This is a genomic window from Anaerococcus sp. C0059F3, from assembly GCF_056590475.1.
On record NZ_JBWPWE010000001.1, the window covers coordinates 1 to 115,343 of the forward strand.

General features: G+C 37.5%; 100 protein-coding genes and 1 other annotated feature (1 of these 101 running past the window's edge). Of the genes, 70 read left to right on the forward strand and 30 right to left on the reverse strand.

All coding sequences use genetic code 11. The features are described 5' to 3' along the window. Positions 1–94: 94 nt before the first annotated feature. Genes AC1EJ5_RS00005 through larE form a run of 7 tightly spaced genes read right to left on the reverse strand, consistent with a single transcriptional unit; the run spans position 95 to position 5,926 of the window. Positions 95–805, reverse strand: a complete 711-nt coding sequence (locus tag AC1EJ5_RS00005; RefSeq protein ID WP_479813763.1) for an ABC transporter ATP-binding protein — start codon at positions 803–805, stop codon at positions 95–97. After that, entirely contained in the window at positions 798–1,757 is a 960-nt protein-coding gene (locus AC1EJ5_RS00010; RefSeq protein WP_348937795.1) for a FecCD family ABC transporter permease, read from the reverse strand. The genes AC1EJ5_RS00005 and AC1EJ5_RS00010 overlap by 8 nt, the downstream gene beginning before the upstream one ends. Next, a complete protein-coding gene (locus AC1EJ5_RS00015; protein WP_348937797.1) occupies positions 1,750–2,952 on the reverse strand; it encodes an ABC transporter substrate-binding protein in 1,203 nt (400 codons plus the stop codon). Before AC1EJ5_RS00015 ends, AC1EJ5_RS00010 begins: the two co-directional genes overlap by 8 nt. After that, complete coding sequence (larC2, locus tag AC1EJ5_RS00020; protein ID WP_479813989.1) at positions 2,939–3,370, reverse strand: nickel pincer cofactor biosynthesis protein LarC2; 432 nt, start codon at positions 3,368–3,370, stop codon at positions 2,939–2,941. Before larC2 ends, AC1EJ5_RS00015 begins: the two co-directional genes overlap by 14 nt. Next, on the reverse strand, positions 3,370–4,335 hold the full coding sequence (larC, locus tag AC1EJ5_RS00025; RefSeq protein ID WP_479813765.1) for a nickel pincer cofactor biosynthesis protein LarC: 966 nt from the start codon (positions 4,333–4,335) through the stop codon (positions 3,370–3,372). Before larC ends, larC2 begins: the two co-directional genes overlap by 1 nt. Further along, positions 4,335–5,093 carry a nickel pincer cofactor biosynthesis protein LarB gene (larB, locus tag AC1EJ5_RS00030; RefSeq protein ID WP_479813767.1) on the reverse strand — a complete coding sequence of 253 codons (759 nt, stop codon included), beginning with the start codon at positions 5,091–5,093 and terminating at the stop codon, positions 4,335–4,337. Before larB ends, larC begins: the two co-directional genes overlap by 1 nt. Continuing rightward, on the reverse strand, positions 5,093–5,926 hold the full coding sequence (larE, locus tag AC1EJ5_RS00035; RefSeq protein WP_479813769.1) for an ATP-dependent sacrificial sulfur transferase LarE: 834 nt from the start codon (positions 5,924–5,926) through the stop codon (positions 5,093–5,095). Before larE ends, larB begins: the two co-directional genes overlap by 1 nt. A 243-nt stretch (positions 5,927–6,169) precedes the next feature. Here larE and sppA point away from each other — a divergent pair, with 243 nt between their 5' ends. From sppA to AC1EJ5_RS00060, 5 genes are all read left to right on the forward strand, one after another. Continuing rightward, on the forward strand, positions 6,170–7,153 hold the full coding sequence (sppA, locus tag AC1EJ5_RS00040; RefSeq protein ID WP_479813771.1) for a signal peptide peptidase SppA: 984 nt from the start codon (positions 6,170–6,172) through the stop codon (positions 7,151–7,153). Beyond that, positions 7,143–7,637, forward strand: coding sequence for an RDD family protein (locus tag AC1EJ5_RS00045; RefSeq protein ID WP_479813773.1), 495 nt, complete (start codon positions 7,143–7,145; stop codon positions 7,635–7,637). The genes sppA and AC1EJ5_RS00045 overlap by 11 nt, the downstream gene beginning before the upstream one ends. Positions 7,638–7,822: 185 nt before the next feature. After that, the gene (locus AC1EJ5_RS00050; RefSeq protein ID WP_479813775.1) at positions 7,823–10,351 is read left to right on the forward strand and encodes a ribonucleoside-diphosphate reductase subunit alpha; all 2,529 of its coding nucleotides are present in this window, start codon (positions 7,823–7,825) and stop codon (positions 10,349–10,351) included. A 1,074-nt stretch (positions 10,352–11,425) separates the two neighbouring features. After that, on the forward strand, positions 11,426–11,758 hold the full coding sequence (locus AC1EJ5_RS00055) for a phage holin family protein (RefSeq protein ID WP_479813777.1): 333 nt from the start codon (positions 11,426–11,428) through the stop codon (positions 11,756–11,758). A 9-nt stretch (positions 11,759–11,767) separates the two neighbouring features. Then, a complete protein-coding gene (locus AC1EJ5_RS00060; protein ID WP_311486679.1) occupies positions 11,768–12,826 on the forward strand; it encodes a ribonucleotide-diphosphate reductase subunit beta in 1,059 nt (352 codons plus the stop codon). 116 nt (positions 12,827–12,942) lie between these two features. Here AC1EJ5_RS00060 and AC1EJ5_RS00065 read toward each other — a convergent pair whose 3' ends face one another. Next, positions 12,943–14,025: a hypothetical protein gene (locus AC1EJ5_RS00065; protein ID WP_479813779.1), complete on the reverse strand. Its 1,083-nt coding sequence runs from the start codon at positions 14,023–14,025 to the stop codon at positions 12,943–12,945. Positions 14,026–14,127: 102 nt separating this feature from the next. Here AC1EJ5_RS00065 and AC1EJ5_RS00070 point away from each other — a divergent pair, with 102 nt between their 5' ends. From AC1EJ5_RS00070 to AC1EJ5_RS00125, 12 genes are all read left to right on the forward strand, one after another. Beyond that, a complete protein-coding gene (locus AC1EJ5_RS00070) occupies positions 14,128–14,451 on the forward strand; it encodes a hypothetical protein (RefSeq protein ID WP_223418305.1) in 324 nt (107 codons plus the stop codon). Then, positions 14,438–16,360 (forward strand): V-type ATP synthase subunit I, encoded by a 1,923-nt coding sequence (locus AC1EJ5_RS00075; protein WP_311480835.1) that lies wholly within the window; start codon positions 14,438–14,440, stop codon positions 16,358–16,360. The genes AC1EJ5_RS00070 and AC1EJ5_RS00075 overlap by 14 nt, the downstream gene beginning before the upstream one ends. Next, positions 16,360–16,827: a V-type ATP synthase subunit K gene (locus tag AC1EJ5_RS00080; protein WP_209772733.1), complete on the forward strand. Its 468-nt coding sequence runs from the start codon at positions 16,360–16,362 to the stop codon at positions 16,825–16,827. Before AC1EJ5_RS00075 ends, AC1EJ5_RS00080 begins: the two co-directional genes overlap by 1 nt. 15 nt (positions 16,828–16,842) lie before the next feature. Next, complete coding sequence (locus tag AC1EJ5_RS00085; protein ID WP_479813782.1) at positions 16,843–17,406, forward strand: V-type ATP synthase subunit E; 564 nt, start codon at positions 16,843–16,845, stop codon at positions 17,404–17,406. Beyond that, complete coding sequence (locus AC1EJ5_RS00090) at positions 17,403–18,437, forward strand: V-type ATP synthase subunit C (RefSeq protein WP_479813784.1); 1,035 nt, start codon at positions 17,403–17,405, stop codon at positions 18,435–18,437. The genes AC1EJ5_RS00085 and AC1EJ5_RS00090 overlap by 4 nt, the downstream gene beginning before the upstream one ends. Further along, positions 18,430–18,741: a V-type ATP synthase subunit F gene (locus AC1EJ5_RS00095; RefSeq protein WP_348937818.1), complete on the forward strand. Its 312-nt coding sequence runs from the start codon at positions 18,430–18,432 to the stop codon at positions 18,739–18,741. The genes AC1EJ5_RS00090 and AC1EJ5_RS00095 overlap by 8 nt, the downstream gene beginning before the upstream one ends. A gap of 11 nt (positions 18,742–18,752) precedes the next feature. Beyond that, positions 18,753–20,510 (forward strand): V-type ATP synthase subunit A, encoded by a 1,758-nt coding sequence (locus AC1EJ5_RS00100; RefSeq protein WP_223418299.1) that lies wholly within the window; start codon positions 18,753–18,755, stop codon positions 20,508–20,510. Positions 20,511–20,514: 4 nt separating this feature from the next. After that, positions 20,515–21,882 carry a V-type ATP synthase subunit B gene (locus tag AC1EJ5_RS00105; protein ID WP_311486686.1) on the forward strand — a complete coding sequence of 456 codons (1,368 nt, stop codon included), beginning with the start codon at positions 20,515–20,517 and terminating at the stop codon, positions 21,880–21,882. 3 nt (positions 21,883–21,885) lie between these two features. Further along, on the forward strand, positions 21,886–22,524 hold the full coding sequence (locus AC1EJ5_RS00110; protein WP_223418297.1) for a V-type ATP synthase subunit D: 639 nt from the start codon (positions 21,886–21,888) through the stop codon (positions 22,522–22,524). Positions 22,525–22,965: 441 nt separating this feature from the next. Then, positions 22,966–24,564, forward strand: coding sequence for a Na+/H+ antiporter NhaC family protein (locus tag AC1EJ5_RS00115; protein ID WP_479813787.1), 1,599 nt, complete (start codon positions 22,966–22,968; stop codon positions 24,562–24,564). 72 nt (positions 24,565–24,636) lie between these two features. Continuing rightward, positions 24,637–25,587: a magnesium transporter CorA family protein gene (locus AC1EJ5_RS00120; RefSeq protein ID WP_479813789.1), complete on the forward strand. Its 951-nt coding sequence runs from the start codon at positions 24,637–24,639 to the stop codon at positions 25,585–25,587. 69 nt (positions 25,588–25,656) lie between these two features. Beyond that, positions 25,657–27,009 (forward strand): hemolysin family protein, encoded by a 1,353-nt coding sequence (locus tag AC1EJ5_RS00125; RefSeq protein ID WP_479813791.1) that lies wholly within the window; start codon positions 25,657–25,659, stop codon positions 27,007–27,009. Positions 27,010–27,128: 119 nt separating this feature from the next. On the opposite strand, the gene AC1EJ5_RS00130 is transcribed toward AC1EJ5_RS00125, so the two are convergent. After that, entirely contained in the window at positions 27,129–28,001 is an 873-nt protein-coding gene (locus AC1EJ5_RS00130) for a hypothetical protein (protein WP_479813793.1), read from the reverse strand. 552 nt (positions 28,002–28,553) lie between these two features. Between AC1EJ5_RS00130 and AC1EJ5_RS00135 the strand changes: the two genes are divergently transcribed. Both AC1EJ5_RS00135 and malQ read left to right on the forward strand, forming a co-directional pair. Then, positions 28,554–29,588 carry a LacI family DNA-binding transcriptional regulator gene (locus AC1EJ5_RS00135; RefSeq protein ID WP_223418290.1) on the forward strand — a complete coding sequence of 345 codons (1,035 nt, stop codon included), beginning with the start codon at positions 28,554–28,556 and terminating at the stop codon, positions 29,586–29,588. Between the two features lie 2 nt (positions 29,589–29,590). After that, entirely contained in the window at positions 29,591–31,105 is a 1,515-nt protein-coding gene (gene malQ, locus AC1EJ5_RS00140; protein ID WP_479813795.1) for a 4-alpha-glucanotransferase, read from the forward strand. Positions 31,106–31,311: 206 nt separating this feature from the next. On the opposite strand, the gene AC1EJ5_RS00145 is transcribed toward malQ, so the two are convergent. Together AC1EJ5_RS00145 and galE are read right to left on the reverse strand one after the other, a co-directional pair. Then, on the reverse strand, positions 31,312–32,238 hold the full coding sequence (locus AC1EJ5_RS00145) for a sugar phosphate nucleotidyltransferase (protein WP_479813797.1): 927 nt from the start codon (positions 32,236–32,238) through the stop codon (positions 31,312–31,314). Between the two features lies 1 nt (position 32,239). Beyond that, the gene (galE, locus tag AC1EJ5_RS00150; protein WP_311486694.1) at positions 32,240–33,265 is read right to left on the reverse strand and encodes a UDP-glucose 4-epimerase GalE; all 1,026 of its coding nucleotides are present in this window, start codon (positions 33,263–33,265) and stop codon (positions 32,240–32,242) included. Positions 33,266–33,431: 166 nt separating this feature from the next. Further along, positions 33,432–33,618, forward strand: a binding site (T-box leader). A gap of 57 nt (positions 33,619–33,675) precedes the next feature. On the opposite strand from galE, the gene thrS reads away from it, so the two are divergent. From thrS to AC1EJ5_RS00165, 3 genes are all read left to right on the forward strand, one after another. Further along, positions 33,676–35,598 carry a threonine--tRNA ligase gene (thrS, locus tag AC1EJ5_RS00155; RefSeq protein ID WP_479813799.1) on the forward strand — a complete coding sequence of 641 codons (1,923 nt, stop codon included), beginning with the start codon at positions 33,676–33,678 and terminating at the stop codon, positions 35,596–35,598. A gap of 3 nt (positions 35,599–35,601) precedes the next feature. Continuing rightward, positions 35,602–36,777, forward strand: coding sequence for a carboxylate--amine ligase (locus tag AC1EJ5_RS00160; protein ID WP_479813801.1), 1,176 nt, complete (start codon positions 35,602–35,604; stop codon positions 36,775–36,777). Between the two features lie 63 nt (positions 36,778–36,840). Next, complete coding sequence (locus AC1EJ5_RS00165; RefSeq protein WP_479813803.1) at positions 36,841–38,214, forward strand: MATE family efflux transporter; 1,374 nt, start codon at positions 36,841–36,843, stop codon at positions 38,212–38,214. A gap of 263 nt (positions 38,215–38,477) precedes the next feature. On the opposite strand, the gene AC1EJ5_RS00170 is transcribed toward AC1EJ5_RS00165, so the two are convergent. Beyond that, positions 38,478–39,665: an uL1 family ribosomal protein gene (locus AC1EJ5_RS00170; RefSeq protein ID WP_479813805.1), complete on the reverse strand. Its 1,188-nt coding sequence runs from the start codon at positions 39,663–39,665 to the stop codon at positions 38,478–38,480. Positions 39,666–39,867: 202 nt separating this feature from the next. Between AC1EJ5_RS00170 and AC1EJ5_RS00175 the strand changes: the two genes are divergently transcribed. Together AC1EJ5_RS00175 and AC1EJ5_RS00180 are read left to right on the forward strand one after the other, a co-directional pair. After that, positions 39,868–40,356, forward strand: coding sequence for a GNAT family N-acetyltransferase (locus AC1EJ5_RS00175; protein WP_479813807.1), 489 nt, complete (start codon positions 39,868–39,870; stop codon positions 40,354–40,356). Positions 40,357–40,430: 74 nt separating this feature from the next. Continuing rightward, the gene (locus AC1EJ5_RS00180; RefSeq protein WP_479813809.1) at positions 40,431–41,291 is read left to right on the forward strand and encodes an ROK family protein; all 861 of its coding nucleotides are present in this window, start codon (positions 40,431–40,433) and stop codon (positions 41,289–41,291) included. Positions 41,292–41,405: 114 nt separating this feature from the next. On the opposite strand, the gene AC1EJ5_RS00185 is transcribed toward AC1EJ5_RS00180, so the two are convergent. Beyond that, positions 41,406–41,585, reverse strand: a complete 180-nt coding sequence (locus AC1EJ5_RS00185) for a hypothetical protein (protein ID WP_479813811.1) — start codon at positions 41,583–41,585, stop codon at positions 41,406–41,408. Between the two features lie 197 nt (positions 41,586–41,782). Next, on the reverse strand, positions 41,783–42,400 hold the full coding sequence (locus AC1EJ5_RS00190; protein WP_311480575.1) for a hypothetical protein: 618 nt from the start codon (positions 42,398–42,400) through the stop codon (positions 41,783–41,785). A gap of 439 nt (positions 42,401–42,839) precedes the next feature. On the opposite strand from AC1EJ5_RS00190, the gene AC1EJ5_RS00195 reads away from it, so the two are divergent. Then, complete coding sequence (locus tag AC1EJ5_RS00195) at positions 42,840–44,765, forward strand: acyl-CoA dehydrogenase family protein (RefSeq protein ID WP_223418269.1); 1,926 nt, start codon at positions 42,840–42,842, stop codon at positions 44,763–44,765. Positions 44,766–44,777: 12 nt separating this feature from the next. Further along, the gene (locus AC1EJ5_RS00200) at positions 44,778–46,031 is read left to right on the forward strand and encodes an FprA family A-type flavoprotein (protein WP_223418267.1); all 1,254 of its coding nucleotides are present in this window, start codon (positions 44,778–44,780) and stop codon (positions 46,029–46,031) included. A gap of 128 nt (positions 46,032–46,159) precedes the next feature. Here the strand turns inward: AC1EJ5_RS00200 and AC1EJ5_RS00205 are convergent, their stop codons facing one another. After that, positions 46,160–46,423: a transposase gene (locus AC1EJ5_RS00205; RefSeq protein ID WP_479813991.1), complete on the reverse strand. Its 264-nt coding sequence runs from the start codon at positions 46,421–46,423 to the stop codon at positions 46,160–46,162. Between the two features lie 713 nt (positions 46,424–47,136). On the opposite strand from AC1EJ5_RS00205, the gene AC1EJ5_RS00210 reads away from it, so the two are divergent. From AC1EJ5_RS00210 to fsa, 5 genes are all read left to right on the forward strand, one after another. Further along, positions 47,137–47,874, forward strand: a complete 738-nt coding sequence (locus AC1EJ5_RS00210; RefSeq protein ID WP_479813813.1) for a GntR family transcriptional regulator — start codon at positions 47,137–47,139, stop codon at positions 47,872–47,874. 90 nt (positions 47,875–47,964) lie between these two features. Further along, positions 47,965–49,377 (forward strand): PTS transporter subunit EIIC, encoded by a 1,413-nt coding sequence (locus AC1EJ5_RS00215; protein ID WP_479813815.1) that lies wholly within the window; start codon positions 47,965–47,967, stop codon positions 49,375–49,377. Then, complete coding sequence (locus AC1EJ5_RS00220; protein ID WP_479813817.1) at positions 49,367–50,167, forward strand: SDR family NAD(P)-dependent oxidoreductase; 801 nt, start codon at positions 49,367–49,369, stop codon at positions 50,165–50,167. The genes AC1EJ5_RS00215 and AC1EJ5_RS00220 overlap by 11 nt, the downstream gene beginning before the upstream one ends. A gap of 14 nt (positions 50,168–50,181) precedes the next feature. Further along, on the forward strand, positions 50,182–50,604 hold the full coding sequence (locus AC1EJ5_RS00225; RefSeq protein WP_479813993.1) for a PTS mannitol transporter subunit IIA: 423 nt from the start codon (positions 50,182–50,184) through the stop codon (positions 50,602–50,604). A 78-nt stretch (positions 50,605–50,682) separates the two neighbouring features. Next, positions 50,683–51,336 (forward strand): fructose-6-phosphate aldolase, encoded by a 654-nt coding sequence (fsa, locus tag AC1EJ5_RS00230; protein WP_479813819.1) that lies wholly within the window; start codon positions 50,683–50,685, stop codon positions 51,334–51,336. A gap of 165 nt (positions 51,337–51,501) precedes the next feature. On the opposite strand, the gene AC1EJ5_RS00235 is transcribed toward fsa, so the two are convergent. Together AC1EJ5_RS00235 and AC1EJ5_RS00240 are read right to left on the reverse strand one after the other, a co-directional pair. Continuing rightward, a complete protein-coding gene (locus AC1EJ5_RS00235; RefSeq protein WP_308748502.1) occupies positions 51,502–52,104 on the reverse strand; it encodes a PepSY domain-containing protein in 603 nt (200 codons plus the stop codon). Between the two features lie 151 nt (positions 52,105–52,255). Next, complete coding sequence (locus AC1EJ5_RS00240; RefSeq protein WP_479813821.1) at positions 52,256–52,876, reverse strand: PepSY domain-containing protein; 621 nt, start codon at positions 52,874–52,876, stop codon at positions 52,256–52,258. A gap of 234 nt (positions 52,877–53,110) precedes the next feature. Between AC1EJ5_RS00240 and AC1EJ5_RS00245 the strand changes: the two genes are divergently transcribed. The 6 genes from AC1EJ5_RS00245 to AC1EJ5_RS00270 all read left to right on the forward strand — a co-directional run bounded on the left by AC1EJ5_RS00245 (position 53,111) and on the right by AC1EJ5_RS00270 (position 58,166). Then, entirely contained in the window at positions 53,111–53,791 is a 681-nt protein-coding gene (locus AC1EJ5_RS00245) for a response regulator transcription factor (protein ID WP_223418256.1), read from the forward strand. Next, positions 53,772–54,881, forward strand: a complete 1,110-nt coding sequence (locus AC1EJ5_RS00250; RefSeq protein WP_479813823.1) for a sensor histidine kinase — start codon at positions 53,772–53,774, stop codon at positions 54,879–54,881. Before AC1EJ5_RS00245 ends, AC1EJ5_RS00250 begins: the two co-directional genes overlap by 20 nt. Before the next feature lie 51 nt (positions 54,882–54,932). Further along, a complete protein-coding gene (locus tag AC1EJ5_RS00255) occupies positions 54,933–55,070 on the forward strand; it encodes a CD1871A family CXXC motif-containing protein (protein ID WP_223418252.1) in 138 nt (45 codons plus the stop codon). Next, entirely contained in the window at positions 55,063–56,571 is a 1,509-nt protein-coding gene (locus AC1EJ5_RS00260; RefSeq protein ID WP_479813825.1) for a 4Fe-4S binding protein, read from the forward strand. The genes AC1EJ5_RS00255 and AC1EJ5_RS00260 overlap by 8 nt, the downstream gene beginning before the upstream one ends. A gap of 109 nt (positions 56,572–56,680) precedes the next feature. Continuing rightward, positions 56,681–57,994 (forward strand): C39 family peptidase, encoded by a 1,314-nt coding sequence (locus AC1EJ5_RS00265; RefSeq protein WP_479813827.1) that lies wholly within the window; start codon positions 56,681–56,683, stop codon positions 57,992–57,994. 10 nt (positions 57,995–58,004) lie between these two features. Then, entirely contained in the window at positions 58,005–58,166 is a 162-nt protein-coding gene (locus tag AC1EJ5_RS00270; RefSeq protein WP_209772623.1) for a hypothetical protein, read from the forward strand. Positions 58,167–58,192: 26 nt separating this feature from the next. Here AC1EJ5_RS00270 and AC1EJ5_RS00275 read toward each other — a convergent pair whose 3' ends face one another. Then, positions 58,193–59,050 carry a hypothetical protein gene (locus AC1EJ5_RS00275; protein ID WP_479813829.1) on the reverse strand — a complete coding sequence of 286 codons (858 nt, stop codon included), beginning with the start codon at positions 59,048–59,050 and terminating at the stop codon, positions 58,193–58,195. Between the two features lie 57 nt (positions 59,051–59,107). Between AC1EJ5_RS00275 and AC1EJ5_RS00280 the strand changes: the two genes are divergently transcribed. Both AC1EJ5_RS00280 and AC1EJ5_RS00285 read left to right on the forward strand, forming a co-directional pair. Beyond that, the gene (locus tag AC1EJ5_RS00280) at positions 59,108–59,728 is read left to right on the forward strand and encodes a hypothetical protein (protein ID WP_308748495.1); all 621 of its coding nucleotides are present in this window, start codon (positions 59,108–59,110) and stop codon (positions 59,726–59,728) included. After that, on the forward strand, positions 59,725–60,621 hold the full coding sequence (locus tag AC1EJ5_RS00285; RefSeq protein WP_479813831.1) for a CPBP family intramembrane glutamic endopeptidase: 897 nt from the start codon (positions 59,725–59,727) through the stop codon (positions 60,619–60,621). Before AC1EJ5_RS00280 ends, AC1EJ5_RS00285 begins: the two co-directional genes overlap by 4 nt. Positions 60,622–60,715: 94 nt before the next feature. Here AC1EJ5_RS00285 and AC1EJ5_RS00290 read toward each other — a convergent pair whose 3' ends face one another. After that, complete coding sequence (locus AC1EJ5_RS00290) at positions 60,716–61,315, reverse strand: IS3 family transposase (RefSeq protein ID WP_479813995.1); 600 nt, start codon at positions 61,313–61,315, stop codon at positions 60,716–60,718. On the opposite strand from AC1EJ5_RS00290, the gene AC1EJ5_RS00295 reads away from it, so the two are divergent. Next, complete coding sequence (locus AC1EJ5_RS00295; RefSeq protein ID WP_479813833.1) at positions 61,251–62,057, forward strand: ATP-binding cassette domain-containing protein; 807 nt, start codon at positions 61,251–61,253, stop codon at positions 62,055–62,057. The two genes, AC1EJ5_RS00290 and AC1EJ5_RS00295, sit on opposite strands and share 65 nt — an antisense overlap. Positions 62,058–62,683: 626 nt before the next feature. Here AC1EJ5_RS00295 and AC1EJ5_RS00300 read toward each other — a convergent pair. After that, the gene (locus tag AC1EJ5_RS00300) at positions 62,684–63,955 is read right to left on the reverse strand and encodes a glucose-6-phosphate isomerase (RefSeq protein ID WP_308749645.1); all 1,272 of its coding nucleotides are present in this window, start codon (positions 63,953–63,955) and stop codon (positions 62,684–62,686) included. Positions 63,956–64,308: 353 nt separating this feature from the next. Here AC1EJ5_RS00300 and rbr point away from each other — a divergent pair, with 353 nt between their 5' ends. Then, on the forward strand, positions 64,309–64,902 hold the full coding sequence (rbr, locus tag AC1EJ5_RS00305; protein ID WP_223418241.1) for a rubrerythrin: 594 nt from the start codon (positions 64,309–64,311) through the stop codon (positions 64,900–64,902). Positions 64,903–65,154: 252 nt separating this feature from the next. After that, on the forward strand, positions 65,155–65,877 hold the full coding sequence (gene nagB, locus AC1EJ5_RS00310; RefSeq protein WP_348937414.1) for a glucosamine-6-phosphate deaminase: 723 nt from the start codon (positions 65,155–65,157) through the stop codon (positions 65,875–65,877). A 423-nt stretch (positions 65,878–66,300) separates the two neighbouring features. On the opposite strand, the gene AC1EJ5_RS00315 is transcribed toward nagB, so the two are convergent. Together AC1EJ5_RS00315 and AC1EJ5_RS00320 are read right to left on the reverse strand one after the other, a co-directional pair. After that, positions 66,301–66,765, reverse strand: coding sequence for a hypothetical protein (locus AC1EJ5_RS00315; RefSeq protein WP_479813836.1), 465 nt, complete (start codon positions 66,763–66,765; stop codon positions 66,301–66,303). 1 nt (position 66,766) lies between these two features. Then, positions 66,767–67,282, reverse strand: coding sequence for an LURP-one-related/scramblase family protein (locus AC1EJ5_RS00320; protein WP_223418237.1), 516 nt, complete (start codon positions 67,280–67,282; stop codon positions 66,767–66,769). A gap of 77 nt (positions 67,283–67,359) precedes the next feature. Between AC1EJ5_RS00320 and AC1EJ5_RS00325 the strand changes: the two genes are divergently transcribed. Then, positions 67,360–68,385, forward strand: coding sequence for a M42 family metallopeptidase (locus tag AC1EJ5_RS00325; RefSeq protein ID WP_479813838.1), 1,026 nt, complete (start codon positions 67,360–67,362; stop codon positions 68,383–68,385). 192 nt (positions 68,386–68,577) lie between these two features. Here the strand turns inward: AC1EJ5_RS00325 and AC1EJ5_RS00330 are convergent, their stop codons facing one another. Then, positions 68,578–74,424, reverse strand: a complete 5,847-nt coding sequence (locus AC1EJ5_RS00330; protein WP_479813840.1) for a G5 domain-containing protein — start codon at positions 74,422–74,424, stop codon at positions 68,578–68,580. A 318-nt stretch (positions 74,425–74,742) separates the two neighbouring features. Between AC1EJ5_RS00330 and AC1EJ5_RS00335 the strand changes: the two genes are divergently transcribed. Further along, positions 74,743–75,219, forward strand: coding sequence for a pyridoxamine 5'-phosphate oxidase family protein (locus tag AC1EJ5_RS00335; protein WP_479813842.1), 477 nt, complete (start codon positions 74,743–74,745; stop codon positions 75,217–75,219). 43 nt (positions 75,220–75,262) lie between these two features. Here AC1EJ5_RS00335 and pepF read toward each other — a convergent pair whose 3' ends face one another. Together pepF and AC1EJ5_RS00345 are read right to left on the reverse strand one after the other, a co-directional pair. Beyond that, the gene (gene pepF / locus AC1EJ5_RS00340; protein WP_479813844.1) at positions 75,263–77,062 is read right to left on the reverse strand and encodes an oligoendopeptidase F; all 1,800 of its coding nucleotides are present in this window, start codon (positions 77,060–77,062) and stop codon (positions 75,263–75,265) included. Positions 77,063–77,305: 243 nt separating this feature from the next. Continuing rightward, a complete protein-coding gene (locus AC1EJ5_RS00345) occupies positions 77,306–77,452 on the reverse strand; it encodes a hypothetical protein (RefSeq protein WP_308749313.1) in 147 nt (48 codons plus the stop codon). A 128-nt stretch (positions 77,453–77,580) separates the two neighbouring features. On the opposite strand from AC1EJ5_RS00345, the gene AC1EJ5_RS00350 reads away from it, so the two are divergent. From AC1EJ5_RS00350 to AC1EJ5_RS00385, 8 genes are all read left to right on the forward strand, one after another. Further along, positions 77,581–78,813, forward strand: coding sequence for an aminopeptidase (locus tag AC1EJ5_RS00350; RefSeq protein ID WP_479813846.1), 1,233 nt, complete (start codon positions 77,581–77,583; stop codon positions 78,811–78,813). 331 nt (positions 78,814–79,144) lie between these two features. Further along, on the forward strand, positions 79,145–79,651 hold the full coding sequence (locus tag AC1EJ5_RS00355) for an NADH-quinone oxidoreductase subunit NuoE family protein (protein ID WP_308749311.1): 507 nt from the start codon (positions 79,145–79,147) through the stop codon (positions 79,649–79,651). Continuing rightward, the gene (locus tag AC1EJ5_RS00360; protein ID WP_479813848.1) at positions 79,635–81,209 is read left to right on the forward strand and encodes an NADH-ubiquinone oxidoreductase-F iron-sulfur binding region domain-containing protein; all 1,575 of its coding nucleotides are present in this window, start codon (positions 79,635–79,637) and stop codon (positions 81,207–81,209) included. The genes AC1EJ5_RS00355 and AC1EJ5_RS00360 overlap by 17 nt, the downstream gene beginning before the upstream one ends. A gap of 8 nt (positions 81,210–81,217) precedes the next feature. Continuing rightward, positions 81,218–82,954 (forward strand): NADH-dependent [FeFe] hydrogenase, group A6, encoded by a 1,737-nt coding sequence (locus AC1EJ5_RS00365; protein ID WP_479813850.1) that lies wholly within the window; start codon positions 81,218–81,220, stop codon positions 82,952–82,954. Between the two features lie 157 nt (positions 82,955–83,111). After that, the gene (locus AC1EJ5_RS00370) at positions 83,112–84,368 is read left to right on the forward strand and encodes an amidohydrolase family protein (protein WP_479813852.1); all 1,257 of its coding nucleotides are present in this window, start codon (positions 83,112–83,114) and stop codon (positions 84,366–84,368) included. 284 nt (positions 84,369–84,652) lie between these two features. After that, positions 84,653–85,030: a GntR family transcriptional regulator gene (locus tag AC1EJ5_RS00375; protein WP_223418224.1), complete on the forward strand. Its 378-nt coding sequence runs from the start codon at positions 84,653–84,655 to the stop codon at positions 85,028–85,030. Then, a complete protein-coding gene (locus tag AC1EJ5_RS00380) occupies positions 85,023–85,889 on the forward strand; it encodes an ABC transporter ATP-binding protein (RefSeq protein ID WP_348937394.1) in 867 nt (288 codons plus the stop codon). The genes AC1EJ5_RS00375 and AC1EJ5_RS00380 overlap by 8 nt, the downstream gene beginning before the upstream one ends. Continuing rightward, complete coding sequence (locus tag AC1EJ5_RS00385; RefSeq protein ID WP_348937392.1) at positions 85,870–86,502, forward strand: ABC-2 transporter permease; 633 nt, start codon at positions 85,870–85,872, stop codon at positions 86,500–86,502. The genes AC1EJ5_RS00380 and AC1EJ5_RS00385 overlap by 20 nt, the downstream gene beginning before the upstream one ends. 71 nt (positions 86,503–86,573) lie before the next feature. Here the strand turns inward: AC1EJ5_RS00385 and AC1EJ5_RS00390 are convergent, their stop codons facing one another. Beyond that, complete coding sequence (locus tag AC1EJ5_RS00390; protein WP_479813855.1) at positions 86,574–86,999, reverse strand: DUF3021 domain-containing protein; 426 nt, start codon at positions 86,997–86,999, stop codon at positions 86,574–86,576. A 9-nt stretch (positions 87,000–87,008) separates the two neighbouring features. Then, positions 87,009–87,449 (reverse strand): LytTR family DNA-binding domain-containing protein, encoded by a 441-nt coding sequence (locus AC1EJ5_RS00395; protein ID WP_308749304.1) that lies wholly within the window; start codon positions 87,447–87,449, stop codon positions 87,009–87,011. Between the two features lie 212 nt (positions 87,450–87,661). Between AC1EJ5_RS00395 and AC1EJ5_RS00400 the strand changes: the two genes are divergently transcribed. Beyond that, the gene (locus AC1EJ5_RS00400) at positions 87,662–89,188 is read left to right on the forward strand and encodes an AbgT family transporter (RefSeq protein WP_479813857.1); all 1,527 of its coding nucleotides are present in this window, start codon (positions 87,662–87,664) and stop codon (positions 89,186–89,188) included. 1,138 nt (positions 89,189–90,326) lie between these two features. Here the strand turns inward: AC1EJ5_RS00400 and AC1EJ5_RS00405 are convergent. Then, positions 90,327–92,030, reverse strand: a complete 1,704-nt coding sequence (locus tag AC1EJ5_RS00405; protein WP_479813859.1) for a DUF2207 family protein — start codon at positions 92,028–92,030, stop codon at positions 90,327–90,329. 136 nt (positions 92,031–92,166) lie between these two features. Here AC1EJ5_RS00405 and AC1EJ5_RS00410 point away from each other — a divergent pair, with 136 nt between their 5' ends. The 3 genes from AC1EJ5_RS00410 to AC1EJ5_RS00420 all read left to right on the forward strand — a co-directional run bounded on the left by AC1EJ5_RS00410 (position 92,167) and on the right by AC1EJ5_RS00420 (position 94,927). Next, positions 92,167–93,513 carry a TrkH family potassium uptake protein gene (locus tag AC1EJ5_RS00410; RefSeq protein ID WP_479813861.1) on the forward strand — a complete coding sequence of 449 codons (1,347 nt, stop codon included), beginning with the start codon at positions 92,167–92,169 and terminating at the stop codon, positions 93,511–93,513. Between the two features lie 9 nt (positions 93,514–93,522). Then, on the forward strand, positions 93,523–94,179 hold the full coding sequence (locus tag AC1EJ5_RS00415; protein WP_308749409.1) for a potassium channel family protein: 657 nt from the start codon (positions 93,523–93,525) through the stop codon (positions 94,177–94,179). Positions 94,180–94,522: 343 nt separating this feature from the next. Continuing rightward, positions 94,523–94,927: a DUF3842 family protein gene (locus tag AC1EJ5_RS00420; RefSeq protein WP_308749408.1), complete on the forward strand. Its 405-nt coding sequence runs from the start codon at positions 94,523–94,525 to the stop codon at positions 94,925–94,927. 587 nt (positions 94,928–95,514) lie between these two features. On the opposite strand, the gene AC1EJ5_RS00425 is transcribed toward AC1EJ5_RS00420, so the two are convergent. After that, positions 95,515–96,762, reverse strand: a complete 1,248-nt coding sequence (locus AC1EJ5_RS00425) for an AraC family transcriptional regulator (RefSeq protein WP_479813863.1) — start codon at positions 96,760–96,762, stop codon at positions 95,515–95,517. Positions 96,763–97,035: 273 nt separating this feature from the next. On the opposite strand from AC1EJ5_RS00425, the gene argF reads away from it, so the two are divergent. From argF to AC1EJ5_RS00465, 8 genes are all read left to right on the forward strand, one after another. After that, on the forward strand, positions 97,036–98,028 hold the full coding sequence (argF, locus tag AC1EJ5_RS00430) for an ornithine carbamoyltransferase (protein WP_311480615.1): 993 nt from the start codon (positions 97,036–97,038) through the stop codon (positions 98,026–98,028). Between the two features lie 137 nt (positions 98,029–98,165). Next, positions 98,166–99,536 (forward strand): alanine/glycine:cation symporter family protein, encoded by a 1,371-nt coding sequence (locus tag AC1EJ5_RS00435; protein ID WP_479813865.1) that lies wholly within the window; start codon positions 98,166–98,168, stop codon positions 99,534–99,536. Positions 99,537–99,657: 121 nt separating this feature from the next. Next, entirely contained in the window at positions 99,658–100,833 is a 1,176-nt protein-coding gene (locus AC1EJ5_RS00440; protein ID WP_479813867.1) for a CD0519/CD1768 family membrane protein, read from the forward strand. Between the two features lie 6 nt (positions 100,834–100,839). Next, positions 100,840–103,380 carry an ATP-dependent Clp protease ATP-binding subunit gene (locus AC1EJ5_RS00445; RefSeq protein WP_479813869.1) on the forward strand — a complete coding sequence of 847 codons (2,541 nt, stop codon included), beginning with the start codon at positions 100,840–100,842 and terminating at the stop codon, positions 103,378–103,380. A 4-nt stretch (positions 103,381–103,384) separates the two neighbouring features. Continuing rightward, entirely contained in the window at positions 103,385–104,560 is a 1,176-nt protein-coding gene (locus AC1EJ5_RS00450; protein WP_348937378.1) for a putative NPN-dependent ornithine cyclodeaminase, read from the forward strand. Further along, positions 104,560–105,654: a putative NPN-dependent ornithine cyclodeaminase gene (locus tag AC1EJ5_RS00455; RefSeq protein ID WP_209772560.1), complete on the forward strand. Its 1,095-nt coding sequence runs from the start codon at positions 104,560–104,562 to the stop codon at positions 105,652–105,654. The genes AC1EJ5_RS00450 and AC1EJ5_RS00455 overlap by 1 nt, the downstream gene beginning before the upstream one ends. Positions 105,655–105,675: 21 nt before the next feature. Beyond that, complete coding sequence (gene arcC, locus AC1EJ5_RS00460) at positions 105,676–106,605, forward strand: carbamate kinase (protein ID WP_223418204.1); 930 nt, start codon at positions 105,676–105,678, stop codon at positions 106,603–106,605. 305 nt (positions 106,606–106,910) lie between these two features. Continuing rightward, positions 106,911–107,258, forward strand: a complete 348-nt coding sequence (locus AC1EJ5_RS00465; RefSeq protein WP_223418203.1) for a hypothetical protein — start codon at positions 106,911–106,913, stop codon at positions 107,256–107,258. A gap of 476 nt (positions 107,259–107,734) precedes the next feature. Here AC1EJ5_RS00465 and AC1EJ5_RS00470 read toward each other — a convergent pair whose 3' ends face one another. Beyond that, positions 107,735–109,567 carry a hypothetical protein gene (locus AC1EJ5_RS00470; RefSeq protein ID WP_479813872.1) on the reverse strand — a complete coding sequence of 611 codons (1,833 nt, stop codon included), beginning with the start codon at positions 109,565–109,567 and terminating at the stop codon, positions 107,735–107,737. Positions 109,568–109,921: 354 nt separating this feature from the next. Between AC1EJ5_RS00470 and AC1EJ5_RS00475 the strand changes: the two genes are divergently transcribed. The 6 genes from AC1EJ5_RS00475 to AC1EJ5_RS00500 all read left to right on the forward strand — a co-directional run. Then, on the forward strand, positions 109,922–110,353 hold the full coding sequence (locus AC1EJ5_RS00475) for a GNAT family N-acetyltransferase (protein ID WP_223418197.1): 432 nt from the start codon (positions 109,922–109,924) through the stop codon (positions 110,351–110,353). A gap of 987 nt (positions 110,354–111,340) precedes the next feature. Beyond that, on the forward strand, positions 111,341–112,042 hold the full coding sequence (locus tag AC1EJ5_RS00480) for a zinc metallopeptidase (RefSeq protein ID WP_479813874.1): 702 nt from the start codon (positions 111,341–111,343) through the stop codon (positions 112,040–112,042). A gap of 192 nt (positions 112,043–112,234) precedes the next feature. After that, positions 112,235–112,696 (forward strand): CtsR family transcriptional regulator, encoded by a 462-nt coding sequence (locus AC1EJ5_RS00485; protein WP_209772552.1) that lies wholly within the window; start codon positions 112,235–112,237, stop codon positions 112,694–112,696. Between the two features lies 1 nt (position 112,697). Next, positions 112,698–113,282: a UvrB/UvrC motif-containing protein gene (locus tag AC1EJ5_RS00490; RefSeq protein WP_348937365.1), complete on the forward strand. Its 585-nt coding sequence runs from the start codon at positions 112,698–112,700 to the stop codon at positions 113,280–113,282. After that, on the forward strand, positions 113,279–114,256 hold the full coding sequence (locus AC1EJ5_RS00495) for an ATP--guanido phosphotransferase (protein ID WP_479813876.1): 978 nt from the start codon (positions 113,279–113,281) through the stop codon (positions 114,254–114,256). Before AC1EJ5_RS00490 ends, AC1EJ5_RS00495 begins: the two co-directional genes overlap by 4 nt. Next, a protein-coding gene (locus AC1EJ5_RS00500) for an ATP-dependent Clp protease ATP-binding subunit (RefSeq protein ID WP_479813878.1) crosses the window boundary here: on the forward strand, positions 114,246–115,343 show its beginning. 1,344 nt of this gene lie beyond the right edge of the window; the window shows 1,098 of its 2,442 coding nt (coding positions 1–1,098); its start codon is at positions 114,246–114,248; its stop codon lies beyond the right edge, outside the window. Before AC1EJ5_RS00495 ends, AC1EJ5_RS00500 begins: the two co-directional genes overlap by 11 nt.

Here is a 115,343-nt window from a genome sequence, read left to right on the forward strand (position 1 = left end):
TAGGAAAGAACAAAGAAATACCAGAGCTAGTTTAGTTCTAACTCTGGTATTAGGTCCAACTTTGTGGGGTCACTTTATTAGTTGGGAGGAATTTTTATTTGAAATATATGTGCCTATTACCATCAAAGTCCCTGATGTCGGTTTCCATATCAAATATGTCCATGAACATTTTTTCGTCCATAACTTCCTTGGATGGACCTTGCCTGTAGATTTTTTTATTATTAATTAGGATAATATTGTCGGCAAATTTTTCGATTAGGGCTATTTGGTGGAGACTTATTAGTGTAGTGAGTTTGAGTTTGTAGGTTAAGTCTCTGATTATTCTCATTATTTCGTATTGATTTTTTAAGTCCAAGGCACTTACTGGTTCGTCTAGGAGGAGGATTTTTGGTCTTGCTACTAGGGCCTGACCTATGAAAACTTTTTGAACCTCGCCACCTGAGAGCCTATTTATATATTTGTTTCTGTATTCATGGATATTTAGTAAATCTATGATTTCTTCAACATCCCTTACGTCTTCTTCTGTAATTCTTAGGGATAGGTCCGCTACCTTGCCTAACAAGATAGTTTCAAATACGGTAAATCTTATTTTGGAGTTTATATTTTGGTTGAGGTAGGAAACCTTGCCGTCAGTTATAATTTCTCCATCAAATTTTTTGATTCCAGATATGGCATTAAGGATGGTTGATTTCCCTGAACCATTCCTACCCATTAGGATATTAACCTTACCAGCGTCAACAATAAAGGAAATGTCATCTATTATTTTCCTGTCATAGGAGATTGAAAGATTTTTTGCCTTAATCATTTCTACCTCCAAAGAAGAATATAAAGATGAGTGGTAGGCCAATCAAACTTGCAATTATACCAATTGGAAGGATGGTGCCTGGCTTTATCATTTTTGATAGGGCTGAGGATATAACCAAGAGGCCTGCTCCTATGAGGGTTGAACCTACTATATAGTATCTTTGATCTTCGCCTAGGATTTTTCTAGCAAGGTGAGGGGCGATTACGCCTACAAAACCAATGACTCCTGCAAAACTAACTCCAATTGAAGATAGGATTGAAACAATCATAAAGGTCCTTACCTTAAGCCCCTTAACGTCAACGCCAAGACTTCTTGCCCTGTCTTCTCCAAACCTTAGGGTGGTTAGCTTGTGACTATCTTTGATGATAATGATAAAGGCCACTAGGAAGGATACTAGTAGGATTATAATTTGTCTTGGTTTGGTATTTGAAACTGAACCAAAAAGCCAAAATACAATAGATGATAGGGTTTCATCTGTAGAAACATATTGCATCAAGCTTGTTAAGGAGTCAAAGAAAAACTTAACTGCTATACCTGCGAGAATCATCGAGCTTGTGTGGGCAAAATTTCTCCTCGAGATGAGGTAGACAAAGATTATAGCTATTAAGGAAAATCCTATTGCTCCTATCGCTATAAAGTTGATAGAAATTCCCATTAAGAGGAAGAGACTGGCCCCGAAGCCTGCTGCAGATGAAACACCGAGGGTGAAGGGACTTGCAAGCGGGTTATCAAGGATGGTTTGCATACAAGCACCAGAAAGCCCCAAAATCATTCCCAAGATAAGGGCTGTTGTCATTTCAGGAATCCTTATCTTAAAAAGAATTGTTTTTTGTAGGTCGGTTAAGTGTGCCAAATCCCCAACCCCAAGCTGACCTACACCTATAAATAAATCTATTATAGAGATAGCCAGAGCTAGGAGAATGAGGAGAAAAATTTTCTTATTTTTATTCATACTTAGTATACCAGCATCCAGAATAATCTATTGGCATAAATTCTTTATAGAATTCTTCCATGTCTTTATCTGGATCAAGGTCTTTAAATAAGTCTGGGTGGAAGGCCTTGGCTAGGGCTTCGTAAGAATAAAAGTCAGACATATCACGGGCAACGTTGTGGCCTATAGCAAATACTTCCTTATCTTTCATAGCTTTAAGACTTGACCAACCCTTTCTTTCATTATATTTTTTGATTTTTTCTTCTACTTCTTCCTTTGTTACGTCATAGCCCATTCTTAGAGCATCTGGTTTATTTACCCATTGAGATCCAGTAAGAACTATGATGTCTGGGTCCTGACTTAGGACAAATTCTTCAGAAATAGGGTTAGCTTGTTTATCTTCGAGGACATCGCCTGCTATGTTGTGACCGCCGCAGTCATTAACAATTTTGCCCCACATCATAACATTGCCGTAGGCGTTACCATATTTGACTTCGCCGTCTTGGCCACATTCTAGGTAGACATTTGGTTTGTTTTCAACATCTTTGAGGGCATCTAGGATAAATTCCCTCTTTTCCTTGTAGAAGTTATAGAGTTTGTCAAAGTTTTTATCAAGACCTGTTGCCTTTGAAATAACTTCTGTTGATTTAAGGTGTTTCTCAAGGTCTTGGCTATGGTAGTCAACGTATATAACTGGTAGGTCTAGCTTATCCTCAATTGTATCTAGCTGGGCCTTGTAGGATACTGGAGCAATGATGCCGTCAGCATCTATTGACAAGAGGTCTTCTATAGAAAAGTCATTGTCAGTGAAGTTTGTAACCCTTCTTAGGTCTTCTAGTTCTGGAATTTTTTCCACAAGCCTTTGGTAAAGGTCATTCCTATTTTGGCGTAGACCGTCATCCATGGCTGCAATTTTTTTGTAGAAATTATCCTTATCTAGGTACATCATTTGCATGAATGGGCCACCTGAACCAGAACCTTGGATAATGACTTTCTCTAGTGGCTTGTCAAGCTCTATAGTGCGACCAAGGACGTCTTCAAATATTAGTTTCCCTTCCTCGGCTTCTTCTTTACTTTTTTCATTTGTTTCTTGTACTTCTTCTGTCTTTGCTTCTTCTTTTGTAAGATTTTCTTTCTTATCTGCTCCCCCACATGATGTTAGGGTCAAGATAAAGATTAAAGTTAGTGCTAATTTTCTTAAATTAATTTTTTTCACAATTTCCTCCGTAAATTAATTTCATTTTATCGAACGCTTCTTTGATCGATAAAGAATTTTGTGCTGCCAAGTCTTTTGCAGACTCGTATTCAGGATATACATAGGATTTATCCTTGTGAAAAACCTTTTTGTAAGAAAGCCTTAGACCTTCATAATCTATATTTATTATCTTTCTTTCGAGAACAGATCTTTCTACTTCGATTTTTCTAATACCAATTGAGCTAGTGTTTGAAAAGATAATGTCTTCTACATCTTCCAACTTGTCCTTATCGCAAAGGACTGATAATTTATAGGCAGGGCGATTTTTTTTCATATAAATCGGGCTATAGAAACAATCTCTTGCGACCTTCATTAGTTCGTCCATCACAAAGCCTAGGACTTCTCCTGTGGAGTCGTCAATATTAGTTTCAGCTAAGATTAGGCTTTTTTTTTATCTCCTGTAATTTCAATTACTCTTAGGATATTGGTTGACTTTTCGAAGTCCTTGTTGCCAGCACCTAGGCCGATTTTTTTGATTTTAAAACTTTCTGGAGCTTTTTTATAGAAGTATTTGACGATTGCAGCTCCGGTTGGAGTGATGTGCTCGCCTTCTTCTCCGATGAAGTTAAGATTAATTTCAGAATCTGCTAGGATATTGGCTACAGCAGGTACAGGTATTGGCATTGGGCCATGAGCGCACATTTGGTAGCCAAATCCTTCATAGAGGTCTGAGAAATAAATATTTTCCACACCTAGGTCATCTAGGCAAATGCAAGTGCCGACAATGTCTATAATAGAATCTATGGCGCCTACTTCGTGGAAGTGGACCTCGGACTTGTCGATGCCGTGGGCCTTGGCTTCTGCATCGCCAATGATGTCAAAAATCCCAAGTGCGTTTCTCTTGACATTTTCGTTGAGGTCTGATGAATTGATTATCTTTTTAATATCGTCTAGGTTTCTGTGAGCATGGTCGTGGTGATGATGGTGGTCATGGTCGTGAGAATGTTCATGAGAATGAGTGAGACCATCTTCGTGTGTATGTTCGTGACAATGTTCGTGATCGTGATCGTGGTCGTCGTCATGGTCATGGTGGTCATGGTCATGACAATGTTCATGAGAGTGAGTATGGCCATCTTCATGAGTGTGTTCATGGCAATGACAGTGGTCGTCTTCATGGTCGTGGTGATCGTGGTGATGGTCGTGGTCGTGACCTGCTAGGATTACGTCAAAGTTATAGGCGTCTATCCCATTTTTCTTTACTCTTTCAAAAACTAGGTCGTAGTCTGTAAGGCCGAGAGATTTGATTCCTTCTACTAATTTTTCCTTGCTTGCACCGAGGTCTAAAAGAGCCCCTATGGTCATGTCACCAGCGATTCCTGAGTACATTTCAAAATATAGGTCCATTATTTGCTTCCTTTCGCTATTAGCTTATTTATCTGGCAGGCTTGGTAGGCGGCACCGTATCCGTTGTCGATATTAACCACGCTTACGCCTTCGGCACAGGAGTTTATCATTGATAGAAGGGCTGTGATGCCCCCAAGATTTGCCCCGTAGCCGACTGATGTTGGCACAGCTATGATTGGCTTATCAACAAGACCTGCAAGAACTGTTGCAAGAGCAGCTTCCATGCCTGCTATGGCTATAATTACATTTGCTTTTTTGATTTCTTCTGTCTTATCTAAGAGCCTGTGGACTCCTGCGACTCCCACATCCCTGTAGGCTTTCACCTTTGCTCCCAAAAACCTAGCTGTGATTTCAGCTTCAAGGCTAATAGGAAGATCTGATGTGCCGGCAGAGACAATGGCGATTTCGCCAATCTTGTCGCTTTCTTTGGAGTAGTCAAGGCTAATAATTTGGGCAAGGTCTGAGTATTCCACTTCAGGGATGACTTCTTTTACAATTTCGTATTGTCTTTTGCTTGCCCTAGTGCCGATTACTGATTCTTTTCTTTCGTAAAAGGCCTTAAAAATTTCTATAAGGCTTTTGTCATCTTTTGATGCACAATAAATTGCTTCTGGAAAACCACGTCTTTCCCTCCTTGAGAAGTCGATTTTAGCGTTTTCACCTACATCTGCATATCCCTTGTCTTCAAGGATTTTAAGGGCGGCCTCTTCAGAGATTGTCCCTTCTTTTATTTGTTTGATTAAGGTTTTTTTATCCATTATAAGACCCACTTTTTCTTTTCTTCTTCACTTAGGCCCTCATCCATTGACCCTGACCTAAAACCTTCTAGGTCGAGAGTAATATAGGAAAAGCCAAGATTTTTAAATTCCTTTATAACTTGGTCTCTTTTTTCAATAAAGGCCATAAAGTCCTCTGGCATTAGCTCGATCCTCGCTATATTTGAGTGATCTCTAACCCTGAATTTGATAAAACCTAGGTCCCTTATAAAAGCTTCTGCTTTTTCAAGTCTGTCTAGTTTCGCTGGGGTAATCTTTGTACCGTAAGGAAACCTAGTTAAAAGACATGGGGCTGATGGCCTTTTGGCAACGCTTATATTAAGCTCATCCGCAAGGTCTCTTACCATTTGTTTAGAAAAACCTGCCATATTTAAGGGACTTACAACTCCAAGGTCTCTTAGGGCCATGAGTCCTGGCCTATAAACCTTGTGGTCATCGGTGTTGGTCCCGTCTATGACATAACCGTAACCGAGATCGTCCTTTAATTTTATAGCTTGTTTAAAAAGGTGGCTTTTGCAATGGTAGCACCTGTCTTTTGAATTGTTAACTATGTGGTCATCAACAAAGATATCCACATCCTTTATGAAAAGTTTTACTCCCATTTCTTCTGCCAAGTTTTTGGCATTAACGAGGTCCTCTTCTGTAGATGATGGAGCCTTAAAAAACATAGCGACTACATCGTTTTCATCTTTTCTTAAGGAAGTTGCGATTTTTAAGAGTAAGGCAGAATCGACTCCGCCAGAAAAGGCTAAAACTACTTTTTCTTTTAGTAAATTTTCTATGATATCGTAGAGTTTTTTACTTGAATTTTCCATAAAATACTCCTTTTTTTGAAAAATAATAAAAAATAATTAAGCCATATAAAAATACAGCTTAATCTTTTTTATGTAAATAGGTCCAAATGGACCTATACATAACAATGTAATCGAGTGTTAACGATAATTGTAATGCATATTCATTGTACTGATTGGCTTATGAAAATGCAATCATCTTAATTAAGTCTTGATTTTTTTCGGGTATAATATTAGAAGTTAAAAGAGAAAAATAAAGGAGTTTTTATGAAAAACAACGCAAAAAGGTGGATAGCTGTGGGCCTTGCCCTAGTAATTCTACTTGGATCAAGTCTATCAGGATTTAACAAGGATAAAAAAGAAGAGATTGGCATGTCTTATCTTAACAAGCTTGGCAAACAAGCCCTAGTAGACGAAGAAGTTTTAAGCGGTACCAACATAAAGGAAAAAATAAAAGTTGTTGACCTAAGTGGAGTCATCCAATCAGGATCAGCTAGCGATTTTGTAATTAGTGACTTAAAGGCGGCTGGAGAAGACCCAGCTGTTAAGGGAGTCATCTTATCTGTAAATTCACCAGGTGGTTCTGTTTATGTGTCAGAACAAATTGCCAAGGAAATTAAAAATTTAAAGGCAAAAAATATCCCAGTTTATTCTGTTATGAGAGAGATGGCTGCGTCTGGAGGTTATTATGTATCAGCACCTACAGATAGGATTTATGCCTCAAATGAAACCCTAACAGGATCAATTGGTGTAATCATGCAGATGTATTCGCTCCAAGGACTTTTTGAAAAATACGGAATCAAGGAACAAAATATCACCTCTGGCAAGATGAAAGACGCTGGTAGCCAAGGTAGAAACCTAACAGATGAAGAAAGAAAATACTTCCAAGATCTTGTAAATTCTGCCTACAAGAGATTTGTAAAAATAGTTGCCGATGGCAGGGGCATGTCCGAAGCAGATGTTAAAAAAATCGCAGACGGAAGGGTATATGACGGGTCTCAAGCCCTAGCAAATGGCCTTGTTGATAAAATTGGGGACCTAGATATGGCTATTGAAGATATGACAAAAGAAAATAAGCTAACAGACCCAGTCGTAGTTTCCGCATCAAGTCTTCAACCTTCCCTAATGTCATTTTTCCAAAAAGCTAAAGACTATAGGCAAGGAGCATCTGATCTTGCTATCATCAAGGAATTTATGGACAAAAATACCCTAAGCCCTATGTACCTATATGGGGGAGCTTATGGAAAATAGAGAAGTTTTAATAAATAAGGAAGAATTTAAAGAAAGAAATTACGCCCACGCCTACGCATCATTTGGAACACGAGCTATTGCCTTCATAATTGATATGATGGTAGTTGGTGGATTAAATAAAATAATTACAGGCATTATTGGCCTTGACCCTGAATTAAGTTTTTATGGTTTTGCCATGACAGATATTCTTAGCTGGGCTGTAACACTGGGATATTTCACCCTAGCAAGCCTTGTCACCAAGGGCCAAAGCCTAGGCAAGATGATTACAGGAATTAGGGTTGTAAGTCTTACATCAGATAAGCTTGACCTTGGTCAAATCCTAATCAGGGAAATAGCCGGCAGGTTTATCCAAAATACCATCATGTTGGTCTATCTTCTTCCGATTTTTACACCAAAAAAACAAGGCCTAATCGACTTTTTTGTCGACACAGCTGTTGTAAAGGAAGATGCCTTTAGAGATTTATACGGGGTAGATTTTAGGTAAATTTGTTTTTGTTAGCAAATATACTTTTAAAAAACCAAAATTTTTAGAAAAAACAGCACAAAGATAAGCTTTGAAAGCCTTTGTGCTTTTTTTGTCTAGATTTCGCACTAGCCCCTATATAAGGTATGATAGATATAGATTTCGATAAAATACCACTACATCTAGTAGTAAGTTTGGAGTTATGAATGAAGATTATTAAAAGAGACGGGTCAAAAGTTGATTTTGAATTAGAAAAAATCAAGAGAGCCTTATTCAAGGCATTTAAGTCGGTTGATTCTACAATTACCGATGAAAAACTTGAATACATTGCCCAAAAAATTGTAAGGACAATCGAGGAAAAATTACCAGCTGACCACACTGTGACAGTTGAAGAAGTTCAAGACTTGGTTGAACTTAACCTTATTGATGAAAATTATTATAGGGAAGTTAAATCCTTTATCCTCTACCGTGCCAAGCACAACATGGATAGGAAGGTAATTTCTGATTTTAGCACTTATGTATCTGACAAGGACCTAATGGAGATAATTTCCAAGGTCCAAAGAGAATTTGATAGCCAAAGGTATCCTATAGAGTCACTTTATTTCAAGTTTGAATCCTTCACCAAGCCAGAAATGAATGACAAGGAAGTCCTAGACGCTGTAATCCGTGCTGCAAGCGAGCTAACAAGCAAGGAAGCCCCAGATTGGGAAATAATCGCAGCAAGATTTCTAGCCTACAAGATAAATCTAGAAATAAGAGAAGAGGAAGAACGCTACGAGATTTACGACTTTAAGTCAAAGATAAAGTTTTTGACAGAAAAAGAACTCTACGGGGCCTATATTCTTGAAAATTATTCATCAGAAGATATAGATGAATTAGAAAAATACCTAGACCATAAGAGAGATGACATTTTCACCTATTCAGGCCTAGATCTATTGAGAAAAAGATATCTAATAACCAATTACGAAGGACGCATCTTGGAAAGAGTCCAAGAGATGTTTATGGGAATCGCTATGCACTTAGCAATTCCAGAAAAAAACAGGGTAGGCTTCGCAAAAAGACTTTACGATATATTGTCAACTCTAAAGGCAACCATGGCAACACCAACCATGACCAACGCTAGAAAGCCATTTAACCAGCTTTCTTCATGCTTTATAGAAACTGTTCCAGATACTCTAAAGGGAATTTACAGGTCCATCACCAACTTTGCCGAAGTTTCTAAACATGGCGGCGGCATGGGCATGTATTTTGGAAAAGTTAGGGCAAATGGTTCTGATATTCGTGGTTTTGAGGGAGTTGCAGGCGGGGTTATCCGTTGGATAAGACTTGCCAACGACACAGCAGTGGCTGTTGATCAGCTCGGCGTTCGCCAAGGAGCTGTGGCTGTTTATCTTGACATTTGGCATAAGGATATGCCAGAGTTTTTGGCCCTAAGGACCAACAACGGTGATGACAGGATGAAGGCCCACGACGTCTTCCCAGGTGTTTGCGTGCCAGATTTATTCTGGAAGCAAGTTAGAGAAAATATGGAAGGCGACTGGTACATGTTCGACCCACACGAGGTTGTTAAAAAATACGGCAAAGCCATCGAAGATACCTACGGAGATGAATTTGAAGAATTTTACAAAAAATTAGTTGCCGATAAGGAAATTTCTAGAAGGGTCATGCCAATTAAGGACATGGTAAGGCTTTTGATCAAGTCTTGGTCAGAAACTGGAACACCATTCATTTTCAATAGAGACTTGGTAAATAAAGCCAACCCAAACAAACACATGGGCATGATTTATTCATCAAACCTCTGCACAGAGATTGCCCAAAACATGAGTCCATCAGAAACTGCTTCAACAGAAATAACTACAGAAGACGGGGACATAGTTATAGTTAATAAAACAAGACCAGGCGACTTTGTTGAATGTAACTTAGCAAGCCTAACTCTTGGTAAACTTGATGTGAACAATGAAAGTGAGCTTGAAGAAACTGTAAGAACAGTTGTAAGGGCACTTGATAATGTTATTGATCTAAACTATTACCCAACCCCATATGCGGAAGTAACCAACAAAAAATACAGGGCAATTGGCCTTGGCACCAGCGGTTACCACCACATGCTTGTTAAAAATGACATCAGATGGTCAGACGAAAAAGCTCATGCAGCTTTTGTTGACAGGGTTTATGAAGATATAAATTATTACGCCATAAAGGAAAGTGTAGAAATCGCCAAAGATAAGGGATCTTATAAAGTATTTGAAGGAAGTGACTGGCAGAAAGGCAGCTATTTCACAGATAGGGATTACACTTCAGAAAGATGGGAAAAACTTGCCGCAGATGTTAAAAAATACGGCCTAAGAAATGGCTATCTAATGGCAATAGCTCCAACAGGATCAACATCCATAATCTCAGGCACATCAGCAGGAGTAGACCCAATCATGAGCCGATATTTCTTAGAAGAAAAGAAGGGAGCCATAGTCCCAAGAGTGGCACCAGGACTAACCACAAAGACCTTCTGGCTTTACGAAAATGCCCACGATATAGACCAAAATATCTCAATGCGCATGGCAGGAATAAGACAAAGGCACCTTGACCAAGCCCAATCAGTAAATATCTACATCACCACCGAATACACCATGAGACAGATTTTAAATGTTTACCTAACAGCATGGGAAGCAGGAGTGAAGAGCATTTACTACGTAAGAGGCAAATCACTTGAGGTAGAAGAGTGTGATACTTGCTCCGCATAGGATTTATCCAAGATAAATATATTTTAGGGGATATTCCCCTAAAACCCCTTTTGGGGGTATTTTTTATGGGGGCTCCCAAAAGCCCTCTATTTTTTTATCCAAGATAAAGTATTTTTTTCTTTTATCCAAGATAAGTTATTCTATTTTATATAATTTCGGTCATTAACATGACCCCTCCGTTCATAGGGGGAACCCAAGGGGGCGGCAGATGCCCCCTCACTGGTTCCCCCTAAGACCCCCTTACGCTACACCCCTAACTGCTCCTTAAGCGGAGTGCGAGATTAGAAGCTTGCTAATCGCAAGCTTTTTTGTGTAGAGAGAACGTCCTTGTTTTAGTTGGTGTATTTACCAAGAGATTTCTAATATTCAAGCCCCTAAAAACTGACAACTCGGCTACGCCTCAAACAATCAGTTTTCTTAACGGGGCTTTCTATTAGAAATCTTTGCTCGGTAAAAAAGAGAATTGGTCTCGAAGTTCCAGATTTTGTTGGGCTCGTTTGGCTCTTGCCAAACATTGCTAGATGGTATATGCATCCTAAAACGAAGAGTTAAAAACTCAAGACCAAGTATTTTAAAATCCCAAGTATCCGTGAAGAAAATTGCACTGACAGCTCTTTACGAATATAAAAAATAATAAATACTGCGAACTAATTTTCAAATAAAAAGCACAAGTCAGACGAGATTGCAATTTTTAGGAGGCTTGGGATTTTAAAACGTTAGAAAAAACAAAGACCAAAACGAAGACGTAAATCTTACCGAAAAAAGATTCCGGAGGGAATCTACCTTATTTGCTCCCCGCCATAGGGGCCGCCTGGGGGTGAAACGGAAAGGGGGTCTGGGGGAACCCGATGAGGGGGCATGCGGAAAGCCCCCTTGGGGTTCCCCCAGATACGGAGTGGTCATGTAAATGACCTGGAACAATTATAAGATACAGTTAATTTCGGATCAACAATTAAAAAACATAAATATCTGGTATAATGATTTATAAGAAGAAAATACTCCATCTTGGATGGAAAGGAGTTTATTTTGAATAGACGTAGAAAAAAATCTTTAATTAATAAAAGGAGGAATGTTTTGTTAGTTTTATTTATAGCTAATGCTATTTCATTATTTTTGATGAGCAAATTTATTAGTCATATTTCTTTTGATAAGTCTTCAGCTCTTCTTATCACAGCGGGGATTTTGACCATATTTCAAAAGGTGGTTGAGCCTATTCTTAGGTTCTTTGCTTTTCCTATTACCATTTTAACCTTGGGTTTATTTTCCTTGGTGATTTCGGCCTTTGTTTTGTATTTGGCTTTTAAATTTGTTGAGGGAGCTCATATTGATTCCCACTTGTTCAGCTTGATTTTTGCAAGCATTATTTTGTCAATAGTTTCATCGGTTGTTTTAAATATTATTTCCTAGGAGGTAAATATGGAAGAAAGTAAAAGAAAAGAAGTCGAAAAACGTGGTATTTTTAATGAAAATGGGGATATTGATCTTGCTAAGAGGAAGATTATCCAAGGTAATACCACAAACCTAAATGACTTTAACAATCTTAAATACACCTGGACATCCGATTGGTATAGACAGGCTATGAACAATTTCTGGATTCCAGAAGAAGTAAATTTAAACCAAGATATAAAAGATTATAGGAATCTTGACCAACACGAAAAAAGAGCCTATGATATGATCATTTCCTTTTTGACCTATCTAGACTCTATTCAAACAGCCAATTTGCCAAACTTACAAACCTATGTAACTGCAAATGAGATTAATCTTTGTCTGTCAATTCAGACCTACCAAGAGTCAATCCACTCACAGTCTTATTCATACATCCTTGATACAATTTGTTCGCCAGAAGAAAGAACAAGGATTTTATACCTCTGGAAGGAAGACGACCACCTTCTAAGACGTAATGAATTCATCGGTGAACAATACAACGAATTTTTGGAAAGGGATAATGAATACCAATTTGTAAAGGCCCTAATTGCAAATTATATCCTTGAAGGAATCTATTTCTACTCAGGATTCTCTTTCTTCTATAACTTAGGAAGAAATGGCAAGATGCCAGGCACTGTTCAAGAAATCAGATACATCAACAGGGACGAAAACACCCACTTATGGCTATTTAGGTCACTTATCAACGACCTTAAAAAGGAAAGACCAGACCTTTTCACACCAGAAGCAACCCACATTTATAGGGAAATGCTAAAAGAAGGCGTTCGCCAAGAAATCGAATGGGGCAAGTACGCTATTGGTGATAATATACCAGGACTTTCTACAAGTATGATTGAAGATTATATCAAATACCTAGGTAACCTTCGTGCTAAGGGCCTTGGATTTGAGCCACTCTTTGAGGGATATACAGAAATTCCTCAATCAATGAAATGGGTAGATGAGTATTCAGATCCAAACGCAGTTAAGACTGACTTTTTCGAAGCAAAAGTAACTGCTTATTCTAAATCATCTATAATTGAAGACGACCTATAAAATAAAAACCAGAGCGGTAAAATGCTCTGGTTTTTAAATTGCAAAAATATTTTAAAATCTAAAATAATTAGGTCTTGTAGTTTTTTATTTTTTTAGCGAATGTTTCATGTGAAACATCATTTTTTAATCGATTCTTTTATTGAGTCGGCCATGGAAATGGCGAGGGACTTGTTGGCGATTGGGCCTACAACTATAATTGTGAGATAGGTATTTTTTCTTTTTATGACAAACTTTTTTCCTGTCAGGGTGTTTTCCTTCATGTAGAGTCTGATTTCCCCTTCTAAGATGCCACCGTCAAGGCTAACCTTGCCCATATTTAACAAACAGGTTGGGTAGATTAGGTCTCCTGAGTTTAGGTCATAGGCGTCGTAAAGATTCCCATCGACTCTGTCTTCTTTCATGAGGATGGCTCCAATAGCTTCGTTGTTTTCTCTAGCTAGGAAATATTTAAAACCATCGCCTTCTTGTTGGAGGTCGAAATTTTCTGGGATTTTAATCTCAAGGCCTGCAAATTTTTCCTCCTTGGTTGCAAAAACAGTAAGCTTATCCTTGTAGTCGGCAAAAGATTTGCTAACTTCGTAAGGATCGTCTCCAGAGGTGTAGGCTGTCATTAGGATATCGGCCATGATTTTCCCACCAAGGTTTGGCCTATCTTCTTTTATTACGAAATATACAGTTGTGTTTGAGGACTTTATAAAAAAGTGAGTATAGGAATATTCTTGGTCCTTTGTTAAAAAATATAGGCTATCAAGGCCTGTAAAAGAATTTTTTATTGGTTTGGAAATTATTTTGTCTTTGAGTTTTTCATCCCAAATGATTTTTTCTGCTAAATCCATTAGGTCGGTATTTTCCTCGACAGATTTAAAACTAAGAAGGACCTTATAGGATAAATCGAGGGGGAAGTCCACAAAATAAGTGTCGTCTTTTTTAAAGATTTGGCACCTGTCGGGTATCCTGAAAAATATATCTCCTAGCCTTACTTCTTTATTGTAGTCTAAATTTTCTAAATTTTTTTTTGTGTAAGTGTCATTTTTAACCGAGCTTGGATAGGCGATTAGCCTTTGGCCAGTGAGGAGACTATCGTCTTTACTAAATTCGCCTAGCTCAGCAAGGGGATAGGTCTCTTTTGTATTTTCTTCTTTTTTATCACATCCTACTGCAAATATGGCAAATAAGGCGATTAACAAGATTTTTTTCATAAATTTTCCTCTAAATTTTAAAATATCAGTCTTATTTTGTCTAGACTATACCCGTTTTGGGTAAAAATATGATATAATTTAATTAGCATTAGGGGGTGAATTATGACTGATGACATTTTAAATCAAGTGAAAAAAGCCGAAGAATCGGCAGCCCGTGAGCTTGATTTGGCCAAGGAAGAAGCCCGAAAGCTAGTTGAAGAAGCCAAGATTAAGGCTAATGAATCTTATAAGGAAGAGATTGACAGAGCCAAAAATAAGGCTAAAAAACTAGTTGAGGATGCCAAAGCCAAGGCCCTTGAAGAAAGTAAACCGGTGTTAGAAAAAGCAAGTGAGGCGTCTAGCGAGATCAAAAAAAGAGATTTGGCTGATCTATCAAAGACTGTAGATTCGCTTGTAGAAAGGATTGTAAATAATGGCAATAGTTAAGATGGATAAGTTTAGCTTGCTTAGTTTCAATGACAAGCGATCTAGTCTACTTAACATTCTTCAAAATTTTAACTATGTGCATTTTAATGATCTAAAATTAAAAGAAGACGAATCCTATCTTAAAGAGGTTGAAAACTCAGCAGTCCTCAATTCTATAGAAGAAAAGCAGGATAAGCTTAAATATGCAGTAGAAACTGCAAGGAAGTATTCAAAAGAAGATTTGCCTAAGGAGCTTAAAAGACTTGATATAGAAAATGTCTATAGACAGTCAGAGAATTTTGATTTTAACCTTATTTATGATAAGTTATTAAAATTAGTTAAAGAAAGGGAAGGTCTGGTTGATAAAAAACAGGCCAATGATACAAGGATAGAGGATTTAAGTCCATGGAAGGAAGTAAATCTAAATATCAATGACCTCTACGAATCAGAAAGGGTCTTTGTAGAAACTGGCTCAATTTCAAGTCAATTCTACGATAGCCTTAGAAAAGAACTTGTAGAAAAGCATTTGGAAAAATCCCTAGTTTATAAACTAAGCGAAAGAGATAAGATTAGTTTTATAGTAGGTATTGCTTCCCTTGACGAAAAAGAAGAATTTAGTGAAATCCTCAGAGAATTTGGCTTTACCAGGATAAGGATAAAGGCGGAAGGACCTGTGGGAGAAGAGCTTGAAAAATTAAAAGCTAATTCTAAAAAATATAAAAACGATATCAGCAAATTAGAAGAGGAAATTGGCGGTTTTAGTAAGTATATGGACGACTTCTACCTTTATGAATCTTTTCTTGAAAATGAAAAGAAAAAGGAGGCAAGCGTTGAAAACTTCTTAAAAACCAAGTCGATGGACGTAATCGAAGGCTATGTTCCATCAGATATGGCGGAGACTTTCAAAAAGGACCTTACAAGTGTCCTTGGTGAAGAATATCTACTTGATATAAGAAAAGCCGACCTTGATGACCCAGACGTGCCAATTATCCTAGATAACAATTCTGTAGTAGAACCTTTTGAGTCGGTAGTAGAAACCTACGCCCTACCAAGATATAACGAAATAGACCCATCCCTACTTGTAGCAATATTTTATACAATATTTACCGGGTTTATGATTGGCGACTTAGGCTATGGACTCTTAGGAGTAATTGGAACAATCGCCATGCTTAAGCTAAAAGATTTTCCAAAGTCTAGCGAAAAAATGGTCAAGCTATTTTTGGCTATTTCCCTTTCAGCTTGTTTCTTTGGAATCTTGTTTGGTTCAGTCTTTGGTGGCATAATCGAAGTGCCATTTGGCTGGATTGATACCCAAAAAGATGTCTACACCCTAATCGGCATGAGTTTTGCCATTGGTACTGTAGCCCTCATGGTAAGTGTGGGAATGACAATTGTAATTAACCTTAAAAACAACAGGCCACTAGATGCTATATATGATTCACTATTTACATATCTTTTCCTTGGAGGAATTGGATATTATGTTTATAGTAAATCAAAAATCGGCCTTTATGTAATGGCAGCTGGTATGGTTGGTATCCTCTTATTTTCAGGTAGGGATGCCAAGACAATCGGCGGCAGACTTGGATCTGGTTTTTATAATGTCTACGGACTTACATCTTGGATAGGAGACTTTGTATCCTTCCTAAGACTTATGGCCCTTGTTTTATCAGGCGGCTTTGTAGCCTACGCAGTAAATGTTATTGTAAAAATGGTAGGAGGAGCAGGATTTTTCGGCCTCTTGGGCGGAATAATTATCTTTGTGGTTTTCCAAATCTTTAATATGTTCCTATCATACTTATCAGCATACGTTCACGGCCTAAGATTAATTTACGTAGAAATGTTTAACAAGTTCTACGAAGGCGGTGGAGTTAAATTTAGAGAAATGTTAGAAGATACTAAAAAGATTATCATTAATAAAAGGAGGAAATAATGAGTAACTTTTTTATTGAAAATGGCGGAATTATACTAGCAGTACTTGGAATGGCAATAGCTACATTTTTACCAGGATCAGGTTCAGCTAAGGGAACAGGTATGGCAGGTGAGGCAGCAGCAGCACTTACAGTAGAACAACCAGAAAAATTTGGTAAGGCCCTAGTACTACAACTACTACCAGGTACCCAAGGTCTTTACGGCTTCGTTATTGCATTCTTTATAATGCTAAGACTTGACGGCAATGTTGACTTTGCAAAAGGTCTATACTTCTTTATGGCAGCCCTACCAATAGCTATAGCAGGCTATACATCAGCAATCGCTCAAGCTAAGGTAGCAGTAGCAGGTATCAACATCCTAGCTAAAAAAGAAGACGAATTTATCAAGGGCGTTGTATACGCAGTAATGGTTGAGCTTTATGCAATCCTAGCCCTAGTTATTTCATTACTTCTAGTTCTAAGAGCATAATATTAGGATAAGATTATGAATAATCTTGATTTAATATTAGAATCTATAAAAAACAAAGCAGAAGAAGAAAAAAATCAGATATTAGATCAGGCAAGGTCCGAGGCCAAGGAAATCACTGATGAAGCCAAGAAAAAGGCAAGCGAAGAGGCAAAAGTAATCATGGAAAAAGCAGAAAAAGAAGCTGCAACAACCCTTACAAACGAAGAGCTTTCTTCATCTCGTAAGGCCCGTGATATAAAAATAGGAGCAAAAAACGACCTTATAAACCAAGTTTTAGATAAGGTTTTAACTGAACTTAAAAACCTAGATGAGGCATCCTATAAAAGATTTGTTCTTAAAAGGCTTGAGGGCTTCCCGGAATCAAATGCAGAAATCATCCTCAAAGAAGGAATGGCATCTGTCTTTAATTCAGACGACCTAAAGGGACTTAAGATTTCAAACGAGACCACAGATGATGGTTTTATAATAAAAGACGGCAATGTCACCTATGACAATTCTTTTTCATCAATAATTGATTATGAAAAAGACCAAATCAAAAAAATAATATCTGACGCACTTTTTACTAAGGAAGAAATATGAAAAGAGAAAACTTCATAGCAGCTTCTACGTCCACCAGGATTTATGAAGATGATCTGCTTAAGGCCCGTGACCTTGAAAGACTAAATGACTATGAAAGTTTAAGCGAAGTGTTAAATGCTCTAAACGACTCATCCTATGCCAGCGCAATATCAGAACTTGATAGGGATGAAGAGTACGAAAAAATCCTAAATAAGGAATTAGTAAAGGTCTATGAAAAAATAGCCGAGGTGACTCCTGATAAAAATATCAGTCAGTACCTAATCGAAAAATATAATTTTCATAACCTAAAACTTTTAGTAAAAGAAATTATCCAAGAAGAAGATTTTTCAAAAATCTATTCGCCTATGGCAAATGTAGACACAGCCTTTATAAAAAGGGAATTATTGAAGTCTGCAGATGGGGAAGTAAGCCTTGCCTCTGTTGGGAAAAAAGAAGACAGGGAAATTTACCTCGCCTATGCCCAAAAGGCACTCAAAGCTTATAGGGAAAGCGAAAACCCAGCCATGATAGACATATCTCTAGATAAGTCCTATTATGAAAGAGAACTCGCCCTTGCTAAGGCAACTGGGATAGAATCACTCCTTGCCTACACAAAAGAAGCGATAGACCTTGTCAATATCAAGACCCTTTTAAGAATAAGGGGTCAAAAACTTGATTTTGATCATTTGAAAAATTCCCTAATAGAAGGCGGAAATCTCGATAAGAATGACGTCCTTGCTATGATAAGCATGGATGTAAATGAGATTGTTTCTAAGACTTCAAGCCTTAAGGTAAATTCATATCTTAAGAAAAGCCTAGATAGGGATAAAAAGGATTCGGAAAATCTTCTTGACCTAGAAAAGGCCATCGACGATCATTTTATGGACTTTGCAAAAAACGCCAAGTCTATGACCTATGGCCCAGAAGTTTTGTTAGGATTTTTGATTGCCAAGGAGCAAGAGATTAAAAACCTAAGGATAATCTTTATCTCTAAGTTAAATTCACTTCCAAAAGACTTTACTAGGGAAAGGTTAAGAGAAACTTATGTATAAAATTGGAGTAATTGGCGATAAGGATTCGATTTTAGCTTTTAAAGCCATTGGAATTGACGCCTTTACAGCCATTGACGAAAAAGACGCAAGTAAACTAATAGACAAGCTTGCCAGCGAAGACTACGGTGTAATTTTTATAACCGAAGCAATGGCCCAGCTTGTTCAGGAAACTATAGATAAATACAGAGAATCTATGACTCCAGCCATCATCCTAATCCCATCCAATAAGGGATCAATGGGTATTGGCCTTGCTGATATCAACCGCTCGGTTGAAAAGGCAGTCGGAGCCAACATTCTAAATTAAAGGAGCTTAATTTGAATATAGGTAAAATTACTAAAGTATCTGGACCACTAATAGAGGCAGAAGGCCTAACCGATGCTAATATCTATGACGTGGTTGAGGTATCAAAGGATAAGCTCATCGGTGAAATAATAGAGATGAGGGGAGATGTCGCAAGTATCCAAGTATACGAAGAGACAACTGGTATAGGCCCTGGCGATGAGGTTAGGTCAACAGGAAGACCTCTATCAGTAGAGCTTGGACCTGGTATGCTCGAGAGAATGTACGATGGTATCCAAAGACCACTTGAAAAACTTGAAATGCTTGCAGGAAATTTCCTAGAAAAAGGAGTAACAGCACCAGCCCTAGACAGGGAAAAACTTTGGGATTTTGAACCTCTTGCAAAGGTCGGAGACGATGTAGTTGCAGGAGATATCCTAGGAACTGTAGAAGAAACCACAGTTATTACCCACAAGGTTATGGTGCCTTACGGAATAAGCGGCAAATTAAAAGATATAAAAGCTGGCGAATTTACAGTAGCTGACACCATTGCTGTCGTAGAAACTGAAGATGGCGATAAAGAAATAAATATGATCCAGTACTGGCCAGTAAGGCAAGGAAGACCAATCAAGGAAAAAATCGACCCTAACGAACCCCTAATTACAGGTCAAAGGGTAATTGATACCTTCTTCCCAGTTGCCAAGGGCGGTACAGCAGCAATCCCAGGACCATTTGGTTCAGGTAAGACCGTTGTCCAACACCAAATAGCAAAGTACGCTGACGCTGACATAGTAATCTACGTTGGTTGTGGTGAGCGTGGTAACGAGATGACAGACGTACTAAATGAATTCCCAGAACTAGTTGACCCAAAAACTGGTGAATCAATCATGAAACGTACAGTCCTAATAGCAAATACATCAAACATGCCAGTAGCAGCCAGGGAAGCATCAATCTACACAGGTATTACCCTTGCAGAATACTACAGGGACATGGGCTATAACGTAGCTATGATGGCCGACTCTACATCTAGATGGGCAGAAGCCCTTCGTGAGATGAGTGGACGTTTGGAAGAGATGCCAGGTGATGAAGGTTATCCAGCCTATCTTGCCAGCCGTGTTGCAGACTTTTACGAAAGAGCCGGTAAGGTTAGGGTCTTAGGAAATAGGGAAGATATTGGTACCCTTTCAGTAATAGGAGCCGTATCTCCTCCAGGTGGAGATATGTCAGAGCCAGTTACCCAAGCTACCTTACGTATTGTTAAGGTCTTCTGGGGACTTGATTACGACCTTTCTTACCAAAGGCACTTCCCAGCTATCAACTGGTTAAACTCTTATTCCTTATACCAAGATAAGATGGATAAGTTTATAGATGGAAATGTTGACGAAGAATTCTCAACTATGAGAAAACGTGCCATGAGTTTATTACAACAAGAATCAGGTCTATTAGAAGTAGTAAGGCTTGTAGGACGTGATGCCCTATCTGATGATGATAAGTTAAAATTAAATGTAACTAAATCTATCAGAGAGGACTACCTCCAACAAAACGCCTTCCACGATGTGGATACCTACTGCTCTTTGGCTAAGCAAGATAAGATGCTAGGCATCATTCTTTATAACTATGATAAGTGCCTAGAAGCCCTATCAAAAGGTGTTGAAATCAAACAAATCGAAGGCCTTGACGTTAACGAATCAATCTCAAGACTAAAACTAATTAGCGAAGACAACAAGGAAAGATTTGATGAAATCAGATCTGAAATCGACTCAGCAATTAGCAAGCTAATAAAGGAGGCATAGACGGATGTTAAAAGAATATAAAACAGTAACAGAAGTAGTTGGCCCTCTTATGCTTGTAGAAGGCGTTGAGGGAGTAAACTTCGAAGAATTAGTAGATATTAAACTTCAAACAGGCGAGCATAGAAGGGGCAGGGTTATAGAAATCAATAAAGACCGTGCCATGGTTCAGCTATTTGAAGGATCAACAGGTATCAACCTTGAATCTACATCAGTAAGATTTTTGGGAAGACCTCTAGAACTTGCTGTAAGCGAAGACATGATAGGCCGTGCCTTTAACGGCCTAGGTGAAGTTATAGATGATGGTCCTGAAATAATTCCTGAAGATAAGAGAGATGTTAATGGTACTGCAATTAACCCAGTATCAAGAGACTACCCATCAGAATTTATCCAAACAGGTATTTCAACCATAGACGGCCTAAACACCCTTGTAAGGGGCCAAAAACTTCCAATCTTTTCTGGAAACGGTCTGCCACACAACCAAGTAGCAGCCCAAATCGCCAGACAAGCTAAGGTATTAGGAGATGATGAAGGTTTTGCGGTAGTCTTTGCAGCTATCGGTATCACCTTCGAAGAAGCCCAATTCTTTATGGATGACTTTAAGAAAACAGGTGCTATCGACCGTTCAGTACTCTTTATGAACCTTGCTGACGACCCAGCTATCGAACGTCTTTCAACACCTAAAATGGCCCTTACTTGTGCAGAATACCTAGCCTTTGAAAAGGACATGCAAGTGCTTGTAATCATGACAGACATGACCAACTACGCAGAGGCCCTTCGTGAAGTATCTGCAGCCCGTAAGGAAGTACCAGGCAGACGTGGTTATCCAGGATATTTATATACAGACCTTTCTACAATCTATGAAAGGGCAGGTAAGCTTCGTGGCAAACCAGGAACTATTACCCAGATTCCTATTTTATCAATGCCAGAAGACGACATTACCCACCCAATCCCAGATTTGACAGGCTATATCACAGAAGGACAAATTATCCTAGACCGTGGCCTTTATAACCAAGGTATAGCTCCACCAGTTTCTATCCTTCCATCCTTATCAAGGCTTAAGGATAAGGGTATAGGCAAGGGCAAGACCCGTGAAGACCATGCAGATACCATGAACCAAATCTACGCTGCCTACGCATCAGGTGTGGACGCTAGAGAGCTTCAAAAGATTCTAGGCGACTCTGCTTTATCAGATGCAGACCTAGCCTTTGCAGAATTTGCCAAGGCCTTTGAAGAAAAATACATCAACCAAGGTTATTACACAAATAGGTCAATCGAAGAGACTCTTAACTTAGGTTGGGAACTTCTAAAGATAATTCCAAAATCAGAGCTTAAGAGAATTGACGACGCCCTAATAGAAAAATACATGGACTAGCCTATGGCAAGATTAAAGGTAACCCCTACTAGGATGAACCTAAACACCCTGAAGGGAAGACTTGCCACCGCCAAAAGAGGATACAAACTCCTAAAAGACAAGCAAGATGAACTAATGAGGCAATTTCTTGAATTGATTAGGGAGAATAAAAAACTCAGGGAAGATGTAGAAAAGGAACTATCAGATTCCTTCGCAGCCTTCCTTATGGCATCAGCCTTCATGAGTCCAGAAATCCTCGAAGAAGCGGTAAGCTTTCCAACCCAGGAAGTTGGCGTTGATATTACAACAAAAAACGTCATGAGTGTTAGGATTCCTAAGATGGAATTTAAGGTAAATGTAAACGAAAAAGCTTCAATGTTTCCATACGGCTACGCCACAACAAGCGTGGGCCTAGACGAGGCGATTTTGAAATTAAACCACGTCACAGATAGGCTACTCGAACTCGCTGAGCTAGAAAAAACAACCCAGCTAATGGCAGATGAGATTGAATCAACAAGAAGAAGGGTAAACGCTCTAGAATACAGGACTATCCCAGACCTTGAAGAAACAATCAAATACATCAGAGCCAAACTAGAAGAAAATGAAAGAGCAACCATCTCTCGTTTGATGAAGGTAAAAGATATAATTTCAGAAGAAAGATAAAAAAAGACCACCAGGCGACTGGTGGTTTTTGTGTGGTTATTTATAGTGGTGATGATCTACGGCTAGAAAATCCTAAGCTTGGTTTTCTTTTTTGCGAACTAAAAAATACTGGCCAAAAGACCCTATAGCTATAAGGCCTGTTCCTATTATCCATCCGTACTCGATTTGGTGAGTTTTATAAGACATGTAGATAGATACAATTAGAACTATTAAAGCAAGGCTTCAAATAATTAATTCTTTGTATATATTCATTATTATCCCTCCTGATATTTTTTTACCCGTTTTTAGACGTGTAATCTTAAAAATACAAAGATTTTTGCAAAAAACAAGATAAAAGCTTATCTTCCTTTCTTATATTTCAAAATTAAGTATAATGTTAACCGTGCTTATTTATAAGCTTTTATTTTTATTACAGATTATTTTAGATAGAGGAAGGTTTTTATGAAGAAGAAAAATATGAAACTTGCCCTTTTTGTGGGGCTTGTTTCTATAATTTTATCAATATATATTTCCCTTAGTGGGAAGGATACTTTTGCCACTGCCTGGGCGCTTTTTCCGCCTGTGCTTGCGATTTTTATGGCGCTTTTGACCAAGGAAGTTTATTCGTCCTTGTTTTTGGGGATTTTGGTCGGAGGGATTTTGGGATCAGGTGGGTCCTTGTCTCAGTCGCTTGACAATGTTGTTGAAAAGGGTCTTATAGCTTCTGTTTCTCAGACTGCAGGGATCTTTATTTTTCTTGTGGTTTTGGGAATCATGGTTGTTTTGATAAATCATTCGGGTGGGTCAAGAGCTTTTGGAGAATTTGCCCACTCAAAGATTAAATCGAGAAAGGCCGCCCAGCTTTCGACCTTTTTCCTTTGTTCAATGCTTTTTATTGACGATTATTTTAACTGCCTGACATCGGGCTCTGTAATGAAGCCTGTGACTGATTCCTACAAGATTTCAAGGGCCAAACTTGCCTACATCATAGACTCAACAGCAGCTCCTATCTGTATGATTGCCCCTATTTCATCTTGGGCGGCGGCGGTTTCTGGCTATGCTGAGGGGATTTCAGGGATTGAAATGTTTGTAAGGGCTATTCCCTTCAATTTCTATTCGCTTTTGACCCTGGTCTTTGTCGTTTCAATCATTCTTTTTGATAACGACTTTGGACCTATGAAGGGTGTTGAGAAAAAAGCCATAGAAACAGGTGACCTTGGCGCAGTTAAGACAACAAAGATTACAGCTGAGGATGGCAATCCAAATGGAAAAGTGATTGACCTTATCTTCCCGATTTTGGTTTTGATTGTAGTTTCTGTTTTATCTTTAGTCTACGTTGGCGGATTTTTTGATTCTGCAAGTGAATTTTACAGAGACTTTGTAAATGCCTTTGCCAATACAGACTCATCTGTGGCCCTAGCTATGGGGTCTTTGTCTGCCCTAATTATTTCCATAATTTATTTTGTAATTAGGGGTGTGATTAGCTTTGAAAAGTCAATGGAAAGTCTTTCCGAAGGATTTTCTTCAATGGTTGGGGCGATTTTGATCTTAACCATGGCCACAAGTCTTAAAAACATTTCAAACGATCTTTTGGGTTCACAAGAATTTGTTGGAAATCTCATGAAAGGGGCAGTTGGCAGCCTAAATTCATTTTTACCAGCAGTTATCTTTGTGGTTGCGATTTTCCTTGCCTTTGCCACAGGAACATCTTGGGGAACTTTTGGGATTTTGATCCCAATCATAACTGCCATGTTTGAAATAGGAGAGCCTCTATTTTTCATAGGCATATCTGCTTGCCTATCTGGGGCGGTTTGCGGTGACCACATTTCGCCAATTTCAGATACAACCATCATGTCATCGGCAGGTGCAGGTTGCGTCCACGTTGACCACGTCAAAACCCAGTTGGCTTACGGCCTAACTGTAGCAGGAATTGCAAGCCTTTCCTATATCATAGCAGGTTTTACCCATTCGGCAATCATTTCCCTTGCTTTTGGCGTCTTTGCAATTATGGTATTTATGGTAGTTTTAAAATACAAAAACCGCGTCAAATCCCTAGCCTAAGTGCTGGGGATTTTTGACAAGGAAGCCCCCTACCCATAGAATGATTAAGACATTTGAAAAACAGGAGTTTATATGGAATATATTTATAAATTTGATACGGACAATGGCTTTGAAGAAACAACCATGCCAAAGTTTTACGATGCCATAGAAGACGACGACTTTTACCTAATGTATTTGGGAAAGGCTGATTTTATTGACTTTGCAAAAAAATATAAGCTCGATAATGCCTTGGTTGACTTACTTGTCACAGATAATAGCAAAAAATCCTATGTGGCAGTAGAAGACACCTACACCTTTGCGATTTTGGAGCTTTTAGACATCAGGGGCAATCTCGACACATCAGACCTTATCGGTTTTTATATAGAAAATAACAGGCTAGTCATAGTTGATATGTACGATAAGGATGATTCTACCACTCGTGCCTTTGATAAGATGGTTGCTAAGAGATTTTCATCAAGGTCGCCAGGCCGTGCCTTAAAACACTTTATCACAGCTTTAATTGACGGGCACACAGGGATTTTTGATTCAATAAAAAATTCTACAGCCCAAATTGAGGATTCTATAACAAATAACAAGTCGAGCAAGGATAAGATTGGAGTGATTTCTGATAACAGGCACAAGGCCCTAAATCTTTACACATCCTACGAGAGACTATTAGACACAATCGAAGTTTTTGTAGAAAATGAAAATGAAATCTTTGATGAAGATGACATCAAACACCTAAAATCCCTGGCCTACAGGGTTGAAAGATATTCGTCAAATATTTCTTATTTGTCCGACTACATCACCAATGTCAAGGACTCCTACGATTCAAAAATGGATCTTTCCATGAACTCAACCATGAAAATCCTCACAGTTGTCACTACGATTTTCACCCCAATTACAGTCTTAACTGGCTGGTATGGGATGAATTTTGAAAATATGCCCGAACTCAGCTGGGAATTTGGCTATATGTACATCATTGGACTTTCTATCCTAAGCGTCATCATTTGCTATTTCTTGTTTAAAAAGATTGACAAATAGGCCCTGGCTTTGACAAGGGCCGGTATTGTAGATATAGTCAAGGTATATTACATTTTTTAAGGAGAAAATATGGACTCTGTTCCCTACCACAGTTTACTTTTAGTATTAATAGTAATTGGATTAATTTTAGTAAATGGGTTTTTTACAGCCCTTCATACTGGAGTGATTAGCCTTTCTCAGGATAAGCTCCGTGATTTAGAAGAAAAAGGCAGCAAGGATGCTGAAGTTTTGTTGAAGATAACATCCAACCAAGACAGGCTAAACCAGTCATTTTCCATGATAAATTCAGTTTTATCCCTAATCACAGTCGCTTTTATTGCCGACATGATAAGAGATTCAAATTTTATTATGGATAATATTTCCATAAAGACTGCTCTTTTAATCACTATCTTGTTTTACATAGTAGTTAAGATAATTTTTGTTGACAAGATTCCCCAAAGAATTGGGGTTAGAAACCCCTTGGACTTTGCCCTAAAGACCACAGGGACCCTAAGGCTTGTCCTTGTTATAACTAAGCCCTTTGTCCTTGTCACAGACAAGGTGACAAATTTCATCATGAAAATTTTTGGCATAGAGGCTGGTGTTATTCAAAAGGAAGTCACCAACGAGCAGATAAAATCAATCGTCCAAATTGGTGAAGACCAGGGTATTATTAGGCCTATGGAATCAAAGATGATCCACTCCATCATGAACTTTGACGACATAATTGTAGAAGAAATCATGACAGCAAGGACTGATGTTTTTATGATTGACATCAACGACAAGGACAGGGAATACATGGATGAATTTATAAAAATTCGCCATAACAGGATTCCGATTTTTGAAGATGATGTTGATAATATTTTGGGTGTTTTGTATACCAAAGACTATTTACTCGAAGCGACCAAGGTTGGCCTTTATAATGTAGACATAGAAAAATTAATCAGACCTGCCCACTTTGCGCCGGATAAGATCGAAGCCGACAAGCTTTTTTCTGACATGCAAAAGGGCCATATCCACATGTCGATTTTGATTGACGAATACGGTGGTTTTTCAGGTGTAATTACCATGGAAGACCTGATAGAAGAAATCGTGGGCGATATGGAAGATAGCTTTGACTACGATATTCCAGAGATAAAAATCAACAGCAAAAACGTCTTTGTTGTAAAAGCTTCGATTGGAATCAAGGATTTAAACGAAAAAATTCCTATAGACATCGATGAAGAAAACGAAAATTACGACTCACTCGGCGGTTTTATTATCGATAAGCTTGGTTATATACCAGAAGCGGGCGACAATGAAACCATAATCTACAACGGCTATGAAATAAAAATCCTCTACATGGAGGATAACAGGATAAAGGCCTGCAGGATTAGGAAATTAAAGGAAAAACCAACTGAGGAAAATACCCAAACACAAACTGAAGAAAAAGAAGAAAATTAAAAAAAGTCCAGCAAAGGCTAGGAACTAGAAATCCAAAAAAGGATTGGAAGTTTAGGCTTAAGGCTGGGCGTTTTTTTATTTTTTATTTTATATATCGGAATTTTAAAATCACAATTTTTTTAATTGTCTTTTTCGTCAGGACTTACCTCAATGGCAACAAGGTCCATATCTTCTGTGAAGGTAAAGTCGTAGACGATTTTTTCTATGTTTTCAAAGGTGAAAACCAGGGTGACATCAACTAGGTTTTGGTCGATTGGGGCTGTTTTTATTAGGTCCTTGGCATAGGAAACCTTGACCTTGGATTTATCTGTTAGGGTCTTGCCCGCCATGGCAAGGTCGTTTTTTAGGCCCTCGTACATCTTGTCAAAGTCATCGCCAGTCTGGCCTAGACCCTTGGCGTATTTAGCAAAGGAGTCCTTATCGCCGTTTTTAAGGCAGTCGATAATATAGTAGGCCCTATCTACAAAGTCTTGGTTGTCTTCTTTAAGCTTCTTATTTTTTGAAACTGTTGAAAGAAGTTTGATATCAAGGCTTGTTAGGTAATCTCCGTCCTTATTAAGCAAAATCACTAAGGAATCTTTTTCGCATTTGCCAATGATAAGGAAGGAATCATCCTTTTTTGTGATTTCTTTGATTTCTAAAATTGGACCTGCGTAGTCTACTGGAAGGATTTTATCAGAAAGAACTCTCAAATCACCGCCGATTTGGTTTTTAAGAGGTTCACCTAAATTTTTGGAAAGACTGTCTACATCCTTAGTATCAATGGCCTTTATTGTCTTTGCCAAAAAAGTTTTTTCCTCATCGCTTAGGTCCTTGTTGGCTTTATCTACCAAGTCATAAAAATCATCGGTTAGGTTTTCATCTTGGATTTGATCTTCACTTTTTATTACAAGTGATTTTTCGTTTTGGACTTTGGCTGGCTTATCATTTTTGCAAGCAGAAAAGATAAGGGCTAGGCCCAGAAGAAAAACCAGGGATTTTCTATTCTTCATATATCCTCCTTATTTTATTATAACATAAAGAAAGTATAGAAGAAATTTTGATTTAAAATTCATTGGGAAATTTATCCAATTGTACTTATTAGTACGAAAAAAACATTATATTTATAAGGCTAAATATAGTGGTATAGGAAATAAAAAATCGGTTTCACCAATAAATAAAAAAATAAGTAGAAAAAAAGCTTTAAGGTCTTGCTTTATTTACTTATATATGATATATTTAAATTGCGGAAACGGTACCGAAATACCCCAGTTATGCGATTATCAGCGGTCTTGATTATCACAAATTATCCCTACTTGCCCTTAGGAAAGAATATTCGGAAAAGATTGAAAGATTGTTATTGATAATGACTTTTCATTTATTTTAGATGAAAGGGGCCATAGCCTTTATAAAGGAGTTTATATGCAAAAGATTATAAAGAATCATATCAAAATCTTTGCTTTGCTTAGTTTTTTGAAATCTAAAGTATTTGATTTAGTTTATTTTGGTCTAGGAAAAAAATATAGACCTAGCTACAAATGGAATTTCAGGATGGTAGGTCTATTATGATTAAGCCAACAATAAAAGATATAGCTGATATATGCGGTGTGAGTGTAAGTACAGTATCTAGGGCAATTAATGATGCTGAAGGTATTAGCGCAAAAACCAGGGCTAGGATCCTAAAGACAATTAAGGAAACTGGTTATGAGCCAGATACAAATGCCAGAAATCTAAAAATAAGCAAAAATAAAACTATAGCAGTCCTAATCAAGGGTATTACCAACCCATTCTTTACGCCAATGATCAAGGTTATTGAAGAAGAGATAAGTAAGACTGGCTATTCCTTTGTTTTAAATAAGGTAGAAGAACATTCATCAGAAGTGGATATAGCTTTGAAGATGGCCAAGATATTAAAGCCAGAAGGGATAATTTTCCTCGGTGGTGATCTTAGAGATGACCAAGAAAAATTAAAAACTTTGGGTATCCCTTATTCAATGACTACCATAATAAATAAAGAAATAGTAAACAAAAACTCAACTTGTGTAGGGGTCGACGATTTCAAGGAATCTTACAAGATGGTGGACTATTTAATAAGTCTAGGCCATAGGAAAATCGCCTTTATAGCCGCAAGAGCCAACGACTTAAGTATAGGAAGTTTGAGGTTTGAAGGGTATAAAAAAGCCTTGGCTGATCATGATATAGAATTTGATGAAAATCTTGTAATATATCCGCCAAAGGGATTAAACCCTTATTCCCTTTACCATGGCTATGAGTCTGGTAAAAAAATTGTAGGCCAAGGGCTTGATTGTACTGCAATTTACGCTATCTCTGATTTTGTGGCAATAGGAGCTATCAAGGCCCTAAATGACATGGGAAAGTCAGTTCCAGAGGATTATTCTGTGGCAGGTTTTGATGGTCTTGAGATAAATGAATTTTTAATAAAACCAATCACAACTATAGTTCAGCCTACAAGCAAGATTGCCTACACATCAGTAAAAGAATTATTTAACATAATTAATAGAAAAGAATATAAGAAAGTAATAAACTACGCTGGCGAACTTTTTATCGGCCAGACAACAGCCAAAATAAAGGAGGAGTGAACATGAAAAAAGCAGGAATTTTATGGCCCCTTGCTAGCCTTAACGGCAGCCACGGCATAGGGGATTTTGGCAGGGCTAGCTATGACTTTATAGACACAAGCAAAGAAGCTGGATTTGATATGTGGCAAATCCTTCCCCTAAACCCTCTTGGTTACGGAAATTCACCTTACCAACCTTATTCATCCTATGCAGGAGATGAGGTCTATATATCTCTAGATATGCTCTATGAAGATGGGCTACTAGATAAGAGAATAGCACCACTTAAGCAAAAGGATAGGGTTGATTATAACTTTGTAAGAGAATTTAAAGGTCAATATCTAAAAAAAGCCTTCGAAAAATTTAAGGAAAAAGAGCTCGACCAGACCGACTCCTATAAGGAATTTTTAAAATTTGACTTTGTATACGATTATGCAGTCTTTATAAGTTTCAAAAAAGACAACGGCCTAATCGCTTGGAATGAGTGGCCAGCAGAGCAAAAATCATGGATCATTGACAGAAAGCTTGACCTTAGCCCATACCAAGATCAAATTGCTTATGAGATTTTCATCCAATATATATTTTATCAACAATGGATGAAATTAAAGGCATATGCTAATGAAAAAGGTCTTAAAATCATAGGTGACATCCCATTTTATGTGGGACTTGATAGCCTAGATGTTTGGCAAAATCAAAAATATTTTGAAATTACCGAGGAAGGTAAGCCAATATTAATAGCAGGAGTTCCACCAGATGCCTTCTCTAATCTTGGCCAAAGATGGGGAAATCCAATCTATAAGTGGGATGAGCTCGAAAAAGACGACTTCAAATTCTGGATAGATAGGCTAGCCTACAATGCAAAATTATACGATATTGTAAGGCTTGACCACTTTAGAGCCTTTGACACTTATTGGCAAATAGATGCGAAAAACGACACAGCTGTAGAAGGCGAATGGATCTATGCACCAGGTTTTAAACTTTTCGATAAAATTACAGAAGAACTAAAAGATGTAGAATTTATTGCAGAAGACCTTGGAACAATGATGCCAGGAGTTTATAAACTAAGAGACCATTACGACCTAAAGGGCATGGTTATCATCCAAGAAAACCTAAGACCTTGGGAAGATCATTTTATAGAAGCGACAGCTAACTCTGTGGCCTATCCAGGTACCCACGACAACAAGACCCTCTTCCAATGGTACGATGAATTAACCGACGACCAGCATGAATCCTTAAAAGAATATTTCAAAGACTTGGGTATTGATCATGGGGACATTAGGGATGATTTCTTTGATTTTGTCATGGGAGTTGAAAGCGACTATGTAATAGTATCTTTGGCAGACATCCTAGGTTTTGGAAAAGAAGCAAGGATAAACGAACCTTCAACCTTAAACGACCTAAATTGGTCTTTTAAACTCAAAGACTTGAATGACTATAGGGAAAAAGTAGAAACTCTAAAGGAAATCATAGAAAAAAATAGGGGCCATGCAAGAAAAGAGTCTGGAAAGACAAGCAAGGTCGGAGAAAATAAAGAGAAATAATTTAAAAACTAATAGAGAATGATTTTTTAAATAAATAAGCAAAAAGGAAAATCCCGCAAAAGCGGGATTTTTTTGATAAAAGATTTATAAACTTCTTAGCAAAAATTACTTTGTTGTTTTTTTTAATTGAGGAGAATTTCTTTTGCCTATTTGCTAGGGAGCTTATAGTATTATATTTAGGCTATCAAAGTAAGTTCTAATAGATTTTATTTTTCTTTCCAAATATCTTTTGGGTAAATTCCCTCATCAAACATTTGGCCAAAGGCTTCTTGGGCAGGGCCTAGGTCTTCCTTGTAGGTGATTCCAATCCATTTTTCGTTGGTAGGGATTATTGAAATATCTGCCAAATCTTTTTTTATCCACTCGCCAATCATTTCTGGCAGAACGTATTCGCAAGTATCCAGATTCTCCCTATTTTTTTCGAGATAAGAAATAAAATATTCATAAGCTAGGTCAATAAAGCCCGGAAAAGACGCCCAAAGATTCATAGAAACAAGACTATCTAGGTTTAATAAGTCTGGGCCAAGATTTTCCTTGGAGGAAAAATCCCCAGTTTCCCTATTGTATGATATTTCATGGGTTTCTATTATATTTACAAGTTTGTTTTCCTTATTGCCGACAGAAACGCCCCTGGTAACTGTGCCGTTATCAGATAGGGTGTTTTTCAATTTGTAGCCTGCCATGGCAACTTGGATTTTGCCGTCTTTTTCAGCTGGAGAAGTCATCAAAAAATCGTGGAGGTCCCTAAAGACTCCCTTGCCGTAGTAGTCATCGGCATTTATTACCAAAAATGGCTCGTTAACAAGGTTTTTTGTCGCAAGAACAGCGTGGACTGTCCCCCAAGGCTTAGTCCTATCAGAAGGAGCCTTAAAATCAGCTGGTAAAGCCATTTCTTGGTAGGCGTATTCGACTTCTATGAATTTTTCAATCCTAGATCCTATGACCTCTTTAAAATCTTTTTCTATATCTTTTCTAATTATGAAAACAACCTTATCAAAGCCAGCTTCTATGGCGTCAAAGATTGAATAATCAATAATCGTATAGGAGTTTTCGTCCATCTTTGCAAGCTGTTTGATGCCTGCTCCGTATCTTGATCCTATGCCTGCAGCCAAAACTACCAGACTAGTTTTCATTTCATTTCCTTTCTTCATAACCGTTAGGGTTATTTTTTTGCCATCTCCAGGAATCTTCACACATTTCTTTGATGCCGTTTTCAGCCTTCCAGCCTAGGACTTTGTAAGCCTTAGTCGCATCAGCAAAACACTTGGCAATATCGCCTTCCCTGCGGCCTACAATCTTGTATGGAACCTTTCTGCCAGAGGCTTCTTCGAAGGCCTTCACAACTTCAAGGACCGAATATCCGTTTCCTGTGGCAAGGTTTATTATTGAAACTCCGTCGAGACTGTCAAGCTTATCTATAGCGCAAACATGGCCCTTGGCAAGGTCGACAACGTGGATATAATCCCTAACTCCAGTCCCATCTACTGTATCATAGTCATCTCCAAAAACTCTGAGATAGTCAAGTTTACCAACGGCTACCTGTGCGATGTATGGTAGCAAATTGTTTGGAATTCCTTGTGGGTCTTCGCCAATCTTACCTGACTTGTGGGCACCAATTGGGTTAAAATATCTCAAAAGGACGATCTTCCACGCAGGATCTGATTTTTGAAGGTCAATCATAATCTGCTCCATCATAGACTTTGACCAGCCGTAAGGGTTGGTGCACTCGCCTTTTGGGAAATCTTCTGTAATTGGAACGCTTTTTGGATTGCCATAGACAGTTGCAGATGAAGAAAAAATGAGGTTTTTACAGCCCACTTCCTTCATAGCCTCAAGGGTTGTAAGGGTTCCTGTGAGGTTGTTGTGGTAGTATTCAAGAGGTTTACTTACTGATTCCCCAACTGATTTCAATGCTGCACAGTGGATTAGAACGTCAATTTTTTCGTTAACCAAGACTTCCTTTAGTTTTGTCTTATCTAAAATATCTGCTTTATAAAAACTAATTTTTTTGCCAGTAATTTCCTCAACCCTGTCAATAGAAATTCTTGAAGAGTTTGAGAGATTGTCATAAACTATAACATTGTAATTTTTATTTAATAACTCAACTGCAGTGTGGCTGCCAATATAGCCCGCCCCACCGGTTATTAATATGTTTTTCATTTTTCCTCCTATCCTTAAGGAAATTATCATTTACTTAAGTATATCAAATACTAGGGCTTTTATTCAAGTTTAATGCCTTAAAAAAATTTTAAGCCTGGGCAAAGAAATTTTATATATTTGATTTTTATTTGCAATACTTTAAAGATTGAGTAAAGTATTTACATAATAAAAGACTATGACGGGATTAGTAGGTTGATTTTTACTTGCAGAGAGAGGCTGGCGGTGCGAAGCCTTAGATAAATTCGACTGAATACCAACCCTGAGTTTCTTGTGAATAAGCAAGACGTATGACTACGATACAGCCTTAATGAGTAAAAAATTAGGTGGAACCACGGAAATTTGCCGTCCTATTATCCGAGAGGGTAGTGGGGCGGTTTTTTTATTCGTGATTTAAAAATGAAGGAGAAGATATGATTAAGATTAAATTACCAGACGAATCAGTAAAAGAATACGAAAAAGGCGTTCTTGTTGGCGATGTGACAAAAGACATCTCAATGGGTCTTTACAGGGCAGCTGTTGGTGCGGTTGTAAATGGAAAAGTTATGGGCTATGCTGAGCCAATCGAAGAAGACGCTGACTTTAGAGTTGTAAAATTTGAAGATGAAGAAGGCAAGGAAATTTTCTGGCATACATCAAGCCACGTTATGGCTGCAGCCATTAAAGAACTTTGGCCAGAAACAAAATTTGCTATAGGCCCTGCCATAGCAGATGGTTTCTACTATGATATGGACCTTGAACACAGATTTACTCCAGAAGATCTTGAGCAAATCGAAAAGAAAATGAAAGAAATTGCCAAAAAAGACCTTAAGCTAGAAAGAATTGAAATTTCAAGAGATGAGGCTCTTAAGATGTTTAAGGAAGAGGGTCAAGACTACAAGGTAGAACTAATCGAAGACCTACCAGCAGATGAATTAATCACCCTTTATAAAATGGGCGATGCTTTCACAGACCTTTGCAGGGGTCCACACCTTGAATCTACAAAAGAAATCAAGGCTATAAAACTTAAGGCAATAGCTGGTGCTTACTGGAGGGGAGATTCTGACAAGGCTATGCTTCAAAGAATCTACGGAATTTCTTTCCCAAAGGCAAAAGATCTTGAAGAATACGAAGAATTACAAAAAGAAATCGCTAGACGTGACCACAGAAAAATCGGCAAGGAAATGGACCTATTTGCCTTCCACGAAGAAGGACCAGGCTTCCCATTCTTCCATCCAAACGGCATGATTTTAATGAACGAGCTTCTTGATTGGTGGAGGGGTGTTCTTGACCATAGCGGTTATGGAGAAATCAAAACTCCACTTATCCTAAATGAAGACCTATGGCATAGATCAGGCCACTGGGATCACTACAAGGAAAATATGTATTTCACAAAGATAGATGACGAAGATTATGCAATTAAGCCAATGAACTGCCCAGGTTCAGTTTTAACTTATGCATCTCGTCAACATTCTTACAGAGACCTACCAATCAGACTTGCAGAATTTGGCCAAGTTCACAGACACGAATTATCTGGTACTTTACATGGCCTATTCAGAGTAAGAACTTTCACTCAAGACGATGCCCACGTTTACTGCCTTCCATCTCAAATTAAGGAAGAAGTTTACAAAATGATCGACCTTGCAGACCTTCTTTATTCTACATTTGGTTTTAAATACACAATAGAATTATCAACCAGACCAGATGACTATATGGGAGATATAAAAGATTGGGACTTCGCTGAAGACCAATTAAAGAAAGCCCTAGAAGAACGTGGAATAGAATACCAAATAAACCCAGGTGACGGTGCCTTCTATGGTCCAAAAATCGACTTCCACTTATTAGATGCAGCTAAGAGAGAATGGCAATGCGGTACAATCCAGCTTGATTTCCAACTTCCAGCCAACTTTGAGCTTGAATATGTAGATGAAAATGGCGAAAAGAAAAGACCAGTAATGCTTCACAGAGCCCTACTTGGTTCAATTGAGAGATTCATCGGCGTTCTTACAGAACACTTTGCAGGTAGATTCCCACTTTGGATTAACCCAAGACAAGTAGAAGTAATCCCAGTTGCTGACAGATTTGCTGACAAGGCTCATGAAATCGCAAAAGAAATCGAAAAGGCAGGTTTCAGAGTAGGCGTAGATGAAAGAAGCGAAGGCGTAGGCTATAAGATAAGATCAGCTCAAATGATGAGAACAAACTACATGCTAGTAGTAGGAGATAAGGAAATCGAATCAGGACTCCTAACAGTTAGAAATAGGGACGGCGAAGAAACAAAAGACGTTAAACTTGCTGACTTTATAGCAAAAATCTCTCAAGAAAGAGATTCTAAGTCAAGAGAGTCAATCTATTAAGCCATGACTTTTAATGCGATAATCCTAGGCACTGACCACAACTCTTATTCGGTGGCAAGGTCTTTTAACGAGGCCTTTGACAAAAAGCCGATTGTAGCTGGGTCAGCTGTCCTAGTTCCTTTTTATAAGTCAAAAATAGCTGACAGTTACACTGAGAAAAATTTCTCATCAGATGATGGAGTTTTTGTTCAAACTTTAAATAAGATTTCAAAAGCAAGGCCAGAAGAAGATTTTATCTTCTTTGCCCCAACCGAACACTATGTAGACCTCTTGGTGAGAAATGCCAAGGACTTTGATTTTTCTTTTCACATTCCTTACCCAGATCCAGAAGAAGCTTCTAAACTCCTTATGAAATCTGAATTCTATAAGATTTTAGAGAAAATAGGGGTATCTTATCCAAGAACATTTCTTGCTGACAGGGAAAATTTCAAAGACCTAAATTTAGATGGAGAATTATTCCTAAAAGCTGATGAATATGATGATTTCATAGGAAGTGATATAAAAATCAAGCAAAAAGGCTACCATGTAAAGGACAGAGCCGAAGCTATAAGAATTTTGGAAAATATATACGATAGCGACTACCAAGGCCATGTCATAGTTCAAGAATTTATCTACGGCGGCCAAGGCACAGAATATTCCCTAAATGGATATAGGTCAAAAGATGGCAAGGTTTCAATGGTTCTTGCCAGAAACCTTTTATCTGACATGAGGCCAATGTGGGTCGGTAACCACCTAGTCCAAGTTGACCACGAAGATTCCGAAATGTACGCCATTGCAGAAAAAATTGTTTCTAGCCTAGATTACCAGGGACTTTTCAATTTTGACTTTAAAAAAGATGCCAAAAGTGGTAAGGTCTATACGCTAGAGATGAATATCAGACAGGGCAGGACCTTTTATTATTCAACCCTTGCCGGTGTGAATTTGATAAAAATTGCAACTGAAGATATGATTTTAGGAAAATCTGTAAGCGAGAGGACCAAAAGGCCTTTTATGCTTACAGCTATTAATAAAAACGTGGCAAGAGACCACGTTGACCCAAGTCTTTTAGAAGAATTTGACGATAAAAAGAGAAATGAAAATTCAGCCATCCATATAATTAATAGTGTGGACGACGGAATTATGAGAAATTTGAGAGTCAAAGATGCTCTCAAACGTCAAGAAAAAGACCTATACGATTAAAACAGAGATAGGCGGCATATAGCCCCTATCTCTTTATATTGTTTATAGGAGAAAGGAGTTTATATGACAGAATCTTTAGAAAATAAAAATAGGATGGGGACTGAGCCAATCCCTTCCCTTTTGATAAAAATGAGCCTACCGATAATTATTTCCTTCTTGGTCCAATCAGTCTATAATTTGGTTGACTCGATTTTCGTAGCAAGGCTCTCAGAAAAGGCACTCACAGCTGTTTCCCTTTGCTTTCCTGTCCAAAATATTATGATTGCCTTTGCAGTCGGCACAGGTATCGGTACAACAGCCCTTTTATCAAGATATTTGGGTATGGATGATAAAAAAAGAGTGGCATCAATTGCGACCCACGGGCTTATTCTGGCCACAATTTCTATGTTGGCCTTTGTTTTATTTGGCATATTCTTTTCAGATTTTTATGCAAAAGCCCAGTCCACAGACCCAGAAATCATCCAATATACCAAAGATTACCTATTTGTAATTTTGTTATTTTGCGGGGGAGTATTTTTCCAAATATTTTTCGAAAAAACTCTCCAATCAACAGGTAATACCGTTTATACCATGATAACCCAGGGTACAGGGGCAATTATAAATATTATTCTAGACCCAATTATGATCTTTGGTCTTTTTGGTTTTCCAATGCTTGGTGTAAGGGGAGCGGCCCTTGCAACTGTAATCGGCCAAATAAGCGGGGCCTTGGTTGGAGTAATTTTTCACACCAAGAAAAACAAGGATGTAAATTTTGAATTTAAGGGCTTTAAATTTCATTTTGAAAACTTAAATTTGATTTTCTCCATAGGACTTCCTTCGATTATTATGTCGGGAATCGGATCTATTGTCCTATTTTTCATGAACGCCATACTTTATACCTTCGGTTCTTCAGCTGTAGCTGCTTACGGAATTATGTATAAGCTCCAGTCCTTTGCCTTTATGCCAATGTTTGGGATTTCAAACGCCCTTTTGGCCATAGTTTCCTATAACTTTGGGGCGAGGAAAAAGGCCAGAATCAAGGAGGCGATCAGCCTTGCCATGAAGGCGTCTTTTGCCATTGTTGGTCTTGCTGCCCTATTGATGTGGATTTTCACAGGACAAATTTTTGACCTTTTTGCAGCCACAGACGAGATGAGGGCCATTGGAGTGCCTATGATTAGGATAGTGTCACTTTCTTTAATCGTGTCTATTCCTTCAGTTGTAGGTGTTGGTGGGATTTTTCAAGCCCTTGGCAATTGGAAGTTCCCAATCTTCCAGTCATTTTTAAGGCAGGTAATAATCCTCCTTCCAGTATTCTATCTCTTTACCAAAACTGGCAACCTAACATTTTCTTGGTGGGCCTTTGTGGTTTCAGAGTTGATAAATGGAATTGTTTGTGTAATTTTCATTAGAAGAGATATAAAAAACAAGATTGACGTCTTGCCAGATAATATATAAATTTCCTTATATTTTGGGGGATTTTTGGTGAAAATTTCAAATTAAAATGGAAAAGAATTGAGCTTTCAAAAACATTTTTGATAAGATTTTTAAAATAAAAAGCAAATTGAAATTGGCCTTTGGGTGCAAATGCGAATTTCGATTAGGAATAAAATTAAAAATTAAAAATTAAAAAAAGGCCTTAGCTTTTGATAAAAAAAGCGAGGTCTTTTTTGCTGCAAAAAAAGAACCGAGGAGTCTCGGTTCTCTGGCATGCTATTATTTTATTTTGTAGCTGCTTTGTAGATTTCTTCTAGGTAGCCAACTGTGCTTGTAAGTGTTGCACCTGAGATAGCATCTACTGGTTTACCAGCTTCGTTGCTGTCGATTACTTCTTTGATTTCTTCAGGAGTTTTACCTACTACAAATTCTTCGATAGCATTTAGACTTTCTTTAAGAGTCTTTGTTGCCTTTGCATATTCTTTCATTTGACCTGAATATGCTTCGTTGTTTTCAAGTTTTGATGCTAGAACTTTTTCCTTGTCGGCAAAGTTTTCGCCAAATTTCTTATCAGAGTTTGGAACACCCTTACCTTCCATGTATTGGTATTCGTCAATGTTTGCAGCGATAATTTTGTCTCCTTCAAGGACTACAAAGGTATCTGTAACAGCATTTTTGTTGCCTGCTGTACCAAAGATTTGTTGAACTTTGATGTTATCAGCATTTGCAGCTTCAAAGATTGTTACATTATCACGACCTTCAGCTGTTTCGATAAGAGCTTCTAGGTAGCCCTTTGTATCAACAAGGGTAGCGCCTGTGACAGCATCGATAGCTTTGCCGTCTTCTGCACCAGCAACAACTTCCTTAAGTTCTTCTATAGTTTTACCCTTTACAAAATTTTGGATAGCCTTGTAGTTATCTGCGATAGAAACTGTTGATCCTGCTTTTTCTTTCATTAGAGCTGAATATTGGTCGTTATTCTCAACCTTTGAACCAAGGATTTTGCCTTCTGCATTACCAGCCTTGAATTCTGTGTCTTCGTCTTGGTTTGGAAGACCAACGAAATCTGAATCTGCATCAAAATATTGGAATTCGTCGATTGACGCATCCACAATTTTGTCCCCATCTGTAACTACAGCTACTCTTGCAAAAGAGCCTTCGCCGTGTGGAGCCTTAAGGCTTCTTCTAAGAACTAATTTGCCTTCTATGGCAGCGGCAAATTCTTCGTCAGACATTTTATCCTTAGCTTCGTCTACTGCATCCTCTACCGCATCTTTTGCATCTTTTGCAGCGTCTTTGGCGTCATCTTTGACTTGCTCTGCCTTGTCCTTAGCGTCGTCTGCGACTTCTTCTACCTTTTCCTTAGCGTCATTAGCAGCGTCGTCTACCTTCTTACCTGCTTCTTGTGCACAGCCTGCAAAACCTAGTGATAAAGCTAGAGCAAGGGCTGTTAACTTAAATTTTTTGTTCATATATATCCTTCCTTCTACATTGTTCTGTATTATGTGAACATTACCAAAAAATTATACTTAATTTCGAACAATATGCAATTAATTTTCAAACTTCTATCAAAAATCAAAGATATATAAAAAATAAAATTTTATTAAAACTAGGTTCTATTTTGAAAATGCTATATAATTACTAGTGAATAATACAAGGCAGGGAATATTGGCGATGGAAGTAGTTTTTACAAACAAAATAGAAGGCATAGACCTAGAAAAATTAATGGACCTATATGAGGAATCCAACTGGGAAAATTTATCTATGGTCAGCTCGGACTTTGACGAAAAAAGTGATAAAAATATTTTATATCAAAAAGTAAGAGATGCCTACAAGGCTTATCTTATAAATGAATTTTTAAAAAGTGGCAAAAATTATCTGGCAATCCTAAAAGACGAAAAAGCCTATTTATCGGCCCTCAGACTCTACGACCAAGGGAAATTTTTCCTCTTAGAAGCCCTAGAAACAAATCCTAAATATAGAAGATCTGGCTACGGTGAAAGATCAGTGAGAGAAGTTATAAGTCTTTTGGGAAAGGGATCTGAAATAAGGTCAGAAGTGGCAATTTCAAATAAAAAATCTTTGGCCCTCCATAAAAAAATTGGTTTTAAAATAAAAGAAAAAAGAAAAACCAGCTTGGTTTTATTTTTGAAAATCAAATAGGTTTATCAATGGTATTTAAATATAGAACACATTTATGGTAAAATATAAAAAAGAAATCTTTACTAGGAGGGTTTATGTTCGGCATATTAGAAGCAGGCGGGACTAAGATGATTTGTGCTGTTGGCGATAGGAATTTAGAGGTTAAAGACGAAATCAGGATTGATACCAGAAGGCCTGTTGAGACTTTCGCTGACATAAAAAATTTTTTTGCAAAGTATAAGGACGAAATTGAATCAATTGCTATAGGCTCTTTTGGCCCAATTGAGGTGAATCCAGATTCGGATGATTATGGGAAGATTTTAAATACTCCTAAAGAGGGATGGAAAGATTTCAATATCGTAAAATATCTTGAGGAAGATTTTTCTGTGCCAATTTATGTGACAACAGATGTGAATGCTTCAGCCTATGGAGAATACAAGGTCGGTTGCGGCAAGGGCAAGACAAGTCTTGCTTATTATACTGTTGGAACAGGTGTGGGTGGCGGTTATGTTCAAAATAATAATTTCCTAGGTGGAGCTAGCCACCCAGAAATGGGACACATGATTATTAAAAAAGATCCAAGAGATACTTACGAGGGCGGATGTATGTGCCATGGCGACTGCCTTGAGGGCCTTGCATCTGGTCCAAATATTGAAAAAAGACTTGGCAAAAGTGGTCAAGATCTTGATCCAAATGATGAATTTTGGGATATAGAGGCAGGATACCTTGCCCAGGCTGCCTACAACACAAGCCTTATGTTTAGCCCTGATGTTATTGTATTCGGTGGCGGGGTTATGCAAGTTCCTGGCCTTATTGAAAAGGTGAGAGAAAAGTTTAAGGACTTGATGAATGGCTATGTAGACCTACCTGATTTAGATTCTTATATTGTTAGACCAAAATATGATGGAAGATCAGCCACCCTAGGGCTTTTGATCCTTGCTCAAGAAATTTTATAAAAAAACAGGGCCCCATGAGGGGCCTTTTTTAATGAGCAAGTCTAGTTAAAAAAATTTAATAAAGCATTTTATTTTGACCAAAAGGGAGGAAGGGCTTGCTCATTATCCTAAATTTTAGCAAATCTTTTTATTATCGAGGATGTGGCCAACGAGATACCCAAATCCTAGACAAGCTAGGAATACTAAAATTATATTATCTTTTAAAACTAAGCTAGAATAAGCACCTACTGCCGCTCCAAGCTGGGTAAAAATCGTCTTATATGAACTAAAATCGTTTTCTTTATAATTAAACATTATAAATCCTTTCTGTTAATTATTAGTAAAATCTGAGTCTTCTCGATAGCTATTTACCTTGCTAACTTATTGATACTTACATCTTACCACACTTTTATTACTTTATCAAGATAATATGATAAGATTTTTAAATTAGAATAAAAAAATCTCAGACAGCCTGTTTTAGCCATCTGAGATTTGAATTTCTTTTTATTTTTTTATGAAGAAATTGAAACGCTTGTTGCGACTCCATTTTCTACAAAGATTATTAGGGCTAGACCTGTATCCTTGCATTCTTCGAGATATTTGAGGAAGTCTTCCTTGGTGAATTCCTTAGCTGGGGCCATGCCACCAACAGCTTCAAATACAGTTTTGTCGTTGATTACAAATTTGTGGTCTTCTTCATTTTTGATTTCTTCGACCTTTTCGTAGTCCTCTGGATTTTCTAAATAATCAAAGGATCCTGAAACTACAAACCTATCGTCTTCAAACTTATAATCATAGGCTGTAGATGTGATGTAGTCATCTGATTCGCCCTTAAGTTTAGCAATCATGGTTGTGACGTATTTGCCGTCTTTTTCGTGAAGGTTTTTTTCGTCTTCTTTTTTATCTGCCACTTTGCTATCTTCCTTGTTTTCATTTTCTTTATCATCTTCAGATTCTGACTTATCAATCTTATCTTCGGCAGGCTTATTGTCAGAATTTTGATCCTCGTCGTGGGCTTCTACTACTTGATTTTCTCCTAAATTTTTATCTGCTGCATCATTTGATTCACAGCCAATTAGGCTTATGGCCATAATTGATAAAAGTATTGGTTTAAATAATTTATTTTTCATATTTCACCTCTTATTCCTATTATACCCTAAAGGCCATTTATGAAACTTAAAACTTTTTTAAGCTTTGATGGGAATGGAATTTACAAAAATAAGCTAGGTGATTTTGTTTTTTTGTTTTAAAGGAGGGAAAAAATGTCAATTTTTTTGTGGATTTTTATTGAAAATTTCCTTATTTTGGTTTAAAAAAACGCAAAAATGGATATATATTAAAGTAGGGAAAATGTTTTGAAAGACCATCCTCAAATTTGAAACAAATGTCAGATTTTACTTAAATTTCTAGTAAATAATTAATTTTGACAATTAACTTTTAGTTATTTTGGGAGAAAGGAGGGTTTTGCCAAACAAATTTATAAGATATTTGGAATAAAAAATATACTTGACAAAACGTTTTCTTAAGGCTACAATACTTTTATAAGGATAATAATGTAAGGAGGATTATATGCTTTTTAAGACAACAGAACAACACGAAGAGCTTAGGAAAAAAGTCAGAGCTTTCGCAGAAGAAAAGGTAAAACCAATCGCCTTCGACCTAGATCAAAAAAACGAGTTTCCTGATGATATAGTTAAGGAAATGGGTCAGTTAGGATTTATGGGTATCCCATATCCAAAAGAATACGGCGGCCAAGGTCTTGATGTAATTTCTTATGCAATTACAGTAGAAGAATTATCAAGAGTAGATGGCGGTGTAGGTGTAATTTGTTCAGCACACACATCTTTAGGTTCCTGGCCAATATTTGCTTTCGGTACCGAAGAACAAAAACAAAAATACCTTGTTCCACTTGCTAAAGGTGAAAAAATAGGTGCTTTTGGTCTAACAGAAGAAAATGCTGGATCAGATGCTGGTGGTACAGAAACAACAGCAGTTCTTGATGGCGATAACTATATACTTAATGGTAAAAAAATCTTTATCACAAACGCTCCAAAGGCTGATACTTATGTAGTATTTGCAGTTACAACACCAGGTATTGGTACCCACGGTATTTCAGCATTTATCGTAGAAAAAGAATTTGAAGGATTCACCTTCTCTGATCACTATGACAAATTAGGTATCAGATCATCTTCTACAGCTGAACTACACTTTGATAATGTAAAAGTTCCAAAAGAAAACTTACTTGGTAAAGAAGGCCAAGGTTTCGCTATAGCTATGGCTACCCTAGACGGTGGTAGAATTGGTATAGCATCTCAAGCCCTAGGTATTGGCCAAGGTGCATATGAATCCGCCCTTGCTTATGCAAAAGAACGTGAACAATTTGGTATGCCAATTGCTCACTTACAAAGAAATACATTCAAACTTGCTGATATGGCAACATATCTACGCGGTGCAAGACTTATGATTTATTCTGCTGCAGAACTTAAAGAAAATCACGAAAGATATTCTGCAGAAGCAGCTATGGCTAAACAAGTTGCATCAGATCTTGCAATGAAGATTACAACTGAAGCAGTTCAACTATACGGTGGTTCTGGATTTATCAAGGGTGTTGACGTAGAAAGATTCTTCAGAGATGCTAAGATTACACAAATTTACGAAGGTACTAACGAAATCATGAGAGTAGTAGTTGGTGCAAACACAGTTGGTCGTGCTCCAAAGATGCAAAGAGCTGGATCAAAAGGATCAGCAGCTCCAATCGCAGGCGTACGTAAAGGCGAAATCTTCGAAGGAGATCCAAAAGAAGCAGTTAAAAATTTAGTTGCAGCCCTTAAGAAAGACGGATATGACTTCACAATAGGAATTGATCCTATGACACCAATTAACGAAGCACAAAGAGTTGTTGTAGCAGGTCGTGGTATAGGTGAAAAGAAGAATATGAAACTAATAGAAGACCTTGCTTACCAAGCAGGTGCAGCTATTTCATCATCTAGACCAGTTGCAGAAACATTAAAATACGTTCCACTTGAAAGATATATCGGTATGTCTGGTCAAAGCTTCAAAGGCAACCTCTACATCGGTGTAGGTGTATCAGGAGCTGGACAACACTTAAAGGGAATGAAAGACGCATCAACAATCGTTGCAATTAACAACAGCAAGAATGCTCACATTTTCAACAACTGTGACTACGGTATAGTAGGCGATGCTATGGAAATTCTTCCACTATTAATCAAAGAACTTGATAATGGCGAAGCAAAGAAACCAGCACCACCACAACCAAAAATTAAGAGATCTAAACCAAGAAAAATGGCTCCAAAAGAAGACGTTTATTTAGACTTAGGTTCAGGATATGAATATGATCCTCAAGTAGGAGATCCATCTCAAGGAATCGAGCCAGGTACTCCATTTGATAAACTTCCTGACAGCTGGGTATCACCAGTTTCTGGCGAAGAAAAATCCGAATTTATTAAGATGGAATTCCCAGCAGATAGAAAGTAGTAGGAGGTAATAATGTATACAGTTAGAAAAGTAACAGACGATTTATATTATGTAGGTGGAGATGACAGAAGATTAGCCTTATTTGAAAATATATTTCCAATACCTGAAGGTGTATCATACAACTCCTACCTATTAATGGACGAAAAAACAGTTTTAATCGATGCGGTTGACTGGGCAATAACAAGAGAATACATGGTAAACGTAGCAAGAGTATTAAACGGCAGAGACCTAGACTACTTAATCGTTCACCACATGGAACCAGACCACTGCTCATCAATAGAATTGATGCTACAAAGATATCCAAACTTAAAGATAATTTCTTCTGAAAAAGGAGTTATGTTCATGAGACAATTTGGTTATCACGTAGACGATAGATACATCGAAGTAAAAGAAGGCGACACAGTAAGCTTTGGTAAACACGAATTCACATTCGTAGAAGCACCAATGGTACACTGGCCAGAAGTATTAATGTCTTATGACTCATATGACAAAGTACTATTCTCAGCAGACGCATTCGGATCATTTATCGCAAACAACGGTAGATTATTCGCAGACGAAGTAAACTGGGATAGAGACTACCTAGATGAAGGACGTAGATACTACACAAACATCGTAGGAAAATACGGTACATTCGTACAAAAAGCCCTAGCAAAAGCAGGTGGCCTAGACCTTAAATACATCTGCCCACTACACGGACTTGTATGGAGAGACAACTTCGGATACATCATCGACAAATACGTTCACTGGGCAACCTATGAACCAGAAGAAGAAGGTGTCCTAATCGTATATGCATCAATGTACGGCAACACAGAATTTGCAGCCCAAGCATTAGCAAGCAAACTTTGCGAAAAAGGCATGACCAACATCTCACTAAGAGACGTATCAAGCACACACGTATCAACTCTAATCGCAGAAAGCTTCAAATACTCAAACATCGTACTAGCATCTGTAACCTACAACCTAGGAATCTATCCAGTAATGCTAAACTACCTAGAAGATATGAAGGCTCTAAACCTACAAAACAGAGCGATCTCAATCATCGGTAACGGAACATGGGCTCCACAAGCAGCAGAAAAAATGGAAAAATTCATAGACGAAGAAATGAGACTAATGGACGTACTTCCAGAAGGTCTAGACATGGTATCTTCACTAAAGAAAGCAAAAGAACCAGACATGGACGCAATGGTAGACGGTATCTTAGAATCAATGAAGAAGAGAAGAGAAGAAAAAGAAAAAACAGCTTCTCAAAACAAAGGCAAAAAATAAATAAAAAACTAAAGGCGAGGAAATCCTCGCCTTTTTGCTTGGGAAATTTGGCTCTTTATCAAATCGTGTTGGTAAATAAAAATCAACAAAATACTTTATCAGGGATAGAAATTTCTATCCCTGAATTTTTAGTTAGCTAGTAAATTCCTAGTAATAAAGATTCTTGTTCTAAAATTTGAAAAATTCCTGTAGCCAAAATCTATTCTCTTTAATACTTTTATGAAGTTGTTAATACTCTCAAGTGGTCCATTATAATAATCATAGGTAAATGAGTTCTTAATTAAATTAAGGTAATAAAAACAAGTATCTATTCTTGTTATCATTCTCCCAATAACTTTATCCTTAAAGTAATTTAAATGAAATTTAAATAATTTAAAATCTTTCTTCTCAATATCCTCTGCTCCTCAAATCAATTAATACAGGATGATCACTTACCCTAGAACATCTTACAGTAGATGGTTTAAAGCCCTACTTAATTAGATTATGGTGAGATCCACAATGAGGGCAAACTTGATCAGAATATTCTAATTTAGCTGTTAGAATTGTATGAATTACACCTTTAATAACTTTGTGATATATTCCATCAGAAAAATTTAGGTTTTTATCTTTGGTATTTAGTAGATTTGTAATAAATTAATTGTTAGACATATTTAATCTCCTTTTGATTATAGGGTAAATAATTAAATATGTCTTTTTTTTACAAAAAATCGTGATGATAGAAATATCATTTACTTCTACCAACACGATTTATTATAGACTCATTTTATTTAATATGTGTCTGGTTTTACTAACCTAGTTAATAACTTGATATTGTATTTTATTTTATAATTTTAAATTCCTACTTCTTAGTGGTGAAATCCACAGATTTGATTGTTATATTTTCGGTGTTAGTTTCTTTAATAAGATGTAGTGATATTTACAGCTCTAGATTTGGGGGCTCATTATAAATTTCCTAATATAATTATTGTTGTTTTTAGAAAAAAATAATTTTTAAGGTAGATTATAAGTAATTAATGTTTGAATTTTAAATTTAAATAACATAAAATTATAAATGATTTTATAGATATGTTTAGAATCAAAATATTAAAACTTTGAGAGGTGTAAAATGATTATTGATAAGAGTAGCCCGATACCGTTATATATACAATTAAAAGACATACTTCTAGAAAAAATTAAAAATGGATCCTTGTTAGAGGGAGAACAAATTCCGTCAGAACTTGAGTTGGGAAATACATACAATTTGAGTCGTACCACTGTACGAGAAGCTATATCAATCCTTGTAAATGATGGGTATTTAGAGAAAAGAAATGGTATAGGAACTTTTGTAAAAGAGAAAGAAAAGGTCAATTCTTGGGATTTACAAAACTTGAGAAGTTTCAGAGATGAGCTGAAGAGTCAAGGTAAGACGATAGATACAAAATGTAAATCAATTGAAACTATTGATAAGAATGATGAATTACTGAAAATTTTTAATGCACAGTATGAAAAATTTTATAGAATAGAAAGAGTCAGGAGCGTAAACAATAAACCTGTAATATGTGTTACTACAATTGTACCTGTAGACATTTTTCCTAATTTAGATATGTTTAATTTGTCTGAAATGTCATTATTCGATATTATGGAGAATCACTATAATAAAAAAATTATAAATGCGGAAAAAACATTTCAAATTTGCAGATGTTCACTTGAGGATTCTAGATCTTTAAATATTAATGTAGGATTACCGATGCAGTTAGTTACAACAAAAACTTATTCTTTTAACAATCAAGTCATAGAATATTCCAAGTCTAGAGATAGAGGGGATATGAGTATATATAAAATAAAAATAAACTATACTTATTAAAAAATATTGATTCAAGCTTGACATTTAAGATACTTTAAGCTATAATGACATCATGACAGGATGATGTTATAATATGATAAGGAGTAAATTATGGATGTCAAATTAAAAGTTCAGAAATTTGGTGGATTTTTAGCAGGAATGGTATTGCCAAATATTGGTATTTTCATATCGTGGGGTCTGTTGACGGCTTTATTTTTAAAAACTGGTTGGTTCCCCAATGAGGATTTAGGAAAGTTAATATCTCCAGTATTAAGTTATTTAATACCTCTTATTATCGCCTATACTGGTGGGGAAATGATATATGGTAAGAGGGGAGCATGTGCCGGAGTAGTTGCGGCAGCGGGAGCGGTATTTGGATCTGATATACCTATGTTTCTAGCGGCAATGATACTGGGCCCTTTGGGTGCTTATATAATCAAAAAAGTTGATGAATTATTAGAAGGCAAAGTACCTTTAGGATTCGAGATGTTAGTTAATAATTTTTCTTTTGGTATAGTTGGTGTAATTTTAATGAGTTTATCATTGTATATAATTGGACCTGTAATTAATCAGTTAACTGCTATAGCAGAAAGTGGAGTTACAAACTTAATAGATAAGGGGATGATGCCTTTATTAGCATTTATTATAGAACCCGCGAAGGTATTGTTTTTAAATAATGCAATTGATCAAGGAATATTTGTTCCTTTGGGATCAGCAGAAATTTTAAAAACAGGAGGGAAAACAATATATTATATGCTTGTATCTAGTCCAGCTCCAGGTGCAGGTGTTATAATAGCTTATTGGTTATTTGGAAAAGGAACAAGTAAACAATCAGCTCCAACATCTTTATTGATTCAATTTATAGGTGGAATTCATGAAATATACTTCCCTTACGTACTCATGAAACCATTGATGTTCTTAGCGGTAATAGCTGGAGGAGTTGCACAGATTTCTGTTTGGATGATAACTAAAGCAGGACTCGCTGGATATCCTCATCCTGGTAGTATTGTATCGTTTATTATTATGTTACCAAAAACAGGTGCTATAAACGTATTCTTAGGACTGCTTACTGGAATAATAGCAAGTTGTGCTGTAGCTAGTTTAATTCTTAAAATGGATAAAAATCAAGAAGATATAAATACCAGTTTATCAGATGAAATGTCAGATGTTTTAGGTCTATCAAATAATAAAAAAAATGATGAATTAATATTCTATGAAACTGAAGAAATTAATTCTATAATATTTGCGTGTGATGCGGGAGTTGGCTCATCAGCGATGGGGGCAAGTGTGCTGAGGAAAAAATTAAAAGAGGCAAATCTATATATAGATGTTATTCATATGCCTGTTGATAGAGTTCCTAGTGATGCTAAGATTATTTTCACTCAAAGAGAATTAAAGCAGAGAGCTGAGAGCGCTACTAATAATGCAATAATTAGAACTGTTGATAATTATTTGAATGACCCAGAATATGACAAGTTAGTTGAAGATTTAAAGAAGGGGAAAATTTTTGCAAATGAACAATAATAGAATTAACAAGAATGATTTTAATGAAAAAATAGTTGTAATAACTGGAGCAGCTAGTGGTATAGGTGAAGCGTGTTTAGATTATTTTGCAAAACAAGGTAGCATAGTTATAGGACTAGATAATCAAGAAGATAAGATTCTAGCGAAAGAGCAGAAATTGTCTGAATTAGGACATACTGGAAAATTATATAAAGTCGATATAACCAATAAAAAAGAGATTGAAGATGCAATAGATGATGTAGTAAGTATTTATGGCGGATTAGACTATTGGATAAATGCAGCTGGGATTTCGTACATTATTCCTTTCTTAGAAACTAGTGAAGAAATCTGGGATAGGACATTAGATGTAAATCTAAAGGGGCAATTTTTATGTTGTCAAGTTGCTATAAAGCATATGATTAAGAATAATGGAGGAGCAATAGTAAATTTCTCTAGCCAATCTGGCAAAAAAGGAACTAATGAATATGCGGCATATTGTTCAAGTAAAGCGGGAGTAATTGCATTGACACAATCAATAGCAAAAGAGTTTGGTGAATATAACATAAGGTGTAATGATATATGTCCTGGTGTTGTTTATACTCCAATGTGGGATAAACAAATAGAGGACTACGCTAGGAAAAAAAAGATAAAAAGTGATGAAGTAATGAAAACTTTTGAACAAAATACACCTTTAAAAAGGATTGCTAGCCTAGAAGATGTTACTAACTTGGTTTGGTTTTTATTATCAGATAAGTCTTCATACATGACAGGACAATCTATAAACCTAACTGGCGGATCATGGATGTGGTAAGAGGTTAAGTGTGCATGGATATTCTTATAGAAAATAATATCATTAAATGTGATTCAATAATATCTAAAAATAAAGCTATTAGTGAATTGTGTAAAGTTCTCCACGAAAGTGGTTATGTAAAAAAAGAGTTTGAAGATTCTGTAATGAGTAAAGAAAAAGAATTTGATACAGCGATAGGTTTCGGTCTGGCAATTCCTCATGCAATGATAGACGATAAAGACGACACTATTATAAATACAGGACTAGCAATAATGGCGTTACCGCAAGGTATAAGTTGGAATGGGAAAGTAGTAAAGTTTGTAGTGATGATTGCAGCAAATGGAGATGAACATATTGAAATATTAAGCAAAATAGCTATAATGTGCAATAGTGAAGAAGCAGTAGACAGATTATGCAAGTTATCAGAAAATGAAATATACACCATGCTAACAAAATGATATATATAAAACACTTGTTCTTTATCTTTATCTCACAGATATAGAATCTCAATTGTAACTATTTCTTAAGGAGCAAAAATGAAATTTTTCTTAGACACAGCAAATGTGGACCAGATAAAAAGAATCAATGACCTAGGCCTATGTGATGGAGTTACAACCAACCCATCCTTAATTAACAAAGAAGGTAGGGACTTCAAAGAAGTCGTCACAGAAATCGCATCTTTTGTCGATGGACCAATCTCAGCAGAAGTCACCCACTATGACTATGAAGGCATGGTCAAAGAAGCAAGAGACATAGCAAAATGGGCTGATAATATAGTAGTAAAAATCCCGATGACAGAAGACGGCCTAAAATCAGTAAACACCCTCTCAAAAGAAGGCATCAAAACCAACTGCACACTAATCTTCTCAGTAGCCCAAGGACTTATGGCAGCAAAGGCAGGAGCGACCTATATTTCACCATTTATCGGCAGAATCGATGATATGGGCGAAGATGGAATCAGGCTAATTTATGACCTAAAGACAGTATTAGATAACTATGGCCTAGAAAGTGAAATCATAGCTGCCTCAATAAGGACCAACAAGCACCTAGAAGAAGCAGCCCTAGCAGGAGCTCATATAGCAACTATTCCAGGTACTCTTTTTGAAAAACTCTGGACCCATCCACTTACAACTCAAGGTATAGAAAGTTTCAAAAAAGATTGGGATAGTTTCATAGAAAAATCAAAGTAGGAAAGAAATCTAAGTTTTTTCTAGAATATTGTGTTAGAATGTTACAAATAAGAAAACAATAGTAAATTTCAATTATATCTTATTATAAAATTTTTTGTGGATTTTAAATTAGATATTTAAAAAGCTAGCTTTTAGATTATTTGAGTAATCTTTAGCTAGCTTTTCTTACATTACTTTTTTATTTATAGCATTAACTGTGATTTCTTTGCCGTCTTCTAGTTCGATTTCGTATTTTTCGCCTTCGCCGTCGTTATAGAGTTTCCATTCTTTTACAGTGCCGCCTCCGTTTGATTCTAGGGCTATTCTCATTGCTTCTTCTGGTGGGATGGATTTGCCTAAGTCTACTGGATTTTCCTTGTCGGCTCCTTTTTCTATTTCGGCTTCTGTGGTTTCTGCTGAGTTGGCATTTACCTTTAGCTTATACTCTTTTCCATCTTTTTCACCTTCAAAATTGTAATAAGCCTCTCCATTATCTTCTACTTCGTAGGTCACTTCTGTTAGGTTGTAAGGTGCGCCACCCACATGGCTTTCAAACTTGTAGCTTGCTGCCTTTAATGTTACCTTGTTGTCTGGAAGAACTATGTCAGCTGTTTTTTCGTCTGCTTTTTCTTCTGGTTTTTCTTCTTTGCCTTCGTCTTTTGCGTCTTCAGCAGGTTTTTCTGCTTGTTCTTCTTGTTTTGTTTCTTCCTTGTTTTCTGCTTTATCTTGATTGCAGCCAGCAAAAACAAAGGTTCCTGCTAATAGTAAGGCTAATAATTTTTTGTTCATCTATATACTCCCTTTTAATCAATTATCTCTTAAATTATACCAAAAGGGCTTAATTTTACAAATTTTAGAGTTTAATGCCAAAACCTATCAAAAAAAGTGAATTTTTGGAAAATAAAGACAAAAAATAGACCCAAGGGCCTATTTTCTAAAATTATTTGATTATTTCACCTGTTGCTGCATCTATTTTTACATCTCTTCCATTTTCTATATCTATATCATAAACAGCCCTGCCATCATCTATTTCTAGCTCGTATTCTACAACCCAGGCATTTTTTGCTTGGCCTTTTAGGGCTTTTTCCATGGCTTCTGTTGCTGGTATAATTTTATCGAAATCTAGGGCTAATTTGTTGGTATCATCATCTTCATCGATTTCTTCTTCTACGATTTTTCCATTATCTGCAATTTTTAGTTTATATTCTTTGCCATCTTTGAATCCTTCTATTTCGTAATCTAAGGCTTCGTTAAAGAATGATAATTTTAGTTTTGATATATTTATAGCTCCTACAGCTCCATCACCGAATTTGTGCTCGTGGAAGATTTTTACTGCTTCTTCTGGATTTGTAGCTACTTGTGGTATTGGATCTCTGTCTGCATCTATTAGTGAATTTTCGTCATGATCTTTTTTGGTGTTTTCCACTTCCTTGACACCCTTGTTTTCAGTTGTTTGACTTACTTCTTGTTTAGTTTCTTCTTTTGGTTTTGCCGCTTGGTTGCCGCATGCACCTAAAACTATGGCTGTAGCTAAAACTAGGGCTAAATTTTTATTTTTCATAAATATTACTCTCCATTTATTCTCTTTATTAAGTTCCAAGATAAGAGAATACTTATCTATAGTATATATTATACTGGACATTATAAAATGTAAAGTAAAAATAAAAGATATTTAAGATTTCTTGCAAAAATTTTAAGATTTATAAATTTAATACAAAGCAAGAAATCTTAACCATAATTTAACAAGATTGTGATATAATCAAAGTGAAATAAACTACTTTCAAGGAAGGTGAATATGAAGGTATTAATAGTAGAAGATGAATTAGATTTATTAGATTCTATAGCAGAGGGGCTCACACTTTTGGGTTATGTGACTGATAAGGCTAGTAACGGTGATGATGCCATTGATATGGCTTATGTTGAATCCTATGATCTTATAATTTTGGATGTGAATTTGCCGGGAAAGGACGGTTTTGAGGTCCTTAGAGCCATTAGGGAGGACAACAAGGAAGTGGCTATTATTATGCTAACTGCCAGGTCCGACATAGAAGACAGGGTCAAGGGCCTTGATCTTGGGGCGAGCGACTATATGGTAAAGCCCTTTGCCCTTAGAGAACTTGATGCCAGAATGCGTTCACATTTGAGAGGCAAAAAAATCCACCAAGCCACAGTTATAGATATTTCCGGCCTCTCCTTTGATACAATCAAGAGGCAAGCGTCTTTTAATGGAGAAGTTATTCCCCTTACAGTCAAGGAAACTGGGATTTTGGAATACTTGTTTTTAAATTCTGAGCGTTTTATTTCGGCAGAAGAGCTTATCGAACACGTTTGGGATTCAAATGCGGATGGTTTTTCAAATACGGTGAGGGTCCACATGTCTTCGCTTAGGAAAAAGCTAAGGGCTGCCTGCGGCAAAAACCTAATCGAAAATGTAATTGGCAAAGGATATAGGATTCATGAAACAGAAAGTCTATGATTCTGTAGTTTTCAAACTAATTTCGGCTGTTGTGGTGCTTTTTATAATCATGCTCCTTGTCAGCATGTACCTTATCAACCGCAAGCAGGCCATGGTAATTGACGGTGTTATAGAGGAAATGAACGCAAATATGGGTAATATGGACAGGTCCATGGTCCTTTTTGTAGATACAACCAAGGTCCAATCGGCAAGTGACTTTACAATCTACTTAATTTTTGTGATGTCAACTGTGATTATCCTGGGATCTCTTTCCTTTGCCTTTATAATAAAGAAAATTCTTGCACCCCTCAAAAAGCTCCAGAAAAAGCTAACCGAGGTTGACATAGATAAGCCGGAAAGTTTTGAAAATTTGGTGATTTTGGATAATACTTCAAGTGAAATTGTCGAGCTTTCAGAGGCTTTCAACAAGATGCTTAAAAAAATCTACGCTGATTACAAGAGGCAGAAGGATTTCTCATCAAATGTGGCCCATGAGCTTAGGACTCCTATAGCCGTTATGCAAAGTCAGATTGATCTTTATAGGCAAAAGACAAAGGACGAAGACGCCCTCAAAATGCTTAGAGTCCTTGATAGCAATGTTGGCAAGCTAAATGGTCTTGTCGATGCGATTTTATCTTTGAGGAAAAAATCTGACCTCAAACTCGACGAAGTAAATCTTGATATATTGATAGATGAAATAATTCTTGACCTAGAAGATAAGGCAGACCTTAAAAATATCGAACTTATTACGGAAAAAACTGATATAAATCTTATCACAGACGATGGCCTCCTCCAGAGATTGGTCTTTAATATAGTTGAAAATGCTATTAAATACAACAGGCAAGGCGGGAAGGTGGAAATTTCTGCTGTGGAAGATTCTAAATTTGTAAAAATAAAAGTTGCAGACACCGGTCTTGGAATTTCTGATTCTGATAAGGAAAGAATCTTTGATCTTTTCTATCAAATTGACTCATCTAGGGGGCAAGAAGGCTATGGAATAGGTCTTTCCTTGTCAAAAACAATAGCCGATATGATTAGGGCAAAGATTGAAATTTCAGACAACGAGCCAGTTGGTTCAATTTTCACTATAATTATTCCCAAGTCTTTATGAGAATTTAACACAGGCTTTGATAGAATATAAAATATGAAAAAGGTGGTTAAGATGAAAGAAAGAAAAATTACAATTGGACTTCTTGCCCTAAGCCTTGCCTTCATTGGCTTTGGGGTCTATAGAAAAGAAGTGGATACGGTTTTTATGAAGGCAATCAATCTGTGTTTGGAGTGTATAGGCATTGGATAAGGTAAAAAATTACAAAAAACTAATAATCCAAGCCTTATCCACCCTGGCTCACAACTTCCACTTGGATAATTTCTTAAAAGGCAAAATCTACCAGGGACCTGGCAAAAAAGCCTGCCTACCTGGATTAAATTGCTATTCCTGTCCGGGAGCGGCTGGTTCTTGCCCGATTGGAAGTCTCCAAGCTGTCATAGGATCAAAAAAATATAAGTTTTCCTATTATGTAATCGGCCTTATGATGTTTTTTGGGGTCATCTTTGGTAGACTCATCTGTGGATTTTTATGTCCCTTTGGGTTTTTCCAGGACTTACTCCATAAAATCCCAACAAAGAAATTTTCAACCAAAAAGTTAAAGGCCCTAAGGAGTATAAAATACATAATTTTAACTGGCCTCCTTGTTGGAGTGGGCTTTGCCTTAAAAGGCCAGTACGAAGTTGTGCCTCCATTCTTTTGCAAGTACATTTGCCCTCAGGGCATTATGGAAGCAGCCCTACCTCTTGCGGCGAGAAATCTTTCCCTAAGAGCGGCCCTTGGTCCTCTCTTTAGGTTTAAATTTGTAATTTTGGTCATAACAATCATCCTTTCCATTGGATTTTTCAGACCATTTTGCAAGTGGATTTGTCCGCTAGGTGCCTTTTATTCGCTCTTTAATAAATTTTCCCTCTATCAATTAAAGTTGAGCGAAGACAAGTGTATCAACTGCGGCAAGTGCGCAAGGGTATGTAAGATGGATGTTGATATTAGAAAAAACACCTCACATTTAGAATGTATCAGGTGTGGAGATTGTGTGGAAGCTTGTCCAACCAAGGCCATCACCAGTGAATTTATAAGAAAAAAGGAGAAAAAAATGAAAAATAAAAGCAAAATTATCTTAGCATTAATGTTAGCAGGCTCTTTAGTAGCATGTGGAAAAAAAGAAGAAGCAAAACCAGAAGAAGTAAAACAAGAAGCTATTAGCAAGGAAGATCTTCCAGAAGGCGCTAAAATTACAAATGATACAACAACCCCAATTGAAGAACCTCAAGTGGAAGGCGAAAAACCAACCACTTTAGGCAATTTTGAAGCCAAAGACCAAGATGGCAAGAAATTTACCAACGAAGATTTCAAAAACTATGACGCAACAGTTATCAACCTATGGTTTACAGGCTGTTCTGCTTGCATCCAAGAGATGCCAGAGCTCAACAAGGTTGCAGACGACCTAAAGAAGGACGAAAAGGTAAACTTCCTTACTCTTTGCACAGACGCTGAGTATGACCAGTCAACCATGGATGCCTTCAAGAGAATAATTGACGAAAACAAACCAACCTACCAAGCCCTAGGCGTTAAAAACGAAGGCGAAATCAAGAAATACCTAGACCACGTATTTGCTTATCCAACAACAATCGTAGTTGACAAAAACGGCAACATCGTCGGCGAAGATGTGGTAGGAGCAATCACAAGTGAAGACCAAATAGCCAAATTAAAGGCAAATATTGAAAAAGCAAAAGAGTCTTCAAATAAATAAGAAAATACTTTCCCTATAAATATTCTGTTGATCCCGACTTTGTCGGGATTTTCTTTTGCCAAAAATAGCCAATCTTTGATATAATTAAAAGAAAAGCCTAGGAGCTTAGATGAAAAAGAATTTATTCATATTAAGTCTGGTATTTTCTGCTGTCTTAAGTATCAATTCTGCCCTTGCTGCAGAAGAGGTAGTTTACTACGATACAACAAGTCTCGACGTTATTTTTGAAAAATATCCAGACCTTAATCATAAAAATAAAAATGCAAAAAAACTTGAAGACAAAAAACCAAATAAAAATGAAAGTGAAAGCCCAAATGGAGGTCTTTTAACTGACTCCTATCATTACAAGGAAGATGGGAGTCTGGCCAAGGGATTAATAGATACAGGCGAGATCCGTAGGTATTTTGACAAAAAAACTGGTCAGATGGTTAAAAATAAAAAGATTGAAAATGAAAATATCTTTGTAGATGCCGATGGGGAAGCCCACTACATCGGATGGGATTATTACAAGGGCAAGCTAGGATATTACGATCCAGAAAAGGGCTATGCTAAGGGACTTAAGACCATTGACAACATTACTTACGGCTTTGATGAAGATGGGTCAATTTTCAGGAAACAAAATAGGGTTTTTGATGGAATGAACTTCTATTTTAATAATTACGGTGAAGCGACTAAGACTGACGGATCATATCCTAAAGGCTGGCTTGGCGACAAGTATTATTTTGAAGATGGCAAGCCTGCTGAAGGCCTTGTCACAATAGATGGCAAGAAATATGCCTTTCACGAAAGAAGTCTCAACTTACTCCGCAATGTCAACAAGGTTTTTGACCACAAAATGTATTGGATAAATGAAAAGGGCGAGGCTATTTATAGGTACAAGGTCAACCATGCCTACTTATCAAGGGGGACAGGTGGAGAATTTAAGCCGGGATTTTCTCAAAATCTCATGAGAAAAACCCCATATTTTAGCCAAACCGACAAGCGTTGGGCAGGCAAATCTTATTCTGTAGGCACTATGGCAAATCTGGGCTGTGGGCCAACAGTCATGGCCATGGTCCTAAATCGCAAGCTAAATACAAACGACATCTACCCAACAAACACCATGGATGTTGCCAGGGACTACTCATCTTGGGATGGGACTGACTGGCAATATTTTATAGAAGGTGTTGAGGCTTACGGCCTAAAATCTTACGACATTCCAATCCACAAAGAAGCCTTCATCCAGGCCCTTAAGGACAATCCTATAGTTATTAGAGTAGGTCCTGGAACTTTTATAAATGCTGGCCACTACATGGTCGTGGATTCCTATAAAAATGGGTCTTTTCTGATAAATGACCCCATTAATATGAAAAAAACTACCCAAGAAAATATCCCATGGTCAAGGCTAAGAAGTGAAGTGACTGTAGCTTGGGAAATCAAATAAGGAGGAGAAAATGAGATACCTAAAAATTTTTATTATTACTTTGATAGTTACAATTATTATGGAATTTTTGTCAAAATTCTTAGTGAAAAAATACGGAATGGATAAAACCCTATCTATTATTAAAACTATAGCTGTTGTTGCTATAGCAATGTTTCTTAAGGAAATAATTTAAAAAACGCAGGCCAAGTGTCTGCGTTTCTAGTTGATTCCTAAAAGCAAATAGGAAAGATATTTGTTTTTGATTTTGAAAATGCCTTGGCCAAGAATATAAGAAGCGAGTATTGCAATTATTGAAATGGCCAAGATTTCTATATCAAGGCTCGCTTTGATAATCACAAAAAGGGCCGGATAGATATAGATTAGGGCAAAAATCAAGTGGTCAATAAGGTCAAAGGCCGACTCGCGACTTACAGTTTTAAGGGCCAGGTAGGATAGTGGGAAGATACTAAACAAAAATCCGTAGTCGATTTTTATATATTTTTCCTTGATATACATTTCGCCTGCCACCAAGATTAGGCCAAGGACTAGGAGGAGAGGGTTTAAGCTTGATGCAGACCTCACCCTAATTGCCATTACATAGAAGGAAAAATAGAGGAAAAAATCCTCAAAAGCTTCGAGAATGGCTAGCTTCTTGCTAAAGGAAATGGCGATAAAAATTATAAGCGAAATCCCACCTAAAATTGATGTTGCAAGGCTTCCCAAGAGTTTATTAAAGAACAATTCAATGGCAAAAAAGACCCCAACCATGACCAGTAATTTATAAAGCGTGGTTATTATTTGGACCATATCGCTAGGAATTTTCTGCGAAAACCCGCCCCTTATAACAAGAGCCATGACTAGGCTGTGAAAGATGAGGGGAACAAAGATTAGGCCGACCTTTTTTGTTTCCATATAGGAAATTTTAAAGGCTAGGTAGGCTATGATGTAGGATGTGAGTGTCCTTTCTATTAAATTTTCATTAATTGATAGACCTTGTCCTATAAAAGCCTTAAAGATTAGGCAGATTAGGGCCAAGAGTGCAAGGCCGTTGGCAAAATTATTTTTTACATACTTCATATATTTATCATATCATAAAATTAGAGAAATGGTATAATAATTTAAAAGGATATAATTATGGCTAGACAAAAAAGAAGTGAAGAAAAAGAATATAAAAATCCAAAAACCCGTGAGAGGAAAAGGCGTGCTAGGGAAAAAAGGCGCAAGAGAAAGACCTTTGGTCCCTATATTTTAATCTTTATCCTCCTTGTTGCCGCGGTATTTTTTGGGGCAAGAAGCCTATCTCACAGTGTAAATAGGACTGTGGATAGGATTGAAAAAGCGATTAAAACCGATGATACAGCCTTCATGGAAGAAAACATGGATAGGCTGGATGTGATTTTTGACGTCCTTAAAAAGTCATATTCGGATGATCTTGAAAAACAGGACGAATTTGTCAGAAATAATTTCAAAAACCTTGATATTAAGGTCTTAAACAAGCTTGATATAGACGGAGGAGTGGAAGTCACCCTAAAGATTTCAAATGTTAATTATGTCACTTGTTTTGACAAGGTTGCCCATCTTGAAGCGGAAAACCAACACGAAGCTTATATGAAGGAGCTTTCCAAGGACGATGCTGAAGTTAAGAGTATGGATGCGAAAATTTTCCTAAAGAAAAAGCTCTTTGGTTATGAAATTTTTGAGTCAAGAGACTTTATCAACGCCATAATCGGCGGTGCCTTGGATTTAGTCAAATGATAAGAAATAAGTCGATAAAAGAGACAGCGAAGACCACCCGAGACCTAAATCCGGTCATTATTACCGTCATCCTTTCACTTCTGGTAATAATTCCCCAATACTGTCTCGGGCAAATCATGGGTCTTGGCCGAAAAATCGAGGCCTTGGATGATTTTTTCACTTTTCTTTATCAAAGGGACCTATTTTTCCTTTTGATAATTTATTCCACAGCCCTAACCCTAATTTTAGCCTACATCTTTGCAAGGAAAATCCTAAAGAGATCAAATCTTTCTTTGGGCCTTGTTGATGATAAAAAAATTTCAAATTATGGTAAGGGGATTTTGCTAGGCGTTGGCCTTTTAACTTTAATAGTCCTAATCCTAAAGCTAACAGGTCTTGCAGAAATTAGCAAAAATCCAGCAGGTTTTGACACAAAACTCTTTTTGCTCTTCATCCCAGCTTGGCTAATCCAAGGATTTGAGGAGGAATTTTTACTAAGAGCAATTTTAATGAACCAAATGGCAGCAAAGGGCAAAATCAGCCTGGCGATGGTAGCCAACTCTCTAATTTTTGCCATCTTCCACTTGGGAAATGCAGGTTTTAGTCCAATGGCCTTTGCAAATATATTTTTACTAGGACTGATATTTTCACAAATATTTTACCTAAGTGATTCAATCTATATAGTAGGAGCCGCCCATTCCTTCTGGAATATGACCATGGCCAACATCTACGGCATCACAGTTTCCGGCAACAAGTCAGTAGGAGTCACTTACTTTACCACAAGCCTAAAGGGGCCCGACCTAATCTCAGGAGGAGGCTTTGGAGTAGAGGGAAGTATAGTAACCACCATAGTTCTAGCAATTTTTATTATAATTTTAATCAGAAAAATAAAACAAAGAGATCTCGCAAAATAAGGTGACCCCACAAAGTTGGACCTAATACCAGAGTTAGAACTAAACTAGCTCTGGTATTTCTTTGTTCTTTCCTACCCCTAGGGGTAGGAAATTTTTATGCTGCATTCTTCTTTCTGTATTCTATTGGTGATAAGTATCCTAATTTTTCTTTTATTCTTTCTTCGTTGTAATATTTTATGAAATCTTCTATTGTCTGTTTTAAGTGTTCGTATGAATAGAATTTTCTTCCGTAATATATTTCTTGTTTTAATATTCCAAAGAAGTTTTCCATTGGCGAGTTGTCTAAGCAGTTGCCTTTTCTGGACATAGATTGGGTGATGCCGTTTGTTTCAAGTCTTGATGTATATTTCTTTGTTTGATATGCCCAGCCTTGATCTGAGTGGAATATTCTTTCTTCTTTACTTTTGTTAGTTGTTTTTATGGCTTTATCTAAAGCTTTTAGGATTGGTTCTATTGTTGGTTGTTTTGATATTTCATAGCTTAGTATTTCACTGTTGTACATATCTAGATATGGGTTTAGATAGAGTTTCTTTATTTGGTATGTTCCTGTTTTATCTTTTTCTAAATACTTAAATTCTGTTGTGTCTGTTGTTATTTTTGTGTATGGTTTTTCTACTTTGAAGTTTCTTTTGATTTCATTTTTAATTATTGCGCCAATAGCAGCTGTGGTTTCATATAAGAGCGAGGAGAAGATTTCAGATTATTCCTCAAACCATTTGGACGATATGAAAAATATGAAGGGTTATCTCTTAGATTCCAACAACCTAAGCAAGGAAGAGATGTTTTTAGAAGATAAACAGCTTCCACCAATTAAAGACTCTTTTAAAGGATTTTTTACTAATCTCATTAAAAAAGTACGTTACGAAAGCGTGATTTATAATATCTTTGTCTACGGAACCCTAAACATGGCCATCACCCTTACCACAATTATTTCCATTATCCTTATTATAAAAGGCAAGATGCCCCCAGGATCTTATGCCGCTGTGTCAATCTACATCAGCTCCCTTTGGGATCCTATGCTTGACACCTTCAATACCAGAAGAGAATATGTATCTGGCAAACCTGCTATGGACTATTTCTATGAATTTATAAATATGACCCCTGTAAGCTTTGATAAGTCTAAGATAAAATCCTTAGAAATAAGAGATTACATAAGCCTTGGAAGCAAGGGAGAAAGGCTTCACCAAGCCTTTAGCCAAAACTTTGAAAAGGGAAAAATCAACCTCATTGTAGGGGATAACGGGATAGGGAAAACCACCCTCATTGAAGCAATTATGAATCTTACAACAAGATATGACGGAGAGATTTTAATCAACGGCAAGGTCCTTGATAAAAATTCGGGTCTTTTATTTGATGATTTGGTTTATGTTCCAGCCAACCCAACCATAAGCGAATACGGTGCCCTAAAAGATAAGATAAAGGGATCTTCAGGCTAGAGGAAACTCTCCCAATTAAAACACGCCATAAAAACCGACAAGTCCTTATATATATTTGATGAGCCAACAAACTTCTTAGATAGAGAAGTTAAGGGCAAGGTCTTGGACCTAATTTGTGACCTTAATAGGAAGGGAAAACTAGTCATAGTTATAAGCCATGATGAGATATTTATGAAGAATTCTAATTTTAAAGTGATTAGGATTAATAAATAAGAAAATAGCCTAGCTGTGGATATTTGTTTATAAAATAATTACTTTTACTAAGATTGTCCCAAGCTCATAGCGCCATCCCGACAGAAAGAGCGAAGCGACTGACGAGGGATCGTATGGCTTAGGGACAAAAAGATTCGAAGAGTTTTCCCAGGCCAACTATAAACTAGGTCTGATCGTAAATTCAAGAGACCTTTATAAAAGCTGTTGAAAAGAAGATAAATTAAAAAGACCTCACTTGAGGTCTTTTTGTATTGATGAAAATTTCTATCTAGCGACTCACAAAAATAGATGCTCCTTTTCGTCGCATAAATTTTTGTTCCCTGCATAAGGTTTCTCATCAATCTATCTTCACACTTCGTGTTCGATATATTGTGAGAACCGCAAAAAAATCGCTTACGATTTTTTTGCTACCATTAATATCCAGGTTTTCCTAGTAGTTTAAACATTGCTGTCTTGTAGGCTTCTACTCCTGGTTGGTTGAATGGGTTTACCCCTAGCATGTAGCCTGATACTCCTACTGCTATTTCAAAGAAATAGAAGAGTTCTGCTAGTTTTCTTTCGTTGATTTTTTCTAGTTTTATTCTGATGTTTGGAACTCCGCCTTCTACGTGGGCCATTGTTGTGCCTTCCATAGCTTGTTTGTTGACGTAGGACATATTTTTGCCTGCTAGGAAGTTTAGACCGTCAAGGTTTTCGGCGTCTTCTTTGATTGTGATGTCTCTGTTTGGATTTTCAACTTCGATTACTGTTTCAAAGATATTTCTCTTACCATCTTGGATCATTTGGCCCATAGAGTGAAGGTCTGTTGTGTTTGACACGCTTGCTGGGAAGATTCCCTTGCCGTCCTTGCCTTCGCTTTCTCCGTAAAGTTGCTTCCACCATTCTGCCACATAGGCGAGTTTTGGTTCGTAGTTTAGTAAGATTTCAATATCTTTTCCATTTTCATGTAGCATATTTCTTACTGCGGCATATTTGATGGCGTCATTTTCCATAGATTTATTTGTATATTTTTCTCTACCATCAGCAAAACCTGCCATAAATTCGTCTATATCAACGCCTGCTACTGCAAGTGGTAAAAGACCTACTGCAGATATTACAGAAAATCTGCCGCCGATGTCATCTGGCACTACAAAGCTTTCAAAACCTTCTGTATCAGCAAGTTGCTTCAAAGCTCCCTTGGCCTTATCTGTTGTGGCAAAAATCCTTCCTTTTGCTTCTTCTTTACCATATTTTTCTTCTATGGCTTCTCTAAGGATCCTAAAAGCGATGGCAGGCTCTGTTGTTGTACCTGATTTTGAGATTACATTTAGGGAATAATCCTTATCTTTTAGGTAGTCTAAGAGGTCTGCAAGGTATTCTCCAGAAATTTGGTTGCCTGCATAGATGATTTCTGTTTTTCTTTTTGAATTGAAATAAGAATCACAAGCCACATCTACAGCCTTGATACCAAGGTAAGATCCACCTATACCAATTGAAACAAGGACGTCAGAATTTTCACGAATCCTTGCTGCAGCTTTCTTAATTCTTTCAAACTCGTCTTTGTCGTAGTCAACTGGCCTATCAATCCAGCCTAGAAAGTCGTTTCCTTCGCCGTCTTTGTTCATAAGAGTGTCAAAAGCGGCAAGGGCCCTTTCTTCGTATTTTCCTATATTATCTAAATTAACATTGCTAAAATCTAATTTCATATAGCCTCCTTTTGTTACTCCTAATTATACCTCAATTTGCCACGATAGAGAAAAACCATTCAAGTTGATATTTTAAAATAATCAATAATTTTGGATATTATACAAATTGATAATTATTATCACTTCTCTAGACTAATAGGCAAACACTCAAAATCCATAAAATATTTAGAAGAATTAGGTTTTAATAAACAGCTAAAATCAAATATTTAAAACGGTTGCAAAGATATAATGATAATGATTATACATATCAAGTTTAGATTCATTAAAAGATTAGAATCATTCTTGACAAAACGAATAATTAACAATATAGTATGAATATCAGGAAATGAAATAATATTATAAAGGAGATTATTATGGCAGAACTAAAGGGAACAAAAACAGCACAAAACTTAATCACATCTTTTGTTGGTGAATCACAAGCAAACATGAGATATACATATGCTGCAAAAACTGCAGAAAAAGAAGGTTATAGACAAATCGCTGAAATTTTCAGAGAAACAGCTAGAAACGAAAGAGAGCACGCAGCAAGATTCTATAAATTCCTAAGAGAAGAATTCAAACTTGAAACAATCGAACTTACAGAAGGTTATACAGCTTGGCCAGTAATTTGGCATGACACATTAACAAACCTTCAAGGCGCTATCGATGGTGAAAACGAAGAATGTGAAGATATGTATCCAGCATTTGCAGACGTAGCAGAAGAAGAAGGCTTTGACGAAATCGCTAGAGCATTCAGAAACATCGCTAAGGCTGAAGGTGCACATAGAGATAGGTATCAAAAACTACACGATAACGTAGAAAACGGCACAGTATTCGAAAAAGAAGAATCAGTAATCTGGAAATGTGGAAACTGTGGTTTCTTATATGAAGGCAAAAAAGCTCCAAAGATCTGCCCAGCATGCCACCACCCACAAGAATGGTTTGAAGTAGCAGCATTCAATTATTAAAACAAACACAAAACCCGGCCTAGGTCGGGTTTTTTATTTTGCCTATTATGGTAAAATCATAATATAGGGTACTAGTATATTAGTAGTAATGAACGTAATGTTTTTAGAATCGATGCTCGTATTCCTCGCATCGGTCCTAAAAAATTACATAAGGTTTCTCATCAATCTATCTTCACACTTCGTGTTCGATATATTGTGAGAACCATAAAAATTTTACCTATAAAATTTTTATTACCATTAAAGGAGAATTAAATGAAAGTAATAGTATGCAAAGATTATGAAGATATGAGCAAAAAAGCCAGTGAGTTTGTAATAAATTACATGATGGAAAAACCACAAATAAAGTTTGGTTTTGCAACAGGTTCAAGCCCAATAGGTCTATATAAAAACCTTATTGCTGCTCAAAAAGATGGGGAAATTTCTTTTAAATATGCAAAAAGTGTGAATTTGGATGAATACGTAGGCATAGATCCATCAAACGACCAATCTTATTCATATTTCATGCACAAAAACCTCTTTGACCACGTAGCTATCAAGAAGGAAAACATCCACCTACCATCTGCATCAGAAGCAGACGAAAAATACGCCGAAAAATACAGAAAAGAACTAGAAGAATTTGGCCAAAGAGACATCCAAATCTTGGGTCTTGGAGTAAACGGCCACATAGCTTTCAATGAACCAGCAGAAAAGCTTAATAAATACGCATCTATCGTTGAACTAGACCAATCAACCATAGAAGCCAACTCAAGATTTTTCGAAAATGAAGAAGACGTGCCAAAATACGCCCTATCAATGGGACTTGCAGAAATTTTCGACGCAAAAACAATAATAGTCCTAGCCAACGGCAAAAATAAACATGAGGCAGTAAAAAGACTTTTAAACGACGAAAAAATCACAACCGACCTCCCTTGTGGACTTTTAAATTTACACCCAAATGTGTATTTGTTTGTAGATGAAGAAGCTTACAATGGCTAGGTGATAAATTTTAAATATTTTACACTAAAAAGACGAGTGGTTAGGCTCGTCTTTTTTTGGTTATTCCATGCTTTTATTACGAATATAATATTACTATCAATATACTAATCGTTCTAATTTTTCATTTAAAGATAAAACCACTTACTTATAAATAAAATAGTATAATAATAATGTTATCATCGGCCCACAGGGTGGGAGGAGGTGAGATCATGCAATTTATTATGACTATCATTGCCACTGTCACAGCAAATGTAGTTGGTTACTACATTTGCAAATGGCTAGACAGAATTTTGGATGATGATAATTAGCCTTTAAAAAAGACGAGCGGGTAGGCTCGTCTTTTTTGGTTAAGACCATGCTTTTATTACGACTATCATGGTTACTATTAATATACCCACTAAGTCTATTTTTTCAATATTTCCCTTAATTTATCACATTCACCTTCTGGTTTTTAAGCATCTTTACAAGTTCTTTTTCTTTAGCGAAGGCGAAGCTCATGTTATCTTGGCTGTTGGCGGTTTTTAGGTAGACCATCAAGAGGAGATTTTTGTTGGCCCTTGATAGGGTGACTGACCTTATTTCGTCTAGGGGCACTTTTTTGTTTATGAAGGGGTTTAGCTTGTTGGTAAATACATATCCATCGCTAAAGCCCCTGGATATGGTCCCTGTGTAGTTCCAAAATATCATGGCAAGGGATATGGAGATCGAGTTTATTAGGTAAGGTCTAAATACCCAATGGTAAATGATAAACATGACCACCATCATACCTAGAACTGCCAGGTCTGTTGTAGTGAATTTTACTTTTTCTTTGATTTGCCCGAACAAGTACATGTTATAAAGTCCAGCCAAGGCAAATATGGCAGATAGGATGAAAATTAATTGTGGCATCTTATTGTCCTCCTCCTGAGGCAGTCGCAGCTGCGGCGCCTTCCTCGTCGTCTTGGATTTTATTTAGGCAAATTACGAGGGCTATCATGGCTAGGGTGTAGTCCTCGTCATAAACTGTAAGGGCGTATTGGTCGGTAAGTGAAAGAAATTTCCTGTTAACCTCACCAATCTTTTGCCCATCAAGACTTATTAGAAAATTATAGTCCCAAATGGATCCCTTAAGATTTATTGTCCCAAAATCGGTGTCCACATCAATAGACTTTCTAAGCAGGGTAAATCTCTGATTTATAACCATTTCTGACCCGTCTTCAAAGTTTACAAAAAACTTTGGCAAAAGAGATAGGATTTTCTTTTCGATTCTAAAAAGCCTTTGTCTATCAGGTCCATAGACCGCTGCCCTGTAGCCCATAAAGGTGAAATCTTGGTCGAGATAAAAACAATCTCTTCCATCTTCGTCCTTTATCCAATACTTATCTGTGATTTTAAAGAATTTTTCCTTAAAAATATATCTTTTCATTTTATCTTCCTTTATTAATTTTCTACTTACCATATAATATGATTATTGATATTATACTATAAGAGGAGGAGAAAAAAATGGAAATCTCTACAATTACTAAATATATAGAAAATCTTGTAAATACCCCATCACCAACAGGTTTTACTAAGCTTGCTGAAAAATATTTGATGGATGAATTTAGAAAATTAGGCTATGCACCATACCAAAATAACAAGGGCAATGTTATTGTCCCAATTAACGAAATGGAGGGCGATAATGGTCTCTTGCTTTCTGCCCACATTGATACCTTGGGTCTTATGGTAAGGTCAATTAAGGCCAACGGAGCCCTCAGGGTTACCACACTCGGTGGTTTCCCACTAAATTTTGTAGAATTTGAAAATGTCAAAATCCACACCAGAGATGGCAAAGAATATACAGGTGTGGTTAGGCTAAATAACCCGGCTGTTCACGGATCATCTGACCCAAGAGAAGCCAAACGTGATGATACAACCATGGAAGTCGTAATCGACGCTATAACCCATTCAAAAGAAGAAACCGAAAAGCTTGGCATAGGAAACGGCGATTTTATTTCCCTTGACCCAAGATTTAGGATAGACAACGGCTTTGTCAAAAGTCGCCACCTTGATGATAAGGCATCCGCAGGAGTCCTTCTTGCACTAGCCAAGAAGATCAAGGATAAAAATATAAAGATAAATCGTCCACTTTATATGATGTTTACAATCTACGAAGAAGTAGGCCATGGGGCTGCATCCGGCCATCCAGCAGGCATAAGAGATATGGTAGCAGTAGACATGGGAGTAGTTCACGATGATCTTACTTGCGATGAACTAAAATTATCAATCTGCGCCAAAGACTCATCTGGCCCATACAACTACGACTTAACAAACGACCTAGTTGCCATAGCCAAGGACCTTAACCTAGACTACGGACTCGATATCTACCCATTCTACGGATCAGACGCCTCAGCCGCAGTATCAAGCGACTACGACTACAGACACGCCCTAGTGGGATGCGGGGTCGCAGCAAGCCACGGTTATGAGAGGACCCACGAAAAAGCAATCAAATCACTTTTTGATTTGTTGGTAAACCTTGTGGGTAAATAACTTCTAGAATATTATTTTGATATAAAACCAAGTTTTTTGTATTTAAGATTTTTAAAATCTTAGGTAAAAAGCTTGGTTTTTTTATTTGGAATAAGCTATCATTTTATTTTTAATATAAAAACAAAAATCAAGTTAATCTTAGATAAAAAAAGAGAGCATTTTTGCTCTCTCTTTTATCTATTAAATCAGATTTTATTCATCTTCTTTTTTCTTTTTCTTTGTTGCAAGAAGTCCCGCTATAGAAATGCCCATACTTGTTAGTATTGGGGCAACTGATCCTATACCGGTCTTTGGATTGGTTGATTTGGCATTTCCTAAAACTGCTTGTTCTTTTGTTTTCTTAGACATCTCATCAGAGACATTTTCTTTGTTCTCTTCTCTAACTTTTCCATCCTCACTAGGATTTTCTATTGGACCTTCTGGTGTCTTCGGAGTTTCCTTGTCTGGTGTTTTTCCTGGCTCAGCCGGAGTCTCACCTGGTTTTCCTGGTTCAAGTGGTTTCTCAGGTGTTTCACCTGGTTTTCCTGGCCTACCTGGCTCGCTTGGCTTACCTGGTTCTTCAGGATTAGCTGGATTTATTGGTCCGTTTGGTTTATCTTCTCCTGTTCTTCCTGGATTTGTTGGGTCAGTTGGGTCTGTCGGATTTTCATTTCCGCCTGGATTTGTTGGATCAGTTGGATTACTTGGATTGTCATTATCTCCTGGCTTTGGAGTTGGAGTTGGAAGTTTGCAAAGAGTACCATACTTAATAATCTTCTTAACAGGTTGTTCTGATATTTCGTCCTTTCTTTCACCAACTTCCTTACTATTTTCAATAGTAATTGTTGTTTTCTTTTTACCAAGTTTACCATCTTGTATTACTTTTGTTTCACCAGCTGCCATTGTATCATCCGGAACAAATTCAACTTCATAAGGAATGTCAGTTTCAACAGTTACTTTTCCTTCAGTCTTAGAACCATATTCATAGACTGCATTGGTTGGTTCAGTTCTAGTTACCTTTGTTTCAAGTTTTCCAGTTTCCTTGTTGAAGGTAGTTGTAATAGTAACTTTTCCTGGAGTACCTTCCTTAATTAATCTGGTTGTACCTGCTTCAAGATTTGGATTGTGGGTGTAGGTTGTATCTTGTGGAATCTCTTCAACTTTTTCAACAGGTTTAACACCAATTCTAACTTTTCTATCTTCTTTTTCAGTGATAGTTTCAGTTGATTCAGAAGTTTCTCCTGTTCCGTCAGTAATTTTTGTAGTAATAGTTACTTTTTCCTTACCAACTTTGCCTTCTCTTTCTACAACTTCTTTTCCTGCATCCATAGTATCGTCATAGATATATTTAGTTTCAAAAGGTATTTCTCTATCTACGGTTTTTACTGTTGAGCTTTCCGCAACTTTGGTACCTATACGGACAATATGGTTTTTAGGTTGAGAGTTTATTTTTTCATTTAGTTGCTTTGGATCTCCATCTGGTTGACCGTTCTTAATATTTTGTTCATAATAAGTTGTCTTAGATCCGGCTTCGCCTTTTTGGTCTACAATTTTTTCACCTTTAGCAAGATTTGGATCTTCTTTAATTTCTACTTCAAATGGTAGTGGACAAGTTTTTTCATACTTGTAAGTTCCTGTAAAGTCTTTGGTACCTACAATAATCTTTTGGGTAGCTTCTGTGACTTTTTCTTCTTCAGTAGTTGTCACTTCCCCTGTCTTTGGATCGTATTTGTTGACAGTCTTTATTTCTACCTTGCCCTTAGTTAGTTCGCCAACCTTGACTACACCCTTGTCTAAATTTTTGTCGTAAACATATTCAACTTTAACATTAACATCTTTGTTATAGTCTTTATTATTTTCAGCCGGTTTTGTACCAACTTTAATTACTTGTTGAGTAGGATCTGTTGTTGATGTTACTTCAGATTGAAGCTTACCATCAGCTTCGCCGTTTTTAACTGCTTGAGTGTATTTTGTTGTCTTGGATCCGGTTTTTCCTTTTGTAACTACTTCGCTTGTGCCGGCTATCATAGTTGGATCTTCAACGATTTTTACATCATAAGGAATTTCCTCTGTCACTTCGTGGCTAACATTTCCTGTAAAGTCTTTCTTTCCAACTCTTATTTTTGCATTAACGGGCTTTTCTTCATTAGTTACACTTGCAGAACCTTCAACTACTTCTGAATTTTTTATAGTCCATTCAGTTGTTTTTGAGCCTTCTTTTCCTTCTACATCAATGACATATTCTCCAGCCTTTAAGTTAGAATCGTATTCGATTTCATACTTATACGGAAGTTTTTCTGTATAAGAGTGTTTACCATCTGTCATAGTACCTACTCTTATAATTTGGTTTTTAACTTTTTTGGTTTGTTCAGAAACCGGATCATCGCTACTTTCAACTACTCCATTCACTAAATGTTTCTTGGTTTTAGTAACTGTTTCACCATTTTCTCCAGGTTGATCAATTACTTTTTCTCCAGCTTTAAGAGTATTATCAAAAACTATTTCTGTTTCATAAGGATCGATATTCTTAACTACTTCTTCATATTCTCCGGTAAAGTCTTTAGTTCCAAAGGTTACCTTTCTCTTTCCTGGAATTACTTCAATCTTTTCAGTAGTTTCAATTTTTCCTGTTTCAGGATTATATTCATTAACAACTTTTGTTATAACCTTGCCCGGTACCAAAGCTTCAATGTTACGATAGCCTTTTGGTTTTGTATTGTCGTAAACATATTCTACTTCAACACCAACTTCACGTTCATAGGTCTTCTCGTTATTTGCCGGTTTTGTACCGATTTCTATAATTTCTTCTTGTGGAGCAACGTATTTGTCAGCTACTTCTTTTTCTGTAAATTGTGTACCTTCTTTTAACTCACCATTAAAGATTTCTCCACTATATTCAAAGGTCTTAGAACCTGCAACGCCTTTTTGCTTAACATTGGATTTGCCTGCTTCAAGTTCTGGATTTTCTTTAATTATAACTTTATATGGCACTTCTTTAGTCACTGTGTTTGTCACAGTTCCTGTGTAGTCTTTTTGACCAACTTTAATTACAGCGTCTACTGGTTCAGTTTTATCAATTTTTGGATCGCCAACTTTTTCTGAATTGACAATAGTCCAAGTCTTTGTATTTTCTCCTTCTTTACCGGGTGTAACAATCTTGTAGTTTTCTGTTGCATCCGGATAGTTTTTGTAGAAGTCAGGGTCGAATTCTACCTTGTATCCAAATGGAATCTTGTCTGTATCGACGATTTGACCTTGAGTCTTGGTACCGATTTTGATCTTTTTATTCTTAGCCTCTTTAGTAACATTTTTATTTACAGTAATTGTTCCGTCTTCATTTCTTGTTGTGGTAATGGTCACTTCGCCTTTTTCACCATCATTTACAAGTTCGGTTTTTCCTGCTTCTAGGTTGTTATCAACTTCATATTCTGTATCAAATGGGATTTCTACTTTAGTTGAAGCCGGCTTTGTACCAATTTTTATGATTCTTTTTGTAGGTTCTTTTACCGTTTCAACTACAATTTTGCTTTCGCCTTCTTTAAAAGTTCCATCTTGTTGGAAAATACCTTTTTTGCCATTTAGGGTATCTTGGACGAAAGTTATCTTTAGTTCTCCCTTTTGACCAGCTTGTGTTTCTTTGAAGTAGCCTTCCGGCAGACTTTCATCATATTCGACTTCTGTTTCAAAAGGTATTGGCGAAGTTGTCGTTTCATTGGTTAAAGTCTTGTGTTGCTTTGTGGCAATAAATTGAGCTTTGATTTCTTCAGTTTTTTCTTTCCCTGTCGTTTGGTCAGTATATTTTACTTTAACAGGAACAGTCAGTTTTTCGCCACCATTGATTTCCTTACCATCAGGAAGCTTTGCCGGAAGAGTTGCTGTTACAGTACCTGTTGTTTGGTCAATAGATACCTTCCAAACATTGCCCTTGTTATCCTTAAAGGTATCACCAATCAGCTCGTAGGACTCTGGTTGGTTTTTCTTTAAGTCCTCTTCGCTTTTTGTAATGATTGGCTTATTGACTAAGGTATTTCCTTGTGGTCCTACCTCTGCCAGGTATTCCGGTCTATTGTTGTTTGTTTCTTGGACAACAAAGTGGAACCAGTGGGTGTCTGTAGATCCATTTGTGTAAGTGTATTCAACAGGTAGGGCTAAGAAATCACCGGCCTTGGCTTGTTTTGGAGCTCTTATTGTAAACTTGGAAATATTGTCAGACTTACCAACAACCGTCCAACGCTTGTCTGCGTAATCGTCGCTTGTGATAAATTCCTTATAATCAACTCCTAAATCATCAGCTATTTGTTTGTTGGCTATATCAAGAAATTCTCCTTTTAGTTTGCCTGATGCTTCTCCACGACTATAAGCGCCGTCCATCTCTGCACCAGTTTTTTGAGTTCCACCAGTTTCTGCCGGTTCTTTTATCTCGACACTAAAGTCTTCACCGGGAAACACCCTTGTAGAAGTATGTTCATCAAGTTTATTACCCTCTTGATCTTTAAAGTCTTGATCATAGTAGCGTGTGTCATCAAGGTTTAGCTTAAGCTTACCGATTAAGTTGTAGTGGTCGTAGCGGTCGATGCCTTGCTTATCTATGGTTACATCAGTTCCTTTGTGGTTGATGGTTTCTGATCCTGCGCCTGTCCCTACATAGGTACCTGTTTCACCATTTTTGCCCGGTGTTTCAGCTATGGTTTTAAATTCTCCAGCAGTTCTTGGTCTAGCAAAGAATTTAACATCCAGGTTTTGAATGCCTTTGTAGTCTTTTGTGTTAAAAATTGAATCTTCATTTACTACATACTTACCATCTGCATTTTTCTTAAGGGCACCTTCCGGCATTTGGATATGGATGCTGCCATCATCAGCTATATAGGCCCTTGCTCCCGGTACAACAGCACCTGTAATCGGGTTATAGACTTGACCTACCAGTCGATCCTTGGCGTTTGCGTCAATATTGTCTACCTTAACACCGGTATTGATGTCTTGGCCCTTGACAAATACTTTTTCATTGTATTCGCCATTTAGCTTCATTAATTGAAGTTTGTCATTTTCATTTGGCCATGGGTTGACCTTGTAGGTTATGGCGAAGCTTTCGTCGAAATACTTTTTTTGCGGATTATCTTTAGTGTAGTTATCCTTCATACCAATAACAGTGGTGTCATTGTCCTTGCTGTTGATATGCTTTAGGGTTTCTTCACTTGCTTCGTAGTTATATAATTTTTGTCTTTTTCCTGATATATCACCATCTTCATCTGGCTTGTAAGTAACATCAGGAGAATCAGGAGTAAGTTTTTCTCCTTCTCCCATCATTGGCTTATCCCCTGCCTTTACAGGAACAAGGCCGGAATCTGTTACAACAATTTTAGTATAGGTTCTTTGGCCGGTTTTCTTATCGATAGAAATTACATAACCATATTCCGTCTTGCTTGGGGAAGTTGGTGATGGGTTTAAGGTATCAAATTTGAAACCGTCTTTTGCTACTCCCTTATCGGTAACAACATTTTCGACTATTGTAGATCCTGGTGTAAGGTCAGTTTCCTTATAACGTTCGCTGTCACTATAGTTTTTGATATTTTTTTCTTCTTCAGTATAGTTTGGCTCAGTAGATTCTGTTGGAGCTTTTTGAGCTCCCGCTTGTATCTCTTCGCCAATTTCTATTTCTTTACCACCAGTTTGCTCTGTTTGAGGTGTTGCTGGTTGTTCTTTTTCATTTTCTGCATTTACTGGAGCGGCTCCAGAGTTTTGATTTGGTAAATCAGCTTCTGCATTACTTTTATAAGCGGTAGGAGTTTTTTCCTCTTCACTTTTTTTATTATCTAACTCAGTATTTTCTGCCTCAGTTGTAGGGTTATCTTTGGATTTATTTGTTGTTTCCTCGCTTGTAGGAGAACTTCCATTTTCACCCTCAGCGACACTAATCTGATCTTTCTGCTCAGCTATCGGAAGATTAACATCTTCAGTTTGAACTTGCGCACTAACTTGGTCATTAGCTTCGGCCACATTTGCCCCTGCTAGGACAAAGGAAGCTGATAAGGCTATGGCAAGGAGGTTTTGTTTCTTGTTCATATTTTCCCTTTCTTCGTTTTATCTTGATTTTAAATTTATCTAACAAAACATTGTCTACAAAACACATTGTGTTAGGTTTATCATACTTAATTTTAAAAAATATTTCAAGTCAAAAATGGCTTAAATACAAGTCTTTGAGAGATTTCTCTCTATATATATCAACTCTTTATCATGATAGCAAATTTCGTTTTATTTATGTGTTTATAAATTTTGTAATAAAATAAATGTAAATGGATATTGTTGTATTTTGTTGGGATTTGCTCTTATTTACTAAGAATTAAAGTATAATTCTAGTAAATATATTCTGTGGAGGATTAGATGTTTAGAAAAATTAGAAAAGTAAAAAATGAATTGAGTCCAGAAAGAACAAGGGAAGTCCTTCATAAGGCAGCAAGGGGAGTCCTTTCTCTACATGGAGATGACGGTTATCCTTACGGTTTGCCTTTAAATTACGTCTATGATGAGGAAAACCAGGCCCTTTATTTTCACGGCACCAAGACTGGTTACAAGATTGATTGCATAAAGAAAGATCCTAAGGCTTGTTTTACTGCCATCCTGGAAGAAGGGATTTCAGAAGACGGCTGGTCAAAAAACACAGCATCAGTCGTAGCCTACGGCCTAGTTGAAGAAATAGAAGACCAAGAATTTGCCAGAGAAGCAATGATAAACTTAGCCAAAAAATATTACCCAAATATGGAATTAGTAGATGAAAATATGGCGGCTAGCTTTAAAAATACAAAGATGTTGGCTTTTCATATTGCCTATATGACTGGAAAAAAAGTGAACGAAAGATAGGCTATCTTGGATAAAAAACCTCCCAAATTTGGGAGGTTTTCTCTTACTTATACATATTTAGTTTTTTCAAAAGTCCATCAATTTCATAAACGATTTGTCCGATAAAGTCGATTGCGTCTTCTATTGGTTTTGTTGTTGTCATGTCAACACCAGCGGCTTTGGCTAAGTCTATTGGTCCCATAGATCCGCCTAGTTTTAGGACTTCTAGCCATTGTTTCCTGTCTTCTTCAGTGCCGTGGACTATTTTTTCTGAAATAGCTGTACCGATTGTGAGGCCTGCTTGGTAGGTGAAGGAATAAAGTCCCATGTAGTAGTGTGGTTGTCTCATCCATGTGAGTTCTGCTCCTTCATTTAAGACTACAGAATCGCCCCAGAATTTTTCTAGTTTTTCTTTAAAAATAGCGTTAAAATCTGCAGCTGAGAGGCTTTCGCCCTTTTCTACACGTCTATAAACTTCTCTTTGGAAGGCTGCTTCTAAGTAGTGGGTTACGAAGTTATGGTAGTAGGTCTTGCCAATCATGGTTGATAGGACCCAAAGTTTTTCTCTGTCATCTTTGGCCTTTTTAAGGAGATATCTTTCCATGGTGATTTCGTTGGCTGTTGATGGAGCTTCGACGAAATACATGGACATATCGCATGATAGGGCGTTTTGGTTGGCGTTTGAAAGGATTCCTTGGCCGGCGTGGCCTAGTTCGTGGGCAAGGGTCATAACTTGGCTCATTGAGTTGTTATAAGTGGTCATGATAAATGGGTGGGATGGATAAGGAGATGAGCAGAAAGCACCTGTTCTCTTGCCGATATTTTGAGAATAATCTATCCACCTATCTTCAAAGGCCTTTTTCATGTAGCCGATATATTCTTCTCCGAGTGGAGATAGTCCGTCAACTATATAGTCTCTCGCTTCTTCTATAGAAACTTGTGGTTCATATTCTGGGTCTATGGCAAGTTTTAAATCTGCATAGGTCATCTCGTCTAGACCGTAGTGGTTTTTGATGATTGTTGCATATTTTCTCATAATTGGAGCGAGTTTTTCCATAATTATGTCAATATGGTTTTCGTAAACATCAAAGTCCACGTCTTGGCGGGCTAGAAGATAGTGAAATACTGATTCATAGCCACGAAGATCAGCCATTATCTTTTCGTTTTGGATAAGGTTGTTATAAACTGAAGCGTCAGCGTTTTGGTAAGCTCCTAAAACCTTGTGATAATCAGCAAAGGCCCTTCTTCTTAATTCTGTGTCGGTTTCGCCTTCGAGGTATTCTTCGAAAGTGTTGTGGTTAAGGACGACCTCCTCGCCATTGTGGTCGATGTTTTCAAACTTCATATCCCCATATCTCATGTCGTTGTAATTTGTATATGGAGCATCAAAGGTTGGGGCAAGGGCAGCAAGGGCTGCTTCTGTTTTCTCATCTAAGAGATATTTGGCAGTTTCCTTTACTCTTTTTAGGTAATAAGCGTAGTCTGGATGATTTTCTATAACTTCATCCAAGATTTTGCCGTCAACTTTGACAAGGGCAGAATCATAGAAAGAAAGTTTTGCAAAAATCTTAGAAACTTCGCTTCCAAATTTGGCATCTCTTTTTGCCATAGCATCGTCTGTGGCATCTGTTTCCTTAGAAATTCCAGAAAAAGTACCAAGACCGTCTGTAAGGGAAATTATATCAGAATAAGCCTCAAGAGAATTATAAACATCCTCGCTAGTCTTAAGAACTGAATATTTTTCCTTAAAAGCATCAGCCATTCCAGCTAATTTTTCAAGATCAGCATAAAAAGCTTCATCAGAAGCGTAAAGGTCTTCGATGGCCCAAGTTTCCTTAGGGTCAACATCACATCTTTTTTTCATTTTTTCTCCTCTCATAAAAAATAATTTTTAATTCGTTTTAACTATTAACTATTATATCACTTTGTTCGCTTAGATAAAGATTTTAGTCTTAAGTAAAAAAACTTATCTATTATAAGTAAAAAAATAATGTTATTGAAATTCCACCCTAAATAAGTATAATAATATTAACCATGAATTCCAGAGATATTGCATGGTCTCAACCAAAAAAAGACGAGCCCGCTTTGCTCGTCTTTTTTATTTATGCTAATTATCATCATTGATTTTGCTATCTAGCCATTTGCAAACATAGTAACCAACTACACTTGCTGCGATAGACAAAATGAATTCCAAAAATTCTCGCATGCTCTCACCTCCCTTCCATGCTAAAAGGGCTGATGATAACTGCTTCATTATACTCCATTATTTATCTTTCTTCGATATTGATGTTTTGAAAGAATTATTAAATCTATATTTTAAGAATGATATGAAATTTTTATAAAAGGTATAATATATAAAACTATTTATATAAGGGAGGAAATATGCAAAAAAGAATAGAAAATTTTGCCAGGATTGCTGTTGAGTTTGGTGTTAATGTGCAAAATGGGGAGGATGTTTTAATTTCATCTCCTGTGGAATCGCCTGAACTTGCTCGTCTTATGACTAAGGCAGCTTATGAAAAAGGAGCTCGTGCTGTTTCTGTAAATTGGGTTGACGATGCCCTTACTAGGTTTGCCTACGAATACGAAAGCCAGGAAACACTTAACGAAGTTCCTGACTGGGTTGTGGAAAAATCTCGCTATCAGATTGCTGAAAAGAGGTCAAACAGGATTTCTATTGTATCTGATGATCCAGATTTACTCAAAGGTCTTGATGAGGCTAAGATTTCTGAAGCTGTCAAGGCTCGTTCCCTAAAATTGAAGGACTTTGTTAAATACACCATGAATGATATTGTATCTTGGCTTGTGATTTCAGTTCCTTCTGTAAAATGGGCAGAAAAAGTATTCCCAGACCTTAAGGGCGAGGCTGCTTGCGATAAGCTTTGGGAAGTTATCCTTGATGTGTGCAGGGTTTCCGAATCTTGGGAAGAAACTAAGAAAAATTGGGAAGACCACATTAAGACACTTGATGATAAGGCTGACTTTTTAAATAGCCACCAATTTGACTATGTCCATTACAAATCAACTAATGGTACAGATCTTAAGGTGAAATTACCAAAAAATCACATTTGGATGTCTGCAGGATCTAAGAATGCAAAGGGCGACAGGTTTATTCCAAATATGCCAACTGAAGAAGTCTTTACAGCTCCACAATACAACGGGGTTGACGGCAGGCTTGTGGCTACAAAACCTCTTGTTTACAATGGTGTGGTTATAAATCACTTTGAATTTACATTTAAAGACGGAAAGGTGATTGACTTTGATGCCAAAGAAGGCAAGGATACTTTAGCCAAGATGCTAGATTCTGATGAGGGCTCTAAAAACCTCGGAGAAATCGCCCTAGTGCCTTATGATAGTCCAATTTCAAATTCAAATATCTTATTCTACAACACACTTTTTGACGAAAATGCCTCTTGCCACTTTGCCCTAGGCAAGGCCTATCCAACCTGTGTTGAAGGCGGAGCTGACCTTGACGATAGCGAAGTAAATTCAGTAGGCCTAAATGATTCCCTAATCCACGAAGATTTCATGGTTGGCGATAAGGACCTTGAAATAATAGGCTACAAAAACGGCCAAGCTTTCCCAATATTTAAGGACGGCAACTGGGCATTTTAAGTAAATTTTAATTTGAAGAGACTTGGAAGATGTTTTTCAAGTCTTTTTTTGTTGTTATATTGAAAACGATTTTAATAATTATTATCAATCTTTAAACAATAATGAACTTAGGTGTTGAAATTGTTTTCATATTCTGATATTATGAAATTATAGAATATTAATAAGGAAGGTAATCTTTTTCAATGAACGCTCCTTTTCGTCGCGTTCTTATGAAAAAATTACATAAGGTTTTTCATCAATTTATATTTCGTGCTTTGCGCTCGTATATATTGTGAAGACCATAAAAATTTTGCCTTCAAAATTTTTATTACCATTAATAGGAGGTTAAGCTATGAGTTTTTGTTTTAAGAAAGATCAGGAAAAGTTTGATCAATTTGTAGAATTCTTGGATGCTAACAAGGACAAAAAGGGCGCTGTTATGCCGATTCTGCAGAAGGCTCAGGAAATTTTTTCCTATATACCGGAAGAAATTGTGGACCTCATGGCCCTAAGGATGGGCGTCCACTCTTCAGAAATTTACGGTGTGGCAAGTTTTTATTCCCAATTTTCCTTTATTCCAAAGGGAGAACATGAGATTTGCGTTTGCTTGGGCACAGCTTGCTATGTCAAAGGCTCTGATAAAATCCTTTCTGACCTTGAAAATGAGCTTGGAATCAAGGTTGGCGAGACCACACCAGATGGCAAGATTAGCCTTGCCGAGGCTAGGTGCATAGGCGAATGCGGAATAGCACCTGTTTTGAGTATTGATTCATCAAAAAATATCGGCAATGTGACTAAGGGCATGGCAGCTGATATCATCAAGGAAGTTTTGGAGGAAAAAGATGAAGTCGAGGCTTGAAAATATCAAAAAGGATGGATTTGCCAAGCTTATTTCTAGGCTTGATCCAGAAAATTATTACATAGACGGCGAAGACATAAGGCTTAAGGGCGAATTTTATCAAAAACAAACCAGGCTTGTTTTGAGAAACTGCGGCATAATTGACCCTGGATCAATAGAAGAATACATAGGCCGTGACGGATATTTTGCCCTAGAAAAGGCCATTTACGACATGACCAGGGAAGAAATTATAAAGGTCGTCACAGACTCAGGCCTTAGGGGCAGGGGCGGAGCAGGTTTTCCGGCTGGTCGCAAGTGGGAAACTGCCTTTAAACAAGATGTCGATACGAAATACATAATTTGTAACGCTGACGAGGGCGACCCAGGTGCCTTTATGGATAGGTCAGTTCTTGAAAATGACCCTCATTCAGTCCTTGAGGCCATGGCGATTTGTGCCAGAGCTGTTGGTGCAAACCAAGGTTTTATCTACGTTAGGGCCGAATATCCAAAGGCAGTCAAGGCCTTAAGGCACGCCATAGAAGACGCTAAGAAATACAATTTGCTTGGGGAAAATATCCTAGGATCAGATTTTTCCTTCGATATTGACCTAAGGCTTGGAGCTGGAGCCTTTGTTTGTGGCGAGGGTACAGCCCTTATGGAATCAATCGAGGGCAAGCGTGGCCAGCCAAGAAACAAGGAATTTAGGACAACAGTCAAGGGTCTTTGGGGAAAACCTACTGTAATTAATAATGTTGAAACTTTGGCAAATGTGGCCCAAATTATCCTAAAAGGAGCGGATTATTTTAGGGCCTACGGTACAGAAAAATCCCCAGGAACCAAGGTCTTTGCCCTAGTTGGCAAGGTCAAACATTCTGGCCTTGTAGAAGTGCCAATGGGTACATCCATTAAGACCATTGTCTACGACATAGGCAAGGGCATCCAAAATGACAAGGAAGCCAAGGCCGTCCAAACCGGTGGCCCATCAGGCGGTTGCATACCAAAATCACTTTTTGACACAGGTTGCGATTTCGAATCCCTAAAGGAAATTGGCTCTATAATGGGATCTGGCGGCATGGTTGTCATGGACGAAGACGACTGCATGGTGGATGTGGCGAGATTTTTCCTAGAATTTTCTGTGGATGAATCTTGCGGCAAGTGCACACCTTGTAGGATTGGAAATAAAAGGCTCCTTGAAATGCTTGATTTAATCGTAACAGGAAAGGCCGGCGAGGAAACACTTTTTAAACTCAAAGAGCTATCAGAAATTGTCTCTGAAACCAGCCTTTGCGGTCTGGGCCAATCTTCGCCAAACCCAGTCCTTTCAACAATGAACTATTTTTATGACGAATACCTAGCCCACGTTGGCAATGTCAAAACCTGCCCTGCAAAAAGGTGCAAAGATTTGCTTTCCTACGAGATTACAGATACATGTATCGGCTGTACCAAGTGTGCCAAGGCATGTCCTGTTGGGGCGGTCTTTGGCAAAGCCAGGGAAGTCCACCATATAGACAAAAAAGTCTGCATCAAGTGCGGCACTTGCATGGATAATTGCCCAGTTAAGGCCATAGTTTTATGCTAGGAGGAGACATGATTAAATTAAAAATAAATGACACAGAAATAGAAGTCAGGGAAAAAACCACCCTTTTATCAGCTGCTAAGGCTTTAAATATCAATATTCCTACCCTTTGTCATATGGACCTATCTGGCATCAATTTTGTAAATAAACTCGCATCTTGCAGGGTTTGCCTGGTAGAAGATGTGAAAAAAGGAAATCTTATCCCAGCTTGTGCCACTTTTGCCAAGGATGGCATGGAAATCAGGACCGATAGCCAAAGGGTAATTAGGGCAAGGCGTGCTGTCGTGGAATTAATCCTCTCAGACCATCCGACTGATTGCCTTAAATGTGCGAAAAATCTCGACTGCCAGCTTCAAAAGCTAGCGGCAGACTTAAATATTAGGGAAATAAAATATCCGGGAGAAAAGAGAAATCTACCAATAGACGATTCGTCTTATTCTCTTGTGAGAGATCCGAATAAGTGCATACTTTGTAGACGCTGTGAGACTATGTGTAACGAAGTGCAGACTGTGGGCGCCCTTGCAGAAATCGGTCGCGGTTTTATGACCCATGTCGGTTCGACTTTTAATAGACCAATGTTTGATACAACTTGCACCTTCTGCGGCCAGTGCCTGGCTGTGTGTCCAACTGGAGCCCTTACTGAAAAATCAAATGTTTCAGAAGTTTGGAAAATCCTCCATAGGAAAAACCACGACGACCTTGTAATTGTTCAGGTTGCCCCAGCTGTGAGGGTGGCTTTGGGCGAAGAATTTGGCCTAGAACCAGGAACTGAAGTTACAGGCCAGATGGTGACAGCCCTTAGAAATCTCGGTTTTGACAGGGTTTTTGATACAAACTTTGCAGCAGACCTCACAATCATGGAAGAAGCCCACGAATTTATAGAAAGGCTTGGTGAGGGCAAACCAATCCTCACTTCATGTTGCCCAGGTTGGGTAAATTTTATGGAACACCAATTTTCTGACCTTATTGATATTCCATCAACTTGCAAGTCTCCTCACGAGATGTTTGGGGCCATTGCTAAATCCTATTATGCAGAAAAAATTGGTATGGACCCAGCAAAGATAACCGTAGTTTCAGTCATGCCTTGTATTGCTAAAAAATACGAGGTAAAAAGGGATGAACTCAACGAAGAAGGCTTCTCCGATGTTGATATAGTAATCACAACCAGAGAGCTTGCCTCAATGATCAAGGAAGCTGGTATTGATCTTATTAATACCGAAAAGTCTGATTTTGATAATCCTTTGGGCGAATCTACAGGCGGCGGCACAATTTTTGGTGCAAGCGGCGGCGTAATCGAAGCCACAATCAGGACTGCCTACGACACTCTCACAGGCGAAAGCCTTGATAAGGTCGAATATGAGGAATTAAGGGGCCTTAGGGGAGTTAAAAAGGCGGTTGTAAATATAAATGGCAAGGAAATTCACATTGGAGTTGTAAACGGTCTTGGCAATACAAGGAAAATCTTAGAAAAAATCCGCGCAGGCGTTGAAAAACTCGACGCCATAGAGGTAATGGCTTGCCCTGGCGGTTGTGTAGGTGGCGGTGGCCAACCTTACCACAAGGGAGACCTAACAATCCTAAAGAAAAGAGCCGAGGGCCTTTATTCCATAGATAAGGAAAAAACCTACAGAAAATCTTACGAAAATCCATCAATCAAAAAACTCTACGAGGAATATTTAGGCGAGCCGGGCAGCGAACGTGCTCACGAACTACTCCACACCTCCTATAAGGAAAGGCCAAGATATTAAAAATATAATGGTGCCGGTGATGGGCATAAAAGAGATATTGCGATCAGATAATCATCAAATTACGAGCAATATAATCAACAACAAACAAGGGCGAGCGTTGGCTTGCCCTTTTGTGATATAATATGAGTAGAAATGTTTTTATGTATGGAGAAAAATAATGAAGAAAAAATTTATAAATGCAGTAATATATGGCCACGAAGGAGCTAGTGAAATCCTCGTTGAAGATGGGATTTTTGTGGGTTTTGGCAAAGATTTAGGAGGGGCTGACCAAGTAATTGACCTTGAAGGTTCTCTTGTAATTCCACCTTATGTTGATAGCCACCTTCACCTTGACTATTACATGGTAGGAAAGACTGACAAGGCTAAAAACGAGTCGGGTACACTTTTTGAGGCTATTGACATTTGGAATGATTTCAAAAAGGGCACCAGCAAAGAAGAGATGAAGGAAAGAATAAAAGCGGCTGTCCTTGAATGTGCCAGCCACGGAACCCAATATATACGCGCCCAAACTGATTGTACCGATCCAAATTTGACAGGCATAAGAGCCGCCCTTGAAGTGAGAGATGAACTAAAAGATAAGATTACCATCCAAGTTGTAGCCTTTCCTCAAAATGGCATGTATTCCTACAAGGAAGATGGGAAAACCGGCAGAGATTTGGTAGAAGATGCCCTAAAGCTCGGCGCTGATGTGGTTGGAGGAATTCCTCACAACGAATGGTCTCGCGAACTTGGGGAAAAATCAATCAAGGAAATTGTAAGGCTTGCCCTAAAATATGACAAGCTAATAGACGTCCATTGCGATGAAACAGACGATCCAATGGCACGCTTTGTGGAAGTCCTAAATGCCGAGGCCCTAATCCACGACATCGGAAAAAGGGTCACAGCAAGCCACACCTGCTCCTTTGGGTCAGCTGACAATGCCTATGCCTTCAGGATGATGGGACTTTTTAGAAAGTCAAAGATGAATTTTGTGGCCCTTCCAACAGAAAATGCCTACCTTCAAGCGAGACAGGATACCTATCCAAAACGCAGGGGCATGACTAGGGTTCGTGAATTTGTCGACAATGACATAAATGTTTGTTTTGCTCAAGATTCCATAGTCGACCTTTGGTATCCAGCCGGCAATGGCAACCTCATGAATATCCTAGATAACGGCATCCACATGGCCCAGCTCATGAAGGAAGAAGATTTTGAAAAGGCCCTTGACCTTGTGACCATAAATGGGGCAAAGGCCATGAATTTGGAAAATTCTTACGGCTTAGATCTTGGAAAATCCGCCAATTTCATAGTCTTAGACGCATCTAGTCCTTATGATGCCATCAGAAATAGGGCAGAGTGCTTGGCAAGTGTGAGAAGCGGAGAATTTTTGTTTAAAAAGGCCAAAAGGACCTATGAAATAGACTTAAATTTATAGAAAACTTAAAAATTGATAAAGAAATTAGCCCCACTCGGGGCTTTTTTTGATAAAAAGTTTTTTAACAAATAGAATGCAATAATAAACATACTAAACCCAAGTCTATGGGATTCCTATTCACTTCGTTCATCGGAATGACCTTGGATATTTTTCTAAGTCTTTAGGGTGAATTTTAGGTTTTTCTTGGGATTTCAATTTGATTTGCAAAAACAATTCATAATTATTTCCCAAAAGTCTTGACAAATTATAACTGTTAATATACACTATATACAGATGGAGGATATATGGACATAAAAATAAATTACTCGAGTAAAGATCCGATATATTTACAAATCAAAAATCAGATTAGGGATGCAATCTTAGATGACAAGCTAGATATTGACAAACCCCTGCCTTCCATAAGGCTTCTTGCCAAGGAGCTTAGGGTGAGCGTGATTACAACCAAGAGGGCCTACGACGAATTAGAAAAGGATGGATTAATCAATTCTGTTCCAGGTAAGGGAAATTTTATCAAAAGCCAGGACCCACAAATGGTCAAGGAAAAATTCATGGTTAAAATCGAAGACCATATCAAGGAAGTCATCAAGCTTGCAAGACTAGGCGATATTTCAAAAGAAGAAATCCTCGCCCTAGTTGATATATTGGAGGATACTGATGACTGATGCAATAAAAATAAAAAATCTAGGCAAATCTTTCGGCAATTTTAGGCTGGGCCCTGTCGATTTAGGGATCAAAAAGGGAACTATAACAGGTTTTATCGGCGAAAATGGGGCTGGAAAGTCTACCACTATCAAGCTTATCCTGGATGTAATTGGCAGAGATAATGGAGCGATAGAAATTTTTGACAAGGACATAAAAGACTTGTCTGTTGACGAAAAATACAGGCTTGGCTTTGTCTACGATGACCTATTTTTGCCGGGATCTATGAAAGTGAATGAAATAGAAAAATTTCACTCATTGCTCTATAAGGACCACTGGGAGAAGGGAACTTTTTACGAATTTATGGAAAATTTTGCCCTTCCTGCTAATATTCCAATTACGACTTTTTCTAGGGGGATGAAGATGAAATTGGGTCTTGCTCTTGCCATGAGCCATGGGGCAGAAATCCTAATCCTAGATGAGCCTACAAGTGGCCTTGATCCAGTTGTTAGGGATGATTTTTTGGATATCCTCCTAGACTTTATCCAAGATGAGGACCACACAGTTTTGATTTCTTCTCACATTTTGTCAGATCTTGAAAAAATTGCCGATTACATCGCCTTTATCCATAAGGGCCAGCTAATTTTTAACGAAGAAAAAGACGGCCTAAGCGAAAAATATGGCCTTGTTTCCCTTGGAGATGAGGAATATGAAAGCCTAGATAAATCGGCCCTTGTAGGTGTGAGAAAGCATCAATTTGGCAGGGAGTGTTTGGTAAAAAGGGAAAAAATGCCAGCAGGTTTTGAAATGTCAAAACCATCTATCGAAGATATTATGGTCTATATGATAAAGGAGGCCTACAATGAAAGCCTTGATATATAAGGATTTAGTAGCTGTTAAAAAATACTTTAGATTGTTTACTTTAGCTATCTTAGCTATGATTTTCTATAGTTTTAAAGAAGGACAAATTTTAATAATATTGGGGCTTTTTATCCTGGTTCCGATAGCGCTGACTAGTACTTTTTTTGATGTAGACTTAAAATCAAACATTAATCAATATTTGATAGGACTTGGAATTGATAGAAAAAGGATAGTACTATCAAGATATGCAATTACTTGGATATTTGGAATATTTGCCATGCTAATAGTACTAATATTTAATATTAAATATCCAGATAGTAAAGAGATTTTCAACTTGCCCCTTATCCTATCCTTGACGCTTTTTTTAACAAATTTTGCATGCCTAATCCAATTGCCCTTTATGTATAAATATGGCTCGCAAAAATCAAGGATGGTCTTCACCTTAATTTACTTTTTGATATTTTTAGGAGTAAATCAAATATGGAAGAACAATCAAATTGCAATTGATTTTATAAACAAGGTATCAAATTTTAATTTAAACTTACTTAGTATTATAATTGTGGGAATTACAGTTTTACTAAATGTGGTTTCTCTAAAACTTTCTATCCATTTCTATAAAAATAAAGACTTTTGATATTATAAAAGTAAGAGCAGAAGGAATTTTAAAAGCAAAATGGTCCCGAATTTGGGACCATTTTTACTTGCTTATAACATTTTATTGATTTGACCTATCATATTTTTTTCGTAAATGTAACAAGCGAAAGATATTAATAAATAAACACCAACAAAGAAGATAACAGAAATTGCTAGGCTTAAATTATATTCAAACCATCTTAGGTAAAGACCTGCAAAGATAAAATAGACAAGCATTGCACAAAAGTGGATGGTTTGATTTAAATAGGATGCCCTATTTTTATTTTTGAAAATTGCCCCCATTAGGACAGATATCAAACCAAAGCCACCGTAAACTAAGCATTGAATAATTTTTGCATAACCTGGAGCTTGGCTTGCCACGAAGTCAGAAACTCCAACTATATTTTCTTTAATTAGTATAGATAAAATTGCCTCGATTAAGGCTCCGATACCTACACCTGCCAAAAAACCGACTAATAAATCTTTAAAATTTTTCATAATTCCTCCTTATAGACCCAAGGCCCTCCTAAATTCTTTTAGATTTCGCCTAGAAACGTAGGCCACATCACAATTTGTAAGCTCGACTGCTATTGTTCCTGTGAAGGAAAGGTCGAGTTTTTTTACAAAATCTAGATTTACAATATCTGAACGAGAAATTCTTATAAATTTTTTCTTATCAAGCCTCTTATCCAATTCAGAAATAGTAAGCCTTGACGAAAAAGTCCCGTTTTTCGTTTTAATAAAGACGGACTTATCTTGGGCAAAAATTCTTATAATTTCTTCGTGAGAGAGGATAAAAACTTCCTTATCACGAAAGGCCACAAGCTTGTCAATCAGCCTGTCAGCCAGCAAATCCTTTATGGTTTCGACTTCCTTTGAATATTCTTTGGCGAATATTTTTACCTGGGTTTCGTCGATGGTTTGATCAATTATTATGTCAACTTTCATCCCTACCTCCTGATTCTATTATAAAGCCTAGGTCCAACTTATGCATTGATTTTCGGATAAAAGGTCAAAATTCGGCGACAAACGGTCGGGGAAGAAGGTTTTAGATGAGTTTTGGAATACTTTAGGTGAATTTAGTTGAAAAACTCGTATATTAAAAAGGTGTTATTTTTTTAAGAATATAAAAACACTATTTTAATATATAAGGAGGACTTATGTCTAAGAATAAAAATAAGGGAGGGGTTCTGGCTAAGATCGAAAGAGTCGGCAATGCCTTACCCCACCCTGCTATAATTTTTGTCATTATGATTGGAATCTTAGCCATCATTGCACAAATTTGTGCATCGGCTGGAGTTTCTGTATCATACTATGACGCAAAGGCAGAAGCGGAATCAACAATAAAGGCCATTGGACTTTTAAATGCAGAAGGCATCCGCTATATGTTTTCATCCCTAGTTGATAACTTCACATCCTTCGCACCTCTCGGTGTAGTTTTAGTTGCTATGCTTGGTGTGGGTGTGGCTGAAGATGCAGGATTTTTTGATGCTGGCCTTAAGAAGATGCTTTCAAATGTGCCACCAATGATCTTGACTGCAGCGGTTGTCTTTACAGGAATTGTCTCAAATATCGCATCTGATGCGGGTTATGTAGTGGTAGTTCCTCTTGGAGCAATGATTTTTGCGGCAGCTGGTAAGCACCCAATAGCTGGTCTTGCTGCGGCCTTTGCAGGTGTATCTGGTGGATTTTCTGCCAACCTCATCTTTGGACCGACAGACGTGCTTCTTGGTGGGATTACCAACGAAGCCCTAAGAGCTGCTAATATCGACTACACAGTATATCCTCAAGCTAACTGGTATTTCCTAATTGTTTCTACCTTTGTTTTAACAATCGTAGCGACATTTGTCACAGAAAAGGTCATAATTCCAAACCTAGGTCAGTACACAGGAGCCTATGTCCACGAAGATAAGCCACTTACAGACCTTGAGAAAAAGGGACTCAAAAATTCTTTAATTGCGTTTTTAGTCTTTGCTATAGTCATGGCAATATTAATGGTTCCAGAAAATGCGATTTTAAGAGAGGCAAACGCAGAGGGCAAGATGACCCTAGAAGCCTTTATGGGCAAGGGCCTAATCGCAGCAATTCTATTTATGTTCCTCATACCAGGCTATGTATTTGGAAGGACAACAGGCAAGTTTAAGAACTCAACTGACCTAATAGGAGCTATGACCAAGTCTATGGAATCAATGAGCGGATTTTTGGTACTAGCATTTTTCGCAGCCCAATTCGTGTCATTTTTCGCCTACACAAACCTCGGCACAATCCTATCTGTAAAGGGAGCTGAATTTTTGGAATCGATAAAATTAACAGGAGTACCATTAGTAATCCTCTTTATCATCCTATCAGCCTTCATCAATCTATTTATAGGATCGGCCTCAGCCAAATGGGCAATCATGGCGCCAATCTTTGTGCCAATGTTTATGAACATGGGACTTTCCCCAGAACTAAGCCAAATGGCATACAGGATAGCAGACTCATCAACCAACATCATAAGCCCACTAATGAATTATTTTGCAATGATAGTAATCTTCATGCAAAAATATGACAAAGACAGGGGACTTGGAACCTTAATTTCAACCATGCTACCATATTCGATAGCATTTTTAATCTTCTGGACCTTGCTATTAGTTGGATGGATGATATTTAAAATTCCATTAGGACCAGGAGTGGCACTATTTGTTTAAAATCTATCCGAGATAATGGTAGTAAAAACTTTGCAGGCAAAGTTTTTGCGGTTTTCAAAATTTCTCAAGGTGCAAAGCACCGCAGTAGAAATTTATGAAAAACCTTATGTAATTTTTTCTGTAGGTTGCGACGAATAGGAGCAATCGAAAGAAAAAGATCACGTTCCTTAAGTTGTTAATCCGAGATTAACCATATCTTATAAATATTCTAGGTCATTTACATGACCCCTCCGTAAAAAAGGGGAGGCCCAAGGTTGGATTTTTTTATCCTAGATAAATTATATTTTTATCTAGGATTTTTTTATTATATCTTTAATTATTTCTTAGCCATTTACATGGCTGCTTCGTAAAAAGGGGAGCCCAGGGGAACGTTCCGGACGTTCCCCAACCTGCCTCCCCAGACCCCACTCGGCTACCTCCTCCGGCCGGCCCCTTACGGGGGACAAGGAGTTTGCCTTCGGCAAACGTGTTGGTATGGAGGAGTCCTTGTTTAGGAATAATATTTAGTTAACTTTTTAAAATCCCAAGCCTCCTAAAAATTGCAATCTCGTCTGACTTGTGTTTTACATTTGAAAATTAGTTCACAGTAGTTATTGTAATCTTAATTGTAATTGACTGTCAGTGCAATTTTCTTCACGGATGCTTGGGATTTTAAAATACTTGGTCTTAAGTTTTCCACTCTTTGCTTGAGAATGCAAAACTCATATAGCAAAGTTTAGCAAAGCCAAACGAGCCTGGCAAATCCTAGAACTTCGAGACCAATCCACCCCTTTATCAGGTAAAGATTTCTAATAGAAAGCCCCGTTAAGAAAACTGATTGTTTGAGCGTTAGCGAGTTATCAGTTTTTAAGGGCTTAAATATTGGAAATCTGTGAGGGGATACTTAATCTTATACAAGGTAATTCTCTCTACATAAAAAAGCTTGCCGAAAAGGCAAGCTTACTTATCTGCCCTCCGCTAAGGAGCCGCTTGTGGGGTGTAACGGAGAGGGGGTTCAAGGGGGAGGCCGATGAGGACCCATGCGGAAGGGTCCTTGGGCCTCCCCCTTTTTACGGAGTGGTCATGTCAATGACCTTAACCTACACAAGATAAAGATATTTTATAAAAATAAGAACAAATAACTTATCTTGGATAAGATTTACCTTCCTCCTCCACCTCCTCCACCAAAGGATCCGCCGCCTCCTCCAACGGAAGTTTGACCTCCAAATCCTGCATTTGAAAACCCAGTAGTATTGGCGTAGGATTGGTTGATGGATTTTGAGTAAGCCCCTGCATTGGTGAAAAAGTATGGGTGGTAGATGAAGTATGGTTCCTCTTTGTAGTTTTCGTCTACAAATTCTTGGAAATTGCTATCCACATTTAAAAGAATGGAGTAGATGAGGTATTCTTTCCAATTTTTAATCTCTTCTGGGGCTTTTGTGCCGACTTCGGCATAGTCTCTTAAGTATGACTTAAAGCCCAAAATATTTTCATATAGTTTAAGACCCGTATCTGTAATCCTTAGTTCCTTGCCGGTTTTTCTTGAATTTAAGAAGGTCTTTTCGTATTCGTAGTCTTCGATGTATCCAGCATTTTTCAAGGCTTCTATAGACTTATCTTCAAGGTCGTCATAGATATTATCTATATCATCCTTCTTGGCTTTTAAATATTTTGAAAAGTCGTAGTCAGTGAGTCTCTCGCTATTTTTTCTAAGACTCGCCTTATAAAGCATTTCAAAAATACTTTTTTCTATATTACCCATGTCTTCTGGTTTTGATAGGATTTTTATGGCCTGAGATTCCAAAAATCCTGGCTCGCCATCACCTAGGTCAATATGGCCCTCCATGGCCCATTTTAGGATGAAGGCGTTCATGTAGGAGGCACCAAGGTCGCCACCTATGATTGGGATTTGGTCTATAAGATAGGCTAAATCCTCGATATGGCCCTCGTAAGGAAGGCCCCTGTAATACTTATCTTTGAAATCTTTTGGATGTGGGAGATCTTTTACATTGGCGAGCCTTTTTTCGTCAAAATGTAATTTGCTAAATCTTACTCCCCAAAATATTCCGCCAAGACCAAGGGCGATGGCCAGGCTAATTAGGGTCTTGGCCCAGATTGGTAAAGGAATTTTATAGGCGGTTCCTTCATTTTCTTCCCATTTTGACCCCTTGACTGCCTGGTTGGCGTAGTCGGCGAAATTTTTATCTTCCCTGTAGGAAGTGGCAAAAGTTCCCTTTGGGAATTTCACCATAACGGTAGTGTAGTTTACATCTCCAGTTGATTTTAGAATTATTTCCCCGTTTTCTTCGTGGATTAGACCCTTAAGGCCAAAGGCCCAAAACTTTATATCTGAAAATGGTTTATAGCCCGTAATTTTGATATTTACTTTCTCAGGCTCAGGGTCAAAATTATCTCCGACAAAGGTGAAAACCACCATGTCTGAATCCTTTAATCCGATTGCTAGAGGATTTATTTTGTATTTTAGCTTATAGGTATTGTCAGAGTAATTTGAAATTCCCCAACAAAGCTCGACTTCGTCCTCATCCCTTGTGATGACGCCGGACTTGTAGGCCTTTTCGTTAAAATCGAGGTCTGTATCCCAAGGATCCCTATTTTCGAAAGTCTTGCCAAAGGCTTCTAGGCTAAAGTCTTCGATTTTTAGTCCTCTTAGGTTGTTTATGGTCTTGTATCTTTCTGTATAATCTTCGTTGGTTTCGTTGATTTTCCAAATCTCTTCAATGGAGCCGATGCCTTTTTCATCTATATTTGCCTCTATTGATATTTCCCTAAATTCGTCAGCGTGGGCGCTTTGTGGGATAAAAATCCCCAAAATAATTGCTAGTGTTATAAAAATTTTTTTCATAAATCCTCCTTAAAAATATTATACAAGAAAAAACTTCTTTCCATAGTTTTCATTCTAAGAATAAGTTTACAATCCCTTTGACCAATAGGATTTGAGGGGTAAAATTGCTCTACAGGCAAGAATTTTAGGAGCTATTATGAACAAAAACTTTATCAATAAATTATACGCTAAGATTAGCCTTAACCCGCCAATGGTCTTGAGTCTGGGTTTTGCTATCCTTATTATTGCGGGCGGTTTACTTTTATCCCTCCCATTTTTCACCAAATCTGGCCAGGCGACACCCTTGGTCGACTCTTTATTTGTAGCGGCAAGTGCCTCTTGTGTAACAGGCCTTACTCCCGTTAACACACTCGAACATTGGAACACCTACGGCCACATTTTAATCATTATCCTAATCCAAATAGGGGGACTGGGGGTCATGAGTTTGGCCTCAATTATTCCTTTGATTTTGGGTAAGAAAATCGGAATGAAGTCCAGGCAAATCTTAAAGGAACAGCTAAATGTCGAAAGCCTTGAAGGCATGATTGTCCTTTTTAAATACGTTTTGGCCTTCACTTTTGGGACAGAAGTTCTAGGAGCAATCCTCCTTTCCATAAAATTTGTGCCCTTGTATGGGGCTGGCAAAGGCGTCTGGTATGCGGTATTTCATTCAATCTCAGCCTTTTGTAATGCGGGTTTTGATATTTTGGGAGATTCCATTTTCCCATTTAGGGACGATTTATTAATTAACCTCACCCTTTGTGCCCTTGTAATAGTCGGTGGTTTGGGTTTTGTGGTGACAAGTGAACTTTTTAGACGCAGATCATTTAAGAAATTATCAACCCACTCCAAATTGGTCCTTATGGTAACAGCTATCCTTTTGGTATTAGGAACTGTCATGTTTTTATTTCTGGAAAACGAAGACGGGGTCCTTCAATACGAGACCTTGAAAGGGTCAATCCTTGAATCCTTCTTCCAATCAGTTGTGGCAAGGACTGCTGGTTTTTATTCGGTAGACCTATCCAAGATTAAGGATTCGACAGCCCTTATGCTCATGGGACTAATGTTTGTGGGAGGTTCTCCAGGATCAACCGCAGGTGGTATCAAGACAACAACCCTAGGCGTTCTCGTTTTATCAACCCACGCAGTTGTTAGGGGCGAAAGCGAACCGGTAGTTTTTGGCAGACATATTGGAACAGAGACCGTAAGAAAGGCCCTTGCAATATTCTTGGTTTCTATAGTCATTATCCTTTCTGTAAGCTTCATGCTCGCCATTACAGAAAGTGCGCCACTTGTAGATATTTTGTATGAAACAGTATCAGCCCTAGCCACAGTCGGGGCAAGCAAAGGAATTACACCACATTTAACAGATGCAGGCAAAAATTTAATTACCTTGTGTATGTATTTGGGCCGTATCGGTCCAATGACCATGGCCTTTGCCTTTGGCATGAAGGCTAAAAAGAGCCTAATTAGGTATCCAGAGAGTTTTATAAGTATAGGTTAAGGAGAAAATATGAAAGAAAAAAACGTACTAGTATTGGGTTTGGGCAGGTTTGGATCGGCCCTTGCCAAAAAATTATTTGAAAAAGGCGTGGAGGTCATGGCCGTTGATAGGGACTATACCAAGGTCCAAAGGATGGCCGACCAAGTGACCTATGCCGCACAGGCTGATATGACAGATGAAGAAGCTATGAAGGATTTGGGCATCAAAAACTTTGACATAGCAGTAATTGCAACAGGGTCGAATATCGAAGCATCTATTGAGGCTACCTTGCTATGCAAGGATGCGGGAATAACTACCGTAATTGCCAAGGCTACAACAGCCACCCACGAGAGAATTTTAGAAAAAATCGGGGCTGACAAGATAATTTTCCCAGAACTCGACAGTGGTGAGAGACTTGCCAGGGTGATTTCAGGATCAAACCTCCTAGAATTTATAGAATTTTCTAACGAATTCTCTCTTGCAGAAGTCAGAGTCCACCAGGCTTGGATAGGCAAGGACCTTAAGGATTTGGATTTCAGAAATAAATACAACTTGAACGTAGTCGCTTTTGAAAGAAGTGGGAGCACAATTATAAACCCAGGTCCACACACAAAAATCGAGAAAAATGACCTAATTGTTTTGCTGGGCAAAAAAGAAGATGTAGAAAAAGTTTCTAGTGAAAAATAAGTTAAAAATTTGGGAAAACGACAGGAAAATATATAAAAGTTGAAAATTGAAGGCTAATAAAAAAGGTTGAAAAAGTTTGCATAAGTTAAAATTTATGTTATAATATAAACAGCTATCAAATAGCTAGGTTTTTCATTATTAATTCCTTATAGTTTTCCCTTTTGAAAACTAGGACTAACTTATTCTTTTCTATTGGGAAGGGGCCTTGTTGGCCCTTTTCTTATGCGAAAAATCATGAAAAGGACAAAACTTGTTTAAAATTTTGCCTTAAATTTATTTCTTCTTTAAAAGTTTAAAAAATAAGGAATTTATGTTATAATAATATCAATAGAATAGAGGTTATATGAAAGTATTAGTAATTGATGCCCAGGGCGGAGGTCTTGGCAAACAGCTTGTTAGCTCCATTAGAGAAAACCATAAAGATTTAGACGTCACCTGTGTAGGGACAAATTCCCATGCCGCAAGTGCTATGTTAAAGGCAGGAGCCAGCAGAGCAGCCACAGGCGAAAATGCTTTGATTTACAATTGTCAGTTGGCTGATATAATCATAGGCCCAATTGGCATCCTACTTACAAACTCAATGTGCGGGGAAATTACCGGCAAAATGGCAGAAGCCGTTTCCACATCAAGGGCAAAAAGAATTTTGATCCCCTTCCTCCACGATGATAATGTTATTGTAGGTGTGAGTGATTATTCTATGAAAAAATTAATAAGTCTAGCTCTAGAAGAGCTCGAAAAAAATATATAGCTTTTATCTGTGGCCTACAAGAAAGTAATGCCAGACGGCAAAGCCGTTATTATCAGAAGATGAAAGTTTAATTTACGTTTATACTATGAAGGTATAGAAAAATCCCCCAGGGATATTTCTATACCTTTTTTATTGGTCAAAGTCTGATTTTATAAAGTTAAATAATTTTAAGATAAAATCAGGGCAAAACATAAATTAACTAGGCTTTGAGAAATATTTGAAAATAAAGTCTCCATTTACACAAAAAAGCCTAAAAACCCATAGTATGCCTTGCAAATTGCTGGGCAGTGGTTTCTATCTTTTTATTAGAAAGATTACGAGAATTAAATTAGTCTCACCCCTTAAGTTAAGAAAAAGAAAGAAACCATATAAAGATAAAACCACAGAAGCCTATCTTTCTGTCTACAAAAATTAGGGGCGCTGAGGATTTAAAGTATATTTCCTTTCTTCTCTCAATCCTCAAAGTGGTTTTATTCCTTTCTTCTCTGGGCGGGGGACTTGGACTTTTACATAATTTAGTCCTCTGTTCCTTGCCCAAACAAATAAAAAGTGGGAGCCATCTCCCACTTATCACATATTAAAAATATTTATTTTGGCAAGTCTGCTAAATGACCCGACCTAAATTCAGATGGGGTCATGCCAACGTGTTTTAAAAAGTTTCTCAAAAGTGTCTTTGGTGAATTGTAACCAACACCTATGGCTATATCTGTGATTGGCTCGTCAGTGTTTACTAAGAGGTCACAAGCCGCATGGACCCTTACTTGGTGGAGGTAGGAATAGAAGTTTTGTTCCATAAAATAGACAAAAATCTTGTTGATATTCCTTGGTGTAATGTCAAATTTCTTGGAAACCTCCATTATATCAATGTCTTCTGCATAGTTTTCATTTACAAAATCAATTAGTTTTAAGTCTTCAGGCTTAAAGGTGAAAGACTCCTTGCCTTCAAGTAGTTGGTTAAGTCGCCTAAAATCTTTGGTAGAAATGGCTTGCTTAGACTGAAAAACCTTGGAAAGTTGGGCAGGATCTGAATAATGAACTGCATTTGCAATCTCCTTTAGGGTCATATCTGTGTGGCTTAAAAGAAATTTTGCTTTATAAATCCTGATTTCGTGGAGAATATCAAGAAAACCGAGCCCGGTCACATCTTTGATGTATTGGCTAATGGCCGATTCTGACATGAGAAAAATTTTTGATAAGACTTCAAGACTTATGTCCTTGGATGAGTTTAAAAACATATACATAAAGATGTTTTCAGGCCTTGCGGCGATTGATTCGCCAAAGGTGTCATCGTCGTTTATATATCTCATGTAGATTATCAAAAGCTCGCTAATCTTGCACATAAGATAAATTGTTGAGAATTTTTTCTTGGTGTGGATGATTAGGTTTAGGGAATGGACCCCGACTTCTTTTCTTATATCCTCAAAGATTTCCTCGATTTTATCGCAAGCTTCGAGGTCGTAAAGAGCTGATTCGCTCGAATAGAGACACTTAATAAAGTCAACCTCTTCTTTATTTAAATTTAGCTGGCTTTTAGTGTAAATGTTTATTAAATTAAAGTTATAAACTAAAAGGTAGTAGGAAATATTCTTTTCTACTTCGATTATTTCTGAAGTTTGCCAAGGAAGGATAGAGATAACGGCGCCAGGCGCCATCTTATAGACCTTATCTTGTATTTTAATCTTGCCTTCACCTTCTAGTATGTACAAAAATCTACTGTGCTTATGCATAAGGGGCAGGGTCTTTCCGTTATCTGACTGGATATCAAAACTAATGAGGTTTGACTCGGTCATAGATGAGGAAAACGAATCCTGCAAAGTTATATATTTTTTGCCCATAAAAGAAAGCCTCCTTATATTATGGTATTTTTTCTTTTTTTATTTTCAAGATATTTTGCGATTTTTTTATAATATTTTTACAAAAAACGTTTGCTCTTTGCAAAATTCGCCAAAAAATTTCAATCAAAGTGGTCTTTTTGAAGATTTTTAAATTTCTGACAAAAAAATTCGACGTTTTTGTCCGAACCCGATTTTAAAATTGTGATATTATATAAGTGTGAAATCGTTACTAAAAATCTATTGGTAACAAATAATAATAAAGGAGAGATTATTATGGCAAAGAATTTTAGAGGAAAATCATTCTTAAAATTAATGGATTTTTCAACAGAGGACATCAGATACTTATTAGATTTATCTAAAAACTTCAAGGACATGAAGAGAGCTGGTATCCCACACAGATATCTTGAAGGCAAAAACATTGCTATCATATTCGAAAAAACATCTACAAGAACAAGATGTTCATTTGAAGTAGCTGGTTATGACCTAGGTATGGGCGTAACATATCTTGATCCAACAGGATCTCAAATCGGCCACAAAGAATCTGTAGCTGATACTGCAAGAGTTCTTGGTAGAATGTATGATGGTATCGAATTTAGAGGATTCAAACAAGAACACGTTGAAGAGCTTGCTAAATACTCTGGTGTTCCAGTATGGAACGGTCTAACAGACCAATGGCACCCAACACAAATGCTAGCTGATATGCTAACAATCGAGGAACATTTTGGACGTCTAAAAGGTCTAAAATTTGTATACTTTGGTGATGCTAGAAATAACATGGCAAACTCTCTAATGTTAGTTTGTGCTAAACTTGGTGTTGACTTTGTAGCATGTGCTCCAAAAGAATTATTCCCAGAAGAATGGCTAGTTAAAGAATGCGAAAAAATCGCAGCAGAAAACTTCTCAACAGTTACACTTACAGAAGATGTAGACGCAGCAAGCAAAGATGCTAACGTAATCTACACAGACGTTTGGGTATCTATGGGTGAACCAGAAGAAGAATGGGAAAAGAGAATTAAGATCCTTAAACCATACCAAGTAACAAAAGAAATTATGGCTAACGCAGACAAAGAAGCTATCTTCCTACACTGCCTACCATCATTCCACGACAAAGAAACAAAAGTTGGAAAAGAAATATTTGAAAAATACGGTATGGAATCAATAGAAGTAACAGACGAAGTATTCGAAAGCGCACAATCATTAGTATTTGAAGAAGCAGAAAACAGAATGCATACAATCAAAGCAGTTATGTATGCAACACTTTGCTAGTTTTTAGACGAAACTAGATTATAAAAAATACAAGGATGGGGCTGGCCTTAGGAAGTAAACTTAGATTCTTGAAAATCTTCATTAGTCTAAGAGGAAACCTCTTGGCCAAGGCTCCATAAAATTAAAAAGGAATTATTATGCAAGCAATATTAGATATGATATCAAAACTTACAGGTTGGTTCTGGGGATGGCCTATCCTTATAGTATTACTAGGCGGCGGTCTTTTAATATCATTTAGAATGGGATTCGTTCAAATCAAATACCTACCATTCATTCTTAAGCAAACGTTTGGAAAGATGTTTGCATCAGATGTTGGCGGTGAAGGTTCAGTTTCACCATTCCAAGCAGCATCAGCAGCCCTTGCTTCATCAATAGGTGCAGCAAATATCGTAGTTGCTCCATCAATTATCTTTACAGCAGGTCCAGGAGCAGTATTCTGGATGTGGATAGCAGCTATTATCGGTCAAGGAACAAAATTTGCAGAAATCGTACTTGGTATTAAATACCGTGAGAAAAACGCCGACGGAGAGTTCGTAGGTGGACCAGCTTATACATTCAAAAAAGGTATAGGCGGAACAGCAGGTAAGATAATGGGTTTCCTAGTATCATTCTTCTTTATGATTGAAATCCTTCCATCTATTACCCTACAAACAATCTCAGCAGTAGGCCCACTTGAACAATTAGGCCTAAGCCGTGTTGTTGCAGCAGTTGTTATTACTTTATTAGTAGTATTAGTTGCTTACGGCGGTATCAAGAGAATCGCTCAAGTAACAGAAAAAATGGTTCCATTCATGGCAGCCCTATACATCATCATGGGTCTTATAGTTATAATCATGCACGCTGATCAAATTCCAGCAGCTTTCAAAGAAATCTTTGTTGGCGCATTTAACCCAAGAGCTATAGGCGGTGGTATTGCAGGTGCAGGTATCTCAGCACTTATCAAAGCCGGTGCAGCTAGAGGATGCTACTCTAACGAAGCTGGTATGGGTTCAGCTCCATACGCACACGCTACAGCAGTTACAGACCATCCATGCCGTCAAGGTATGTGGGGTGTATTTGAAGTAATCGCAGATACAGTCATAGTTTGTACAATTTCTGCCCTTGTTGTATTAACAACAGGTCTATGGCAAAACCCAGACATGAAAGACATCGGAGTTGAAAGAGCATTCAACACAGCTTTCGGTCAAATTGGTACAGCTGTTATAGCTATTTCCCTATTCCTATTTGTACTTTCTACAATCGTAGTAATAGTATTCTACGCTGAAAAACAAGGTGAATACTTATTTGGTACAACAGTAGGTAAGATAGTAAGATTTATAGCATGTGCTATGATCCTTCTTGGTGGATTCGTATCATTTGATAACGCAGGAGTATTTCTTGATGCGACCCTAGGATTAGTAGTATTTACCAACATGGTTGGTATGATTCTTCTAAGTGGTGAAATTAGAGAGCTTGTAGATGACTTCTTCAAGAATCCTAAATATTACCCAGGAGCAAAAGAAAAATAAATTAAACTAAAGTTTAATTAACAGATGCATAAAACTAAAAATGTCCGATTCTTTCGGATATTTTTAGTTAAGGCATTTGAAAAAATATAAATTCAAGATTTATCTTGTTAAGGATGATTAAATGGAAGAATTACAAGAAGTAAAAGACGAACTAAAAATGGATAAAACCATAAAGAAAGATGTAGGCCCAGAAGTATTTATATTTCTTGCTATCTTTCTAGGCCTCTTTATCTATATGGGTTCTATAATGGGCGGGACAAACATGATCAAAACTATGATGCTTACATCATATGATCTTTTGATGAATGTCTGCCTATATTTGATGGCCGTTGCAGTTTTAGCAGGTGGTATATCTGCTATATTTTCAGAATTTGGCGTTATTGCCTTAGTAAACAGGCTAGTTTCAAAGATAATGAAGCCTATATACGACCTACCAGGCGCATCTTCTCTTGGTATGCTAAATTGTTTTATGTCTGATAACCCAGCCATACTAACACTTGCAGCAGATAACAACTTTAGAAAGTATTTCAAAAAATACCAGATGCCAGCTTTAACCAATCTAGGAACTTCCTTTGGTATGGGACTTATCACAGTTACATCTATGATGGCCCTACCAGTTGATAATGCTATGAAGGGCGCCCTTGTTGGTCTCCTTGGTGCTGTAGTTGGTTCTATAATATCAGTTAGACTTATGATTTCTAGGACCAAAAAATATTACGGTACAGAAGAAATGGTTGAAACCAAAGGGGCAGCAAACGTACCAGACGGCTATAGAAAGGTTAGAGAAGGAACAGCAGGAGCTAGGTTTATAACAGCCTTCCTAGATGGTGGTAAGGTCGGAGTAGACATGGGTGTTGCAATCATCCCAGGCGTTTGTCTCATTTGTACCCTAGTTGTTATGCTTACAAATGGCGCAGGCCCAAATGGTTATACAGGCGAAGCCAACCAAGGTATTGCAATTCTACCAATGATAGGCGAAAAACTTGCCTTTATCATAAACCCACTTTTTGGTTTTAACTCACCAGAAGCCATAGCTGTGCCAATCACAGCCCTAGGCTCAGCTGGAGCAGCTCTTGGTGTTGTAGCAGATATGTCCGGCAGAGGCGTTGTGACAGCAAACGACATAGCAGTATTTACATCAATTTGTATGTGCTGGTCAGGCTATTTATCAACCCACATAGCCATGATGGATGCCCTAGAGACTAAAGAAATGACAGGTAATGCAATATTGTGCCATACTATAGGAGGACTCGGAGCAGGTATAGCTGCCCATCTTATATTTATGGTGATAGGATAGGTAAATATGGACATAAGTAAGTATTCACAATCTTCTGTGGAAATTATTAAAGAAGCTAATAAGGTTGCCATCAGGAAAAACAATGTAGAAGTATCTGACCTTCACATTTTCTATTCGATTTTGACCTTAGAGGAAAAATTAATAAGAACCTATTTTAAGGAACTTAAGGTAATCTACCAAGATGTTTTGGATGATACAGAAAATGCCCTGACCAAATTAAGGTCAGCCAAGGGGATTTCCTCCCTCTATACATCTAGGTCTTATCAAAGAGCTCTTTTGATAGCAGAAGAAATTTCTAGAAACCAGTTTGAAGAAAAAATAAAGACCGAACACTTAATTCTTGCCCTTTTGAGGGAAGCTGATATGCCAACAGCAAAACTTGCGGCGACCCACGGTCTTACTTACCAAAACTTCAACGAACTTGTTGCCAAGAAATTCAACGAATACCTACTAAAGGGCGTCGACCAAGAAACTATAATTAATCTTGAAAAATACGGGACAGTCCTCACAAAGGAAGCCATCGAAGGAAGGCTAGATCCGGTTATTGGCAGGGAAGAAGAAACCAGAAACGCCATCAGGATTTTATCTAGAAGGATAAAAAACAATCCGGTCTTAATCGGGGATGCAGGTGTTGGTAAAACTGCTATAGTTGAAGGTATTGTTCAAAGGATTGTGGCAGGCGACGTGCCAGATGATTTAAAAGATAAGATAATATTCTCCCTAGATATGACAGCCTTAGTTGCTGGAGCAAAATACAGGGGAGATTTTGAAGAAAGACTTAAAAAAATTCTTGAAATTATCAAGGACTCTAAGGGAAGGATAATTCTATTTATAGATGAAATCCACAATATAATAGGCTCGGGTTCTGCAAGTGGGACCATGGATACAGCCAATATGCTAAAACCGATGCTGGCACGTGGCGAGATTTTAACAATAGGTGCAACTACCATCGAAGAATACAGAAAGCACATCGAGGTAGACAAGGCCCTTGATAGGCGTTTCCAAAAAATCCTAATCGAGGAGCCAAGCGTTGAGACGACAATTGCCATCATGAGGGGAATAAAATCCAAATACGAAAACCACCACATGATAAAGATAACAGACCCTGCTATCACAGAAGCGGTTAAACTTTCAAAGAGGTTTTTGACTGAGAGAAAACTCCCAGATGTGGCAATAGATGTAATCGATGAGGCTTGTGCCCAGGTAAAAATGGCAAGGGACCAAAAACCAGAAGAGCTAGATAAGCTCCACAGGAAAATTGTCCAACTTGAAATGGAAAATATAGCCCTCAAAAACGAAAAAGACAGCTTATCGACCCACAGGTCCAAGGAAAAAGAAGAAGAAATCAAAAAGCTTGAAGAAGAACTTGCCGAAAAAACTGACCTATATGAAAAAGAAAAAGAAAGACAAGAAAGTCTAGTCAAGCTTGAAAGAGAAATCGACATCATTGGCTTTGAAATAGAAGAAGCCAAGGATAAGAGAGACTTTGAAAACCTTGATAAGTTCGTAAGTCTAAAAGAAAAAGTAAGCGAAAAATTAAAGAAAATAGAAGATCAGGGCGAATATTATCCGCTAAGGACAAAGGTTGGCGTTTCAGAAGTCAAAGATATTATTTCAAAGATGAGCGGAATGCCAAAGTCCAAGCTCCAATATGATAAACTTGACTCTATTAAACTTGTTAGAGAAAAACTTAAGGAAGAATTCGTTGGCGGCGATGATATGATCGATAAGATTATAAATACTTACATCATATCAGAAGGCGGCCTCTTTGAAAGAACAAAGCCAGTCCTAAGTTTTATTGTTTCAGGACCATCATCTTCGGGTAAGTCTTATATATCGGCCCTTTTGGCAGACTACCTATATGAGGGAGAAAAATCCCTACTTAGCTTCGATATGAGCGAGTTTACTGATAAGTCATCAATCACCAAGCTGATTGGTGCCCCTCCTGGCTATGTTGGATACGAATTCGGAGGAGTATTGACCCAGGCATTAAGGACCAGACCTTACAGTGTGTTGGTTTTTGAAAATATCGAAAACGCCCACTTCGAGGTGCAAAACTTGGTCCTACAAATCATCCAAGACGGCACAATCAAGGATAACAAGGGACGCGACATCAACCTTAAAAACTCAATCGTAGTCCTAACCATGACTGTAGATAGTGACGAAGATTACGAAAAATTAGTCAAAGAAAAATTTGACGTGGACTTTGGCAAATATGTCGATTACGTCTTCAAACTAAGCCCTCTAGATGATGATAAATTAGATAAGCTTATTTCCCTAAACTTCAGGGAATTAGAAAAAGCCCTAGCAGATAGACAGATAAAACTATCCTATGCGGACGGATTTTTTGATAAATTCGGCGTCTATGCCAAGGAAGAAGGTTTTGATGCAAGGAGCTTAAAGAAGCTTATAGAACAGGATGTTTACTTTTTGATTTGCGAGAAAAATCTCGAAAGCGAAATAAAAGCATTCTCAGAATTAACTTTGGATTTTGATTGTGAAAATAAGTTCACTGTCGAATTAAAAGAAAATAAAAATAAGGAGTAGAAGAATGGAATTTAAAGTACCAGAATTTGTTACACCAGACTTTTCAGAAGAAAAGTTCAAGAAAGCAGCAGACATTAGCCTACAAGAAGTAGAGAAAGACGGTGTTGCACCTGATGATTTCTACTTGACACGCCATATGCCAACATTCTATAAAGTAAATGGCGAATGGCAATTACCTGAACATACATCATTAAACTGTGTTGCAGTCCTAAAAGACGGCAAAATCGTAGTAGAAGAAATAAGAGACCTTAAAAAAGGTGATCAAGTTGTAGTAAGCGAAGACGGCAAAATCGAAGACGGTATCTTTGTTTATAACAACGCCTTCCCAGACGATGTATATTCTAAACCAGGTAAGGCCGTAGAAACATCATTCTCTGAAGACTATGACAACCTATTTGAACTCTTACAACACGAAAGAGATTCAGAAGATGGTTATATAGTATGGGTACTAGGTCCTTCAGTAGTATTTGACTATGATACTAGAAAAGCCCTTAACCAACTTGCAGAAAATGGCTATATCAACTGCCTATTAGGCGGAAACGCTATGGCAACTCACGACCTTGAAGGTGGATTCTTAAATACAGCTCTTGGCCAAAATATCTACACCCAAGAAAACCAACCAATGGGTCACTATAACCACCTTGACCTTCTAAACGAAGTTAGAACAACAGGTTCAATCAAAGATTTCATCGCAAGCGGTAATGTAAAAGATGGTATCATCAAAACTCTATCAGACATGGACGTTCCATTTGTACTTTCAGGATCAATCAGAGATGATGGTCCACTTCCAGAAGTTATAGGCGATGAAGACAGGGCTCTTTCTGAAACAAAGAAAGAACTTGACAAGGCAACAGTAATTATTTGTATAGCAACCATGCTCCACTCCCTATCAGTAGCCAACATGGCATCTAGCTATAGGGTAAGAAAAGATGGAAAAATTTCACCAGTTTACCTATACTGTGTAGACGTAACAGAAAACGTAGTACACAAAGTAGGAGCAGCTAGAGAAAATCTTGCATACGTGCCAATGGTAACAAACGTACAAGATTTCGTAGTAAACTGTGAAAAAGCTCTAATAAGCCCAGCAAACAAGGCTTTTGCTAGAGAAATGGAAATTCCTGAAATGGAATACGTAGAAGCTGACAAAAAAGCAGATAAAAACGAAGGAGAGATACAATAATGAAATTTGAAATGCCAAAATACCATCACCCAGATTTTGAAAAAGACTTTCTTAAAAATGCACCAAATGTAACCCTAGAAGAAGTAAAAGAAGATGGACTTAGCCCAAGAAACTACCACGCTCTTTCAGTTTATCCAGAATACTTCAAAATAAATGACAAATGGGTATTAGCTGCTCAATCTAGAATGGATACAGTTTGTGTAGCAAACGACACACCAGGTGAAGAAAGTGTAAACATAGTTGAATTTAGAAACCTTAAAAAAGGTGACAAGGTAGTAATCGGACGTACAGAAGATGCTTCAGAAGGTATCTATGTATGGACCCAAGGCTTCCTAGAAGGAGATGCCCACCAAGATACTTTCGCATTTAGAGCAGGAAGATCAAGAGAAACAGCCTTCTCAATCGACTATGACAACCTATACGAAGTACTAAAATATGAAAAAGAACACAATGGTTATGTAACATTAATCGTAGGAGCAGCCCTAGCACTCGACAGAGACTCAAGAGCAGCCCTAGAAAGATTAGTAAGAAATGGTTATGTAAATGCAATCTTCTGTGGTACAGAAACTGCAGCATTCGACCTTGAAAAAGGAATCTACGGCACAACTTGGGGCCAAGAAAAATTCGAAAAAGAACAAAACACAACCAAAAACTTATACAAAACAATCAACCTAGCAAGAAAATACGGCTCAACCAAAGCCCTTGTAGAAAGCGGACTTGTAAAAGACGGCTTCATGAAAGCTTGTGTTGAAATGGACGTTCCAGTAGTAATAGCAGGCACAATCCGTGACAGACTAGGACTCCCTGAAACAATCAACAACGTATATGCTGCTCAAAACGAAATGAGAAAACACGCTAGAAAAACATCTACAATCATCATGATGGGCGCAATCCTCTACACAATCGCAACAGGAAATATGACCCCATCCTACAACGTATTTGACGGCGTAGTAAGACCAGTTTACATGTACACAATCGACATCCAAGAATTCGCTGTAAACAAACTATCAGACAGGGGAACAGTTACAGCCGTATCAATGGTAACAAATGTTCAAGACTTTATCAGAAATGTTGACAGAGCCTTAAACAACTAAAATCAAACTTAAGGAGAAGCAATGAAAAAAATCGTACTTGCCCTAGGCGGAAACGCACTAGGAAATAGCCCAGAAGAACAAAAAAAAGCAGTAGCAGTAACTGCTAAATCAATCGTAGACTTAGTAGCAGAAGGCAACCAAGTAATAATATCCCACGGCAACGGCCCACAAGTAGGCATGATCAACCTAGCCATGGATACAGCAAGCAAATCAGAAGCAAAAACAGCTGAAATGCCATTTGCTGAATGCGGAGCCATGAGCCAAGGCTATATCGGCTACCATCTTCAAAACGCTATCGAAAACGAACTAGCAAAAAGAGAAATGGACCAAACCGTAGTATCACTTGTAACCCAAGTATTGGTAGACAAAGAAGACCCAGCCTTCCAAAATCCAACCAAACCAATTGGATCATTCTATTCTAAAGAAGAAGCTGAAAAACAAGCTGAAAAAGGCTTCACCTTCAAAGAAGACGCAGGCAGAGGCTACAGAAGAGTAGTACCAAGTCCAAAACCAATCGATATAATTGAGAAAAAAGCAGTCGAAAAACTCTACAACGATGGAATGATCGTAGTAGCAGCAGGTGGCGGCGGCATCCCTGTAATCAAAGAAGACGGCAAACTAATCGGTGTAGATGCAGTAATCGACAAAGATTTCACATCTGCAAAAGTAGCTGAACTAGTAGAAGCAGATATACTTGTAATCCTTACAGCAGTAGAAAAGGTAGCCATCCACTTCGGAGAACCAAACCAAGAATGGCTAGGACACCTATCAATAGAAGAAGCTGAAAAATACCTAGCAGACGGAGAATTTGCAGAAGGCTCAATGAAACCAAAAGTAGAAGCAGCCCTATCCTTCGTAAGAAACAAAGAAGGCGGAAAAGCGTTAATCACATCTCTAGAAAAAGCTCTAGACGGCCTAAAAGGCGAGACAGGAACCTATATAGAAAGGTAGTTCAAATTTTGTTGGCAAAATTTGAACGATTCTCACAATTTTACAAGGACAAAGTCCGCAGGAAAATTGATGAGAAACCTTCCGTAATTTTTTACAATAGATGCGACGAACAGGAGCATTGATTGTAAAAAGATTACGTTCCTTAGGAAAGGCGTTGCTTAAAATAAAAGAGACTTAATAGACTCCTGAAAAAAGATGGTGGGCACAATGCCCACTTCTTTTTATGTAAAAATATACTTTAGCTATAAATGTGATATAATAGACATAAGAAAACCTGATTAAATTTTGAAATGAAAGTATCTTATATGGATAAGAATTACGACAAAAAACGAAACCTATATTGTATAGCAAGCCTACTTGTAATCGCCTATACTGTTTTGACTATCTTTCTTGGGGAAGACTTTGGTCTTGGATATGATTTTGAAAATACTTTTTTAAACCCAATCCTTTTGCCCTTAAGCCTTTCCTTGTGGCTGTTTATAATAGGGATTTTCTTAAGAAAAAAATACGACAATCTCATTTTGCTCTTCATAGTAATATTTGCGGCAGTGCACGTAATTTATATAGTAATTGGAATTGGCTTTGATAAGACATTTCTCGACTTCATCAAAGAATACCTCATGTTTTTGACTTTTGGACTTATAAACCTATAAATTTGGCCCCATCTGGGGTCTTTTTTGAAGATTTTTTTAAGATAAAAACCCCAGCAAGGCTAGGATAAAATTGCCCTAGTATATAAGTAAACTCTAATACCCATAGGCAAAAATTTGCATATCCTATAGCGAAAAATTACCAGCACCCTATTGCAAAAAATTACCAAGAGAATAATACAAGATATAATAAGATATGATAAATACTCCTCTCACAAATTTATATGTGTGGGGATTTTTTCTTTTGTAATGTTTAGATTTTAGAAAAGGGACTGTAAAAATTTTTGTCTACCAACCTAAATCCTGATAAGGGTTTATTTGGGCAAAAAAACTCGGGCTTTTCGCCCGGGTCTTTTAGTTAGATAAGAGTGGTTTTTTAATCTTTTTCCCTTTTGGATAGGGAATTATTTATAGGATTAAATTTTTCTATTATCTCTTGTTTATAATATTATTTTGTGATTTATTTTTGTCAAATCTGCCTAATAAGCATAACCATTTTCGGCTAGGATTTTTTCTGCTATTTTTTGAAGTTCTTTGGATTTTTTGATTAGTTGTAATAGCTGTGGTTTGACGTCAGCTACTTTCTTTGGAGCTATTTCCATTAGGAGCTCAGCTGCTTTAATGGCGGTCTTGCTTCTCTCGACAGCCTCTTTTAGTCTGAGGACAGTCTTGGCTGAGAGGGTCTTTTTCTTGGTATCTTTGTCCTTGTCTCCGCCTAGGTAGTAATTATAGTCTGGGTCTGGAAGGATTGGATTATAATCTTTTTTCTCCTTATTCTTCCTTTCCTCTTCCTTGGCCTTAGCTAAATTTTTCTCAGCTAATTTCTTTGCATTTTCAAGGGCTTGGTTGACCTTTTCTACAGTATCGGCCTTATGAACCTTATCCTTAGCCACTTTCTTTTCCTCTTCGCTGAGGTTAGAAAGTCTGTCAATTTCTTTATTAGCATTTTCTTTAGACTTATTAAGAACCTTGGTATTGTTAGCTTCTAGTTTGCTGTTTAGGGCTTGTATTTTTGATTCGTTTTTTTTGATTCTTTTGTTTATTAATCCTATTTTAAATTCTAGTTTTTGATTTTCATCTTCTTTGGATTCAAGGTCAGTTTTAAATTCTTTGTATTTTTTATTAATGTTTTCATAATCCTTATTTATTGAATCTATTTCATCATCTAGTTTATTGCAAGCTTGCTCGGCTTTTTCTAACTTTTCATTATTCTCTTGCCAATTTTTTAATATTTCATTTACTTCTTTTTGTAGAGCTGCATTATCTGGATCTTTATCGAGTTTTTTTTGGGCATCTTTATATTTGTTTTTTAGTTCGTTCTTTAATTCATTTGCCTTTGAATGTTCCATCCTGCGTTCATCTAGCTCTTTATTTTTATTTACATAAATATCGTATTTAGCATCCCTATCTTTTTTTAATTGTTCAAACTCATTTCTTAGGCTAGGGGTGTCTGCCATTTGTCCTTTTAACTTATCTATTTCTTCATTTTGTTTTTTGTTTTCGTCTTTCAGCTTATCGAGTTTATTCTTATCATCAGCAATTTGCTGTTCAACAGGTTTCTGTTTTTCATCGCCGTCTTCATTATCATCTATATTTTCTTTATCCTCTTTGGCTTTTAAATCCTCAAGAGTTTTTCTTTGTTCTTCTAGAACATTGATTTTTCTGCTATTATTTTTTATTTTTTCTTTTTTTTCTTCGATTTTCTCAGAAATACCTTTGGTCTTTTCTTCTTCTTCGCTTACTTCAGCTTTTTTCTCAAGATACTTGGCGTTGGCTTCTGCATATTTTTTTTCATCGGCTTTTATTGCACGATATTGCTCAGTTCTTTTTTTGGTATCTTCTTTTACTATTTTATCTTGTTTGTCCCATTCGTAGGCTTTGGCTTTTGTTTGGGATTCTAGCTCTTTATTTGTTGGGTTTTTTTTCAACTCATCAGCCAAGGCTTTATATTCGTCGTATAAGGCTTTTCGCTTAGCTATACCCTCATTAACGAGTTTATCTAGCCCTTCCCATTTTTCATATTTAGGTGCATAAATTTCGTATAATTTGTCTGCTTCTGAAGCTAAGGCTTCAAGTTCCTTATTTAATTTATTTAAATTATCCAGACTTTTTTCTAGGTCAGAAACTTCTTTATCGATTTTTGAGTTCTCTTTCTCAAGTTCTTGAATATTAGCTTCTTTTTCTTCTATTTGTTGGGCGATGGTTTTTTCTTCTTCAGCATAGGCTATGTTGGTTTTTGAGTCTATGATGTAGGCTCCTCCGAGTACAAGACTTACTGACATAGCTAGGGCTATAATTTTTGTTTTTTTCATAAATTCTCCTTTTACTCATAAATAAAGAAATGCATTGATAATAAGAATCATTATACATTATTTATCCGGGAGTTTCAATAAATATTGATAATCTGTTTGTATTTTTAAAAATATTTGAAATTTCCGGGACGTTATGGATTATTTTCCAATTTATTAGTAAGGTCTCTAAAGATATTGATAGGTTATATTAAGTTAGGAATTTGCTTTATGAAAATTTTGGAAATTTAGATATTTAATGATAATCGGGTAAAAACAGGTTTTATTCTCAACACAATCTGTTATAATTGTTTTAGGATATGAGATTAACAGGATAAATGATATTTACAAATTTATGGAATTTAGATGGGGATAATAATGCAGAGTATAATTAAAACTTTTGATGACTTAACAAAGCGTGAACTCTATGAGATCTTAAGACTCAGGGTCGATGTTTTTGTGGTAGAACAAGCCTGTCCCTACCCGGAAATAGACGGAAAAGATTATGATGCTATCCATATTTATTTGGAAAACCAAGGTCAAATCTTAGCTTACGCCAGGGTCTACGAAGAAGAAGGACAAGTTCACCTAGGAAGAGTCATCGCAAAAGAAAGAAGAAAGGGCCACGCCACCCTTATCCTAAAAGAAGCTATAAAGGCAGCAAAGGAAAAATACCAGACCAGAAAAATTATCATAGAAGCCCAAACCTACGCCAAAAAACTTTATGAAAAGGTGGGCTTCGTGGAAGACTCAGAGGTCTTTTTGCTCGATGGAATTGAACATGTGAAGATGGTTTTGCAAATAAAATAAGATTTTTTTATCCGAGATAAATTATCTTTTTTTTCGTTAATCCGAGATTAACTGTATCATTTAAATAATCTAGGTCATTTACATGACCTCTCCGTAAAAAGGGGACCCCAGGGGAACGTTTCGCACGTTCCCCCATCGGGTCCCCTTTAAAACCCCTTCCGTTACCCCCTCCGGGCGACCCCTCACGGGGGATATTGTGTTTGCCTATCGGCAAACTTGTTGATATGTAGGAGCCCTTGTTTTAGTATATTAATATCCTAACTCTTTTAAAATTCCAAGCCTCCTAAAAATTGCAATCTAGTCTGACTTGTGTATTACATTTGAAAATCAGTTCACAGTAGTTATTGTATTCTTTATTGTAAAGAGCTGTCAGTGCAATTTTCTTAACGGATGCTTGGGATCTTAAAATACTTGGTCTTAAATTTTAAACTCTTCGTCTAAGTAAAAGTCATCTAGCAATGTTTGGCGGAAGCCAAACGAGCCTCGCAAGTTCTAGAACTTCGAGATAAAATATCTTCTTTATCGGGCAAAGATTTCTAATAGAAAGCCCCGTTAAGAAAACTGATTGTTTGAGGCGAAGCCGAGTTATCAGTTTTTAGGGGCTTGAATATTAGAAATCTCTGGGTAAATACACCAACTAAAACAAGGACGTTCTCTCTACTAAAAAAAGCTTGCCGATAAGGCAAGCTTCTGATTTCGCCCTCCGCATAAGGAGCCGCTCGGGGGTGTAGCCGAGAGGGGTTTAAGGGGAGGCGAGTGAGGGACCCTGCGGAAGGTCCCTTGGGCCTCCCCTTTTTACGGAGGGGTAATGTAAATGACCTAGATTATTATTGTGATACGGTTAATCTCGGATTAACAAAAAAAGATATTTTATCTCGGATAAATAGACTCACTAGTGAAAAGAACTTTGACCTTCTTTGACTTTTAACAAAATTTGAATATAATAGATTTAATACCAATTTTTTGAAAATAGAAAAGAGGAATATTATGTATCCATATGGATTTTATTTTGATAGAACTTACTTTTTAGTCTTGATTGGCCTTGTAATTTCAATGCTTGCCCAGGCTAATATCACTTCAAAATTTAATAAGTATAGTAAAATTAGGTCAAAACGCGGGATGACTGGGGCGGAAGCGGCCCAGATGGTCCTTAATTACAATAATTACAGGGATATTTCTATTAAGAGAATTCCTGGGTCCTTGTCAGATTATTTCAATCCTATGAATAAGGAAGTTGCCTTATCTGACACTTCTTTCCATGATTCGTCAATAGCATCTTTGGCTGTGGCCCTCCATGAAATTGGCCACGTTATCCAATTTAAGGAAGGCTATATACCTCTAAAAGTCAAATCCTATATGGTGCCTGCAGTTAATTTTGGGTCGAGATTATCTTTCCCAATTCTTTTGGCAGGGGTATTTTTATCCCAACAAAAGCTAATAACCATAGGCTTGGCCCTATTTTCCCTTACACTTTTATTCCAAATCATAACCCTACCTGTGGAGTTTGATGCGTCAAGACGTGCAATTGTGGCCCTTGAAAGGACTCGTATCCTTGATGAAAGTGAAATCCCAGGAGCAAAGGATATGCTAAGATCAGCTGCCCTCACTTATGTGGCAGCAACCCTTGCGACAGCCCTTCAATTATTGAGGCTTTTCCTCTTGTTTGGGGACAGGAACCGTAGGGATTAATAAGAAGAATTATTTGAACTTAAGTGCCCTAGCCGATTCTCGGGGCGCTTTTGTTTATAAAATAATTTTTTATTGTAAATTCCTACCAAACTAGTATAATTCATTTAGGAAGCGAGGCTTCCTTTATTTTACAGGCAATGGTCAGAGATAGTCAGTAAGATTTGACCTATAAATAGAGAAAGACAGGAGATTATGGCAGGTTTAACTAATCAAATAGAAAGATTTCTAAAGCTCATGCTCGAAGATAGCGTGGACGGCGCTTTGGAAATTGGGAGAAATGAGCTGGCGAGTCAGTTTGATTGTTCGCCAAGCCAGATAAATTACGTGCTTTCAACCAGGTTTACCCCTTATAATGGCTACCTAATCGAGAGCAAGCGTGGGGGCAATGGCTTTATAAAAATAATAAGCATTGTCGAAGAAGACGACTATATTTCCTATTTACTTAGGAATTTAGCCAAGGAAATGAGCGAATCAAACGCCAATAATCTTTTTAGAGACCTTTACGAGAGGGAATATTTTGACAAAAACGAGTACTTGATGGCAAGGTATGCGACAAGTGATAAGACCCTAGCAGACATTGAGGCAAAGGGTAGAAACACAGTCAGGGCCTCGATTGTCAGAAGCCTTCTTTTGAGTATTTTGGCAAGGAGTTAATATGAAATGTGATAAATGCGGCAAGGATGCCAGTGTGAGCCTAAAGGTGATTTTTAATGGCAATAGCCACAATATCCACCTTTGCTCAGATTGCATGAAAAAATATTCGAATATCCCAGAAGACGCAGATCCAAGAAATATAAGTTCGGAAAATATTTCCTTTAATCCCAAGGATTTGGAAGGGCTTTTGCAAAAGTTCATCCCAAGCCTTGAAGAAGTCATAGATGGGTTTTATGAATATAAATACAACCAGGCCAACAAAGAATTGTCCTATATCTTAAATGTAGATGAAAAATCCTGCCCATATTGTGGGAATTTGGAGTCAAATATTAGAAATGGGGTCTTTGGTTGTGCCCATTGCTATAACCTAGACAAGGCCCTTACAGACAAGGTTTTAAAGACCTACAACAATTTTAGCGACTACAAGGGTGCCTACCCAAGGGCAGAAAGAAAGTTTAAAGAAGTGGCTGATGAGATCAAGGAATTATCAAAGAGGCTCAACGAATCTGTTCAAACAGAGGATTATGAGCTGGCAGCCGATCTTAAGGAAAAAATTGATAAATTAAATATGCAGGTGAAAAATTGAGAGATTTTGCAAAAGACATCCTAATCTCTACCAACCTATCTTTAAGGAGAAACATCAAGGGTTATGATTTTCCAACAACTATGACCTATGATGAGTCCCTTTTCATAATGGATATGGTAAGGAACGTTTTTGGTGATAGGCTGGTTTTACTTACCGATTTGGACGACGAAACCATTGATAGACTCATTTCAGAAATGGTCCTAAGTCCTGATGTGACTAGTAAACTTGCCCAGGTTGGCCTTATTTTTGAGGGGGATACTACCCTTGTAATCAACGATAGGGACCACATTTCCATAAATATTTCAAACTTTGATTTGGATTTAACTGGGGCTTACAAAAAGGCAGTTGAAATTGAAAAAGTTCTCGATAGCCATTTTGATTTTGCCTTTTCTAGCGAATACGGTTATCTGACAAGCGGGGCAAGAAATGCGGGAACAGGCCTCGAAATTTGGATGAAATTATTCCTTTTTGGTTTGATTGATAATCCAAAAACCTACGCAGGCTTTGAGCAGGCTATGGTTTATGCAGGCCTATACCCACAGAAATTTGTTCCACAAGGCTTAAAGTCTTATGCAGATGACCTATATTTGCTAAAAAATTATGGAAACTACAGGGATAAGCCTGAATCCTATCTTAAAAAGATAGAAAAAGACCTAGAAACTCTTGTCAAAAACGAGAGAAGGTTTAGGAGAGATTATAGGATTTTAAATAATATAGATGATAGAGAAGTAGAAGAAGAGATTGATTTGATAGAAAAAAGTCTTGAAACAGGACTTGTTAAGAGCCTTGATAAGATGATGAAGGGCCTTTATAGGCTTAAAAAATACCAACTTTTGGGCTTTAATATAAAATTATCAGAAGATGAATTAAATAAGATGATCAAAAATCTTTCTTCGCATAAGTATAAGGAAAATTTCGATGCCGCAAGGTACGAATATTTGATGAAAGAAATGGGGGAAAGCCATGGAAAATAATAGATTAAATAGACTAACCCAACAAGCCAGGCGTGAGTCCTATAGTCTAAACCACGACTATATAGGGACTGAACACCTCCTCCTTGCCCTCATGAAAACAGGGTCAGGGGCGACTAAGGCCCTAGAGGCGGCAGGTGCTAATTACGAGCTTTTAAGGTCCATTGTCATTAACAATATTGGCAGGGGCACAGCTGTAAGGCCTGCGACTGAATATAGCAAAAAAGTAAGGAAAATTTTAGAAACTGCGAGATTTTACGCCAATAACAGACGTGCCCTTGCCACAAGTGAAGAAGACGTCCTTTTGGCAATTATAAACGATGAAGATTCCTTCACAAATATCATGTTTTTACTCTCAGGAGTGGACAAGGAAACAATCAAAAAGCAACTCCTAAGCATGGTTAGGGCAGAAAAATCAGAAGGTAAGGCACCTTCTAAATTCAGTGAAAATATCACAAATTTCTGCACAAACCTAAATGACATGGCCAAGGCGGGAAAAATCGACCCGGTAATAGGTAGGGATGAGGAAATCAAGAGGATAATCCAAATCCTAATGAGAAGGACCAAAAATAACCCAATCCTAATCGGAGAGCCAGGCGTGGGAAAGACTGCCATCGCAGAAGGCCTTGCATATGAACTTGTAAATGGCAATCTGCCAGGCATTATGAAGGACAAAACTATTTTAAGCCTGGACCTTGCTTCAATGATTGCTGGTACCAAGTACAGGGGCGACTTTGAAGATAGGCTTAAAAAATTATTCGAAGAAGCCGCTAATCGTGACGATTTGATTTTATTTATAGATGAGTTTCACATGGTTCTAGGTGCTGGGGCTGCCGAAGGATCAATGGATGCGGCCAATATCCTAAAGCCAATTTTGGCTAAGGGAGATCTTCAGGTAATAGGGGCTACAACCATTGATGAATACAGGAAACACGTGGAAAAGGACTCGGCCCTTGCTCGACGTATGCAGGAAGTCCAAGTCGACGAGCCAAGCCTTGAGGATTCTAAAAAAATCATTAGGGGCCTGAAGCCTATGTACGAAGACCACCACAAGGTAGAAATCACAGACGAGGCCATAAATGCGGCTGTT

Excerpts from the sequence above, each read along its gene's own strand:
- AC1EJ5_RS00095 (WP_348937818.1), top strand. The coding sequence starts at position 18,430 with ATGTATAAAATTGGAGTAATTGGCGATAAGGATTCGATTTTAGCTTTT.
- AC1EJ5_RS00435 (WP_479813865.1), top strand. The coding sequence starts at position 98,166 with ATGCAAGCAATATTAGATATGATATCAAAACTTACAGGTTGGTTCTGG.
- AC1EJ5_RS00400 (WP_479813857.1), top strand. The coding sequence starts at position 87,662 with ATGTCTAAGAATAAAAATAAGGGAGGGGTTCTGGCTAAGATCGAAAGA.
- AC1EJ5_RS00185 (WP_479813811.1), bottom strand. The coding sequence starts at position 41,585 with ATGTTTAATTATAAAGAAAACGATTTTAGTTCATATAAGACGATTTTT.
- AC1EJ5_RS00375 (WP_223418224.1), top strand. The coding sequence starts at position 84,653 with ATGGACATAAAAATAAATTACTCGAGTAAAGATCCGATATATTTACAA.
- argF (WP_311480615.1), top strand. The coding sequence starts at position 97,036 with ATGGCAAAGAATTTTAGAGGAAAATCATTCTTAAAATTAATGGATTTT.
- AC1EJ5_RS00475 (WP_223418197.1), top strand. The coding sequence starts at position 109,922 with ATGCAGAGTATAATTAAAACTTTTGATGACTTAACAAAGCGTGAACTC.
- AC1EJ5_RS00490 (WP_348937365.1), top strand. The coding sequence starts at position 112,698 with ATGAAATGTGATAAATGCGGCAAGGATGCCAGTGTGAGCCTAAAGGTG.
- AC1EJ5_RS00175 (WP_479813807.1), top strand. The coding sequence starts at position 39,868 with ATGGAAGTAGTTTTTACAAACAAAATAGAAGGCATAGACCTAGAAAAA.
- AC1EJ5_RS00285 (WP_479813831.1), top strand. The coding sequence starts at position 59,725 with ATGATAAGAAATAAGTCGATAAAAGAGACAGCGAAGACCACCCGAGAC.
- AC1EJ5_RS00060 (WP_311486679.1), top strand. The coding sequence starts at position 11,768 with ATGGAAGAAAGTAAAAGAAAAGAAGTCGAAAAACGTGGTATTTTTAAT.
- larC (WP_479813765.1), bottom strand. The coding sequence starts at position 4,335 with ATGGACCTATATTTTGAAATGTACTCAGGAATCGCTGGTGACATGACC.
- AC1EJ5_RS00085 (WP_479813782.1), top strand. The coding sequence starts at position 16,843 with ATGAATAATCTTGATTTAATATTAGAATCTATAAAAAACAAAGCAGAA.
- AC1EJ5_RS00005 (WP_479813763.1), bottom strand. The coding sequence starts at position 805 with ATGATTAAGGCAAAAAATCTTTCAATCTCCTATGACAGGAAAATAATA.
- AC1EJ5_RS00130 (WP_479813793.1), bottom strand. The coding sequence starts at position 28,001 with ATGAAGAATAGAAAATCCCTGGTTTTTCTTCTGGGCCTAGCCCTTATC.
- AC1EJ5_RS00470 (WP_479813872.1), bottom strand. The coding sequence starts at position 109,567 with ATGAAAAAAACAAAAATTATAGCCCTAGCTATGTCAGTAAGTCTTGTA.
- AC1EJ5_RS00180 (WP_479813809.1), top strand. The coding sequence starts at position 40,431 with ATGTTCGGCATATTAGAAGCAGGCGGGACTAAGATGATTTGTGCTGTT.
- AC1EJ5_RS00010 (WP_348937795.1), bottom strand. The coding sequence starts at position 1,757 with ATGAATAAAAATAAGAAAATTTTTCTCCTCATTCTCCTAGCTCTGGCT.
- AC1EJ5_RS00405 (WP_479813859.1), bottom strand. The coding sequence starts at position 92,030 with ATGAAAAAAATTTTTATAACACTAGCAATTATTTTGGGGATTTTTATC.
- fsa (WP_479813819.1), top strand. The coding sequence starts at position 50,683 with ATGAAATTTTTCTTAGACACAGCAAATGTGGACCAGATAAAAAGAATC.
- AC1EJ5_RS00345 (WP_308749313.1), bottom strand. The coding sequence starts at position 77,452 with ATGAAGCAGTTATCATCAGCCCTTTTAGCATGGAAGGGAGGTGAGAGC.
- larE (WP_479813769.1), bottom strand. The coding sequence starts at position 5,926 with ATGGAAAATTCAAGTAAAAAACTCTACGATATCATAGAAAATTTACTA.
- AC1EJ5_RS00390 (WP_479813855.1), bottom strand. The coding sequence starts at position 86,999 with ATGAAAAATTTTAAAGATTTATTAGTCGGTTTTTTGGCAGGTGTAGGT.
- AC1EJ5_RS00350 (WP_479813846.1), top strand. The coding sequence starts at position 77,581 with ATGCAAAAAAGAATAGAAAATTTTGCCAGGATTGCTGTTGAGTTTGGT.
- malQ (WP_479813795.1), top strand. The coding sequence starts at position 29,591 with ATGAAAAAAGCAGGAATTTTATGGCCCCTTGCTAGCCTTAACGGCAGC.
- AC1EJ5_RS00420 (WP_308749408.1), top strand. The coding sequence starts at position 94,523 with ATGAAAGTATTAGTAATTGATGCCCAGGGCGGAGGTCTTGGCAAACAG.
- AC1EJ5_RS00275 (WP_479813829.1), bottom strand. The coding sequence starts at position 59,050 with ATGAAGTATGTAAAAAATAATTTTGCCAACGGCCTTGCACTCTTGGCC.
- AC1EJ5_RS00415 (WP_308749409.1), top strand. The coding sequence starts at position 93,523 with ATGAAAGAAAAAAACGTACTAGTATTGGGTTTGGGCAGGTTTGGATCG.
- AC1EJ5_RS00250 (WP_479813823.1), top strand. The coding sequence starts at position 53,772 with ATGAAACAGAAAGTCTATGATTCTGTAGTTTTCAAACTAATTTCGGCT.
- AC1EJ5_RS00190 (WP_311480575.1), bottom strand. The coding sequence starts at position 42,400 with ATGAAAAATAAATTATTTAAACCAATACTTTTATCAATTATGGCCATA.
- nagB (WP_348937414.1), top strand. The coding sequence starts at position 65,155 with ATGAAAGTAATAGTATGCAAAGATTATGAAGATATGAGCAAAAAAGCC.
- AC1EJ5_RS00115 (WP_479813787.1), top strand. The coding sequence starts at position 22,966 with ATGAAGAAGAAAAATATGAAACTTGCCCTTTTTGTGGGGCTTGTTTCT.
- AC1EJ5_RS00355 (WP_308749311.1), top strand. The coding sequence starts at position 79,145 with ATGAGTTTTTGTTTTAAGAAAGATCAGGAAAAGTTTGATCAATTTGTA.
- AC1EJ5_RS00270 (WP_209772623.1), top strand. The coding sequence starts at position 58,005 with ATGAGATACCTAAAAATTTTTATTATTACTTTGATAGTTACAATTATT.
- rbr (WP_223418241.1), top strand. The coding sequence starts at position 64,309 with ATGGCAGAACTAAAGGGAACAAAAACAGCACAAAACTTAATCACATCT.
- AC1EJ5_RS00440 (WP_479813867.1), top strand. The coding sequence starts at position 99,658 with ATGGAAGAATTACAAGAAGTAAAAGACGAACTAAAAATGGATAAAACC.
- AC1EJ5_RS00255 (WP_223418252.1), top strand. The coding sequence starts at position 54,933 with ATGAAAGAAAGAAAAATTACAATTGGACTTCTTGCCCTAAGCCTTGCC.
- AC1EJ5_RS00045 (WP_479813773.1), top strand. The coding sequence starts at position 7,143 with ATGGAAAATAGAGAAGTTTTAATAAATAAGGAAGAATTTAAAGAAAGA.
- AC1EJ5_RS00370 (WP_479813852.1), top strand. The coding sequence starts at position 83,112 with ATGAAGAAAAAATTTATAAATGCAGTAATATATGGCCACGAAGGAGCT.
- AC1EJ5_RS00160 (WP_479813801.1), top strand. The coding sequence starts at position 35,602 with ATGACTTTTAATGCGATAATCCTAGGCACTGACCACAACTCTTATTCG.
- AC1EJ5_RS00395 (WP_308749304.1), bottom strand. The coding sequence starts at position 87,449 with ATGAAAGTTGACATAATAATTGATCAAACCATCGACGAAACCCAGGTA.
- AC1EJ5_RS00075 (WP_311480835.1), top strand. The coding sequence starts at position 14,438 with ATGGCAATAGTTAAGATGGATAAGTTTAGCTTGCTTAGTTTCAATGAC.
- AC1EJ5_RS00125 (WP_479813791.1), top strand. The coding sequence starts at position 25,657 with ATGGACTCTGTTCCCTACCACAGTTTACTTTTAGTATTAATAGTAATT.
- AC1EJ5_RS00320 (WP_223418237.1), bottom strand. The coding sequence starts at position 67,282 with ATGAAAAGATATATTTTTAAGGAAAAATTCTTTAAAATCACAGATAAG.
- AC1EJ5_RS00315 (WP_479813836.1), bottom strand. The coding sequence starts at position 66,765 with ATGCCACAATTAATTTTCATCCTATCTGCCATATTTGCCTTGGCTGGA.
- pepF (WP_479813844.1), bottom strand. The coding sequence starts at position 77,062 with ATGAAAAAAAGATGTGATGTTGACCCTAAGGAAACTTGGGCCATCGAA.
- thrS (WP_479813799.1), top strand. The coding sequence starts at position 33,676 with ATGATTAAGATTAAATTACCAGACGAATCAGTAAAAGAATACGAAAAA.
- AC1EJ5_RS00465 (WP_223418203.1), top strand. The coding sequence starts at position 106,911 with ATGGATAAGAATTACGACAAAAAACGAAACCTATATTGTATAGCAAGC.
- AC1EJ5_RS00215 (WP_479813815.1), top strand. The coding sequence starts at position 47,965 with ATGGATGTCAAATTAAAAGTTCAGAAATTTGGTGGATTTTTAGCAGGA.
- sppA (WP_479813771.1), top strand. The coding sequence starts at position 6,170 with ATGAAAAACAACGCAAAAAGGTGGATAGCTGTGGGCCTTGCCCTAGTA.
- AC1EJ5_RS00120 (WP_479813789.1), top strand. The coding sequence starts at position 24,637 with ATGGAATATATTTATAAATTTGATACGGACAATGGCTTTGAAGAAACA.
- AC1EJ5_RS00300 (WP_308749645.1), bottom strand. The coding sequence starts at position 63,955 with ATGAAATTAGATTTTAGCAATGTTAATTTAGATAATATAGGAAAATAC.
- AC1EJ5_RS00145 (WP_479813797.1), bottom strand. The coding sequence starts at position 32,238 with ATGAAAACTAGTCTGGTAGTTTTGGCTGCAGGCATAGGATCAAGATAC.
- AC1EJ5_RS00050 (WP_479813775.1), top strand. The coding sequence starts at position 7,823 with ATGAAGATTATTAAAAGAGACGGGTCAAAAGTTGATTTTGAATTAGAA.
- AC1EJ5_RS00195 (WP_223418269.1), top strand. The coding sequence starts at position 42,840 with ATGCTTTTTAAGACAACAGAACAACACGAAGAGCTTAGGAAAAAAGTC.
- AC1EJ5_RS00065 (WP_479813779.1), bottom strand. The coding sequence starts at position 14,025 with ATGAAAAAAATCTTGTTAATCGCCTTATTTGCCATATTTGCAGTAGGA.
- AC1EJ5_RS00455 (WP_209772560.1), top strand. The coding sequence starts at position 104,560 with ATGAAATTTGAAATGCCAAAATACCATCACCCAGATTTTGAAAAAGAC.
- AC1EJ5_RS00235 (WP_308748502.1), bottom strand. The coding sequence starts at position 52,104 with ATGAACAAAAAATTATTAGCCTTACTATTAGCAGGAACCTTTGTTTTT.
- AC1EJ5_RS00445 (WP_479813869.1), top strand. The coding sequence starts at position 100,840 with ATGGACATAAGTAAGTATTCACAATCTTCTGTGGAAATTATTAAAGAA.
- AC1EJ5_RS00365 (WP_479813850.1), top strand. The coding sequence starts at position 81,218 with ATGATTAAATTAAAAATAAATGACACAGAAATAGAAGTCAGGGAAAAA.
- AC1EJ5_RS00360 (WP_479813848.1), top strand. The coding sequence starts at position 79,635 with ATGAAGTCGAGGCTTGAAAATATCAAAAAGGATGGATTTGCCAAGCTT.
- AC1EJ5_RS00330 (WP_479813840.1), bottom strand. The coding sequence starts at position 74,424 with ATGAACAAGAAACAAAACCTCCTTGCCATAGCCTTATCAGCTTCCTTT.
- AC1EJ5_RS00165 (WP_479813803.1), top strand. The coding sequence starts at position 36,841 with ATGACAGAATCTTTAGAAAATAAAAATAGGATGGGGACTGAGCCAATC.
- AC1EJ5_RS00110 (WP_223418297.1), top strand. The coding sequence starts at position 21,886 with ATGGCAAGATTAAAGGTAACCCCTACTAGGATGAACCTAAACACCCTG.
- AC1EJ5_RS00210 (WP_479813813.1), top strand. The coding sequence starts at position 47,137 with ATGATTATTGATAAGAGTAGCCCGATACCGTTATATATACAATTAAAA.
- AC1EJ5_RS00425 (WP_479813863.1), bottom strand. The coding sequence starts at position 96,762 with ATGGGCAAAAAATATATAACTTTGCAGGATTCGTTTTCCTCATCTATG.
- AC1EJ5_RS00480 (WP_479813874.1), top strand. The coding sequence starts at position 111,341 with ATGTATCCATATGGATTTTATTTTGATAGAACTTACTTTTTAGTCTTG.
- larB (WP_479813767.1), bottom strand. The coding sequence starts at position 5,093 with ATGGATAAAAAAACCTTAATCAAACAAATAAAAGAAGGGACAATCTCT.
- AC1EJ5_RS00225 (WP_479813993.1), top strand. The coding sequence starts at position 50,182 with ATGGATATTCTTATAGAAAATAATATCATTAAATGTGATTCAATAATA.
- AC1EJ5_RS00135 (WP_223418290.1), top strand. The coding sequence starts at position 28,554 with ATGATTAAGCCAACAATAAAAGATATAGCTGATATATGCGGTGTGAGT.
- AC1EJ5_RS00240 (WP_479813821.1), bottom strand. The coding sequence starts at position 52,876 with ATGAAAAATAAAAATTTAGCCCTAGTTTTAGCTACAGCCATAGTTTTA.
- AC1EJ5_RS00410 (WP_479813861.1), top strand. The coding sequence starts at position 92,167 with ATGAACAAAAACTTTATCAATAAATTATACGCTAAGATTAGCCTTAAC.
- AC1EJ5_RS00220 (WP_479813817.1), top strand. The coding sequence starts at position 49,367 with ATGAACAATAATAGAATTAACAAGAATGATTTTAATGAAAAAATAGTT.
- AC1EJ5_RS00090 (WP_479813784.1), top strand. The coding sequence starts at position 17,403 with ATGAAAAGAGAAAACTTCATAGCAGCTTCTACGTCCACCAGGATTTAT.
- AC1EJ5_RS00245 (WP_223418256.1), top strand. The coding sequence starts at position 53,111 with ATGAAGGTATTAATAGTAGAAGATGAATTAGATTTATTAGATTCTATA.
- AC1EJ5_RS00280 (WP_308748495.1), top strand. The coding sequence starts at position 59,108 with ATGGCTAGACAAAAAAGAAGTGAAGAAAAAGAATATAAAAATCCAAAA.
- AC1EJ5_RS00335 (WP_479813842.1), top strand. The coding sequence starts at position 74,743 with ATGTTTAGAAAAATTAGAAAAGTAAAAAATGAATTGAGTCCAGAAAGA.
- AC1EJ5_RS00385 (WP_348937392.1), top strand. The coding sequence starts at position 85,870 with ATGAAAGCCTTGATATATAAGGATTTAGTAGCTGTTAAAAAATACTTT.
- AC1EJ5_RS00080 (WP_209772733.1), top strand. The coding sequence starts at position 16,360 with ATGAGTAACTTTTTTATTGAAAATGGCGGAATTATACTAGCAGTACTT.
- AC1EJ5_RS00325 (WP_479813838.1), top strand. The coding sequence starts at position 67,360 with ATGGAAATCTCTACAATTACTAAATATATAGAAAATCTTGTAAATACC.
- AC1EJ5_RS00105 (WP_311486686.1), top strand. The coding sequence starts at position 20,515 with ATGTTAAAAGAATATAAAACAGTAACAGAAGTAGTTGGCCCTCTTATG.
- AC1EJ5_RS00170 (WP_479813805.1), bottom strand. The coding sequence starts at position 39,665 with ATGAACAAAAAATTTAAGTTAACAGCCCTTGCTCTAGCTTTATCACTA.
- AC1EJ5_RS00485 (WP_209772552.1), top strand. The coding sequence starts at position 112,235 with ATGGCAGGTTTAACTAATCAAATAGAAAGATTTCTAAAGCTCATGCTC.
- galE (WP_311486694.1), bottom strand. The coding sequence starts at position 33,265 with ATGAAAAACATATTAATAACCGGTGGGGCGGGCTATATTGGCAGCCAC.
- arcC (WP_223418204.1), top strand. The coding sequence starts at position 105,676 with ATGAAAAAAATCGTACTTGCCCTAGGCGGAAACGCACTAGGAAATAGC.
- AC1EJ5_RS00070 (WP_223418305.1), top strand. The coding sequence starts at position 14,128 with ATGACTGATGACATTTTAAATCAAGTGAAAAAAGCCGAAGAATCGGCA.
- AC1EJ5_RS00380 (WP_348937394.1), top strand. The coding sequence starts at position 85,023 with ATGACTGATGCAATAAAAATAAAAAATCTAGGCAAATCTTTCGGCAAT.
- AC1EJ5_RS00200 (WP_223418267.1), top strand. The coding sequence starts at position 44,778 with ATGTATACAGTTAGAAAAGTAACAGACGATTTATATTATGTAGGTGGA.
- AC1EJ5_RS00450 (WP_348937378.1), top strand. The coding sequence starts at position 103,385 with ATGGAATTTAAAGTACCAGAATTTGTTACACCAGACTTTTCAGAAGAA.
- AC1EJ5_RS00265 (WP_479813827.1), top strand. The coding sequence starts at position 56,681 with ATGAAAAAGAATTTATTCATATTAAGTCTGGTATTTTCTGCTGTCTTA.